85 protein-coding genes, 2 tRNA genes and 2 pseudogenes are annotated in these 93909 nt (G+C 66.8%); 28 read left to right on the top strand and 61 right to left on the bottom strand.

The annotated features are described in order from the left end of the window. Window positions 1-278, top strand: a pseudogene (locus B9C43_RS48530) (transposase); the annotation flags it as partial. A gap of 483 nt (window positions 279-761) precedes the next feature. Here B9C43_RS48530 and B9C43_RS48525 read toward each other — a convergent pair. The 6 genes from B9C43_RS48525 to nadD form a co-directional block, all read right to left on the bottom strand. After that, on the bottom strand, window positions 762-1487 hold the full coding sequence (locus tag B9C43_RS48525; protein ID WP_084434052.1) for a ComEA family DNA-binding protein: 726 nt from the start codon (window positions 1485-1487) through the stop codon (window positions 762-764). A 135-nt stretch (window positions 1488-1622) separates the two neighbouring features. Then, complete coding sequence (locus tag B9C43_RS48520) at window positions 1623-2465, bottom strand: DegV family protein (RefSeq protein WP_033382666.1); 843 nt, start codon at window positions 2463-2465, stop codon at window positions 1623-1625. A gap of 11 nt (window positions 2466-2476) precedes the next feature. Next, window positions 2477-3196, bottom strand: coding sequence for a diglucosylglycerate octanoyltransferase (gene octT / locus B9C43_RS48515; protein ID WP_084434051.1), 720 nt, complete (start codon window positions 3194-3196; stop codon window positions 2477-2479). After that, on the bottom strand, window positions 3193-3807 hold the full coding sequence (locus B9C43_RS48510) for a histidine phosphatase family protein (protein ID WP_033382664.1): 615 nt from the start codon (window positions 3805-3807) through the stop codon (window positions 3193-3195). The genes octT and B9C43_RS48510 overlap by 4 nt, the downstream gene beginning before the upstream one ends. Then, window positions 3804-4178 (bottom strand): ribosome silencing factor, encoded by a 375-nt coding sequence (gene rsfS / locus B9C43_RS48505; protein WP_084434050.1) that lies wholly within the window; start codon window positions 4176-4178, stop codon window positions 3804-3806. Before rsfS ends, B9C43_RS48510 begins: the two co-directional genes overlap by 4 nt. 69 nt (window positions 4179-4247) lie before the next feature. Further along, on the bottom strand, window positions 4248-4862 hold the full coding sequence (gene nadD, locus B9C43_RS48500; RefSeq protein ID WP_063751001.1) for a nicotinate-nucleotide adenylyltransferase: 615 nt from the start codon (window positions 4860-4862) through the stop codon (window positions 4248-4250). Window positions 4863-4968: 106 nt separating this feature from the next. Here nadD and B9C43_RS48495 point away from each other — a divergent pair, with 106 nt between their 5' ends. Next, complete coding sequence (locus B9C43_RS48495; protein ID WP_084434049.1) at window positions 4969-5658, top strand: nitroreductase family protein; 690 nt, start codon at window positions 4969-4971, stop codon at window positions 5656-5658. A gap of 28 nt (window positions 5659-5686) precedes the next feature. On the opposite strand, the gene B9C43_RS48490 is transcribed toward B9C43_RS48495, so the two are convergent. The 3 genes from B9C43_RS48490 to B9C43_RS48480 all read right to left on the bottom strand — a co-directional run bounded on the left by B9C43_RS48490 (window position 5687) and on the right by B9C43_RS48480 (window position 7816). Beyond that, window positions 5687-5917 carry a ferredoxin gene (locus B9C43_RS48490; protein ID WP_033382660.1) on the bottom strand — a complete coding sequence of 77 codons (231 nt, stop codon included), beginning with the start codon at window positions 5915-5917 and terminating at the stop codon, window positions 5687-5689. Beyond that, window positions 5914-7143 (bottom strand): cytochrome P450, encoded by a 1230-nt coding sequence (locus B9C43_RS48485; RefSeq protein ID WP_084434048.1) that lies wholly within the window; start codon window positions 7141-7143, stop codon window positions 5914-5916. The genes B9C43_RS48490 and B9C43_RS48485 overlap by 4 nt, the downstream gene beginning before the upstream one ends. Window positions 7144-7228: 85 nt before the next feature. Then, window positions 7229-7816: a TetR/AcrR family transcriptional regulator gene (locus B9C43_RS48480; RefSeq protein ID WP_084434047.1), complete on the bottom strand. Its 588-nt coding sequence runs from the start codon at window positions 7814-7816 to the stop codon at window positions 7229-7231. Window positions 7817-7894: 78 nt separating this feature from the next. On the opposite strand from B9C43_RS48480, the gene B9C43_RS48475 reads away from it, so the two are divergent. Continuing rightward, entirely contained in the window at window positions 7895-9997 is a 2103-nt protein-coding gene (locus tag B9C43_RS48475) for a RecQ family ATP-dependent DNA helicase (RefSeq protein ID WP_084434046.1), read from the top strand. A gap of 294 nt (window positions 9998-10291) precedes the next feature. Here B9C43_RS48475 and B9C43_RS48470 read toward each other — a convergent pair whose 3' ends face one another. Continuing rightward, a complete protein-coding gene (locus B9C43_RS48470) occupies window positions 10292-10768 on the bottom strand; it encodes a hypothetical protein (RefSeq protein WP_143447118.1) in 477 nt (158 codons plus the stop codon). Between the two features lie 128 nt (window positions 10769-10896). On the opposite strand from B9C43_RS48470, the gene B9C43_RS48465 reads away from it, so the two are divergent. Continuing rightward, complete coding sequence (locus tag B9C43_RS48465) at window positions 10897-12177, top strand: MFS transporter (RefSeq protein WP_084434044.1); 1281 nt, start codon at window positions 10897-10899, stop codon at window positions 12175-12177. On the opposite strand, the gene B9C43_RS48460 is transcribed toward B9C43_RS48465, so the two are convergent. After that, window positions 12178-13440, bottom strand: a complete 1263-nt coding sequence (locus B9C43_RS48460; RefSeq protein ID WP_084434043.1) for an FAD-dependent oxidoreductase — start codon at window positions 13438-13440, stop codon at window positions 12178-12180. 90 nt (window positions 13441-13530) lie between these two features. On the opposite strand from B9C43_RS48460, the gene B9C43_RS48455 reads away from it, so the two are divergent. Beyond that, entirely contained in the window at window positions 13531-14154 is a 624-nt protein-coding gene (locus B9C43_RS48455) for a TetR/AcrR family transcriptional regulator (RefSeq protein ID WP_033382649.1), read from the top strand. Here the strand turns inward: B9C43_RS48455 and proB are convergent. From proB to B9C43_RS48425, 6 genes are all read right to left on the bottom strand, one after another. Then, complete coding sequence (proB, locus tag B9C43_RS48450) at window positions 14131-15246, bottom strand: glutamate 5-kinase (protein ID WP_084434077.1); 1116 nt, start codon at window positions 15244-15246, stop codon at window positions 14131-14133. The two genes, B9C43_RS48455 and proB, sit on opposite strands and share 24 nt — an antisense overlap. Continuing rightward, complete coding sequence (gene obgE / locus B9C43_RS48445) at window positions 15246-16685, bottom strand: GTPase ObgE (protein WP_033382648.1); 1440 nt, start codon at window positions 16683-16685, stop codon at window positions 15246-15248. Before obgE ends, proB begins: the two co-directional genes overlap by 1 nt. 72 nt (window positions 16686-16757) lie before the next feature. After that, entirely contained in the window at window positions 16758-17021 is a 264-nt protein-coding gene (gene rpmA / locus B9C43_RS48440) for a 50S ribosomal protein L27 (RefSeq protein ID WP_033382647.1), read from the bottom strand. Between the two features lie 14 nt (window positions 17022-17035). Continuing rightward, window positions 17036-17350: a 50S ribosomal protein L21 gene (gene rplU, locus B9C43_RS48435; RefSeq protein ID WP_033382646.1), complete on the bottom strand. Its 315-nt coding sequence runs from the start codon at window positions 17348-17350 to the stop codon at window positions 17036-17038. Between the two features lie 147 nt (window positions 17351-17497). Next, a complete protein-coding gene (locus B9C43_RS48430; RefSeq protein ID WP_084434042.1) occupies window positions 17498-20329 on the bottom strand; it encodes a translation initiation factor IF-2 N-terminal domain-containing protein in 2832 nt (943 codons plus the stop codon). Between the two features lie 209 nt (window positions 20330-20538). Continuing rightward, on the bottom strand, window positions 20539-21267 hold the full coding sequence (locus tag B9C43_RS48425; RefSeq protein ID WP_084434041.1) for a TIGR03936 family radical SAM-associated protein: 729 nt from the start codon (window positions 21265-21267) through the stop codon (window positions 20539-20541). A gap of 221 nt (window positions 21268-21488) precedes the next feature. Between B9C43_RS48425 and B9C43_RS48420 the strand changes: the two genes are divergently transcribed. After that, complete coding sequence (locus B9C43_RS48420; RefSeq protein ID WP_084434040.1) at window positions 21489-22877, top strand: S8 family peptidase; 1389 nt, start codon at window positions 21489-21491, stop codon at window positions 22875-22877. 225 nt (window positions 22878-23102) lie between these two features. Here B9C43_RS48420 and B9C43_RS48415 read toward each other — a convergent pair whose 3' ends face one another. The 3 genes from B9C43_RS48415 to B9C43_RS48405 are packed head-to-tail and all read right to left on the bottom strand — an operon-like array spanning window position 23103 to window position 26470. Beyond that, window positions 23103-25025 carry a TIGR03960 family B12-binding radical SAM protein gene (locus B9C43_RS48415; RefSeq protein ID WP_084434039.1) on the bottom strand — a complete coding sequence of 641 codons (1923 nt, stop codon included), beginning with the start codon at window positions 25023-25025 and terminating at the stop codon, window positions 23103-23105. Between the two features lie 33 nt (window positions 25026-25058). Next, window positions 25059-26054 (bottom strand): DUF5808 domain-containing protein, encoded by a 996-nt coding sequence (locus B9C43_RS48410; protein WP_084434038.1) that lies wholly within the window; start codon window positions 26052-26054, stop codon window positions 25059-25061. Beyond that, on the bottom strand, window positions 26051-26470 hold the full coding sequence (locus B9C43_RS48405) for a GntR family transcriptional regulator (RefSeq protein ID WP_380144275.1): 420 nt from the start codon (window positions 26468-26470) through the stop codon (window positions 26051-26053). Before B9C43_RS48405 ends, B9C43_RS48410 begins: the two co-directional genes overlap by 4 nt. A gap of 92 nt (window positions 26471-26562) precedes the next feature. On the opposite strand from B9C43_RS48405, the pseudogene B9C43_RS56265 reads away from it, so the two are divergent. Together B9C43_RS56265 and B9C43_RS56260 are read left to right on the top strand one after the other, a co-directional pair. Next, a pseudogene (locus B9C43_RS56265) lies at window positions 26563-27210 on the top strand (ABC transporter ATP-binding protein); the annotation flags it as partial. An 86-nt stretch (window positions 27211-27296) separates the two neighbouring features. After that, a complete protein-coding gene (locus B9C43_RS56260) occupies window positions 27297-28088 on the top strand; it encodes an ABC transporter permease subunit (RefSeq protein ID WP_160097254.1) in 792 nt (263 codons plus the stop codon). Here the strand turns inward: B9C43_RS56260 and B9C43_RS48390 are convergent. The 11 genes from B9C43_RS48390 to B9C43_RS48340 all read right to left on the bottom strand — a co-directional run bounded on the left by B9C43_RS48390 (window position 28085) and on the right by B9C43_RS48340 (window position 37921). Further along, window positions 28085-28891 carry an ABC transporter permease gene (locus B9C43_RS48390; protein ID WP_033382641.1) on the bottom strand — a complete coding sequence of 269 codons (807 nt, stop codon included), beginning with the start codon at window positions 28889-28891 and terminating at the stop codon, window positions 28085-28087. The two genes, B9C43_RS56260 and B9C43_RS48390, sit on opposite strands and share 4 nt — an antisense overlap. Window positions 28892-28893: 2 nt before the next feature. Beyond that, window positions 28894-29673, bottom strand: coding sequence for an ABC transporter permease (locus B9C43_RS48385; RefSeq protein WP_084434036.1), 780 nt, complete (start codon window positions 29671-29673; stop codon window positions 28894-28896). Next, on the bottom strand, window positions 29673-30596 hold the full coding sequence (locus B9C43_RS48380; RefSeq protein WP_033382637.1) for an ABC transporter ATP-binding protein: 924 nt from the start codon (window positions 30594-30596) through the stop codon (window positions 29673-29675). Before B9C43_RS48380 ends, B9C43_RS48385 begins: the two co-directional genes overlap by 1 nt. 29 nt (window positions 30597-30625) lie before the next feature. Continuing rightward, window positions 30626-31414, bottom strand: coding sequence for an NmrA family NAD(P)-binding protein (locus tag B9C43_RS48375; protein ID WP_084434035.1), 789 nt, complete (start codon window positions 31412-31414; stop codon window positions 30626-30628). 199 nt (window positions 31415-31613) lie between these two features. Continuing rightward, on the bottom strand, window positions 31614-32024 hold the full coding sequence (gene ndk, locus B9C43_RS48370; RefSeq protein WP_033382635.1) for a nucleoside-diphosphate kinase: 411 nt from the start codon (window positions 32022-32024) through the stop codon (window positions 31614-31616). A gap of 44 nt (window positions 32025-32068) precedes the next feature. Further along, window positions 32069-33601 carry an alkaline phosphatase D family protein gene (locus B9C43_RS48365; RefSeq protein WP_084434034.1) on the bottom strand — a complete coding sequence of 511 codons (1533 nt, stop codon included), beginning with the start codon at window positions 33599-33601 and terminating at the stop codon, window positions 32069-32071. Between the two features lie 35 nt (window positions 33602-33636). Continuing rightward, window positions 33637-34008: a DUF4233 domain-containing protein gene (locus B9C43_RS48360; RefSeq protein WP_084434033.1), complete on the bottom strand. Its 372-nt coding sequence runs from the start codon at window positions 34006-34008 to the stop codon at window positions 33637-33639. Beyond that, the gene (gene folC / locus B9C43_RS48355) at window positions 34005-35366 is read right to left on the bottom strand and encodes a bifunctional tetrahydrofolate synthase/dihydrofolate synthase (RefSeq protein ID WP_084434032.1); all 1362 of its coding nucleotides are present in this window, start codon (window positions 35364-35366) and stop codon (window positions 34005-34007) included. Before folC ends, B9C43_RS48360 begins: the two co-directional genes overlap by 4 nt. 24 nt (window positions 35367-35390) lie before the next feature. Beyond that, the gene (locus tag B9C43_RS48350) at window positions 35391-36128 is read right to left on the bottom strand and encodes an FAD:protein FMN transferase (protein ID WP_084434031.1); all 738 of its coding nucleotides are present in this window, start codon (window positions 36126-36128) and stop codon (window positions 35391-35393) included. Then, the gene (locus tag B9C43_RS48345) at window positions 36128-36571 is read right to left on the bottom strand and encodes an FMN-binding protein (protein WP_084434030.1); all 444 of its coding nucleotides are present in this window, start codon (window positions 36569-36571) and stop codon (window positions 36128-36130) included. Before B9C43_RS48345 ends, B9C43_RS48350 begins: the two co-directional genes overlap by 1 nt. A gap of 15 nt (window positions 36572-36586) precedes the next feature. After that, window positions 36587-37921: a ferredoxin reductase family protein gene (locus B9C43_RS48340; RefSeq protein WP_084434029.1), complete on the bottom strand. Its 1335-nt coding sequence runs from the start codon at window positions 37919-37921 to the stop codon at window positions 36587-36589. A 111-nt stretch (window positions 37922-38032) separates the two neighbouring features. On the opposite strand from B9C43_RS48340, the gene B9C43_RS48335 reads away from it, so the two are divergent. Together B9C43_RS48335 and B9C43_RS48330 are read left to right on the top strand one after the other, a co-directional pair. Then, window positions 38033-38731: a response regulator transcription factor gene (locus B9C43_RS48335; protein ID WP_033382626.1), complete on the top strand. Its 699-nt coding sequence runs from the start codon at window positions 38033-38035 to the stop codon at window positions 38729-38731. Continuing rightward, window positions 38728-40203, top strand: a complete 1476-nt coding sequence (locus B9C43_RS48330; protein ID WP_084434027.1) for a sensor histidine kinase — start codon at window positions 38728-38730, stop codon at window positions 40201-40203. The genes B9C43_RS48335 and B9C43_RS48330 overlap by 4 nt, the downstream gene beginning before the upstream one ends. A gap of 1055 nt (window positions 40204-41258) precedes the next feature. On the opposite strand, the gene B9C43_RS48325 is transcribed toward B9C43_RS48330, so the two are convergent. Next, window positions 41259-43892 (bottom strand): valine--tRNA ligase, encoded by a 2634-nt coding sequence (locus B9C43_RS48325; RefSeq protein ID WP_084434026.1) that lies wholly within the window; start codon window positions 43890-43892, stop codon window positions 41259-41261. Between the two features lie 243 nt (window positions 43893-44135). Here B9C43_RS48325 and B9C43_RS48320 point away from each other — a divergent pair, with 243 nt between their 5' ends. From B9C43_RS48320 to B9C43_RS48310, 3 genes are all read left to right on the top strand, one after another. Next, the gene (locus B9C43_RS48320) at window positions 44136-45023 is read left to right on the top strand and encodes a hypothetical protein (RefSeq protein ID WP_084434025.1); all 888 of its coding nucleotides are present in this window, start codon (window positions 44136-44138) and stop codon (window positions 45021-45023) included. A 114-nt stretch (window positions 45024-45137) separates the two neighbouring features. Next, window positions 45138-45929 (top strand): ABC transporter ATP-binding protein, encoded by a 792-nt coding sequence (locus B9C43_RS48315; protein ID WP_033382625.1) that lies wholly within the window; start codon window positions 45138-45140, stop codon window positions 45927-45929. Beyond that, the gene (locus B9C43_RS48310; RefSeq protein WP_084434024.1) at window positions 45929-48382 is read left to right on the top strand and encodes an ABC transporter permease; all 2454 of its coding nucleotides are present in this window, start codon (window positions 45929-45931) and stop codon (window positions 48380-48382) included. The genes B9C43_RS48315 and B9C43_RS48310 overlap by 1 nt, the downstream gene beginning before the upstream one ends. On the opposite strand, the gene cpt is transcribed toward B9C43_RS48310, so the two are convergent. The 5 genes from cpt to B9C43_RS48290 all read right to left on the bottom strand — a co-directional run bounded on the left by cpt (window position 48379) and on the right by B9C43_RS48290 (window position 51861). Beyond that, entirely contained in the window at window positions 48379-48903 is a 525-nt protein-coding gene (gene cpt / locus B9C43_RS48305; RefSeq protein WP_033382628.1) for a chloramphenicol phosphotransferase CPT, read from the bottom strand. The genes B9C43_RS48310 and cpt overlap by 4 nt on opposite strands. 24 nt (window positions 48904-48927) lie before the next feature. Next, complete coding sequence (locus B9C43_RS48300; RefSeq protein WP_084434023.1) at window positions 48928-49608, bottom strand: SDR family NAD(P)-dependent oxidoreductase; 681 nt, start codon at window positions 49606-49608, stop codon at window positions 48928-48930. Continuing rightward, window positions 49605-50024 carry a VOC family protein gene (locus B9C43_RS48295; protein WP_084434022.1) on the bottom strand — a complete coding sequence of 140 codons (420 nt, stop codon included), beginning with the start codon at window positions 50022-50024 and terminating at the stop codon, window positions 49605-49607. Before B9C43_RS48295 ends, B9C43_RS48300 begins: the two co-directional genes overlap by 4 nt. 332 nt (window positions 50025-50356) lie before the next feature. Further along, a complete protein-coding gene (locus B9C43_RS59800) occupies window positions 50357-50485 on the bottom strand; it encodes an MFS transporter small subunit (protein ID WP_268811627.1) in 129 nt (42 codons plus the stop codon). Next, entirely contained in the window at window positions 50482-51861 is a 1380-nt protein-coding gene (locus tag B9C43_RS48290) for an OFA family MFS transporter (protein ID WP_033382621.1), read from the bottom strand. The genes B9C43_RS59800 and B9C43_RS48290 overlap by 4 nt, the downstream gene beginning before the upstream one ends. A 73-nt stretch (window positions 51862-51934) precedes the next feature. On the opposite strand from B9C43_RS48290, the gene fdhD reads away from it, so the two are divergent. Further along, window positions 51935-52768: a formate dehydrogenase accessory sulfurtransferase FdhD gene (gene fdhD / locus B9C43_RS48285; RefSeq protein ID WP_084434021.1), complete on the top strand. Its 834-nt coding sequence runs from the start codon at window positions 51935-51937 to the stop codon at window positions 52766-52768. Between the two features lie 182 nt (window positions 52769-52950). Then, the gene (locus B9C43_RS48280; protein ID WP_084434020.1) at window positions 52951-53826 is read left to right on the top strand and encodes an alpha/beta hydrolase; all 876 of its coding nucleotides are present in this window, start codon (window positions 52951-52953) and stop codon (window positions 53824-53826) included. Between the two features lie 58 nt (window positions 53827-53884). On the opposite strand, the gene clpX is transcribed toward B9C43_RS48280, so the two are convergent. The 5 genes from clpX to B9C43_RS48255 form a co-directional block, all read right to left on the bottom strand. Further along, window positions 53885-55174: an ATP-dependent Clp protease ATP-binding subunit ClpX gene (clpX, locus tag B9C43_RS48275; RefSeq protein WP_033382615.1), complete on the bottom strand. Its 1290-nt coding sequence runs from the start codon at window positions 55172-55174 to the stop codon at window positions 53885-53887. 287 nt (window positions 55175-55461) lie between these two features. Further along, window positions 55462-56091 carry an ATP-dependent Clp protease proteolytic subunit gene (locus tag B9C43_RS48270; protein WP_033382614.1) on the bottom strand — a complete coding sequence of 210 codons (630 nt, stop codon included), beginning with the start codon at window positions 56089-56091 and terminating at the stop codon, window positions 55462-55464. A gap of 30 nt (window positions 56092-56121) precedes the next feature. Further along, window positions 56122-56724 (bottom strand): ATP-dependent Clp protease proteolytic subunit, encoded by a 603-nt coding sequence (locus B9C43_RS48265; RefSeq protein ID WP_260478872.1) that lies wholly within the window; start codon window positions 56722-56724, stop codon window positions 56122-56124. A 109-nt stretch (window positions 56725-56833) separates the two neighbouring features. After that, a complete protein-coding gene (tig, locus tag B9C43_RS48260; protein WP_033382613.1) occupies window positions 56834-58213 on the bottom strand; it encodes a trigger factor in 1380 nt (459 codons plus the stop codon). Window positions 58214-58568: 355 nt separating this feature from the next. Beyond that, window positions 58569-58642: transfer RNA gene (locus tag B9C43_RS48255), tRNA-Pro, on the bottom strand. Between the two features lie 90 nt (window positions 58643-58732). On the opposite strand from B9C43_RS48255, the gene B9C43_RS48250 reads away from it, so the two are divergent. Beyond that, window positions 58733-58803: transfer RNA gene (locus B9C43_RS48250), tRNA-Gly, on the top strand. 181 nt (window positions 58804-58984) lie between these two features. Here the strand turns inward: B9C43_RS48250 and B9C43_RS57955 are convergent. Continuing rightward, complete coding sequence (locus B9C43_RS57955) at window positions 58985-59182, bottom strand: hypothetical protein (protein WP_084434018.1); 198 nt, start codon at window positions 59180-59182, stop codon at window positions 58985-58987. Between the two features lie 80 nt (window positions 59183-59262). On the opposite strand from B9C43_RS57955, the gene B9C43_RS48240 reads away from it, so the two are divergent. Then, window positions 59263-59979 carry a GNAT family N-acetyltransferase gene (locus B9C43_RS48240; RefSeq protein WP_084434017.1) on the top strand — a complete coding sequence of 239 codons (717 nt, stop codon included), beginning with the start codon at window positions 59263-59265 and terminating at the stop codon, window positions 59977-59979. A 50-nt stretch (window positions 59980-60029) separates the two neighbouring features. On the opposite strand, the gene B9C43_RS48235 is transcribed toward B9C43_RS48240, so the two are convergent. After that, window positions 60030-60473, bottom strand: coding sequence for a PP2C family protein-serine/threonine phosphatase (locus B9C43_RS48235; RefSeq protein ID WP_200826044.1), 444 nt, complete (start codon window positions 60471-60473; stop codon window positions 60030-60032). An 18-nt stretch (window positions 60474-60491) separates the two neighbouring features. On the opposite strand from B9C43_RS48235, the gene B9C43_RS48230 reads away from it, so the two are divergent. Continuing rightward, a complete protein-coding gene (locus B9C43_RS48230; protein WP_084434016.1) occupies window positions 60492-61376 on the top strand; it encodes a cyclase family protein in 885 nt (294 codons plus the stop codon). Here B9C43_RS48230 and B9C43_RS48225 read toward each other — a convergent pair. Then, on the bottom strand, window positions 61369-61737 hold the full coding sequence (locus tag B9C43_RS48225; protein ID WP_033382610.1) for a DUF6176 family protein: 369 nt from the start codon (window positions 61735-61737) through the stop codon (window positions 61369-61371). The two genes, B9C43_RS48230 and B9C43_RS48225, sit on opposite strands and share 8 nt — an antisense overlap. Before the next feature lie 15 nt (window positions 61738-61752). Between B9C43_RS48225 and B9C43_RS48220 the strand changes: the two genes are divergently transcribed. Further along, window positions 61753-62148, top strand: coding sequence for an acyl-CoA thioesterase (locus tag B9C43_RS48220; protein ID WP_033382609.1), 396 nt, complete (start codon window positions 61753-61755; stop codon window positions 62146-62148). 4 nt (window positions 62149-62152) lie between these two features. Here the strand turns inward: B9C43_RS48220 and B9C43_RS48215 are convergent, their stop codons facing one another. Next, the gene (locus tag B9C43_RS48215; protein ID WP_084434015.1) at window positions 62153-62686 is read right to left on the bottom strand and encodes a GNAT family N-acetyltransferase; all 534 of its coding nucleotides are present in this window, start codon (window positions 62684-62686) and stop codon (window positions 62153-62155) included. Window positions 62687-62800: 114 nt separating this feature from the next. Here B9C43_RS48215 and B9C43_RS48210 point away from each other — a divergent pair, with 114 nt between their 5' ends. Together B9C43_RS48210 and B9C43_RS48205 are read left to right on the top strand one after the other, a co-directional pair. After that, a complete protein-coding gene (locus B9C43_RS48210; protein WP_084434014.1) occupies window positions 62801-64015 on the top strand; it encodes a GNAT family N-acetyltransferase in 1215 nt (404 codons plus the stop codon). A gap of 91 nt (window positions 64016-64106) precedes the next feature. Continuing rightward, window positions 64107-64877, top strand: a complete 771-nt coding sequence (locus B9C43_RS48205) for a hypothetical protein (protein ID WP_084434013.1) — start codon at window positions 64107-64109, stop codon at window positions 64875-64877. Between the two features lie 608 nt (window positions 64878-65485). Here B9C43_RS48205 and B9C43_RS48200 read toward each other — a convergent pair. The 3 genes from B9C43_RS48200 to B9C43_RS48190 are packed head-to-tail and all read right to left on the bottom strand — an operon-like array spanning window position 65486 to window position 67479. Next, window positions 65486-66133, bottom strand: coding sequence for an HNH endonuclease family protein (locus B9C43_RS48200; protein WP_084434012.1), 648 nt, complete (start codon window positions 66131-66133; stop codon window positions 65486-65488). 56 nt (window positions 66134-66189) lie between these two features. After that, window positions 66190-66999, bottom strand: coding sequence for an Fpg/Nei family DNA glycosylase (locus B9C43_RS48195; RefSeq protein WP_084434011.1), 810 nt, complete (start codon window positions 66997-66999; stop codon window positions 66190-66192). 12 nt (window positions 67000-67011) lie between these two features. After that, window positions 67012-67479: a ribose-5-phosphate isomerase gene (locus B9C43_RS48190; protein WP_084434010.1), complete on the bottom strand. Its 468-nt coding sequence runs from the start codon at window positions 67477-67479 to the stop codon at window positions 67012-67014. 41 nt (window positions 67480-67520) lie between these two features. Here B9C43_RS48190 and B9C43_RS48185 point away from each other — a divergent pair, with 41 nt between their 5' ends. Both B9C43_RS48185 and B9C43_RS48180 read left to right on the top strand, forming a co-directional pair. Continuing rightward, entirely contained in the window at window positions 67521-68210 is a 690-nt protein-coding gene (locus B9C43_RS48185) for a 2-phosphosulfolactate phosphatase (protein ID WP_235039271.1), read from the top strand. Further along, on the top strand, window positions 68207-68890 hold the full coding sequence (locus tag B9C43_RS48180; RefSeq protein ID WP_051895286.1) for an MBL fold metallo-hydrolase: 684 nt from the start codon (window positions 68207-68209) through the stop codon (window positions 68888-68890). The genes B9C43_RS48185 and B9C43_RS48180 overlap by 4 nt, the downstream gene beginning before the upstream one ends. Here the strand turns inward: B9C43_RS48180 and B9C43_RS48175 are convergent. After that, on the bottom strand, window positions 68862-70295 hold the full coding sequence (locus B9C43_RS48175) for an aldehyde dehydrogenase family protein (RefSeq protein ID WP_084434009.1): 1434 nt from the start codon (window positions 70293-70295) through the stop codon (window positions 68862-68864). The two genes, B9C43_RS48180 and B9C43_RS48175, sit on opposite strands and share 29 nt — an antisense overlap. 54 nt (window positions 70296-70349) lie before the next feature. Continuing rightward, on the bottom strand, window positions 70350-70979 hold the full coding sequence (locus B9C43_RS48170; RefSeq protein WP_084434008.1) for a mycothiol-dependent nitroreductase Rv2466c family protein: 630 nt from the start codon (window positions 70977-70979) through the stop codon (window positions 70350-70352). Between the two features lie 91 nt (window positions 70980-71070). Here B9C43_RS48170 and pepN point away from each other — a divergent pair, with 91 nt between their 5' ends. Continuing rightward, window positions 71071-73635: an aminopeptidase N gene (gene pepN / locus B9C43_RS48165; RefSeq protein ID WP_084434007.1), complete on the top strand. Its 2565-nt coding sequence runs from the start codon at window positions 71071-71073 to the stop codon at window positions 73633-73635. Between the two features lie 53 nt (window positions 73636-73688). On the opposite strand, the gene B9C43_RS48160 is transcribed toward pepN, so the two are convergent. Together B9C43_RS48160 and ctaJ are read right to left on the bottom strand one after the other, a co-directional pair. Next, the gene (locus B9C43_RS48160) at window positions 73689-74186 is read right to left on the bottom strand and encodes a DUF5130 family protein (protein ID WP_033382597.1); all 498 of its coding nucleotides are present in this window, start codon (window positions 74184-74186) and stop codon (window positions 73689-73691) included. Continuing rightward, window positions 74173-74424 carry an aa3-type cytochrome oxidase subunit CtaJ gene (gene ctaJ / locus B9C43_RS48155; RefSeq protein WP_033382596.1) on the bottom strand — a complete coding sequence of 84 codons (252 nt, stop codon included), beginning with the start codon at window positions 74422-74424 and terminating at the stop codon, window positions 74173-74175. The genes B9C43_RS48160 and ctaJ overlap by 14 nt, the downstream gene beginning before the upstream one ends. Before the next feature lie 554 nt (window positions 74425-74978). On the opposite strand from ctaJ, the gene B9C43_RS59090 reads away from it, so the two are divergent. Then, window positions 74979-75380 carry a hypothetical protein gene (locus B9C43_RS59090; RefSeq protein ID WP_084434006.1) on the top strand — a complete coding sequence of 134 codons (402 nt, stop codon included), beginning with the start codon at window positions 74979-74981 and terminating at the stop codon, window positions 75378-75380. A gap of 9 nt (window positions 75381-75389) precedes the next feature. On the opposite strand, the gene B9C43_RS48145 is transcribed toward B9C43_RS59090, so the two are convergent. Continuing rightward, window positions 75390-75968, bottom strand: a complete 579-nt coding sequence (locus B9C43_RS48145; protein ID WP_084434074.1) for an HNH endonuclease — start codon at window positions 75966-75968, stop codon at window positions 75390-75392. 269 nt (window positions 75969-76237) lie between these two features. Between B9C43_RS48145 and B9C43_RS48140 the strand changes: the two genes are divergently transcribed. The 3 genes from B9C43_RS48140 to B9C43_RS48130 all read left to right on the top strand — a co-directional run bounded on the left by B9C43_RS48140 (window position 76238) and on the right by B9C43_RS48130 (window position 79218). Next, the gene (locus B9C43_RS48140; RefSeq protein WP_033382594.1) at window positions 76238-77200 is read left to right on the top strand and encodes a mechanosensitive ion channel family protein; all 963 of its coding nucleotides are present in this window, start codon (window positions 76238-76240) and stop codon (window positions 77198-77200) included. Window positions 77201-77212: 12 nt separating this feature from the next. Then, the gene (locus B9C43_RS48135; protein ID WP_033382593.1) at window positions 77213-77596 is read left to right on the top strand and encodes a globin; all 384 of its coding nucleotides are present in this window, start codon (window positions 77213-77215) and stop codon (window positions 77594-77596) included. A 71-nt stretch (window positions 77597-77667) separates the two neighbouring features. Further along, window positions 77668-79218 (top strand): glycoside hydrolase family 13 protein, encoded by a 1551-nt coding sequence (locus B9C43_RS48130; protein ID WP_084434005.1) that lies wholly within the window; start codon window positions 77668-77670, stop codon window positions 79216-79218. On the opposite strand, the gene B9C43_RS48125 is transcribed toward B9C43_RS48130, so the two are convergent. The 7 genes from B9C43_RS48125 to B9C43_RS57185 form a co-directional block, all read right to left on the bottom strand. Continuing rightward, window positions 79215-79487, bottom strand: coding sequence for a hypothetical protein (locus B9C43_RS48125; protein WP_084434004.1), 273 nt, complete (start codon window positions 79485-79487; stop codon window positions 79215-79217). The two genes, B9C43_RS48130 and B9C43_RS48125, sit on opposite strands and share 4 nt — an antisense overlap. Before the next feature lie 45 nt (window positions 79488-79532). Next, window positions 79533-80183 (bottom strand): DUF8185 domain-containing protein, encoded by a 651-nt coding sequence (locus B9C43_RS48120; protein ID WP_084434003.1) that lies wholly within the window; start codon window positions 80181-80183, stop codon window positions 79533-79535. Further along, window positions 80176-80610 carry an acyl-CoA thioesterase gene (locus B9C43_RS48115; protein ID WP_084434002.1) on the bottom strand — a complete coding sequence of 145 codons (435 nt, stop codon included), beginning with the start codon at window positions 80608-80610 and terminating at the stop codon, window positions 80176-80178. The genes B9C43_RS48120 and B9C43_RS48115 overlap by 8 nt, the downstream gene beginning before the upstream one ends. A gap of 20 nt (window positions 80611-80630) precedes the next feature. Continuing rightward, window positions 80631-85604 carry an NAD-glutamate dehydrogenase gene (locus B9C43_RS48110; protein WP_084434001.1) on the bottom strand — a complete coding sequence of 1658 codons (4974 nt, stop codon included), beginning with the start codon at window positions 85602-85604 and terminating at the stop codon, window positions 80631-80633. A gap of 144 nt (window positions 85605-85748) precedes the next feature. Beyond that, the gene (locus B9C43_RS48105) at window positions 85749-91607 is read right to left on the bottom strand and encodes a diguanylate cyclase domain-containing protein (RefSeq protein WP_084434000.1); all 5859 of its coding nucleotides are present in this window, start codon (window positions 91605-91607) and stop codon (window positions 85749-85751) included. 12 nt (window positions 91608-91619) lie between these two features. Next, entirely contained in the window at window positions 91620-93296 is a 1677-nt protein-coding gene (gene ettA / locus B9C43_RS48100) for an energy-dependent translational throttle protein EttA (protein ID WP_084433999.1), read from the bottom strand. A gap of 75 nt (window positions 93297-93371) precedes the next feature. Continuing rightward, a complete protein-coding gene (locus tag B9C43_RS57185) occupies window positions 93372-93773 on the bottom strand; it encodes a single-stranded DNA-binding protein (RefSeq protein WP_033382582.1) in 402 nt (133 codons plus the stop codon). Between the last annotated feature and the right edge of the window lie 136 nt (window positions 93774-93909).

Raw genomic sequence — 93909 nt, 5'->3', positions numbered from 1 at the left:
CAGGAGTTCATCCCGTTCCTGGACTATGACGTGGAGATTCGGCGTGTGTTGTGTTCCACGAACGCGATCGAGTCGTTGAACGCGCGGTATCGTCGTGCGGTGCGGGCACGAGGGCATTTCCCGACCGAGCAAGCAGCGCTCAGTGCCTGTATCTGGTCACCAGGAGCCTGGACCCGACCGGCACCGGGCAAGCCCGGTGGACAATGAGGTGGAAGCCCGCGTTGAACGCGTTCTCCATCACCTTCAGTGACCGCTGGCCGGCCGCTGAAACCTACTGACAACAACGGCCGGAAACACCCTTCGCGTTACAGTCCCTGGCATTCAACGGTGGCAGGGTTCCGGTGAGATCGTTTCGACTGGTTAAGGCGCATCGCCGACTTTGCGGCAATGCCCGAACCCCATGAGGAAACAAGTCTTTGGCTCTGGTCCGTTCATGAGTAGGCCGGTTTCGTCGGCTATGTGTCGTGGCAAGGTCCATTGTCGGCGAGATGACATGGCTTGATCCTCCCGGTCTGCGGCTTGCCCTGAGCGTTTCCTTTTGGGTGCAGGGCCGAGGTCTCGGCGAACACGTATAGCTGGCACGGCCTCTGGAGGGGCAGGGATGGCGTGGCGCTACGGAGCTGTGGTTGTTCCTTGGTTGAGAGGTCAGGGTGGGATGCGGAAGTTGGAGAGGATGAGGAAGCCGCCGAGTAGGGCGGTGAGCCAGAGGGTTTCGAGGGGTGAGTAGGGCCAGTTGTCCGGGGTGGGCAGGAAAGGGATGGTCATCGTACGGTCACCAAGTCCTTGAGTTTGGAGTATCGGCTTTCGCCGATGCCGTCTATCTGGCGGAGTTGTTCCACTGCTGTGAACGGGCCGCGTTCGGTGCGCCAGTCGAGGATGCGTTGGGCTGTCACCGCTCCGACGCCTGGGAGGTCGTCGAGTTGGGCGGTGGTTGCTGTGTTCAGGTCGAGTTTCGCTGGTTTGGGTTGTGGTGCCGGTGCCACCTCCGGTGGGGGTGGGATGCCTACGTAGATCTGTTCGCCGTCGGCTAGGCGGCGGGCCATGTTGAGGGTGAGCGCGTCTACTTCGGACACTCCGCCTGCTGCTTGGATTGCGTCTGCTACGCGGGAGCCCTCGGGTAACGTGATGAGGCCTGGTTTGGGGACTCGGCCGACGACGCTCACCACGATTCTTGCCGTGGACGGGCGTGGGTCGTTGCTGACAGCTGCGGCCGGCAACAGCGGTGGTACTTCTTTTTCTGGCTGTGCCACAAGGATTCCGATGGCTGCACAGGAGGCCACGACGACAGCGGCCGTGGCGACGACAGGCAGTCGGAGGTTCTTCAGACGTGCGCGCACCGGGGGTTGTGATGACGGGGTTGGCGGGGTTTCGTCCACCCATTCCGGTGTGGGGTCAGGGATTTCGGTTCCGCGGGCAGCAGCCAGTTGCTTGAGTCGGATCTTCGGGTCGTTTTCGGCGGTGGTTCGGCGCCGGCTTGTTTCGAACATGCCTTCGACGCTAGGCCGGTTTTGGGTTGGATGCCCGGGTGGCGGTTTTGGGGCTGTGGACAACTCGTTTCTGTGGACAGGTTGGGGTGCCCTCGGGTTTTTCTGGTTGGGTTGTCGGTGGTTTGTGGTATTGCGCTAGTCGGGGAGGACCACGACTCCCAGCACACCTGGGCCGGTGTGCGCGCCGATCACCGCACCCAGCTCCGACACTACGCACCCGGACGACCGAGGCAACCGTTCCTCAAGGCGGGTCGCCAGTTCGGCGGCCCGGTCCGGCGCGGCAAGGTGGTGCACGGCAAGGGAAACCGGCCCGCTCCCGGCCGAATCCACAGCGAGGTCAACCAAACGCGCCATCGCACGGCTGGCCGTCCTGACCTTCTCCAGCGGCATGATCCGCCCGTCCGCGACGTGCAACACCGGCTTGACGGCCAACGCAGTCCCGACCAACGCCGCCGCTGCCCCGATCCGCCCGCCGCGTCGCAAGTACTCAAGCGTCTCGACCATGAAGTACGTCTTGGCACGAGCCGCCGTCGTCACCGCCTCAGCCTCGACATCGAGCCCTTTGGCACCGTCAGCGGCGGCCGCGGCGGCCCGCAAAGCGGCGAACCCCAGCCCCATTCCCGTTGTCCGGGAATCGACCACACGGACCTTGTCGGCCCCGACTTCCTCGGCAGCGAGACGCGCCGAGTCCCAGGTCCCCGACAAGTGCCGTGACAAGTGTACGGACACCACGCCGGACGCGCCGCCATCCAGCAGCTCCCGGTAGACGGCCGCGAACTCGTGCGGTGACGGCCGCGAAGTCGTCACGACCTGCCGTTGGGACAGGGCGCCCGCCAGCTGCATCGGGCCGATGTCGATGCCGTCCAGCCCGGTTCGGTCGTCCATGACGACGTGCAGGGGCACCACGCGCACCGAGTGCCGGGCCGCGAAGCCTTCCGGCAGGTGCGCCGTGGAGTCGGTGACTACGACGACGGACATGATCGCCGAGCCTACGTCTGTTTCGGGCCGCTGGCGGCGACCAACTCGGCCAAAGCACGGCCGACTGTCTTGTGCGCGTCCCAGCCCCAGTGCATCCCGTCGGCGTTGCCGTGCCCGCCGAGCACGTGATCCCTGGTCAACGCGGCCAAGTCGAGCACGGGCACCCCGGCGGACGAAGCCCAGCGGGAAATCGCCAAAGCGCCCGGGACACGCCCGGTGTGCACACCCCGGTAGGACTGCGCCCGGTGCTCCGGGGGCAATACGCCGACAGCCGGCAAGGTCGGTCGCAACGCCCGGATCGACGTCAGGATCAAATCGAGGTACCGGACGGTCAGCGCAGGTGGCAGCGCGACCGGCCGCCCACCCATCACCTGCGAGAGCCACGGCTGAGCGGCCAAATACCGGGTACGGGCCCATCGCCGCAGACCATCCGGGCGCACGTAGCGCAGCCCTTGCCGCAGATACGTCGGCAACGGCGAAGGCAGCGTGTCCATGCTGCCGACTCCGAGAACGAGCACGTCAGCCTTGGGCAGCAAGGTCCATACGCGAGGGTCGCCCACCAGGGACCAGTACGCGTCGCGCGCCGTCCACCCGAACCCGGCGACCAGCTCGGCCGTCCCGCCCAGTTCCGCCGCGGCGACGTTCGGCCAGAGCCGTTCATCGTCGGCGGGCATCGGCCCATCGGGCCCGTGGAAGCTCAGCGAGTCGCCGAAGACCAGCAGCGTCGTCATCCGGTGATGCCGGCGTTGTAAGCGATCAGCCGCCAGGCCAGCCCGGTGCTTGCCCGCCGGGCGAGCACAGTCCAGTGGCAGTTGCCGATACCGCCGAGCAGCGGCCAGTTCTCCACCGGCAGTCCGAGCAGCCTTCCGGTGAGCGCCGTGATCAAACCGCCGTGCGTGCCGAGGATGACGGTCTCCTCGTCGCCCTCGTCCAGATCAGCGACGACCTCGGCGGCACGAGCGGCAACCTCGATACGCGTCTCACCACCTGGCGGCGCCCAGGTCGCGTCGTTCTGCCACACGATGCGGGAACCTGGGGACATCTCATCGACCTCGGCGCCCGTGAAGCCTTGCCACTCGCCGAGGTTGGTCTCACGCAAACGCTTGTCGATCCGCAGCGGAACCCCCGTCGCGTTGACGAACACCGTCGCGGTGTCCGTCGCACGACGCAGGTCCGAGGCAACAACGAGGTCCGGGGAGAAGCGAGCCAACGCGGGCACCGCGAACCGGGCCTGGTTCCAGCCGACCTCGGTCAGTGCGGAGTCCAGATGCCCTTGCATCCGGCTCTCGGCGTTGTAGTCCGTCTCCCCGTGCCGCCACAGCACGAGGCGGCGAAGAGTCACGTCTCCTGCCCGGTCGTCGGGTCGAAGTCGATCCGCGGGCAGTCCTTCCAGAGCCGCTCCAGCGAGTAGAACGAGCGTTCCTCGGTGTGCTGGACGTGCACGACCACGTCAACGAAGTCGAGCAGCACCCAGCGGCCCTCGCGGGCGCCTTCGCGGCGGACCGGTTTGGTCCCGGCCTCGCGCATCTTCTCCTCGACGTTGTCCACGATGGCGCCGACCTGGCGCTCGTTGGGCGCGGAGGCGATCACGAAGCAGTCGGTGATCACCAGCTGGTTCGACACGTCGAGAACAACGATGTCACTGGCCAACTTGTCAGCAGCCGCGTTGGCAGCCACCAGCGCCAACCTGCGTGCGTCGGGCGTAGCAGGCACGTCTCTCCTTGTCCGGCCATCAGCAATTGAGGTATGAGGGTACCTGGGCCTGGCCGGACGGGCGCGTGACTATTCCGACTGGCAGCCGATGGTCCGGTCGGCGTACAGGTTGCGCTTCTGGATGTACTGCACGACGCCGTCCGGGACCAGGTACCAGACCGGCTCGCCCAAGGCCACGCGGTCACGGCACGCGGTCGACGAGATCGCCATCGCGGGCACCTCGACCAGGCTGACCGAACCGTCCGGCAGGTGATGGTCGTCGAGTGTGTACCCGGGTCTGGTCACGCCGATGAAATGGGCGAGTCCGAACAGCTTCTCGGCGTCCCGCCACGACAGGATCTGCGCGAGCGCGTCCGCGCCGGTGATGAAGAACAGCTCGGCGTCCGGCCGCTTGGCACGCAGGTCCTGCAGCGTGTCCACGGTGTACGTCGGCCCGCTGCGGTCGATGTCCACCCGGCTGACTGAGAACCGCGGGTTGGACGCAGTCGCGATCACCGTCATCAGATAGCGGTCCTCGGCCGGGCTGACCTCCCGCTCGCCTTTCTGCCACGGCTGGCCGGTCGGTACGAACACGACCTCGTCGAGGTTGAACCGCGCCTGGACCTCGCTCGCCGCGACGAGGTGACCGTGGTGTACCGGGTCGAAGGTGCCACCCATGATCCCGATGCGACATTTCGCCGACATAGCTCGGGAGGGTACGCGGCCGCAACGCTGGTAGTGGGGCCATAACCTGCCGTTTTCACCGATTGGGGGCGCATTTCTCCTGATCATCGAGGCAGGATGAGGGGTTATGAGGAGTTGGACACCCATGCACGGCCAGCCGTACCAGCCGACGCCTTACCGGCCGCCGCGGATTCCGCCGAAGGCGTCCATGGTGATAGCCGCTGACCTGCGGGAACGAATGAGCCAACGACGCACGGTCCGTGCGTTCGCCGCCGACCCGGTGCCGGAGCAGGTCGTCCTTGACGCGATCGCGGTGGCGGCGACCGCTCCTTCGGGGGCGCACCAGCAACCGTGGACGTACGTACTGGTAACGAACCCCAAGACCAGGGCGGCCATCCGGTGCGCGGCCGAAGAGGAGGAGCGCCGCTCCTACGAGGGACGGCTTGGTGAGGAATGGCTGTCCGCTCTTGAACCTCTCGGCACTGACGCGCAGAAGCCGCACCTGACCGACGCGCCGTACCTGATCGTGGTCTTCGAGCAGCGGTTCTACCTCGACGAGAACGGCGACAGCCACAAGCACTACTACGTCGACGAATCAGTCGGCATCTCGGTCGGGATGCTGTTGACCGCTCTGCACCTGTCCGGGTTGTGCGCGCTCGTGCACACACCCAGCCCGATGAAGTTCCTGTCGGAAGTGCTGGGCCGGCCACGCAACGAGAAGGCGTTCGCCGTCATCGCGATCGGCTATCCCGCGCAGGACGCGGTGGTCCCGGATCTGGTGCGCAAATCTCTGGACCAGGTAATCGTCCGGGCGTGAGGCGAGCCACGCCCGGACGCACGGAACGTCAGTCGGTTGGCGCGACGAGCTGGTCGCCGGCGGTGCTGAACACCTTGATCGCCTCGACCGGGCAGGACTCGGCCGCGTCGATCACGACCTCGTCCTGGTCGACCACCTCGGCCAGTGCGTGCGAACCGTCACCTTCGAGCTCGAAATGGTCCGGCGCGATACCGACGCACATCCCCGACGAGATGCACAGGGGCCGCTCCACCTCGATCCGCCACTGTGTATCGCTCACTCACGTACCTCCGCCCAGGTAACCGGCAGCTCTTGCAGGCCACGTACTAGACGACCATGCTTCCACGGCACTTCCTGCGCGTCCACGGCAAGCGAAAGGTCCGGGAATCGTTTGAACAACGTGCCGAGTGCGACCTGCAGTTCCAACCTGGCCAGCTGCGCGCCGATGCAGTGGTGCACGCCGTGTCCGAACGCGATGTGGCCGACGACCTCACGGTCCAGGCGCAGTTCTTGCGGGTTGTCGAACCGCCGCGGGTCCCGGTTGGCGGCGATCAGGTCGACGAACACGCCTTCGCCCGCACGTACCGTCGTGCCGCCCAGCTCGATGTCCTCGGTGGCGATCCGGACGAACCCACCGCTCGCCCCGAGCGGGGTGTGCCGCAGCAACTCCTCGACAGCGGAGTTCACCATGTCGGGGTTGGCCCGCAGTTTGGCCAGCTCTTCGGGGTGGTTGAACAGGTTGTAGACGAAGTTGCCGAACTGGTTGGCCGTGGTCTCGTGCCCGCCGACCAGCAGCGCGACGGCCAGCTGGGCGATCTCGTCCGGGTTGAGCCGATCGTCGTTGTCCCTTGCCTGCATCAGCGCGGTGAGCAGGTCTTCCTGCGGGTTCTCCCGGCGTTGGTCGAGCAGCCCTGACATGTAGTCGGTCAAGTTCTGCTGGGCCTGTTCGATCTCGGCCGGTGTGAAAGCGGTGAGCGCCAGCGCCGCGTCGGTCCACCCGCGGAACTTCTCGCGGTCCTCGTAGGGGACGCCGAGCATCTCGCAGATCACGGTGATCGGCAGCGGCCAGGACACCGACGACATCAGATCGGCTGGTGCGCCCTTGGCGATCATCTCGTCGATCAGGGTGTTCACGATCTGCTGCACGCGCGGCCGGAGCAGTTCGACTCGCTTGGCGGTGAACGCCTTCGCGGCCAGCTTGCGCAATCGGGTGTGGTCCGGCGGATCCATGTCGAGAATCGTGCGGTCCTCCCGGATCAGCGGAGTCGACCGCGGCACGTCCTTGCCGAACGCCACTGCCCGGCTGAACCGGGGATCGCCCAGCACGGCTTTCACGTCGTCGTGGCGGCGAGCGACCCACGCGTCACCGCCGTACGGCAGGCGGACGCGGACCAACGGCTCTCCGTCCGCGAGCCCGGCACGTTCGGGTGAAGGGTTGAGTCCTGCGTAGTCGTCTGTGCCGCCTCCGCTGAACGGGTAGTTGATCGGATGTTCTGTGGTGGTCATCGACCAGCCCCCTTTATGGCTGTAAGCGCTTGCTTACAACCCCGACCGTACTCCCGGCCTGACGGAGGGTCAACGAACCGTTGCCCTATGTGCCCGGAATATCCCTAACGTCTTCCAGCAATGCCCGGACAGCGGGCAACACGCAGGCCATCACGTCGTCGCTGTCGGCGCTGGCCAGCGGGTCGGTTCTGGCGACCGATCTGACGATGTCGATTCCGATGATCCAGGCCAGCACGAGGTGGGCCCGCAAATCGCGATCCGGCTGACTGGTCAGCCCGGCGAGCGTGCGGATGTAGTCCTGCCCGAGTTGCTCATTGATCTCCTTGGCGACGGTGTCCTCACCGGTTGATCGCAGCATGATCTGCACCGTGTGGTCGCCTTGCTGCTCCTTGCCGAGGATGCCGCGCAGGATCCTCGCGAAGACCTGATCGGACGGGATCTCCGCGAGATGCTCCCGGCCCGAGCGAGCGACCACGGCCGCGAACAACGCCTCCTTGCTGCCGAAGTACCGGAACAACAGCGCCTGGTTGACACCGGCACGGCCCGCGATGTCACGGACAGTCGTCCGGTCATACCCTCGTTCGGCGAACAAATCCCTTGCCGCGTCGAGCAAAGCCACCTTGCTCGCGGCCGAGTCCCGCCTGCGTTGTTCGGTCACTTCCGCTCCTGACATCGTACGAACGGTCCGTTCGCACGGACTTGTCCTGGCTTACTACGGTGCACTCGCCGCACATACGGTAGAGGTGGATTGGTGAACGAACTACGCGAAGACGCCGAGCGTCACCTCCGGGCGCTCGCCGGCGACGACGCCCGGCTGCGCGATGATCAGTGGACTGCGATCGAGGCACTCGTGGCCGGGCGCAGACGCGCGCTCGTCGTCCAGCGTACGGGCTGGGGAAAGTCAGCTGTGTACTTTGTGGCCACCGCGTTGCTACGGGCGCGCGGCTCGGGTCCGACGGTGATTGTCTCACCACTGTTGGCGTTGATGCGTAACCAAGTTGAGGCGGCCGCGCGGGCAGGCGTGCACGCCGCCACGATCAACTCGTCCAACTCGGACCAATGGCGTGAGGTACAGGACTCCGTCAACGCGGGTGACGTGGACGTGTTGCTGGTCAGCCCGGAACGGTTGAACAACCCGGATTTCCGTGACAACGTGCTGCCTTCGCTGACGGCGTCGGCGGGAATGCTCGTTGTGGACGAAGCACACTGCATTTCGGACTGGGGCCACGACTTCCGGCCGGACTACCGGCGGCTGCGCACGTTGCTGACCGAGCTGCCCGCCGGTGTGCCAGTACTGGCGACCACGGCCACCGCCAACGACCGTGTCGTGCGGGATGTGGCTCAGCAACTGGGACTTGGACCGTCCACAACAGACACATTGGTCCTGCGTGGCGCGCTCGACCGAGAGAGTCTAAGATTGGCGGTGGTGAGACTGCCGGACGCCGCGACGCGACTGGCATGGTTGGGCGAACAGCTCCCGGAGTTGCCTGGCTCCGGGATCATCTACACATTGACTGTCGCGGCGGCCGAAGAGGTGGCGTCGATCTTGCGCGAGCGGGGGTTCGAAGCAAGGGCGTACTCGGGGAAGACAGAGCAAGCTGAACGGTTGCGGGCCGAGGAAGACCTGTTGGCCAACCGGGTCAAGGCGTTGGTGGCGACGTCCGCGCTCGGGATGGGGTTCGACAAGCCGGATCTCGGGTTCGTGGTGCATTTGGGGGCACCGCAATCGCCGATCGCGTACTACCAGCAGATCGGCCGGGCGGGCCGTGGTGTGGACAAGGCCGAGGTGCTCCTGTTGCCGGGGGCGGAAGACAGGGACATCTGGGCTTACTTCGCATCGTTGGCCTTCCCACCGGAGCAGGTAGTGCGGCAGGTGCTCGCCGCGTTGGGCGACGCGGACGGGCCGATGTCGTTGCCTGCCTTGGAACCGCGCGTGGACTTGTCCCGCTCGCGACTCGAGGTCGTGCTCAAAGTGCTCGATGTGGACGGTGTCGTGCGACGAGAGCGCGGCGGCTGGGTGCTTCTGGATGGCTCGTGGACATACGACGCGGAGCGCTATGCGCACGTGGCCGAAGCACGGGTGGCCGAGCAGCAGGCGATGCTCGACTACCAGGCCACGGACGGCTGCCGGATGGAGTTCCTGCTCCGGCAGCTGGACGATCCACATGCGACGGCGTGTGGGCGGTGCGACAACTGCACAGGACGTACTTGGGACACAACGGTTTCCCAGGGCGGCGCGGCTCAAGCGCGAGATCGGCTGCGGCGCCCGGGTGTGGAGGTGATGCCGCGACGGCAGTGGCCGCCGGGAATGAAGGCGCTCGGTGTGCCCTTGTCAGGCAAGATCGCGAAGGAGGATCAGGCCCAGCCCGGGCGGGCGCTCGGCAGGCTGACCGACATCGGCTGGGGCAATCGGCTGCGAGCGTTGCTGGGGACGAACGCGCCGGATGAGCCCGTGCCGGATGACGTGTTCGACGCGTGCGTGAAGGTGCTGACGAACTGGAAATGGGACGGCCGACCGGTAGCCGTCGCCACCATCTCGTCAAGCAGACGGCCGAAGCTCATCCACAGCCTGGGTGAGCGGCTGGCCGCGATCGGACGGCTGGAGTTCCTCGGCGAGGTCGACATCGCCGGGGGCGCCGACCGCCGAGGCAACAGTGCTCAACGGCTTGCCGGTCTGTGGCAAACGATGCAGGTCCCCACATCGCTTGCCGAGGGTGTCCGGCGGGTTGGCGGGCCGATCCTGCTGGTGGACGACCAGATCGACACCGGCTGGACGATGGCGGTCGCCGCGAAGCTGTTGTCCGACGCGGGGTCCGGGCCGGTGCTTCCGTTCGCGCTGGCGACAACGACCTGATTCCCGCACTGACGCTGACGACATCTGATTCCCGCACTGGCAACGAGACCTGATTCTCGCGCTGGCAACGACAACCTGACTTTCGCACTGGCGACACCTGATCCTCGCGCTGGCGAGGACGACCTGATTCTGACCGCACTACGGAAGGAACGTCATATGCGATGACGCCCTGAGTTAATTGCTAGGCCCAGGCCCACTGCGCTGGCAGCCGCCAGCGTCCCGCTCTGTCGTGCGGTCTTGTCGTGCAGCAGTTCCGGGGCGCGGTCGACAGGGCCGTGGAATGGCGGTGGTTGTTCAGGACAAGGAGATGATGCGCTGGGCTTCGGCGATCACTAGGGCATCGATGTCCTCGACGGTCAGGTCGGTGTACTCGACCTCGCAGTAGCAGTGGTCCAGTTCCATGAGCCTGCTGGCGAGTTCGAGTTCGTGGAGCCAATACTCCGAATTGGCCCATGCGGCCAGGTAGCTGGGCGTCAGGTCACCCGCCACGAGGCGAGCGGCCATGGCGCGGACAGCGGCTTGGTTGGCAGCTGCGCTGTCTCGGGAGTGGTGGGGCAGGCCGACTTCCGACATGACGGCCTCGATCAGCTCGTTGACCTCGTAGTCCGCCTCACGGACCGGCAACGCGGCGAGCATGCGCAGAGTCGGGCCGTCCACGCCCGCAGTCAACAGGTCGCAGGCCGCGTAGATGACGTCGGCTGCGGTTGCCTCGCCGACTTGCCATAGGGCAACGGCGTCACGCATCGCAGACAAGGCGGAATCAGACCTCACGGGCACATGGTGGCTTGACCGGCAAGGAGGTGTCACGGGATTAACGATCACTCCCGGTAGCTGGACACGGAACGTGAATGCGGTTGGAGATCTACTAATCACGCGTTTCGTGTGGTTAGGTCCATCGCATGTCGGAGCAGGTGGCACAGCCGGTTGAGCACAAGTTGCCGGTTCGCAAGCTGGTCGCGGCGAGCATCGGCAACGCGATCGAGTGGTACGACTGGACCGTCTACGCGACGTTCAGCACGTACATCGCGAGTGCGCTGTTCGCACCGGACAGCAAGGCGCTGATCACGACGTTCGCGACGTACGCGCTGGCGTTCTTCTTCCGGCCGCTCGGCGGGTTCCTGCTCGGCCGGTTCGCGGACGTGCGCGGCCGTAAACCGGCGATGATCCTGACCATCGTGCTGATGGCCGGTGGGTCGCTGGCGATCGGTGTGCTGCCGACGTTCGCGGCGGTCGGCTGGCTGGCGCCGATCTTGTTGCTGCTCGCGCGGATCGCGCAGGGCATCTCGTTGGGCGGCGAGGTGTCGAACGCGTCGGCGTACCTGGGTGAGATCGCGCCGTCGTCGAGGCGTGGCCGCTACTCCGCGTTCTTCTACATCTCGACCGGTGGTGCCGTGCTCATCGCGTCGCTGCTGGGGTACTTCCTGATCCGGATCCTCGGCAAGGAGGACATGGCCAGTTACGGCTGGCGGATCCCGTTCATCGTCGGCGGTGTGCTGGGCATCGTCGGGTTGTGGCTGCGCCGCACCATCGACGAGACCGAGCACTTCGAGAAGAGCAAGGACAAGGCGCGGCACGTCAAGAACCCGTTGCTGTTGACGCTGAAGCAGCACCCGAAGGCGGTGGGCCAGCTCATCGGCTACACCATGCTGTCCACGCTCTGCTACTACACGTTCTTCAGCACGTTGACGCCGTTCGCGATCAACGCCAAGAAGGCATCGGCGGACGATGTCTTCCTGGCGTTGTCGATCGGCACCGCGTTGTTCATCGCGCTGCAGTACCCGATGGGTGTGTTGTCGGATCGGTTCGGCCGTAAGCCGCAACTACTGGTGTGGTCCGCGGCGACGGCGATCCTGATCGTGCCGCTGTCCACTTTGATCACACCGAACGTCGGCAACCTGATCGTGGTGTTCTGCGTGGGCCTCGGCCTGTACACGGCGATGACGTCGATCGCTCCGGCGATCATGAGCGAGATGTTCCCGACCGAAGTGCGGGCGCTCGGTATCGGTGCCTGGTACAACGTCACGGTCGCGACGTTCGGCGGCACCGCGCCGTTGGTGAACACCGCTTTGGCGGAGGCGGGTATGTCCTACGTGTTCTTCTGGTACGTCGCGGCTGGCGCGGTCATCGCGTTCTTCGTCATCCGCACGTTGCCCGAGACCAAAGGCATGGACCTGAAGTAACTACTTGCCTTGGCCACTGAACATCGCCCGCTTCAGCGGCGGGATGGCCGAGCACGCCCGCAGCACGGTCTTGAACATCACGCGGCCTGCCGTGGCCTCGGACACCGACTGATGGGCGTTGCGCAGCGAGAACCGGACGGCTTTGAAGCCGTACGTGATCATCTGCCGCTCGTAGTCACCGACCGCGTCCAGCACGGACCGCTTGCCTGCTGCGACCTCGACAAGGTTGCGGCACAACAACTGCGCGTCACGCAGCGCGGTGTTCGCACCGATGCCACCGAACGGGGTCATGCTGTGAATCGCGTCGCCGAGCAACGTGATGTTCGTCGTGGGCCACTGCTTCAGCGGCACCGAGGTACGAATCGGCAACAAGGACACCGCCTCGCCCGGCGACTCGGCCACCAACTTGCGCAATCCTGGATGCCAGTCCGCGATCATCCCGCCGACCATGTCGCGCAGTCCGTCACCGTCCAGTTCGGACACCTGGACGGGGAACCGGCCACTGTTGGCCGCGAACGCCCACATCACGTAACTCTGGGTGTTCTCGAACAAGACCTCGTTGTACTCGAAGGTCTCGTCGTTCACTCCCCCGCCCAGCTCGTGCGGCGCCACGAACATGCAGCACCCCTTGGGCGGCATGATGGTGTTCGGGCCTTCGACCAGCCTTGACGGCAGCAATCGACGTGTCTCTTCGGTCAACGGGAACTTGCCCGCGATCGCGATGATCCCGGTGTCGATCCGCTCGGCGTGCGGAAGGTATTGCTTGCGCATGCGCGAGTTGCCGCCGTCCGCACCGACCACGACATCACCCGTTGCCGTTGTGCCGTCCGCGAAGTGGCACGTGACCGTCCCGTCCGGGTTCCGTTCGTAGCGCACGAATTCCTTGTCGTAGTGCAACACGTCCTCCAGCCCGGCGGACAGCACCTGGTGCAAGGTGATCCGGCTGGCCGAGTGGTGCGCCGACGCCGCGTCCGGACCGGAGGTCAGCTCGTCCTCGATCAGCAGCAGCTCAGTCAACTGTTCGGTCAGAAACCGGTAGTCGCCGGACTTGCCGCACGAGTCGACAAACCTTCGCCAAAGCTGAGGCGGCAGACACTCATGTAAAGCCGCTGCCCCATGCGGGCTGATGTGCACGCGATAACCCTGCAGACGCTCGGTGCGAGTACGGCTTCGCTCGTACACCTGCACGTCAACGCCGGCCTGGCGCAGCCCTTGCGCCAAGCAGAGCCCGCCTGTCCCACCGCCCACAACTAGAACCTTCATGTCTCCTCCTCGGTCGATACACCCATAATCAACCTGACGGATGATTGTGTCAACCTTATATTTGATTGAGTCAGCCGCTACTCTGATAGCGTGTCTGAGACCACCCGCCGCCCCCGGCGTGCCCCGGCCGAGAAACAGCGCGACCCGGAGCGGACCAAGCGCAAGATCCTCGACGCGGCGAAAGTCGAGTTCGGCGCGAAGGGCTTCGCCGCGGCCAGAGTCAGCGACATCGCCGACCGCGCGGGCGTGAACAAGCAGCTGATCTCGTACTACTTCGGCGGAAAAGAGGGCCTCTACCAGGAGCTGGCGGTCCAGTGGCACCACACCGGCAGTCAGATGTCCACAACGGACCAGCCACTGACCGACGTGATCCGTCAGTTCACGCTCAACACCGGGGAGGACCGTGACTGGGGCCGGGTGATGGTGTGGGCGAACATGTCCGGCGAGAACCCGGGCTCAGTTCAAGAGGCCGAGTTCATGCGCGGTCAGGTCGAGCAGATGCGGGAACGCCAGCAGCGCGGCGAGATCCCGGCTGATCTGGACCCGGCGTACCTGCTCCTCGCACTGATCAACGCGGCGAGCGCGAGCCTGACCGTGCCGTTGTTGGTCCGTCACATCACCGGCGAGGACGCGGCTTCGCCCGAGTTCATCGAGAAGTACGCGGACGAACTCGCCAAGCTCGTGGGTCACCTAATACGAGCGGACCGGGACTAGATCGTCGGCGTGTACGACTTCACGCCGCTGCTCGGCGGGCAGTTCGTGGCTGGACCGGCCGATCAGTGCGGGAAGTTCGTCGGCGTCGAAAGCGACGACACCACGAGCGACGACGGTGCCGGAAAGGTTCACCAGCTCGACGACGTCTCCTGCGTCGAACTCACCGTCAACTGCCGTGATGCCCGCGCTGAGCAGGGAGCGGCGACGGTGAACCACGGCGGCAACGGCGCCGTCGTCGAGCCAGAGTCGGCCAGTGGCACCGGCGGCGTGGCCGAGCCAGAAACGCCGGGCAGAGAGGCGAGCGCCGGTGGCCGCGAAGGCCGTGCCCACGTCGGCAGTGGCCAAGGCTCTGGGCACATCGGTCGCGGCGGCCAGCAAAACCGGAATGCCTGACGACGAGGCGAGACGAGCGGCGGCGAGTTTTGACGCCATGCCCCCGGTGCCGAGGCCGGAAGCGCCTTGGGTGCCCGCTTTCACGCCGTCCACATCGGAGTCGCCGACGACCTCGTCGATCTTCTTCGCGGCTCCCTTGCGGGGATCGCCGTCGTACAACGCGTCCACGTCCGACAGCAGGAAAAGAGCGTCAGCGCCGATCAGGTGGGCCACCAGGGCGGCGAGACGGTCGTTGTCACCGAAGCGGATTTCCTCGGTGGCAACGGTGTCGTTCTCGTTCACCACCGGCACAGTGTCCAGCGCGAGCAGCTTGGAGAACGTGCGCTGTGCGTTGCGGTAATGCGAGCGCCGCACAACGTCGTCGGCTGTCAGCAGAACTTGGCCGACTGTCAGCGAATACCGTGCGAACGACGACGCGTACGCGTGTGCGAGCGCCAACTGACCGACGGACGCGGCGGCCTGCTGAGTCGCGAGATCGCGCGGGCGCCGCGGGATACCCAGCGGTGCGAGGCCCGCCGCGATGGCACCGGACGACACGAGCACGACCTGGCTCCCGGTGGCGCGCCGGGCGACCAGCGCGTCGACCAGGTAGTCAAGACGCGCAGGGTCCAGGCCACCTTCGGCGGTGGTCAGCGAGGACGACCCGACTTTGACGACGATCCGGTTCGCTTCGACCAGTGCCTTGCGCGTCGGCGAAATCACTCGTCCTCATCCTCGACCGGCAAGCCACGGCGCATCCGCCTGGCTATCTTTCGTTCCGCGGCGCTCACGCGGTCGGTGTGCTCAAGTCGTACGTCAGTGCCGCGCCCGGTCAGCACGGCAGCGACGCCAGGAGTGGACGGCTCCCAGTCGAAGGTCCACGACCCGATCGTGACGGCACACCCGGGCTGTGCGCCCATGGCCGCCAACGTGTCCTCGACGCCGAGCCTGTTGAGGCGGTCGGCGAGGTATCCGACGGCTTCGTCGTTGTTGAAGTCCGTCTGGCGCACCCAGCGTTCCGGGCGTTCGCCGGTGACAATGAACCCGGTCTCGTCGTCCGGGTCGGGGATGATCTCGAAACCCTTGTCGTCCACGGCTTTCGGCCGAAGCACGACGCGGGTGGACTCGGCCACCGGCTGTGTGGCGCGGTACTGCTCGACCACATCGGCCAGCGCGAAAGTCAGCTCGCGCAAGCCTTCCCTTGTCGCGGTGGACACTTCGAACACCGGCCAGCCGCGCTGTTCGAAGTCCGGCTTGACCATCTCGGCCAGGTCGCGCGCGTCCGGTATGTCGATCTTGTTCAGCACCACCACCCGCGGCCGCGAGGCGAGGTCGCCGCCCAGCGCCGGGGTGTAGCGGGCGAGTTCGGCTTCCAGGGCGTCCACATCGGACATCGGATCGCGGTCGGCTTCGTACGTCGCGCAGTCCACGACGTGGACGAGCACCGCGCACCGCTCGATGTGCCGCAGGAAGTCCAGGCCAAGGCCCTTGCCCTGGCTCGCGCCCGGGATCAGGCCGGGCACATCGGCCATGGTGAAGACGTGGTCGCCGCTGGTGATCACGCCGAGGTTCGGCACGAGCGTGGTGAACGGGTAGTCGGCGATCTTCGGCCGCGCCGCGGACAGCACCGCGATCAGCGACGACTTGCCCGCCGACGGGAAGCCCACCAGGCCGACGTCAGCGACCGAGCGCAGCTCGAGCACGAGGTCGCGCCGCTCCCCCGGCTCACCGAGCAACGCGAACCCCGGGGCCTTTCGCGCCTTGGACGCCAGAGCGGCGTTGCCGAGCCCGCCACGGCCACCCGCGGCAGCCACGAACGTCGTGCCCGCACCGACCAGGTCGGCCAGCACTTCACCGTCTTCGGTCATCACGACAGTGCCGTCCGGGACCTTCAACTCGAGCGGCGCGCCGTTGGCGCCGTCACGGTTGCCGCCCTGGCCTGGCTTGCCGTTGCCGCCGCTGGCGTGCGGCCGGAAGTGGAAGTCCAGCAGCGTGTGCACACCGGGGTCGACAACGAGCACGACGTCGCCGCCGTTGCCGCCGTTGCCGCCATCGGGGCCGCCAAGCGGCTTGAACTTCTCCCGGTGCACGGAGGCAACGCCGTTACCCCCGTCACCGGCGGCAACGTGAATCACCACACGGTCGACGAATCGGGACACAGCGGGTTCCTCTCTGGAAACGCACCAAGGGGCGGGCCTACATCAGGCCCGCCCCTGGAAATGCTAGGTCGATTAGGCCGAAGCCTCGACCGGAACGATGTTCACGGTCTTACGGCCGCGCTTCGCACCGAACTGGACCGCACCGGCGGCCAGCGCGAACAAGGTGTCGTCCTTGCCGCGGCCGACGTTCACGCCCGGGTGGAACTTGGTGCCGCGCTGGCGGATCAGGATCTCACCGGCCTTCACCACCTGGCCGCCGAACCGCTTGACTCCAAGGTACTGCGGGTTGGAGTCACGGCCGTTGCGGGAGCTGGATGCGCCCTTTTTGTGTGCCATGGCTGGTCAGGTCCTTACTTGGTGATGCCGGTGACCTCGACGCGGGTCAGCTTCTGACGGTGACCCTGGCGCTTGTGGTATCCGGTCTTGTTCTTGAACTTGTGGATGCGGATCTTGGGGCCCTTGGTCTGAGCCACGACCTTGCCGGTCACCGACACCTTGGCCAGCGCGTCGGCGTCGGTGGTGACGTCGGAGCCATCGACAACGAGCACTGCCGGGAAGGTGAGCTCGGTGCCCGGCTCGCCCTCGAGCTTCTCGACCTCGACGACGTCGCCCACGGCGACCTTGTACTGCTTGCCGCCGGTCTTGACGATCGCGTACGCGGACACGGAAGTCTCCTGCTTGCTACTCGTTGATGATGGGTGGGCCACGCGCGCCCTGATCTATCGGATCGGGCTGCACACGACGTGACCCGCTGGAAGGCGGGCCACGTACTAGGTTACAACATGCCTCTGCTGCCCCTAGCGGGGGCCTGCTTACCGGTCCTGAGCTGCGTTGACCGGCGGACCGGCCGGCCTGGACGCGGCGCGCCTGCGCTGCCGCCGGGGCGGCGGCGCGAGCACCAGATCGTCGTCGACACCCTGCGGCACCTCGGAAGACGCCGCCGGGACGTGCCCGTTGGTGCCCGCAGCGTGCTCGACAGCGTCGACTGGGGCCTCTGGCGCCGGTTCCGCGGCCACCGCTTCCTCCGGCTCAGCCTCGACGGTCTCAGGGCTCTCCGGTGCCGCGTCGGACACGGCTTCCTCGGGCGCGGCGTCAGCAGTCACGGCCTCGGCTTCGGCTGGCTGCTCGGCCTCCACCGGCGCGGCCTGCACCGATTCGGCGTCCGCGGTTGCCTTGTCAGCCTCCACAGCGGCGTCCTGCGCTGCCTCGACCGCCTCAGCAGCGGCTTCAACGGCGACCTCGGCAGCAGCCTCGGCGTGCGTCTCGGCGGACTCGGCGGCTTCAGCAGCCTCCGCCGCCTCAGCGGCCTCGGCACGGGCCCGCTCGGCCTTCGCCCGGCGCTCGGCGCGGGTCGGGCGCTCACGCGTGCGCTCGGTCGCCTTCTCCTCGGCCTTGCCCGGCTTCGACGGCTGGTGCTGATGCTGGTGACCGCCACCGTTGGCACCGCCGTTGGAGCCGTTCGTCTTTATGATCGGCTCGGTCGAGACGACCACGCCACGGCCGCGGCAGTGCTCACAGGTGCTGCTGAACGCCTCGAGCAGCCCGGTGCCGACGCGCTTGCGCGTCATCTGCACCAGCCCCAGCGAGGTGACCTCGGCGACCTGGTGACGGGTGCGGTCGCGGCCCAGGCACTCGGTCAGCCTGCGCAGCACCAGGTCCCGGTTGGACTCCAGCACCATGTCGATGAAGTCGATCACGATGATCCCGCCGATGTCGCGCAGCCGCAGCTGGCGGACGATCTCCTCGGCCGACTCCAGGTTGTTCCGGGTGACCGTCTCCTCGAGGTTGCCGCCCGATCCGGTGAACTTGCCGGTGTTCACGTCGATCACGGTCATCGCCTCGGTGCGGTCGATGACCAGGTACCCGCCGGAAGGCAGCCACACCTTGCGGTCCAGCGCCTTGAGCAGCTGCTCGTCGATCCGGAACTCGGTGAACACGTCCGTCGGGCCGACGTGCCGCCGCAGGCGTTCCTGCAGGTCGGGCGCGACGTGCCGGACGTAGGCGTCGATCGTGTCCCACGCGTCGTCGCCCTGCACGACCAGCGCGGAGAAGTCCTCGGTGAACAGGTCGCGGACGACCTTGACCAGCAGGTCCGGCTCCTCGTAGAGCAGCGTCGGCGCGCTGGCCTTCTTGACCTCGTCGCTACCGTGCGCCTTGTCCTTGATGACCTGCCACTGCGCCTGCAGCCGTCGCACGTCGCGGGCCAGCTCGTCCTCGCTGATGCCCTCCGAGGCGGTCCGGATGATCACACCGGCGTCCTCGGGCACGATCCGCTTGAGGATGTCCTTGAGCCTGCGGCGCTCGTTCTCCGGGAGCTTGCGGCTGATACCGGTGGCGCCGCCGCCGGGCACGTAGACCAGGAACCGGCCGGGCAGGCTGATCTGGGTGGTCAGCCGGGCGCCCTTGTGCCCGACAGGGTCCTTGGTGACCTGCACGAGCACGCTGTCGCCGGTGGCCAGCGCCTGCTCGATCCGGCGGGCCTTGCCCTCCAGGCCGGCGGCGTCCCAGTCGACCTCACCGGCGTACAGCACGGCGTTGCGGCCACGGCCGATGTCGACGAACGCGGCTTCCATGCTGGGCAGCACGTTCTGCACGCGGCCGAGGTAGACATTGCCGACAAGCGAGCCCGAACCGGACGCGGTGACGAAGTGCTCGACGAGCACACCGTCCTCCAGCACACCGATCTGGGTGCGGTCGGTCTGTTCGCGGACGATCATCTTGCGGTCGACCGACTCGCGCCGGGTGAGGAACTCGGCCTCGGACAGGATCGGCGCACGACGGCGGCCGGCCTCGCGGCCGTCCCTGCGGCGCTGGCGCTTGGCCTCCAGCCGGGTCGAGCCCCGGACGCTGCGCACCTCGTCGCGTTCCGGTTTGTCCGCTTTGGACTTTTCGTCCCGCGCTTCCCGAACGTGCACAACGGTGTTCGGCGGGTCGTCCTCGCTGACAGCTGCCTCGTCGTCGGCCGAGCCCTTGCGACGGCGGCGACGGCGCCTGCGACGGCTCGTGCCCTCCTCGCCAGCGTCGTCGGCCTCCTCGGGCTCCTCGGCGGCTTCGGGCTCCTCCACGGCCGCAGCCGGGGTCTCCTCGTCGTCCTGCTCGTCCGCGGCGTCGTCAGCCTGGCCACCCTTGCCGCGGCCTCGCCCACGACGGCCGCGACGGCGCCGACGACGGGTGGCGCTTTCCTCGTCCGTATCCGTGGCCTCGGCGTCCTCCGCCTCCTCAGCCTCGTCGGTCACCTCGGCGGGCTCCTCGACTGGCTCCGGCCGGGCCGGGCGAGCCTGCGCGTCCGGCGGCAGGAACAGCGGCGACGCGGAGGCGAACAACGGCTGCCTCGGCCGCTTGACCTCGGTGACCGGCTCCTCGTCGGGCTCCGTACCGTCCTGCGCCACCGGCTCTGGCTCCGGCTCGTCGGCCGGCTCCTCCTCCTGGGGAGCGAGCGCGTCGACTACCCGCTGCGCCACCTCGCGGCTGACGCTGGACTGCGCGCTACGGACCTCTTCATCTAGGTCCGCCAGAGCCGCCATCACCTCGCGGCTGCTCGCCCCGAGCAGCTTGGCGAGGGCGTGCACCCTGATCTTCGGCGGCAGATCGATCAGGTCCCGCTCGCCTGTCTGGTCGCCAGCGGGCGTTGTCGTGTCCGACATGTAGCTCCTCCGCCCCCGGGCGCGTCCATGCTCGGACGCGGCCGCACAGGGGCCTCTCCTGTTCGGTCCGCGGCTCGTGGCCGCGGACGTTGTGTGCCGGTCTCTTCGCCGCCTTCCCCTGACGAGAGCCGGTTCGTTCGTTGTCTTGCCTGGTCCGCCGCGCGAACGGCGGGAATCCTCGCCTCACGCCACCCCACGGGTGGCACAGGTCAGCTGTGGACGTCGTCCCGTGACGGCTCCGGGCCCCGGTCGGGGGCCAGCGGGTCGGCGATACCGCCGCCATCGTCGAGCCGTCCCTGGGCCATCCGGGTCGCCTTCGCGGGCACCGGCGGTTCCAGAGCGGCGACGACACGGAGCGCGCTCAGCACGTCGTCCGGCCGCACGGCAGGTGTCGTCTGCCGTACAACTACCTCAAGTATCCCATATGGTTGCCCACCCGCCGACACTTCACGGGTCTGCGCACGTACAACCGCAGGTCGGACATTGATTGTGCGCATGCCGCTCTTGGTCAGACGCTCCACTTCGGCCACGTCTACCGCCATGAACGCCTCGACTGCCGCGGCCAGCTCGGCGTGCGTGACGCCGGGCACTTCGATCTGCCAGCGGCTGGCGTCGACCCGGTCGGCCAGCGACCCGGCGCCTGCCTGGACCACCTCCAGCAGATCCAGGCCAGGGGGCATGGCCTTGTCCAGTTCCGCGAGCAGCCGAGCCGGCTCGACCACCTCGACCAGCTGGATCTCGACGTACTCGGCCTCACTGGCCGCGCCGGTCGGCGCGGCGCCGATCCACGAGATCTTCGGGTGCGGGTTGAAGCCCTGGGAGAACGCCATGGGTACGTGCGCCCGCCGAAGAGCGCGTTCGAAGGCCCTCGCGATGTCGCGGTGTGACGTGAAACGCAGTCGCCCACGTTTGGCGTAACGCAACCTGAGCTTCTGCACCCCAGGTGGCGACGGATTGGGCTGGTCTTGACGGCTCAGCGTTACTCCTTCTGGTGGTCTGTGGCGGCTCGGCTGGTGCACACCCGCGTTCGGCTGGCACCGTACCGGCAGGCGCAATAACGCGGTTGAACTTGTCTGGCCGACGCGGCGTGGCTACCGTCCCGCAAGGTGGACAGCCGGTACCCCCGAGCCGGCCGACCCAGTGATGGAGGTCTGTTGTCGTGCCTCTGCTCCGCCGCGTGAGGGCGGCAGCGGTGCTCACGGCAGTGCTCACGGCCACGTGCACACTGCCCGCTGCAGCCGACCCCACCGACGCAGGGTGTGCACTCGCGTCGAGTGGCAGCACGTCGCGCTACATCGTCGTGTTCGACCGTGGCACATCCACGGCCGAGGCGCAGGCCGAGATCGCCGGCGCGTGCGGCGCCACGACCGTGTACTACCCGCAGATCGCGGTGGCGGTCGCGACGTCGAGCGACCCGAAGTTCACCGAGCAGATCGGCGCCGACCGCGCCTTCAGCGCGCAGCGCGCCATGCCCCGCAAGCGCAAGTCAGAGGAAGCGGGCACCGGCGTACGCCGCTCAACGGCTGTGCCCTCGGCGGACCGCTCCGCCGAGCAGTGGGACATGGCGATGATCAACGCCGACGCCGCCCACGAGGTCACAACCGGCGACAGTGACGTCGTCGTCGGCGTACTCGACTCCGGCATCGATGCCACCCACCCGGATTTGAAGGCTGCCGTCGACCCATCGGTGTCCGCGGGCTGCCTCACCGGACGCCCAGACACAACGCCCACCTCCTGGGCGCCCAAGAACTCACCGCACGGCACGCACGTAGCCGGCACGATCGCCGCAGCTGACGACGGCAAAGGCATCACCGGCGTCGCTCCGGGCGTACGCGTCGCGTCGGTGCGCGTGGTCGACGACGACGGCCGGATTTACCCGGAGTACGCGGTGTGCGGCTTCATGTGGGCCGCCGAAAAGCGCATGACCATCACCAACAGCAGCTACTTCGTCGACCCGTGGTTGTTCACGTGCTCCAAGGGCGGACAACGCGTCGTACGGGAGGCCTTAACGCGCGCGGTCGCGTATGCCTACTCGCAGCGCGTCGTGAACGTTGCGGCGGCGACGAACGAGAACGTCGACATGGCCAACCCGCCGGACCCCAGCTGCCGGGTGCTACCCGCGGGGTTGCGTGACGTGCTCGCTGTGTCGTCAGTGGGTATGGACAAGCTGAAAGCCGGTTACAGCGCTTATGGGCTTGGCGTGATCGACGTGACCGCTCCGGGTGGGGAACGGTTGCGCGGCAAGGGAGATCCCGAGCGCGGTTGCGTTCTTTCCACCGTGCCAGGGGGTTACGCGCGGTCCTGCGGTACTTCCATGGCAGCGCCTCATGTTTCCGGCGTGCTCGCGTTGCTGGCGTCGACTCATCCGGGGGCTTCGCCGTCTGCTTTGACGCGGATGCTCAACAACCAGTCTCAGACCGTGCCGTGCCCTGCGGACTATGACCTCAACGGGACTGGCACGCAGGACGCGTATTGCGCAGGATATGCGCCGTACAACGGGTTTTACGGGCACGGCCTGGTGGATGCCTTGGCAGCGGTGACCAACTAGCCGGTGACCAGCTTAGTCGTCGGCTCGCCCGAAACTGTCAGACCCTTGCGGTAACGTGAAAATTAGGGGTTCCCCCAAGGGAATTGTCGTTGCGATGGCGCATGTCCGCGCGAGGCTGTGGCGTGCCATGGCCCGCGACAGAGGCGACCTTGGCGGCGCTCGGCCACCGGCTAACCCGTGGACAGCGAGCGGGGCGAACCCCCTCTGAGGATTCGCCCCGGTCGATCAGACGGGCGTCAGCGGCAGGAGTTTCTTGCCGGTCGGGCCCACCTCGATCGCCGTGCCCATCGTCGGGCAGACGCCGCAGTCGAAGCACGGGGTCCAGCGGCAGTCGTCGAGTTCCTGCTCGTCCAGCGCGTCCTGCCAGTCGTCCCAGAGCCACTGCCGGTCAAGGCCGGAATCCAAGTGGTCCCACGGCAAAACCTCGGTCTCGCCGCGTTCCCGCGTGGTGAACCAGTCCAGGCTGACGCCCAGCGGCTCCAGCTCCGCCTTGGCCGCGTCGACCCAGCGGTCGTACGAGAAGTGCTCGCCCCAGCCGTCGAACCGGCCGCCTTCGCGCCACACTCGTTCGATAACCCGGCCGACCCGGCGGTCGCCGCGCGACAGCAGCCCTTCGATCAGGCTTGGTTTGCCGTCGTGGTACCGCATTCCGATGTTGCGAGCCAGGCCGCGGTCGGCGTTGATCTCCGCCCGCAGCTTGCGCAGCCGACTGTCCACAGTGTCCGGGTCGGTCTGCGCCGCCCACTGGAACGGGGTGTGCGGCTTGGGGACGAACCCGCCGATCGAGATCGTGCACCGGATGTCGTTGCGCCCGGCGGCTTTGCGCCCCGCCCGGATGACTTCCTTGGCCATGTGGGCGATCTGCAGCACGTCCTCGTCGGTCTCGGTCGGCAGTCCGCACATGAAGTACAGCTTGACCTGCCGCCAGCCGTTGGCGAACGCGGCCGAAACGGTGCGGATGAGGTCCTCTTCGGACACCATCTTGTTGATCACGCGCCGGATCCGCTCGCTGCCGCCTTCCGGCGCGAACGTCAGGCCTGATCGCCTTCCGTTGCGGGACAACTCGTTGGCGAGGTCCACGTTGAACGCGTCAACCCGGGTGCTCGGCAGCGACAGACCTGTCTGGGTGCCTTCGTAGCGGTCCGCGAGGCCCTTGGTGATCTGCGCGATCTCCGAGTGGTCGGCGCTGGACAGCGACAGCAGGCCGACTTCCTCGAAGCCGCTGGCCTCCAGTCCCTTGTTGACCATCTCGCCGATGCCTTCGATCGAGCGCTCCCGGACCGGCCGGGTGATCATGCCGGCCTGGCAGAAGCGGCAACCACGGGTGCAGCCGCGGAAGATCTCCACGCTCATCCGCTCGTGCACGCTCTCGGCCAACGGCACCAACGGCTGCTTCGGGTACGGCCACGCGTCGAGGTCCATCGTGGTGCGCTTGGACACCCGCTCAGGCACGCGCTCCCGGTTCGGCCGCGTGTACGCGAGCTCACCCTCCGGGGTGTAGTCGACGTCGTAGAAACGCGGGATGTAGATGTTGCCGCGCTCGGCCATCCTGGTCAGCAGCTCGACGCGGCCGCCGGGGCACCCCTCGGCCTTCCATGTGCGGACGATCTCGGTGATCTCCAGGACGGCTTCCTCACCGTCACCGAGCACCACGGCGTCGAGGAAATCGGCCATCGGCTCCGGGTTGAACGCCGAGTGCCCGCCCGCGAGCACGACTGGGTGCTCCTCGGTGCGGTCGACGGCGCGCAACGGGATACCGGCGAGGTCCAGGGCGGTCAGCAGGTTCGTGTAGCCGAGCTCGGTCGCGAAGCTGACGCCGAGCATGTCGAACGCACCGACCGGGCGGTGCCCGTCGACGGTGAACTGCGGCACGTCGTGTTCCCGCATCAGCTTCTCGAGGTCCGGCCAGACCGCGTACGTGCGCTCGGCCAGTACGTCCGGCTGCTCGTTGAGGATCTCGTAGAGGATCATCACGCCCTGGTTGGGCAGGCCGACCTCGTAGGCGTCGGGGTACATCAGCGCCCAGCGGACCGTGGTGGAATCCCAGTCCTTCACCGTCGCGTTGAGCTCACCGCCGACGTACTGCACCGGCTTGGCCACTTTGGGCAGCAGCGACTCCAGCTTCGGGAAAACGGACTCAACACTCACAGCGAACCAGGGTAGCGGCACTGACCGACGCGATCAGAAGCCCTCACCCCGCGCAGGCAGGTCGATGACGCCGAAACCCGCCAGCGCGACCAGCAACGCGAGCGCTGCGAGCAGTGTCCAGGTGACCGGATGCCCCATGTTCAACGTCCAGGACATCCCCACGCGGTGGTGCACGAGCACGGCACGATCTTGCCTGTTGGCATACAGCGTTCCACCCATGTACCAGTGTTTGTCGTCGTCACGCTGGGTCAATCCAGTGTCTTCATCCTCCTCACCGGGCAACTTGCGCAGGCGGTGGCCTGCGTGGCCGACTCGGACCATCCACACGACGAGCCCGATCAGGAACGCGGTCATCACCACGCCCGAGACGATTTCCCAGCCCGGCGTCGTGGTGAGCAGGACCACTAGATTCACCGCCGCGACCATCAGCAGCATCATCCTGGCGGTGCCGCGCAGGTACGTGCGGTATCGGCGCGAGGATCCGACCGGCTGTGCGGCGTCCAGAACAGGTCTGGCACGCATCAGCACGCGCACAAGCAGTGGCATGAGCACGGTCATGGCGGCTATCGGGATCACCAGATCCCAGCGGCCGAGCAACATGGTCACCAGCAGAACCACCACCGCCGGGGACAACCAGAGCACCGGCACGCGGACAGGATCGGTCCGGAATGTGATGTCCGTGGTCACGCCGTACCTGTGCTCGGCCTGCCACCACTCCTGGCGTTTGATCGCTCGCAGCTGCCGGTTGGCCAGTGCGTAGATGACGCCATGGATTGCGATGAGCGCGTTGGCGAAGATCCCGGCGACGATCACGTTGTCGTAGGCGACGAGACACACGACCAGCGCGATCATGGCCGCGACCGCCACTCGGAACATGTAGGTCTGCCGGACCCGCAGAATCGCCGGGTCCTTGGCGCGAACCGCCGCCACACGCACGCCGAACGGCACTGTCGGCGGCGTGAGTCCCGGGATCGCCAGCGCCAGTCCGGTCAGCAGGGTGATCATCGGTAACGCGATCAGGCTTGTCATGGATGGACCCCCTCGTACTGCGCCAGCAAGTTCGCACACCGGTTCACCAGGTCGGTCCGGGAGAAGCCCTGGACGGCGGCTTCGGCGAGCAGCACGCGCATCCGCTCGTCCCAGTCCTTGATGAACCCCGGCTCCGGCGGGCCGGTGTTCGTGTCCCTGCGCACGACCGCGCCGCTCTTGCGGTTGACCCGGATGACTCCCTGCTGTTTGAGCAGGTCGTATGCCTTGCTCACGGTCAGGAAGTTGATCCCGAAGTCCCCGGCCAGCTGCCGGGTCGACGGCAGCGGGTCGCCCTCCTTGAGGTCGCCGTGTGCGATCGCCTCAAGGATCCGGTCACGGATCTGCTGGTAGATCGGCACTTCGCTGTCGAGATCAAGGGTGAGCTGCAAACCGCGTCGCACTCCATGCTGCTGCATGACACTGACCTTATCTAGGGGAGCTAGATGACCTACATGACTTAATTGAGCTATCTGATATATATGAACTATAACAGATAGCAGGACTAGGTTTGGGGGTGCAGGTGATCCAAGTACGACAGCTCCGCAAAGTGTTCGGACCAGCAGTGTTCGGGCCGGCTTCCAGCGCGATCACGGCAGTGGACGAACTGACCTTCGACGTCGTGCCCGGCGCGGTGACCGGGTTTCTCGGGCCGAACGGCGCGGGCAAGACCACCACACTGCGGATGATCTTGGGCTTGGTCGCGCCGACCTCGGGCACGGCGACGATCAACGGGAAGCGATACGCCGACCTGCCACACCCATCAGGAACCGTGGGAGCCGTGTTGGACAGGTCGGGCTTCCACCCCGCCCGAACATGCCGTGATCACCTCCGCCTGTACGCACGCCTGGGCGGCTACCCAGACGCACGCGTTGCCGAGGTGCTCGACCTTGTCGGCGCCACGTCGTACGCCCATCGCCAAGCCCGTGGTCTGTCAACCGGGATGCGCCAACGACTGAACCTGGCCACGGCACTGCTCGGCGATCCCGACGTGCTCCTGTTGGACGAGCCCAGCAACGGACTCGACCCCGAAGGAATCGCGTGGCTGCGCGGTTTCCTGCGCGCCATGGCGGTGAAAGGACGGACCGTCCTTGTCTCCAGTCACGTGCTCAGCGAGGCCGAGCAGATGGTCGACCGAGTGGTGATCATCCGCAACGGTCGTCTGGTCACCGAAGGCCTCATCGCTGACGTGACCGACCGCGGCTCCCTGGAACAGGCCTACCTCGCACTCACCGGAGGTGCAGCGTGATCGCGTTGTTCGGTGCCGAAGCCCGGCGCCTGATGAGCACCCGGTTGTGGCTGTGGGCGCTGCTCGCCGCGTCGTTGACCGGCGGCCTGGTGTTCGTGCTGGCCTTAGTCGGCCCGGAGAACTTCGACCCGCCGATGCCGGATCTGCAGACCGCCGAAAGCGTGCGGCTGCTTCTTGGTATCGCCGGGCTGCTGGCGTTCGTCCCCGCCCTGCTGGGCACTACCGCGGTGACGGCCGAGTACCGGCACCAGACGATCACGTTCACGTACTTGTTCGCGCCGAAGCGAGGAACAGTCCTAGCCGCCAAGCTGGCTGTCTACGGCATTGCAGGTGTGGCGTACGGACTTGCCGTGGCCGTCATCGCGGGGACCGGTGTTGCCGTCGCCGCAGCCGTGGACGGCATCAGCCTGGGGTTGCCGACAGGCGAACTCCTCGGCTTGCTCATCCGGTTGGTGGTCACGATGACCGCGTACACGCTGCTCGGCGTCGCGTTCGGCGCCTTGCTGCGTAACCAAGTGACGGCCCTCGTCGTGCTCGGCAGCTATTTCTACGTCGGCGAACTGCTTCTGATGATGATCCCCGGTGTGAACGCCATCTACCCGTTCCTGCCCGGCGGAGCCAGCTCGGCGCTGATCGGTTTCACATTCCTCGCCGATGCCATGGCACAGACCGGAATCTCAGCACCGCACTTGCTGTCCGCGCCGCTCGGCGCACTCGTCTTGCTCGCTTATGCCGCAGTGGCAGCGGTTCTGGCGTTCGGCACGTCGCTGCGGCGCGACGTCGCCTAACTGAGCAACAGTCTGCCGAGGCGGCGGCCTGCCACGATCATCCCCACGACCGCCATGACCACGAAGTACGACAGATGCCCGAGCATCGCCCACTCGATGACGCCTGCGGTAAGCCCACGCATCAGCTCCACCGCGTGATAGAGCGGGGAGATCCGCACGAGCCACTGCAGGGCTTCCGGGTAGACGCTCAGCGGGTAGAAGGTCGCCGAGAACAGGAACATCGGCAGCAGCGCCAACTGGACGAGGTCGAAGTCCTGCCAGGACCGCATGAACGTGGTACAGGCCATGCCAATCGCGGCGAATGCCAGCGACACCAGCAACGCGACGGGCAACGCGAGGATCGTCCACGGCGACGACACCAACCCGAGTACGGAGATCACCGACAGGAACCCGACCGCGTAGATCGCGCCGCGGATCAACGCCCACGAGATCTCGCCGATCGCCACGTCGAACGGGCCGAGCGGAGTCGCCAGCATGCCGTCGTACACCTTGGCGTACTTCAGCTTGAAGAAGAGGTTGAAGGTGGAGTCGTACACCGCGCCGTTCATCGCGGACGCGGCGAGCAGCGCGGGCGCGACGTACGCGGCGTAGCTCATCGGCTGGCCGCCGGGACCGATGACCTGGCCGACCAAGCCACCGAAACCGACGCCCATCGCGAACAGGTAGAAGAAGGACTCGAAGAAGCCGGAGAAAATCGCCGTCCAGGCACGCCTGTTGACCAGGAACGACCGCTCGACAACGGTCCGCGCGCGACGCGCGTACAACCCAGGCGGAATCACGCGCCAGACCAGCCCGACACTCATCGCTAGACCCCCAACCTGCGACGGAAGTTCCGGACCGCCAGCGCCCCGCCGATTCCGGTCAGCACCAGCAGGTACGCCATGTGCCCGACGACCGGCCAGAACTCAAGATCCCAGAACGCGGCGGCACGGGTGAGCTCAGTGCCGTGCCACAGCGGCGTGATCCACGCCAGCGGCCGTACGACCGCCGGAAGCTCGGTGACCGGGAAGAACGTGCCCGCCAGCAACGTCATCGGCAGCACGATGAACCGGAACACCGGGCTGAACGCGGTGCCCTCACCTTCGACCGTGGCGGCGAACGCGACCAACGGCGCCGCGAACGCCATCCCCGCCAGCACGGCGAACACCAGCGACAGGATGATCCCCAGCCCGGTGACCACGCCGAGCACGGTCCCCACGATCGCGAACACGGCTCCGGAGAACGCCAGCCGGAAGAAAATCCACAGCAGCTGTCCGGTGGCGACCTGCGCCGGGGTGATCGGTGTCGCGGTCATCCCCCAGTAGACGCGGCTCCACTTGAAACCGGACAGGATCGGGAACGTCGACTCGCCCGCCGCGTTCTGCACCGCGGCAGCCGCGAGCATGGCGGGCATCAGGTACACCGCGTAGCTCTGCCCGCCGGTCAGGCCACTGGGCTGGATCTGCGAGCCCAGCCCGAAACCCATGGCGACCAGGAAGAACACCGGGGTCAGCACGGTCGAGACGACGGTCGCGCGCCAGTTGCGGCGGTACCACGTCCACATCGACTCGACCACCAGCAGCCGGGCCTGCCAGGGATGCAGCATCAGTCCACCAACGTCCGGCCAGTGAGCTTGAGGAACACGTCCTCCAACGTGGAGCGCCGGACCAGGCTCGACACCGGCGTCACGCCTCTGTTGTGCGCGGCGGCCAGCGACGCCTCGCCATCGGTCGTGTAGACGAGGATGCGGTCGGGCAGCACCTCGACGCGCTCCCCCAGATCCTGCACCGGCCCCGGGTCTTGCTCGCCGGGCGGGAACCGCAGTTCGAGGACTTCCTTGGTGGAGTACCGGTCGATCAGCTCGGCCGGACTGCCCTCGGCGGCGATCTTTCCCTTGTCCATCACCACGAGCCGGTCGCACAGCTGCTCGGCCTCGTCCATGTAGTGCGTGGTGACGATCAGCGTGACGCCCTGGTGCTTGAGCCGGAACAGCCTGTCCCACAACAGATGCCGGGCCTGCGGATCCAAGCCGGTGGTCGGTTCGTCGAGCAGCAGCAGATCGGGGTCGTTGACCAGGGACCGCGCGATGGTCAGGCGCCGCTTCATGCCGCCGGACAGCGGATCCACCTCGTCGTCGGCCCGGTCGGACAGTTGCGCGAACTCCAGCAGCTCGGTCGCCTTGTCGCGGACGTGCTGACGGGACAACCCGAAATAGCGGCCGTACACCTGGAGGTTCTGCCGCACGGTCAACTCGTTGTCGAGGTTGTCCTGCTGCGGCACCACCCCGAGGCGGGCACGGATCTTCGGGCCTTCGGTGTTCGGGTCCATGCCGAGCACGCTGAGCGTGCCGCCGGAGCGCGGTGACACGCACGCGATCATCCGCATCGTGGACGACTTGCCCGCCCCGTTGGGCCCGAGGAAACCGAACGCTTCGCCTTTGCGCACCTCGATGTCGATGCCGGCGACCGCCTCGAAGTCCCCAAACCGTTTGGTCAGCCCCTCAGCGTGGACCAGAGGATCAACAGCCACTCAGGCACCATAACGGCACCCACCGACAATCATCGGATTGTTTTCGCGTACTCCCGGAAGTCTCGCGGCTCGCGGCCGAGCACTTGCTGAACGCCGTCGGACAGCCGCTCACTGCGGTGTTCCCGGATGTGGTCGAACAGCGCGACGATGACTTCGGCGTACTCCGGCGGATAACCGCGTTCGCTCAGGTCGTCGGTGTATGCCTGCCGGTCGATCGGTACGTAGGTGATCTTTCGGCCGGTTGCTCGCGCGATCTCGTCGACCGCGTCGCCCCAGGTGAGCAGGCGTGGTCCGGAGAGGTCGTATTTCTTGCCCGCGTGCCCTGGCTGCGTCAGTGCGGCGATCGCGACGTCCGCTATGTCTTGGACGTCGATGAATGGTTCCCTGCCGTCTCCGGTCGGCAGCCGGACCTCGCCTTGTTTGACAGGGTCGGCGAGCATCGGGTCTTCGGTGAAGTTCTGGTTGAACCAGGTGGGGCGCAGGATCGTCCAGTCGACACCGGACTGCGCGATGGTCTGCTCGGAGGTCAGGTCGGCGCCCATCTCCTGCCAGACCCGTGCGGACAGCAGCACCAGCCGCTGGACGCCGGACTTCACCGCGAGTTCGGTGAATTCAGGCAGCCGGTCCGTGCCTTCGTCGACCACGTAGACGGCGCTGATGTCCCTGAGTACCGGCGCCCAGGTCGCTTCGTCCGCCCAGTCGAACCGATCGGGAGTCGACCGGGAGACGACTCGCGGGTCCAAGCCTTGGTCACGCAGCCCGGCCGCGACCCGGCGGCCAGTCTTCCCCGTGCCCCCAAGAACCAAGATCTTCGGCATGCCAGCAGCAACCCACGCCAAGGCGAGCCCTATTCCCCGAACCGCACACCGCCGCCAAAACCGGCCGCGACACAACCAGCCCCCACCCGTTCCCGGGGGCACCCCACCACGCCATTCTATCAGCGATAGAGGGGTTTGGGTGGTACCGAACGGGTGGAGTGCGTGCGAACGGTCCGTTCGCACGCACTCGTGGTGGGCCTCAGAGGTTCGGGAACCAGAGGTCGATCTCGCGCTTGGCCGAGTCGGCCGAGTCCGAGCCGTGCACGAGGTTGTACTGCACCTCGGTGCCGAAGTCGCCGCGGATGCTGCCGGGCACGGCCTTCTCCACCGGGTCGGTGCCGCCGGCCAGCTGGCGGAACGCGGCGATCGCGCGAACGCCCTCGACGACGATCGCGACGACCGGGCCACCGGTGATGAACTCGACGAGCGAGCCGAAGAACGGCCGCTCAGCGTGCTCGGCGTAGTGCTGCTCGGCCAGCTCCTTGCTGACGTGCTTGAGCTCGAGCGCGACCAGGCTCAGGCCCTTGCGCTCGATCCGGGAGATGACCTCTCCGACCAGGCCGCGGCTCACACCGTCGGGCTTGACCAGAACAAGGGTGCGCTCGCTCACAGCGGTCCGTACTCCTTCGTGCGGGTTTGTTGGATGGCAGCAGACTAACGGGCGCGTTCCGGCCGCAATGTCTTGGACCAGAGCGAGGTGCCGCGGCCGTCACGCAGCCACACGGTCAGCTCGCCGCTGCGGCCGTCCACCGCGACCTCCCCGAAGTGCTGGTAGCCCAGCAGCGGCGAGGTGTTCGCGGCCGGTGGAGCGTGCACGAACTCGGCGACCGGACCGAACGTCGGGTCCAGGGTGTTGGGGCCGAACGCGCCCGCGTGCAGCGGTCCGGACACGAATTCCCAGAACGGGTCGAAGTCGGCGACGGCCGCGCGGTCGGGCGAGTAGTGGTGCGCAGCCGTGTAGTGCACGTCAGCGGTCAGCCACACGACGTTGCGTACCCGACGCTGGGCCAGCGTCCGCAGCACCCAGGCGAGTTCGTGCTCACGTCCACCGGGCTTGCCGGGCAGACCGTTGGCGACGCCCTCGATGTCGGCGCCGTCCGGGACGATCAGGCCGATCGGCAGGTCCGCGGCGACGATCTTCCAGGTGGCGCGGCTGCGGGACAGCGAGTCGACCAGCCATCGAGCCTGGCGTGCGCCCAGGATCTGCCCGGCGCCGTCACGAGGTGCGTTGTTCGCGTCCTTGTAGGTCCGCATGTCCACGACGAACAGTTCGACCCGGCGGCCGAAGCTGAAGCTGCGGTACACGCGTCCGTCGACCGCACGCGCCTGGTCGACCGGCTGCCACTCGTGGAACGCCTGGAAAGCCCGCTGCGCCAACACGTCCACGCGCTTCTCGGTGTACTGCGGCAAATCCAGGATCTCGCCCGGGTACCAGTTGTTGACAACCTCATGGTCGTCCCATTGGACGATTGAGGGCACCGAAGCCGCCAGCCTGCGCACGTTCTCGTCGAGCAGGTTGTACGCGAACTGACCGCGATATTCAGCCAGTGTCTCGGCGACCTTGCTCTTCTCCGGCGTCACGATGTTGCGCCACACCTGGCCGTCGGGCAGCGTGACCTTCTCCACCAACGGGTTGTCCGAGTAGACCGTGTCGCCGCTGTGCAGGAAGAAATCGGGCTTGCGAGCGGCGACGGCGGCGAACCCGGTCATACCGCCGATGTCGGGGTTGATGCCCCAGCCCTGGCCCGCGACGTCACCGGACCACGCGAACCGCACATCGGAGTTACCGACCGGAGCTGTCCGGAAGCTGCCAGTCAACGGCTCACTCGTCGTGCGGCCGTCGAGGTCCTCTGCCTGAACGCGGTAGTACGCCTCACATCCCGGCGGCAACCCGCGGACACGGAGCTTGCCCGTGCCGTCAGAGGCAGGGGTCAATACCGGGCCACGAATGCGACGAGAGTGACGGAACGACGGGTCGGTGGACACCTCGACCAGCATTCGTGACGGCCGGTCGGCCCGTGTCCACACCAGGGCACCGTCAGTCGTCACATCGCCTGTCTGCACACCGTGGGTGAGCACAGGGCGATCACGGCGCAACACGGCGTTAGCGGTGTTAGCGGGAAGTGCCCCAGCGACAAGGAAACCGGCGCTCAACGCGCCCGCACGCAGAACTGTTCGTCTGTCCATGTGCGGCGTTCTATCCCGCGGAAACGAACGGGACGTTAACTGTCCTGCTGACTTGGCAGACGTCCTTCTGCCATCCGTTTGGCCACGTCGCGGCGCAACCAGAACAGATACGTCCAAACCAGACCGAAGATCAGCCCGAGCACTCCGAGTTCCGGCACGGCGAAGAAGCTCACGAGCATGCTCACCTGCAAGGCGATCACGACGTACATGGCCCACGAGAACCGCAACAGTCCGCAGGTCAGGATCAGGCCGAGCACGATCCCGCCGACCAGCACGCCTTTCCACGACGCGAGCCCGCCGCCGGTGCGGTGCACGACCAGCAGCGCCAGCGCGACGACAATCGCCTCGATGAGCAGCGCGCCCGCCATGACTCCGCGGAAACCCTTCATGGGGTCGGGGGTGCTCATGTTGGTTCCTTCCCGAACAGCGTCCTGGCCTCGCCCGCGGTGACCACGGATCCAGTGACCACAATCCCGCCACCCGCCAGCGGCTCGTTCGGGTCACCGACCTCTTCGACGAGGTGCACGGCGGTCTCCAGAGCGGAGTCCAGCCGGGGTTCGACGACGATCCGCTCGTCGCCGAAGATGTCCCGTGCGACGCTGGCCAGGTCGTCCACGTCCATGGCGCGCGGCGAGGTGTTACGCGTCAGGATGATGTCGGTCACCGCCGGTTCGAGCGCCTCGAGAATCCCCTTGGCATCCTTGTCCCCCATCATCCCGACGACCGCGATCAACCGCCGGAACGCGAACTCGTCCTCCAAGGCCGTTGCCAACGCCGCCGCGCCATGGGGATTGTGTGCCGCGTCGATGAAAACGCTTGGCGCGGACCGCATCCGCTCCAGCCTGCCGGGCACGACGACCGAGGCGAAGCCTTCCCGGACCGCTTCGATGTCGAGCTGACGCTCGGCTCCCGCGCCGAAGAACGCCTCGACCGCCGCGAGCGCCCTGGCCGCGTTGTCAGCCTGGTGCGCGCCGTGCAACGGCAGGAAGATCTCGTCGTACACGCCGCCAAGGCCCTGGATCGTCAGCAGTTGCCCGCCGACCGCGACGTCCCGGTTGACCACCGCGAACTCCGAGCCCTGGCGGGCGATCGTGGCGTCCACTTCGGCCACTCGCTCCAGCAGGACCTGCATCACCTCGGGCCGCTGCTCGCCGACCAGCGCGATCGACTCGGGCTTGATGATGCCCGCCTTCTCCCGCGCGATGCCCGTGATGTCCGGGCCGAGGTAGTCAACGTGGTCGATGGCCACCGGGCCGATCACGGCGATCTCGGCGTCCACCACGTTGGTGGCGTCCCAACCGCCGCCCAGCCCGACTTCGACCACCGCGGCCTCGACCGGCGCCTCGGCGAACGCCGCGTACGCCATCCCGGCGAGCACCTCGAACTTGCTCATCCGGATGTCGCCCGCGTCGTCCACCATGGACACATACGGCTCGAGCTCGCGGTAGGTCGCGACGTATTTCTCCGGGCTGATCGGCGCGCCGTCCAGCGCGATGCGCTCGGTCACCAGCTGCAGGTGCGGGCTGGTGAACCGGCCGACCCGCAGGCCGATCCTGGTCAGCAGGGCGTCGATCATGCGGGTGGTGGAGGTCTTGCCGTTCGTGCCGGTGACATGCAGGACCGGGTAGGAGTTCTGCGGGTTGCCCAGCACGTCCATCAGCGCCCTGATGCGATCGAGCGACGGCGCGATCTTGGTTTCCGGCCAGCGGGTGTCCAGCTCCGCTTCGACTTCACGGAGAACCTGCAGCGCGTCGGGATCGGTCACGTCAACTGAGTCTAGTTGCCGCGGCTATGCGAGAACCGGCAGCTCCGGCGACCGGAAAACCCGGTAGTTCGAGTCGACCGCGTGCACGAGGCACCCTGGCTGGCTGGCGGCCCATTCCACCCCGTCGATGCCCATCGCGAACGCCGCCGTCGCGACCGCGTCGGCCGTGGTCAGGTCCGGTGCGTGCACGGTCATGCTGAGCAGGCCGAACGCCGGAAGGCCGGTGCGGCCGTCCAGGATGTGGTGGCCTCGTTCGTAGGCCGCGGACGTGGCCACGGCGCCGTTGCGGACGCCGAGCACCAGGCAGATCTGCTGGCTGTTGTCCGGGTGCCGGATACCGACTCGCCACGGCTGACCGCCGGCCGGTTCACCGGCTGTGACCACGTCACCACCGGCGTTGATACAGAACCGGCTCAGCCCGGCGGCGCGCAGCATGTCCGCGGCACGCTGCACCGACCAGCCCTTCACGATGGCGTTCGGGTCGAGCTTGCGCCCGGGAAGCTGGACTTTGAACGCGCCTCCCGACCGGTTCTCGTACGTTTCGCACAGCGCGAGGACGTGCCGGAGATCGTCGCTGATCTCGTCGGCACCGATCTTGCCGTCGCCCAACCGCGTGACCTCGCTGTCCAAGCGGAATGGGCTGAACCGCAGATCGACCTCGTGCAGCCAGTCGAAGACCATGTCGGCGTCGCGCTGGGTGCCGTCCCGCAGGTCGACGGAGATCGGCAGGCCCATCAGCTGGCGTACAGCGGTGACGGCCATCAGGCGCCCTTGGCGTCGATCGCGGCCTGCAGCGAGTTGATGTACGACTCGCTGGTCATGGTCGCCCCGGACACGGTGTCGATCGCGGCGCTCTGCGTCTGCAGGGTCTCCTGCACCAGTCGCGGTCCAGCCATTTTGGACGGTCCGGAATTGGGCAGCTGCAGGAACTTCACGTCGGTGATCTGATCGCCGGTGAAGACGACCTGGACCTGCACGGTGCCGTGCCGGTTGCGTTCGGCCGAACCGTTGACGGTCCTGACCTGATCGGCGGGTGGAGCGGATGACGTGCCCGGCGCTGTCTGCTGGGTGGACGAGGGTGGCAAGGCGGGCACGGTGTTCGGAGGAGGGAGCGCCACCGACTCCGAGGCTATGGTCGGTTCGTACTGCCAGACGAACACGAATCCGACGGCGGTCAGCAGGATGGCGGGAATGGCCCTACGCATGGGTGTTCGGTCCTCTCAACTGGCCAGGCTGAAGCGTTCGGCGTGGATCTGGTCACGGGGCACGCCCAGCTCACGCAGGGAGCGCAGGACGGCGTTGGTCATCGGGGGCGGGCCGCAGACGAACACGTCGCGGTCCCAGACGTCGGGGGCCAGTCCGGCCACGTTCTTCGCGCTGAGCAACTGGTTGCCGTGCGCGTCCTGTGCGTTCACCGGCCCGGCGAGCAGGTGCAGCATGGCACCACGCGACCGTGCCAGCTCGTCCAGTTCCTGCAGCAGGACGGCGTCATCGTGTTTGTTGACGCGGTAGAACAGGACAACGTGCCCGCGGATTTCCTCCAGCAGCGCGCGGATCGGCGTGATACCGACACCTCCCGCGATCAGCAACGCGTTCTGCTTGGTCTGGTGCATCGTGGTGAACGCGCCATACGGACCTTCCGCGAACACGCGCGTGCCAGGCTTGATGTGCCGCAATGAAGCGCTGCCGTCACCAAGCGCCTTTACCGTGAGCCGCAACGACTTCCCGTCCGGCGCCGCGGACAGCGAGAACGGATTGGCCGCCCACCAACGACCCTTGGTGAGAAACCGCCAGATGAAGAACTGGCCGGCCTTGGCAGGCAACTGGTCGAGGTTGCGGCCGGTGACGTACACGGACACCACCTGATCCGACTCAGGCACGACCGCGGCGACCCGCAAGCGGTGCCGGAAGTTACGCCACAGCGGCAGAATCACGCGCCCCAGCAGCACGGCGCCGAGCGCACCGCCCCACAGCGTCCACCAGTAGGCGCGGGCGAAAGGGTTTCCCACGAAGGAGGAGCCCTCGAAGATCTGGTGCGAGAAAGCGAGAACAACCGCGAGGTAGGTGTACAGGTGGATGAAGTGCCAGGTCTCGTAAGCCAATTTGCGGCGGGCGAAGCGTGCCGAGGCCGCGCCGACGAAGAGGATCAGCACGAACGCGACGATCGCCTGCAGGATCCCCTCGACGGTCGTGGCCAATGTGACCAGCTCGTCGACCGGCCCGGTGTCCGACAGGTTGGCGTAGCCGAACACGATGAAGACCATGTGCCCGAGCAGCAGCCACAGCACACCGAACCCGGTCCACCGGTGCAGGCTGGTCAGCCGGTCCATCCCGAGCCGTCGGTCCAGCCAGGACAATCGGGCGATCAGCACGAGCTGGAAGGCCATCAGCAGCGCGCCGAACATGCCGAACAACCGGCCGATCGAGATCAGCGGATCGGCCGAGGGCCCGGCATCGGCGAACAGGACCGTGACGAGCGCGACATTGGCGCCCAAGACCGTATAGAGGCCGGTCCGTGCGAGAACGCGCGGCCGGGTCAGTGACAGGGTCGTCATGTCACCGAGACTGCTGGGGATTCCTGTGTCAGCCCTGTCATGAACCTGTCGACTTACTATCGGCGGCCCGGTCGCCTCGCTCCACGTGCCCCAGTGCCGCACCATGAGAGTGTGAACAAGAAGAGCCCGGTGCGGTTGCTCGTCGTCGACGACGAGCCGCACATCGCCGACCTCGTCGCGACCGTCGCACGCTACGAGGGCTGGAACGCGGTCACCGCCGGGACGGGCGAGGAAGCGCTGCGCCAGGCGGCCAGCTTCGGTCCCGACATCGTGGTGCTGGACCTAATGCTGCCTGATGTGGACGGGTTCACCGTGCTGGACGGCCTGCGCGCGAGCGGCGCGATGGTGCCAGTGGTCTTCCTCACGGCGAAGGACGCGACCGCAGACCGCATCGCTGGCCTGACCCGAGGCGGCGACGACTACCTGGTCAAGCCGTTCTCGGTGGAAGAGCTAATGGCCCGGTTGCGCGCGGTGCTGCGCCGCAGCAACGGCCCGGCATGGAAGCGATCCGTACTCGAAGTCGACGACCTGACGATGGACGAGGACACCCGCGAGGTGAAGCGTGCGGGCGTGACGGTGTCGTTGACGCCGACCGAGTTCGAGCTGTTGCGGTACCTGATGCGCCGCTCACCCGCTGTGCTGACCAAAGCACAGATCCTCGACCATGTCTGGGAGTACGATTTCGGCGGCAGGTCCAATGTGGTCGAATTGGTCGTGTCGCATTTGCGCCGGAAGATCGACGACGGCCATGAGCCGTTGATCCATACCGTCCGCGGCGTGGGCTACGTCGTGCGGCGGCCAACGGGATGAACCGCTGGCAACGAACCCCGCTCGGCACACGCCTGGCCTTAGCGCTGGGCGTGCTGTCGTTGATCGTCTTCGGGATCGTCGGCACAGTCCTGGTGACGAGCACGCGCGGCTTCCTCGCGCGGCAACTGGACGACCAGCTGGCGAAAACCCAGAAGGAACAAGCAGGCGTCTACAACAAGTGGAAACCGCCGTACACCTGGCACCAGCTGGTGTACAACCCGTCGACCGGCAACGTCTCCTCGGTCGCGGGCAATGAACTGCCGCCCGCACGGGACCTGGACGAGTTCGAAACGCTCGCGAAGGATTTTGTGGAGCAGAAGGAAGAAGACCACCTCTTCCAGACGATCTTCATCCATGGTGAGGGCCCGTTCCGCGCCCGCGCATGCGAGATCAGCGGCGGCAACATCCTGGTCAGCGCGGCCCCGATCGGCGATCTGAACAGCACGGTCCGCTGGCTGATCATCCTGTCGGTGGGAGCGTTCGCAGCAGCACTGGTAATCCTGGTCGTCGCGGGCAGGCTCGTACTCCGCAGAGGCCTGCGGCCGCTGAGCGACATGGCGTCGACCGCACATGACATCACCTCCCATGACCTCACGGACTCAGGTCACCTCCCCGTGCGCGCTCAAGGAAAGGGCGGCGGACCTGAGGTGGAGGAACTCCGAACGTCGTTCAACGTGATGCTCGACCACATCGACTCGTCCCTGGCAGCCCGGACAGCAGCAGAACAACGGCTGCGCCGGTTCATCGCGGACGCGTCCCACGAACTGCGGACCCCGCTGACCTCGATCCGGGGCTACGCGGACCTGTTCCGCTACGCGGCGGCGAACGAACCCGAGGAACGCGAAGCCCACCTCGCGAAAATCCGCGAGGAAACGGAGAGAATGAGCGTCCTCGTGGACGACCTGTTGCTGCTGGCCAGGCTGGACTCGGAAACCCCGCTGCGCCAAGAAGAAGTGGACCTCGTCGAGGTGGCGTCGGCGGCGGCCCAGGCATTCGTGGCCGCGCACCCGGACTACCCGCTGGACTTCGACGCGCCGAGCCGAGTCCCGGTCCAAGGCGACGGAATGCGGCTGCGTCAAGTCCTGGACAACCTGCTCACGAACATCGCACGCCACACCCCAGCCGGCACCGAAGTGGAACTGAGGGTGAACGCGGACGCGGTGATGACGGTGAGCGACACCGGCCCGGGAATCCCGCCGGAGCACCAAGCCCGGATCTTCGACAGGTTCTACCGGATCGACGACTCAAGGAATCGGAGCATCGGCGGCACCGGCCTGGGCCTGTCGATCGTGCACTCGATCGTGAGCGCGCACGGCGGAACCGTGAACCTGTCCAGCGAACCCGGCCGGACAACGTTCATCATTTCCTTGAGCCCGTTGCGAAAGCCTGCCGAGCCCGACCGCCCGGCACAACGGCCGCAGCCTGAAGTTGATGACGCGCCACAGGAGCACCCTTCGCCGTGGAGCCAGTAGAGGCGCCGACAAGGCACGCGAGACCTCACAACGGGGCTGGTCACTGATTTTGAGCCGCTGGCAATACCGTCCGGAACTGGACGCAACCCCGGGGTCACACAACAGATCCGCCCCTGATCCGGAAGCCGCGCTAGCAACACCGCCTCGAACCAGACGCACCCCCGGGCTATACAACAGAGCCATCCTCGCCCCGGAAGCCGCCAACACCACCCCCGAACCAGAGGCAACCCCAGGGCCACACAACAGAGCCGCCGCCCCGACCCGCAGCCGCTAGCAAGGCCACCCCGAACCAAACGCAACCCAAGGGCCACACAACAGCGCCGCCCCCGACCCGGAAGCCGCGCAGCAACACCACCTCGAATCGGACACAAACCCAGGCCACACAACAGAGCCACCCTCGACCCCGCAGCCACCAGCAACACCACCCCAAACCAAACCCAACCCCAGGCCACACAACAGCGCCATCCCCGACCCGGAAGCCGCGCAGCAACACCACCTTGAGCCGGACACACCAACCCCGGGCAACACGGCAGTGCCAACCTGGAGCCGTCAGCAACCCCATCCGGAACCAGACACAATGCCGGGGCCCCGACCCGCTCGCAGTATCAAGCGAAACTAGCCGCGGTCCCCGGCACACAAGAGCCATCCGCTCCCTGAGGCCGCAACCCATTCCCCAATGCCACCGGCGAAACCCGGCATCCGATGCGCCCCGCGCCGCAGAAAAATGCCAACCCTCAGAGTTACCACAAGGGTCTGACATTCCGTTCCAAGCGCCCCCGAAAAACCAAAGTACCGCAAGGGACTGACAGTTTCAGCCCTCGCTATGCCAGCCGAATACCGCCGCCACCGCCAAACGCGCAGCCACGATCGAATTAGGAATTCCCTTGGGGGAACCCCTAATTTTCACGTTACCGGAGGGGACCGACAAAAACGGTGCGGTGGCCTGGGCGAACCACAGGCCACCGGACCGGGATTTGAAGTCAGGCACCAAGTAGCTGTGCCCTGGCGCCGCGCGACTGGCCATGCCGGTCACGCGGTGACAGCGGTCGACGAAGTCAGGCCGAGGGCAGTGCGCTCAGCCGGGCGTTGATCCGGTCGATGTCCGCCAGGGCGGTCTCGCGACGGAGCTTGATCTTGTCGACGACGTCGGCTGGGGCTTTCTCGGTGAACTTCGGGTTGTTCAGTTTGGCCTCGCACTGGGCGAGGTCCTTCTGAGCCGCCGCGAGGTCCTTCGTCAGCCTCTTGCGCTCGGCCTCGACGTCCACCGCGCCCGACAGGTCCAGTTCGACCATCACCGATGCCCCGCCCGGCAGCGCGACCTCGAGTGACGCGCTGGCCGAGAAGCTGTCCTCCGGTTCGGTCAAGCGGGCCAACGTGGCCACCGCGCTCTGGTGCGCCGACAGGCCCGCTGCCTCGACACCGGTCAGCCGCGTGCTGACCTTCTGTCCTGGCTTGAGGCCTTGGTCGTTGCGGAACCGGCGGATCTCGGTGATCAGCTTCTGCACGCCTTCGATCCGCTGTGCGGCACCGGCGTCGGCCGAGGCTCCGCTTGCGGACGGCCACGCGGCGATCACCACCGACTCGCCGCCGGTCAGCGCGGTCCACAGTTCCTCGGTGACGAACGGGATGATCGGGTGCAGCAGGCGCAGCAACGCGTCCAGCACGTGCCCGAGCACCGCACGGGTGGCTTCCTCGCGGCCTTCAGCGATCTGGACCTTCGCCAGCTCCAGGTACCAGTCGCAGAACTCGTCCCACGTGAAGTGGTAGAGCGCGTCGCACAGCTTGGCGAACTGGAAGTCCTCGAACAGGCCGTCCACTTCGGACACCAGGCTGTCCAGGCGGTCCAGGATCCACCGGTCGGCGTCGGTCAGCTCGTCGCGGTCCGGCACCGGCACGGCCGTGGTCGCGCCGTTCATCAGAGCGAAACGGCTGGCGTTCCACAGCTTGGTGACGAAGTTGCGCGAACCGGACGCCCACTCCTCCGCCAACGCCATGTCGCTGCCGGGGTTGGCGCCGCGGGCCAGGGTGAAGCGCAACGCGTCGGCGCCGTAGCGGTCGAGCCACTCCAGCGGGTCGATCACGTTCCCGCGCGACTTGGACATCTTCTTGCCAAACTGGTCCCGGATCAGTCCGTGCAGGTACAGCTGGTCGAACGGCTGCACGCCGTCCATCGCGTACAGGCCGAACATCATCATCCGGGCGACCCAGAAGAACAGGATGTCGTAGCCGGTGCACAGCACGCTGGTCGGATAGAACCGCTTCAGGTCCGTGGTGTTCTCCGGCCAGCCCAGCGTGGAGATCGGCCACAGACCGGAAGAGAACCACGTGTCGAGCACGTCCGGGTCCTGCGTCCAGCCTTCGCCCGACGGCGGCTGCTCGTCCGGGCCGACGCACACGACCTCGTCGTTCGGGCCGTACCAGACCGGGATCCGGTGCCCCCACCACAGCTGGCGGGAGATGGTCCAGTCGTGCATGTTGTCGACCCAGTCGAAGTAGCGCTTCGCCAACTCCGGCGGGTGGACCGTGGTCCGGCCGTCACGCACGGCGTCACCGGCCGCGCGCGCCAACGGCTCGACCTTCACCCACCACTGCATCGACAGGCGCGGCTCGATGACGGTGTCGCACCGCGAGCAGTGCCCGACCGAGTGCTGGTACGGGCGCTTCTCCGCGACGATCCGGCCCTGTTCGCGCAGCGCGGCGACCACTGCGGGCCTGGCCTCGAACCGGTCGAGCCCCTCGAACGGTCCCTTCACGGTGACCACGGCGCGCTCGTTCATCATCGTGATCGACGGCAGGTCGTGCCGCTGGCCGATCTCGAAGTCGTTCGGGTCGTGTGCAGGCGTCACCTTCACCGCACCCGTGCCGAACTCGGGGTCCACGTGCTCGTCGGCGACCACCGGGATGCGGCGGTCGGTCAACGGCAGCGGGATCTCCTTGCCGATCAGGTGCTTGTACCGCTCGTCGTCGGGGTGCACGGCCACCGCTGTGTCACCGAGCATGGTTTCCGCGCGCGTGGTCGCCACGACGATCGACTCGTCACCGTCGCCGTACCTGATCGAGACGAGCTCGCCCTCGTCGTCGGAGTGCTCCACCTCGATGTCCGACAGCGCCGTCTGACACCGCGGGCACCAGTTGATGATCCGTTCCGCGCGGTAGATCAGGCCGTCGTCGTACATCTTCTTGAAGACGGTCTGCACAGCCTTGGACAGGCCCTCGTCCATGGTGAAGCGCTCGCGGCTCCAGTCGACGCCGTCGCCGAGCCTGCGCATCTGGCCTAGGATCCGGCCGCCGTACTCGTCCTTCCACTCCCACACACGCGCCACGAACTCGTCACGGCCCAGGTCGTGCCGGGACACGCCCTCCTTCTCGGCGAGCGCGCGCTCCACCACGTTCTGAGTGGCGATGCCCGCGTGGTCCATGCCGGGCAGCCAGAGCACCTCGTAGCCCTGCATCCGGCGACGGCGCGACATCGCGTCCATCAGCGTGTGGTCCAGCGCGTGGCCCATGTGCAGACTGCCCGTCACGTTCGGTGGCGGCAGCACGATGGTGAAGGGCGGCTTGTCCGAAGAGGCGTCGGCCTCGAAGTACCCTGCCTCTACCCAACGCTGGTACAGCCGTCCCTCTACCTTCTCGGGCGCGAACGCGGCCGGAAGATCGGTAGTTGGCTGGGGAATGGCTGTCTCTGTCACGGTGACAGAGTTTACGAACCGCGTCGGAACGCTTTCACCCGCATTGCCTACTCATACGAACGGGTGACTTCCCCGGTCAGCCGTCAGCCGACGACCACGCATTGTGACTCAGCGCACTCGAGCCACTACGCGTAACCACTAGTTTTACGCACCGTGTTCAGGCTACGCTCACCCGGTCCGGTGTGGACTACACCACAGGGCTGCCGGGCACACTGTTCTGGCGCGAGCACGCGCGAGGGAGACATGCCCGAGGACCCACAACACGACGCTGGTTCAGCACGTTCGTTCTTCAAGCGCTATCGCGCCAAGGTCGCCACGCTCACCGTGGGCGTCGCGGTCGTGGCCGGGATAGTGGCCTTCAACGAAGTGCGGGGCACGGCCGAGCCGAGAACTGTCGACGTCAAGGCAGCGGCACCACCGGTTCAAGTGGACTTTAACCGCCCCTTCATCGGTACGCCCGCAGCGGAATGGCCGGATGGTGCGGCCGGCATCATCACCCCGCCGGCGAAGGCCGTGGGCCCGTTCACCGCGCAACAAGTAGAGGACGCGTACGCACAGGTCCGCCAGATACTGATCACCTCCAGACTGGATCGGGCTGTCCTCGAGCAGCACGACGTCGAGCGTTATCTCAAGCTGCTGGCCAAGGACTCACAGAAGAAAATGCGTCCGGTGTTCGGCAACGACCCGCACGAGGCGCACGCGTACGCCACCAGGCTCGCCGCCGGGTACACATTGCTGCCCGCCGAGCCCAAGGTGCGCGGCCGGATGTGGGCCGAGCAGGGCGCCAAGGCAGGCGAATTGGTCGTGCACACCAATTACGTGTTCGCATACGCCTTCGGCATCGACGAGCCGGACAGGCTCAGGAATGCCATGGACATCGTCGCCGTCGGCCGGTGGGATGTCGACTACTCGGTGCTTGGCGACAAATACACACCGAACAGCCGCGGGATCTGGCCATCTCGTTCACACGGTTTCACCTATTCCATGGGTTGTGACGCTTTGCGCGCCGGCTATCTCGCTCCTGCCTACAGTCAGCGACGCGCCACCGAGTCCCCGGACAACCAGAGCGAGGATCGAACCGCCTATTTCGATCCCGACGCCGAAGTGCCCTCCCAGGCCACCTGCGACTGACTTCCGCCAGCCAGTCGCTGATGCGCTGATTCGCGTCGCACGATCCACCGTAGGGCGGACCACCGCCGGGCGCATCCGTCTGGAGATAGAGATCGAAAATCTGCCTGCAGGCAGATGTGCCGCGAGCCGCGATCCGGGACCGTTGGCATCGTGCAGAAATCGACCACACCGGCGGTACACGCCACGTCCCTGTCCAAAGTATACGGAGCCGGATCTCCTGGCGACGTAACAGTTGTCGCGCTCGACAACGTGACTGTCAGCTTCCCGCGAGAGCGGTTCACCGCGATCATGGGTCCGTCCGGGTCCGGCAAGTCCACGCTGCTGCATTGCCTTGCCGGGCTGGACAAGCCGACCAATGGCCAGGTGTTCATCGGCGGCACCGAGACGTCTTCTTTGTCCGACGGGCGGCTGACCGCTTTACGACGGGACCGGGTCGGGTTCGTGTTCCAGGCGTTCAACCTGCTGCCGACGCTGACCGCGTGGGAGAACATCGTGCTGCCGCTCGACTTGGCCGGGCGGCGGCCGGATCAGGCCTTCGCCGACGCGGTCATCGACGGGATCGGCCTACGGCATCGTCTTGGGCACAAACCGAGCCAGTTATCCGGTGGCCAGCAGCAACGGGTCGCGTGTGCCCGTGCGCTGATCACCAAGCCCGATGTGGTGTTCGCCGACGAGCCGACCGGCGCGCTGGACTCCAAGTCCTCGGCGGATGTCCTCGGGTTCCTGCGCCGCAGTGTGGACGAGTTGGGCCAGACCGTGGTGATGGTGACGCACGAACCGACGGCGGCCGCCTACGCCGATCGCGTTCTGTTCTTCGCCGACGGCCGTGTAGTCGGTGAGCTGACCGACCCGACGGCCGACCGTGTTCTTGACCGGATGAAAGACCTCGAGAAGGTAGTTGTCTGATGCTTCGCGCGATGTTGCGTGATCTGCGCGCGCACAAGGGAAGAGTCGCGATGACACTCGTCGCGATCACGTTGGGCGTGGCTTTCGTCGTGGCCACATGGGTTGTCTCGGACTCCGCCGCCGAGACCATCCGCGGCCAGGATGTCCGCGGTGACGTGAGCGTGTCAGTACAGATCGCCGAGAAGGCTCCTGAGCTGACAGCGGCCGACAAGGACCGCCTCGCCGGAATCCCCGGTGTGGCAAGCGCTTCCGGGGTGACGTTCGGGTACGCGGGTCTGATCCGGTCGGACGGCAAACTCGTCTCCGCGCGCCCCGACATGGCGGGGACGGGCTGGGATTCCTCGGACCGGTTCAGTCTGACGGCCGGCCAGGCACCAGGGCCGGGCGAGGTGGCCCTCGGCGAGCCACAGGCCAAGGAGGCCGGCCGTGTGGTCGGTGACACAGCCCGGATTCTGTTGTCCGACGGTCGATCTCTCGACGCCACGGTGTCGGGCCTGTACACCTACCGGCCGCTCGGCGAACCGGTACCCAGTGTGGCATTCGGCGATCCGGCGGTGCTGGGCAACGGCTTCGCACGAGTCGAGTTGGCCGCCAAACCAGGCGCGAACACCGACGCGATCGCAGCAGCCGCGCGTGACTTCCTGGATCCGGACCTGCGCACGGTCGCCACTGGCGCGGAGCTGACCGAGCAGGCCCAGGCCAGGGCGGACGACTCGGCTCAGTCGCAACGAGAATCCCTGCTGGGTTTCGCGGCCGTGTCGTTGCTGGCGGGCATGTTCGTCATCGCCAACACCTTCTCGATGTTGGTGACGCAACGAAGTCGGCAACTGGCGCTGCTGCGTGCGATCGGCGCGACCCGCCGTCAGGTGCGCAATGCGGTACTGGTCGAGGCCGGTGTGCTCGGCTGGATCGGCTCGACACTCGGTGTGGCACTTGGCATCGGCATGGGCTTACTCGGGTTGGTGGCCAACGGCGGAGAGGGCATCACGCTCTCGGTGTCACCGACCAGCATCCTGGTCGGCTACGGGACCGGCGTTCTGGTCACCATGGTCGCGGCGTACACCTCGGCACGCAGGGCCGCAGGCGTAGCGCCTGTAGCCGCATTGCGAACTGACGGTTCCTTCGGCGCCCGGTCTCTCGTCTTGCGAACCGTTGTTGGTTTGGTGGCAGTGGCGTCCGGCTTCATCGCGATCGGTCTGACGCTGCGGAACGATCTGTCCACGACCGAACGCATCGTAGCGATGGGTGGTGGCATCGCCGTATGGCTCGGTGTCCTGTTCCTGGCACCTGTGCTCGCCACAGCCGTGCTTCGGCCGGTCGGCAGGTTGCTCAGCCGCCACGGCGGCCCAGCGACCCGGCTTGGGGTTCGCAACTCGGTCCGGGATTCGCGCCGTACCGCAGCGACAACGTCGGCGCTGATGGTCGGGCTGGCGCTGGTGTGCGCGTTCGCCACGCTGGGCTCGTCGATCACATCGATGCTCAGTTCGAGCATCCAGGCCACCGTCCCGGCAGCCGCGTCCATCGTCCATTCACCAGTGGACCGTGTCGCGCTCGGCACCGATGTCCTGGAGAAGGTGCGGTCGGTACCTGGCGTGACGAAGGCGTCCGCCGACCGGTACACCTTCATCAAGGTGACGCACAACGGGTCTACGTCGCCGACCACTATGTCGGCCATCGAACCCGACGGTCTCGTGCAACCCGAAATCGTTGCGGGTACGGGTGATGTGCGCGCCGGAGCGATAGTCGGCGAGAACGAGGCGGCCATGATCGGTGCCCGATTAGGCGATCAGGTGACGCTGGTCCTCGATCCGGTCACATCGATCACGACGACGATCGTGGGACTGCACAAAGGGATGGAAGGCCGACCACTGTTCTATGTGGACCTGGCCACTGTGCCGGCGAAGTTCCGCGACAGCACAGTGACCAGTGTGTACGCGACAGGACCGGACCCGGCAGCAGTCCGTGCGGGCATCGAGCAGGCGTTTCGTGACCGGCCGGATGTGGTGGTCACGGATCGGGATGGGGTGATCAAGGAGGCAACCGAGAGCTTCGAACTGTTGCTGTCGCTGATGTACGCCTTGTTCGGGGCGGCGATTGTCATCGCGGCGTTCGGCGTGGTCAACACGCTGGCGTTGTCGGTGATGGAACGCACCAGGGAGATCGGGGTGCTGCGGGCCGTGGGCGCGAGTCAGCCGTTGGTGCGCCGAGCGATCCGGATGGAAAGCGTCGTGATCTGTGCATACGGCGGGCTGCTCGGCATCCTGGTCGGCGTCGGGTTCGGCGCGGTGATGCAGCACGCCATGATGGGTCAGTCGCTCTGGGAGTTCTCAGTGCCCTACGAGATCATCGGCGTGGCACTCGTCGGCATGATCATCGTCGGAGTCCTCGCCGCGCTGTGGCCCGCACGCCGGGCGTCACGTACCGACGTCCTGGCCGCCATCGCGACGACCTAACGGTCGAGGTAGGCAGCGATGGTTCGGGCACAGACGATGGACTCGGTGCGGGTGGTGTCCACTTCCAGGTCGTATTGGACGTCCCGATGAGCCAGCTCAGCCTGAGACGCGGCCATCCCCCGGGCCCGGTCACCCCGCGCGATCTCCCGTCCCGCAGCCACTTCGCTGTCGCACCTGACCCCGACCCACAAGACATCCAGTCCGTCCAAGGCCTTCTGCCACCGTTGCTGGGAGGCCGCGCCACCGAGGAACACGTCATCGATGATGATCCGAGCACCCGCGTGCACCATCGCGGCGACGCCCGCCGTCCACGCGTCCTGCAGTTGCATGAAAGCGGGACCGACAATCACGCTGCCGTCGGCACCGAAGTCGATGATCTCCTTCGCCGCGGGCATCGCCTCGACCATGGTGTCCACACTGATGGCCAGCCACGGATCGGGCAGGACTGCCTGCAGACACCGGGAGATCCCAGTTTTCCCCGAACTGGAGCCGCCGTTGAGCACGATCACCTGAGTCGACACCACATCACAGTAAACGCGCGTCCGTCAGGTACGCAGATAGGAGGCGCCATTCAGATCAACGACGGTGCCTGACGCCCACTCCGCTTCCGCGGAGGCCAGGTAGATCACCGCGCCCGCGATCTCCTCCGGACGAGCCACCCGGCCGAACGGGCTCTGGCGCCGGACGTCCTCGGTCACCATCTCGGCGACACGGTCAGTGCCGACGAAACCCGGAGCCACCGAGGTGACTGCGATCCCATGCGGGGCAAGGGAGACCGCGAGCGACTGGCCGAGCGAGTGCAGCGCTGCCTTGCTCGCGCCGTAGGCGGGCATGTCCGGCTCACCACGGAACGCGCCACGGGAACCGACGTTGACGATCCGGCCTCGGATGCCTCGGTCGATCATGTGCCGGGCGACCAGGTAGGACATGTTGGCGGCGCCGAACACGTTGACCGCGAACGTCCGCTGCCACAGGGACTGCCAGTCCGCATAGGACAGCCCGTGCAGCGAGCCAAGCTCGACCAGGCCCGCGTTGTTCACCAGGACGTCAATGCCGCCAAGGGTTTCCACCGCGGAGGTGACCGCACGTTCGATCGCGTCGGGGTCGGCAAGATCGGCGTCCGAAGAGGACAGGGCGACTACCTTGTCGCCCTTGTCCCGGAAGGCGTCGGCGATCGCCGCACCGATCCCGCGGGAGCCACCGGTGACCAGTACACCCCTGGTCACTTGGCGAACACCTGCGACTCGTCCTTGAACGCCTTGAACTCCAGGGCGTTGCCTGCCGGGTCACGGAAGAACATGGTCCACTGTTCCCCTGGCTCGCCTTCGAACCGCAGGTACGGCTCGATCACGAACCCGGTCCCGGCCGCCCGAAGCCGGTCGGCGAGCACGTGGAACTCCGGGATCGGCAGGATCAGGCCGAAGTGCGGCACCGGCACGTCGTGGCCGTCGACCGGGTTGCGGCCGGTGTCCCCGCGAGGACCGGGGACGACGTGGGTGACGACTTGGTGGCCGTAGAAGTTCCAGTCCACCCACGCATCGGCCGAGCGGCCCTCTTCGAGCTTGAGCACGCCGCCGTAGAACTCGCGGGCTTTGGCCAGGTCATCGACGGGAATGGCGAGATGGAATCCGGGTCGAGTCATACCTCCACCTTGACCCGTAAACGTCCTAATGTCAACATTCAGACAATGTGAGCGGGGCGGGGGCGCGGCTGGTAGCCGCAGCAGCAAGCCGGAGCCAGGCGGCGGTGGCCGTCGCTCGATGACGCACGCACCGATCCGAGTGAATTGACTGCGACTGGAGCGTCCGCGATCACGGTCCGGCTAGAGCATTCCGTGATCACGGTCTGATTGCGACTGAAGCACTGCAATCACAGTCGGCCGAGCCGCCGCTTCAGAAGCGAGAACGCGCCACACCGAAACCTCGGCGTGGCGCGTTCTTGCCGCTAATGAGTCGCGGGTGCTGAGCCCTCGGCTCAGCCGGTGAAGAGCTGGGCGACCTTGATGATCAGCTCGTAGAGGCCGTAGAGAAGGGGGATGCCCACCCAGAGCCACGCCAGGATCGTCAACGGCGTCCGGTTGACCTTGTCGGTCTGCTCAGTCATTGGGCCACCTTCTCCCCGGTCTTCTCGTGGAACTTGGCGTTCACCGGCCGGACCAGTTCGTTGGCGATGAAGCCGATCACGAGCAAGCCGATCACGATGTACAGGGACGTTGTGTAGAGCGCGGGTCCGCTCTTGCCTGCTGCTTTCTGTGCATCGGCGATGGCATTGATGATCAGCGGGCCGAGCACGCCCGCGACCGCCCACGCAGTGAGCAGACGGCCGTGGATCGCGCCGACCTGATACGTGCCGAACAGGTCTTTCAGGTATGCCGGAACTGTGGCGAAACCCGCACCGTAGAAGGAAAGGATCAGCATCGCGCAGATGATGAACAGGATCTTCGACTCGTTGGTGAACAACGCGATCACCAGGTACAGCAGCGCGCCGGCACCGAGGTAGAGCCGGTACATGTTCTTGCGGCCGAGCAGGTCCGATGTGGACGACCAACCGATCCGGCCGAGCATGTTCGCCAGTGACAGCAAGGCGACGAACCCGGCCGCGGCCGAGGCACTCACCGGCACCGGCGTCTCCCGGAAGAAGTCGGTGATCATCGGCGACGCTTTCTCCAGGATGCCGATGCCCGCGGTCACGTTGAAGCACAAGACCACCCACAGGCACCAGAACTGCGGTGTCTTGATGGCGTTCTTGGCCGACACGTTCGCCGTTGTGATCAGCGCGTGCGCCTTGTCCTTCGCTGGGCTCCAGCCTGCCGGGGCCCAGCCGTCGGCGGGGACTCGGACAAGCAGGACGCCGACGGACATGAAGACCGCGTACGCCAAGCCGTGCACCAAGAACGTCGTCGCGATGGCACTGTCGGCGACCGAGACCACACGGCCGACGTTGTCGTACGTGACACCGAAGGCTTGCAGCATCTCCGCCGACCACGGCGAGGCGATCAGCGCGCCGCCGCCGAAGCCCATGATCGCGATACCGGTGGCCATGCCAGGGCGGTCGGGGAACCACTTGATCAGTGTGGACACTGGCGAGATGTAGCCAATGCCGAGGCCGATCCCACCGAGCCCGCCGTATCCCAGTACGACGAGCCAGTACTGCTGGGTCAGCACACCGAGGGCGGCGACCAGGAAGCCACCACAGAAACAGCAGAGCGACACGAACATCGCCCATCGCGGCCCGTTGCGTTCCACCTTCGTCCCGAACAGCGCCGCCGACAGGCCGAGCATCACGATGCCCAGCTGGAACGGCAAAGCGCTTTGGGCTCCGCTCAATGAGAGATACTTCTCTAGCGGAGGCTTGAACACGCTCCAGGCATAGGCCTGTCCGATCGCCAGGTGCACAGAGAGGGCGGCGGGTGGCACCAGCCAGCGACTCCAGCCCTCCGGCGCGACGATACGGGAGCGGTCCAGGAAACCGAGGGCCATTGTTGACCTCCCCACGCTGGTTGTTGAGTAGGCAAACTAATGGTCTCGGCGGACCGCAGCAAGAAGGAGCACCATGGGGCGGGTAACCGTGCGCCGATCGGTAGTCAAGCTGTCGCCCAACGGTCGACAACGGCGGTCGGACGTGCTAGCGGCCGAGGAGCCTTTGGAGCTCCGGGTCGACGGCAAGTCCTTGGCGGTCACCATGCGCACCCCGGGTCATGATGTCGAACTCGCACACGGGTTTCTGCTCACCGAAGGCGTCATCGGCGACAAAGAGGACGTCTCGACCGCGCGCTACTGCGACGGTGTCGACGACAGTGGGCGCAATACGTACAACGTCCTCGATCTCGCGCTCGCGCCAGGGGTGCCACCGCCCGACAGCGGGGTGGAGAGAAACTTTTACACCACGTCGTCGTGTGGGGTGTGCGGAAAGGCCGCTCTGGACGCCGTACGCCTGAAAACCCGGCACTCCCCAGCCGGGGACCCCACCACGGTCTCCCCGACCGTCCTAACCAGCCTCCCGGACACCCTGCGCGAAGCGCAGCGCGTGTTCGACTCGACCGGCGGACTGCACGCGGCCGGACTGTTCTGGGCCGACGGCACGATGCTCGTGGGCCGTGAGGACGTCGGCAGGCACAACGCGGTCGACAAGGTCATGGGCTGGGCGCTGTTGAACGACCACATCCCGCTGGCCGGCACGGTGCTGATGGTTTCCGGCCGGGCTTCGTTCGAGCTCGTGCAGAAGGCGGCCATGGCCGGCGTGCCGATGCTCGCCGCCGTGTCGGCGCCGTCATCGTTGGCTGTCGAACTGGCCGACGAGAGCGGGATGACGTTGATCGGCTTCCTACGCGGTGACTCGATGAACGTCTACACCGGCATCGAGCGACTGGATGACCACGCCGAGTAACCCTCTACCTGCGCTGATCGGAAACGTCTAGACCCTTTCCCCCGATGGTGGCTACGGAACGCAACTCAGCCTCCCTCAGCTACGTCTGAGTGGTAGAGCATGAGGGTGAAAGCAGGGGGAAAGGGACGACGGTGGCAACAGAGCCAGAGGGATCCGCGACCGCGGAGCCCGAGAAGCGGCGGATGACCCGCCGCTCGGTGCTCATGGCGGGTACGGCCGGGCTGGCCACGACCGGCCTGGTACTGGCGACCGGCGCCCTTCCGGTGACCAACCTGATCGGCGACGTGCTGGACACCTCGGCGCCCGCCGTGGGGCCCAACGAGGTGGTCATCAAGTACGAGCGGGTCTACTCGCAGTGCCGCAAGCGTGACGTCGACATGGTGACGATCCTGCCCAACCGGGTCCGGCCTCAGGAGCTGCCCGTCTGTCTGATGCTGCACGGTCTGCACGGCAATGCCCGCCGGGCGGCCCCGACTGGCCTGGCGCGGCACCTGATCGAGATGTCCGCCGATGGCACAATTCCGCCATTCGCCTTCGTCGCCTTGGATGGCGGTGACAACTACTGGCATGAGAACCAGCGCGGCGACAACTCCATGGCGATGCTGCTCGACGAAGTACCTCGCTGGATGCGTGAACGCGGCCTCGGCGATGCCCAGGGCGTGCCGTTCGCGTGCGCGGGCATTTCCATGGGTGGCTTCGGTGCGCTGCTGTACGGGCGGCGCCGCAACGAGGCCGGTCACCCGGCTCAGGCGATCGCGGCCATCTCCCCCGGGCTGCTCACGTCCTGGCGTGAGATGAGCACTCGCAAGGCTTTCAAGGACACCGCGGAGTGGGCATCCCTCGATCCACTGCGCAACGTGGACAAGCTCGGGTCAACACCGGTCGGGATCTGGTGCGGCACCGAGGACCACTTCATCGAAGGCGCCCGCAAGTTCATCAAGCTGGCCAAGCCCGAAGTCGCCTACACCGGGCCTGGTGGGCATGGCGACCCGTTCTACAAGCGGATTGTCCCCGACGTCCTGGCGTTCCTGGGCAAACACGTCCCCGTCAACGACTGAACGCCCCCACCCTGACGGGCGGAGGCGTCCAACCGCTGATGTGACGGAGGTTGGCCGCTCAGGCCGACTTCTCGCGCCGTTCCCGGCGGGTCGGCTGGCGGGCGACGATCGTCGGGTTCACGTTCTCCCGGACCGTCTGCTCGGTGATCACGACCTTGGCGACGTCCGTACGGCTCGGGATGTCGTACATCACCGGCTGCAGGACCTCTTCCATGATCGCGCGCAGCCCACGGGCACCGGTCCCACGCAGGATCGCCTGGTCGGCGACGGCCTCGAGGGCGGTTTCGGTGAACTCCAGCTCAACGCCGTCCATTTCGAAGAGCTTCTGGTACTGCTTCACCAGCGCGTTGCGCGGCGTGGTGAGGATGGTGACCAGTGAGCGCTTGTCCAGGTTCGTCACGCTGGCGACGATCGGCAGACGGCCGATGAACTCGGGGATCAGACCGAACTTGATCAGGTCCTCCGGCATCGTGTCGGAGAACACGTCGCTCTTGTCGATCTCCGCCGCGGTCCGGATCTCCGCGCCGAAGCCCAGCCCGCGCTTGCCGACCCGGTCCTGGATGATCTTCTCCAGCCCGGCGAACGCGCCTGCCACGATGAACAGCACGTTCGTCGTGTCGATCTGGATGAACTCCTGGTGCGGGTGCTTGCGGCCACCTTGCGGCGGCACGCTCGCGGTCGTGCCCTCGAGGATCTTCAGCAACGCCTGCTGCACGCCCTCACCGGAGACGTCCCTGGTGATCGAGGGGTTCTCGGACTTGCGGGCGATCTTGTCGACCTCGTCGATGTAGATGATGCCGGTCTCGGCGCGCTTGACGTCGTAGTCCGCCGCCTGGATCAGCTTCAGCAGGATGTTCTCGACGTCCTCACCGACGTAACCCGCCTCGGTCAACGCCGTGGCGTCCGCGATCGCGAACGGGACGTTGAGCAACTTGGCCAGGGTCTGCGCCAGGTATGTCTTGCCGCAGCCGGTCGGGCCGAGCATCAGGATGTTCGACTTCGCGAGTTCGACGGTCTCCTCACGGGATTCCCGTCCTTCGCGGACCCGATCGCCCGACTGGATGCGCTTGTAGTGGTTGTACACCGCTACGGCGAGGCTGCGTTTCGCGTCGTCCTGCCCGATCACGTACTGGTCGAGGAAGTCGTGGATCTCGGCGGGCTTGGGCAGCTCGTCGAGCTTGACGTCACCAGCCTCGGCCAGCTCTTCCTCGATGATCTCGTTGCACAGGTCGATGCACTCGTCGCAGATGTACACGCCGGGACCGGCGATGAGCTTCTTCACCTGCTTTTGGCTCTTTCCGCAGAAGGAGCACTTGAGCAGGTCTCCGCCGTCACCGATACGTGCCATGACCGCTGACCTTGTCCCCTCCGGCGTACCGGCCGGTACGCCTGGCTGTGTCTCGAGCGTTTCGCCCGTTCGGGTGTTTCGACTTCAACACCAGTCGGGGTGTCTCCTCCGGCGGCGGGTTCTCCCCACGCACCCCTCGACTGTACGTGCCAAGTACCGCAAAGCGGGAGAACCTGACCCGTCCGTTGCCGAATACCGGTGACAACCCTCGTCACCGACCGTATGCCATTACGGCCCCGCGTGTCGGATGAAGCGCGGATTTGGCATGGACGGGTCAGGTTTCTCGACTAACTGACCGCGGAAAGCTTGCGGTACGGAAGAACTTCGTCAATGATCCCGTAGTTCTTCGCGTCCTCGGCGGTGAGGATCTTGTCGCGCTCGATGTCGGCGCGGATGTCGTCGGCCGACTTGCGGGTGTGGTGCGCCAGCGTGATCTCCATCTGGCGACGCAGCCGCTGGATCTCGTTGGCCTGGATCTCCAGGTCGGAGACCTGGCCGTAGACACCCTCGAGCGACGGCTGGTGGATCAGGATCCGCGCGTTGGGCAGCGCCATCCGCTTGCCGGGCGTACCGGCGGCGAGCAGCACGGCCGCGGCCGACGCGGCCTGGCCAAGGCAGGTGGTGCGCACGTCCGGGCGGACGTACTGCATCGTGTCGTAGATCGCCATGAGCGAGGTGAATGAACCACCTGGCGAGTTGATGTACATCTCGATGTCGCGGTCGGGGTCGACCGACTCGAGGTACAGCAGCTGCGCCATCACGTCGTTGGCCGACGCGTCGTCGATCTGCACGCCGAGGAAGATGATGCGCTCTTCGAAGAGCTTGTTGTACGGGTTGGACTCCTTGACCCCGTAGCTGGTGCGCTCCACGAATGAAGGCAACACATACCGGGACTGTGGGAGCTGGAAGTCACTCACTGCTACTCCTCGTTATCTTTCAGTCGCCGGTCAGTTGCGCGCGGACGAACCGCGGGTGGCAACCTGGTCGACGAAGCCATACTCGCGGGCTTCCTCGGCCGTGAACCAGCGGTCCCGGTCGGCGTCCGCAGTGATCTTCTCGATCGTCTGTCCGGTCTGCTCGGCCGTGATCTGCGCCATCTCGCGCTTCCACTTGCCGAACACCTCAGCGCGGATGGCGATGTCGGAGGCGGTACCACCGACACCGGCCGACGGCTGGTGCATCATGATCCGCGCGTGCGGCAGCGCGTAGCGCTTGCCCGGGGTGCCCGAGGACAGCAAGAACTGGCCCATCGAAGCGGCCAGGCCCATCGCCCAGGTCTGCACGTCCGGCTCGATCAGCTGCATGGTGTCGTAGATCGCCATGCCCGCGGTCACCGAGCCGCCGGGGGAGTTGATGTAGAAGACGATGTCGCGCTTGGGGTCCTCGGCCTCAAGCAGCAGCAGCTGCGCCGTGATCCGGTTGGCGATCTCGTCATCGACCTCGGATCCGAGGAAGACGATCCGCTCGCGGAGCAGCCGCTCGTACACCGAGTCGTTCAAGGTCAGCCCAGCGGTCGACGACCGCATGTGGGGCATCTGGTGCTGCGTCACGTCTGCCTGCCTTCTCCTGAAAAAACTCGAGCTCATCTCTCGCAACCGACATTAACGAAGGCGGGCGGCGCCAACGTCCCGACACCGCCCGCGTTCGCTCAGAGCGTCACTACTTGGCCTCAGCGGGCTCCGCCTCGGCGTTCTCGGTGGCCGTGTCCTCGGCCGGCGTGACCGGGCCGAACAGCGCGTCGAAGTCGACGGAGTTGCCGCTGGCGTCGGTCACGGTGGCCTGGCGCACAATCGAAGCGAGCGCCTTGCCGCGGCGCACGTCGGCGAAGATCGCGCCGAGCTGGCCGGACTGCTGGGCGCGCTGGACGTACTCGTCCGGGCTGACGCCGAAGCGCTGGGCTTGGTAGATGATCCGTTCGGTGAGCTCCTGGTCGGAGACGGTGAGGTTCTCCGCGTCGGCGACCGAGTCGAGCACCAGCTGCGTCTTCACGGCCTTCTCGGCCTCGGTGCGCATGTCGGCGTCGAACTGCTCGCGGGTCTGCCCCTGCGACTCGAGGAACTCGTTGAACTTCGCGTCGTCGTGGTCGAACGCGTGCACCGCGTCGTGCGCCCGCATCTCGACCTCGGCGCCGACCACGGTCTCCGGCAGCGGCACCTCGGTGGTCTCCAGCAGGGCCTCGAGGACCTTGTCGCGGGCCTGGACACCCTGCTGCATCTTCTTGGCCATCGAGACGCGCTCACGCAGGTTGTCCCGCAGCTCGTCGATGGTGTCGAACTCGGAGGCCATCTGGGCGAACTCGTCGTCGGCCTCGGGCAGCTCACGCACCTTGACCGACTGGACGGTGACGGTGATGTCGGCGTCCTTGCCCGCGAACTCGCCGGCGACCAGCTTGGACACGAAGGTCTTCGACTCGCCCGCGGACGAGCCGATGATCGCCTCGTCGATGCCTTCGATCAGCTCACCGGAGCCGACCTGGTACGACAGGCCGGTGGTCGACGCGTCCGGGACGTCCTCGCCGTCGACGGTGGCCGACAGGTCGATCGACACGAAGTCGCCGTCCTCAGCGGGCCGGTTGGCGCCGGTCAGCGTGCCGAACCGGGCACGCAGCTCGTCCAGCTGACGGTCGACCTCCTCGTCGGTGATCTCGACATCGTCGACGGTCACGGACAACTCGCCGAAAGCCGGGACGGTGATCTCCGGGCGGACATCGACCTCGACGGTGAACGCGAGGTGGTCACCGTCCTCGATCTTGGTCACCTCGATGTCGGGGCGGCCGAGGGTACGGACCTCCTCGGCATTGACGGCTTCCATGTACTTGGCCGGGATGGCTTCGTTGACGACCTCGTCCAGCACGACACCGCGACCGAGCCGGTTCTCCAGCACCTTCGCGGGCGCCTTGCCCGGACGGAAACCAGGGATGCGCACCTGCTGGGCAAGCTTGCGGTATGCGCGGTCGAAGTTCGGCTTGAGCTCGTCGAACGGCACCTCGACGTTGATCCGGACCCTTGTCGGGCTCAGGTGCTCGACGGTGCTCTTCAACGTAAGACTCCTCGTGCGAAATGGCATGTGGGAACACCCGAGCCGAGTAACCAGGCCGGGAGTTACCAGGGAAGTCTAGGCGAGGTGCACACGGATGGTTGCCCAGGGCCATCCAACGGCCACCAAGTGCGCCACATCACAGCCTTGGACCCCTCTCACCAGCCCCGAGTCACCGCGCCCATCACTGCTCAACACAGCGCTACTCAAGTCCCAACAGTCTCCGCGCTCGTCAAGCGAACAGCGCTGGAAGATGAGAAGCCCGCACCGTGGAAGTCTGGGGGCTCGGCCCCCGAAGAAACAACGAGACGACCAGGCGAAGCGCGCCAGCGCTGAACATGGTCGTCTCAGAGTCGAGTCGGGATGACAGGATTTGAACCTGCGACCCTCCGCTCCCAAAGCGGATGCGCTACCAAGCTGCGCTACATCCCGGTGCTGCGATCCGTGATCTTTCCGGACCCTGCGTACGTAGCTTAGCCGGACCCGCTACTCTTATTCCGCACCCACCCCCGGTGGGTGCATGCGGGTGTAGCTCAATGGCAGAGCCCCAGCCTTCCAAGCTGGTCATGCGGGTTCGATTCCCGTCACCCGCTCTCATGACAGAACCCCAGTTCACAGTTTGTCCACTGTAGAACTAGGGTTTCGTCGTTGGTGGCGAAATCAGGGTTCGTGCCAGACCCGTGCCAGATTGCCCGTCAGGCCGACGGTGGATGCTCCTCGTCCCGGTCGACCGGTGCCACTCCCCTGTCACTGCCGTTTTCGCTGGTCAGCGGATCATTTATCGGACAGAGCGACAAGGATGACAGCAGGCGTGCTGCGCTCGGGCCACTGCCACACGGCGTGCCCCAGGTTCTCGCCGAGCTTGTCCGCAGCCTCTTGCCGAGCGGTTTCCACCAAGGTGTCCAGCGCGGCGGCAATCTGACGGTCACGTTCGTCCGTGGCGTGCTGGTAGATCAGCGCGGCACGGGACATGAGCTCTTCCACAGATCGGGCGCATTTGTTGTCTCAATGAGATATCGAGCGTCGCGGCGGACCCGGTACCCTCGCCGCTGATGATCGTAAATGCGCCCCGCCTGGTCCTGGCAGGCAGCCGTAGTCCGCGGTGGGTCAATGGGGTGAGCTGGGCCGGCTGGAAGGTACGGCTGCGCGAGATCCGCCCTGCGGACCATCGCGGCCTGGCCGCGTTCGACCGGGACGCTGCCCGCATCCTTGATCCCCAAGTCGGTGGCTACCGGCACTGGGCGGCGCATCGAGGGAGTGCGGCCGGTTCCGGTGATGACTTCCACTTCGCGATCGAGACGCTGCACAGCCGAACACTGGTCGGGTCGATCTGGATCCAGACCGACCCGATCTGCGGCCGGTTCAGCTACGGCCTCGGGATTGGGGCACAGCATCGCCGCTGCGGCTACGCCGCCGACGCCGTCAGCATCCTGCTCGCGTTCATGTTCGAGCAGGGCCGCTATCGGAAGTGTGAGGTCAGCATCAACGGCAGCAACTTCGCCTCGCTGGCGTTGCACGGAGAACTCGGCTTCCACGAAGAGGACAGACCACGCGATACCGAGTTGCTGCGCGGAGGAATCAGGTATCCGGTGCTGATGAGCATCACCGCGGACCAATTCGCCGGACATCACCCGACGCTCGCCGCTGCTCGCGGTCCCGTACGCCCTTGGCGAGGACGACACTGGCGAACACGGCGGCGAGGACGACACTGGCGTACCGAACGCCAGGTGGACAGCGGCCGACTGAACCCAGCACGACCAACCGGCTGAGACTTATCCGAACTTCCCGCCGCCCGCTCCGCCTCTTCCTCGTGGTCGTGTCACGGCCACGGGATGATCAAGACCGTGATGTTGTCGTGGCCGCCGCAGTCGAGGGCGTACTGGACGAGGGCGCGGGTGTCTCGGTCTGGGTTGCCGGTGATTTTCGTGCGTAAGTGCTCTGCGGCGGGGAAGTAGCGCCACAGTCCGTCGGTGCACAGTACGAAGCTTCCTGGGGTCGTTGGGCGGAGGCTGCGGATGTGGGGTGTGGGTTTGGGGGCGTCCGCGCCGAGCCAGTTCGATAGTGCGTCGAGGTTGCCGGTGTCGTCTTCGGTTAGTTGGATGGCGGGGCCTTCTGCTGGGATCCAGTAGGCGCGGCTGTCGCCGATCCAGCTGACCCAGGTGCCGGATTTGCTTGCTATCCCGGCTATGTAGGTACAGGCGGGCGCGGCGTCCGGTGTGCCCAGGGCTGATACCGCTTGGGATTCGACACAGGCGGTGTGCATCGGATGAGAATATGGCTCATGAGTGAGTGGCGGGTGCAGTTCGACGCGAATGTGACCTTCAGCAACGGCGGGGCTTTGCAGGCTCAGGAATTCCGGCTCGACATCCCTGGCGAGGACATCAGTGATGATGCTTTGGGTGAGCTGTTCGTCCGGCATCTTGGGTTGTTGATGGTCGGCGACGTCACCATCGCCAACAAGACCCTCATTCAGGAGCCGCACAAGGGATCCCGGGGTGTTGAGGTCACCGCGCCCGAGCGGCGGGTGATCGATCTGAGTCACGTCATCGAGCACGGGATGACCACGCACACCGGCTTGCCTGGCCCGGAGATCGGGGATTGGTTGTCCTTTGCGGACTCGCACCGCAATTATGCGCCCGGCACCGAGTTTCAGATCGGGAAGATCAGCATGGTCAGCAATACGGGGACCTATGTGGACAGTCCTGTGCACCGGTTTCGTGATGGCGCTGATCTTTCCGGCCTTGACCTCGGTCGTCTCGTGGACGTCGAAGGCATCATGGTCCGGACTGGCGAGCGGGTGATCGACCGGAAACTGTTGCTCGCCTACGAAGTCACGGGTAAAGCTGTTCTCATCAACACCGGTTGGGACCGGCATTGGGGAACCGACACGTACACCAACGGGCAGCATCCGTTCATTACCAAGGACGCCGCTGAATGGCTCGTGGAGCAACGGCCCGCGGTGGTGGGTATCGACTCGATGAACGTGGACGACACCGACGACGGCAGTCGGCCAGCACACACCGCTTTGCTGCGCGCCGGCATTCCGATCGTCGAGCACATGACCAATCTGGACTCGCTGCCACCGCACGATTTCCGGTTCCATGCCGCTCCCCTTGCCGTCAAGGGCATGGGGACGTTCCCAGTCCGCGCCTACGCGCTCACCTGAGCGCCCAGTCCAGCACCGCTTTCCTCACCGGTTCCGGCAGCATCAGCACCTGGGGCTCGGCTTCCACCCAGCCGGGCTCCTTGGTGCGCTTGGCCTGCTCGACATGGTCGCGGTCGATCGGGATCGACTCGTCGAGGCCTTCACCACCCCGGCCACGCACCTGCACCCAGTACAAGTACTCGTCGTCGCCCTCCCGCAGCCGGAACACGATCTCGATCGCCATCCGCTCCCGGTCGAGCGTCGCCACACATTCGTCTATCCGGTCGTTGAGCATCTTCATCCACTTGTCGGCTTCCGCTGACGCTCCAGGCTTCACCTTGGCCCGCGACAACTCGACAATCAGGCCCTCAGGAATGCTCATACGCAACAATGTGTCATGTTCGTCCACCGGATTAGGGTCCGCTACAGCGAGTGCGACCAGCAGGGCGTGATGTTCGTCGGGCACTACATGTTCTATTACGACGTTGCACTGACTGAGCTATGGCGCGCTCACGTGTGCAGGTACCAGGACATGGTCGAGAAAGGCGACGACATGATGGTCGCCGAGTCCCGCCTGCGGTATGTGCGCAGCGCACGGTTCGATGACCACGTCGACATCGAGATCCCCATCCACCACCTCGGCACCACGAGCGTGATCACCCGCCCGGTGTTCCGGGTGGGCGGCCAGATCATCACCGAGGGCGAGGTCCGGCACGTCTTCATCGACCCGGCCGCGAACTCCAAGAAACCGATTCCGGACTACGTCCGCACCGCACTGTCCACAATAGAGTGACAAGTCAGTGGCGCAGGTGCCGGATGCTGCGGACGTACTCCAGTTCCAGCACCGGCCTGCCGTCGCCGTAGTCCCACTCCCTGCGGCGACCGGAGTCCCGGAAGCCTTCCTTGCGGTAGAAGTGCCGTGCGCGGTTCGCGCCGGACAACGTCCACGCGCGGATGTCGCGATGCCGTTGATCAGCCAGGGTTTCCTGGACGCGTTGCAGCAATGTGGACGCTACGCCCGTCCCCCACGCGGTGGGACGGGCGTAGCACGCGAAGATTTCGCCTTTGCCGTCGCCTTCCTCCGCGGGCCCGAAATGACTGAAGGCCACGACCCGGTGCCCGCGCTCGGCGACCAGCAGCGTGCCGGAAAACTCGGGGTCGCCGAGCATGTCCGCCCACTGCCCACGGCGGACTGCCACTTGTGCGGCCAGGAACGTCGACTCGAACAAATCTCGATAGGCGACCCGCCACGCCTCGGCGTGCACCTCACCGATGCTCGCCGCGTCCTGTTTCCGTGCCTCACGCACCAGAGTCAGGGTGTCCAGGCGCATGGATCCCTACCCAGTTCAGTCCAGTCGTTCACCCAGTTCGCCAGAAGTGGGCACACCATACGTCCACTGGAAAGTCAGTGGCAACGTCTCGCCACTTCGGATAGGAAGGCTCGCGTGTCAGAGCTGACGATCCGTACCGCGACCGAGGCCGACTTCCACGACGCACTCAGCTTGTTCCTGCCGGTGTTCCTCCAGGAAATCGAGGACAAGGACGACGAGTGGTACCGCAACGAGTGGGAGCCGGACCGGCTGCTGCTGGCGCACGACGGCGACGAACTGATCGCGACGGCAGCCATCCTGACTCGCCAGATGACGCTTCCGGACGCGGGCTTACGGCCATTCGCGGCGGTCACCACGGTGGCCGTGAAGACCGGGCACCGCAGGCGCGGCGCACTGACCAAGATGATGCACGCGCAACTGCACGGTCTGCACGAGCAAGGCCGGGAACCGGTTGCCGCGCTGTGGGCGTCAGAAGCCGGAATCTACGGCCGTTTCGGTTACGGGATGGCTTCGCAGTTCCTGCGTGCGCACATTCCCAAGGGTGTGCCGTTCCGTTCCGGCACGGATGTCGGCAAGGACCGCGTCCGGCTCGTGTCGCGTGAAGAAGCGATGCCTTCTGTCACAGCGTTGTACGACCGAGTCGCGCCGCAGCGGACCGGTTGGCTGTCGCGTGACGAGCGGGCATGGGCCGAGTACCTGTGGGACACCCCGCACTGGCGAGAAGGCGCCTCCCCGTTGAAATTCGCGGTTCACCCGGACGGGTACGTGATTTACCGGACCAAACGGAAATGGGGTGAACGCGGGCCCGAAGGCGAGTTGAACGTCCTGGAATTGGTCGCGGCGACACCTGTCGGCGCCGCGGCGCTGTGGCGTTTTCTGCTCGACTTCGACCTTGTCGGCGAGATCGAAGCGCCGATTCCACTCGACGACCCCTTGATCAATTTGGTGCTCGATCCGCGTCAGGTCGTGCGCAAGCAGCGGGACGCGCTGTGGGTCCGGCTCGTCGACGTGGACCGTGCGCTCGTTGAACGCAGGTACTCGGCGCCGCTGGACACCGTGTTCGAACTGACCGACGTGTTCTGCCCGTGGAATCAGGGCAGGTGGCGGATGGTGGTTGACTCGTCCGGCACCGCGACGGTCGAACGAACCGACACCGACCCGGACCTGCTCGTGGACACGACAGACCTGGCGGCGGCGTACCTCGGCGGGGTCCGGCTGACCGACCTGGCCGCAGCCGGCCGGGTCCGTGAACTCACCCCCGGAACCCTGATTCCGGCATCCCGGGCGTTTCTCGGCGACCAGCATCCGTTTTGTCCGCAGGTGTTCTGACCCACACTGTCCGGACGCACGACGGGAACTGTGGAGGTAGCGTTCGGCGTTGTCCAATTTGAGGACTTTCGAACGCTCAAATGGAGGCGTCGTGACCACGGGCATCGTGGTGGTTGTACTGATTGTCGTTGTGGCCGGGCTGATCTTCATGGCGGCCAACAAACGAGCGACAGCTCGCCGTAACGAGCTGGAGAACGCCAAGGCCGACGCACGACGCTGGGTCGAGCGGCTCGGCGGCCAGGTGATGAACCTGACCGGCACCGACGAGGCGTCCAAGCAGGCATTGGCCGACGCGTCCGAGCGCTACACCGCGGCCGGGTCGCAGATGGACCAGGTGCAAACGGCTGAGCAGGCCAAACTCGTGACCAAGACGGCGCTCGAGGGCCTGTACTACGTGCGGGCCGCGCGTGAGGCGATGGGCCTGGACCCAGGTCCCGCGCTGCCCGAGGACCGCGAGCAGATCGACGCGGGTCGCGTGACCGACGACCGCCGGGTGAACGTCGAAGGCCACGAGTACGCGGCTTCGTCCCGGCCGGGCAACGGCACGCCGTACTACTACCCCGGTGGCCGCGTTGCGGGGCGTCCGGTTCCGCAGGGCTGGTACAGCGAGCCGTGGTGGAAGCCCGCGCTCATCGCCGGCGCTTGGGGTGTCGGCACGTTCCTGCTGTTCGACGCGATGTTCTCCGGGATGGCCGGCATCCCGGACGCTGCGGCTTGGGAGTCCGGTTATGACGCCGGGCAGGCCGAGGCCATGGCCGACACGGGCGGCGGTGACGCTGGTGGCGACGCCGGGGGCGACATGGGTGGCGGCGATGGCGGCGGCTGGGGTGACTTCGGCGGCGGCGATTTCGGCGACTTCTGATCGATAGCTAGCGCTTGACGGCGGGCGGTCCGGTTCGGGCCGCCCGCCGTTGCGTTGTTTGTGGGTGGGGTCCGATAGTGGGCGGTCCGGTTCCGGTCGCTCGCCGTCGCGTTGTCTGTGGGGCAGGGTCGAATAGTGGGCGCTCCGCTTCGGGCCCGCCCGCGGTCGCGTTGTTGTGGTGGGGGCCGATAGTGGGTGGTCCGGTTCGGGCCGCCCGCGGTTGCGTTGCATGTGGGTGGGGTCCGATGGCGGGCTTGGGTTCCTGGGTTCCGGGATGTCGGTCGTTGCGGCTGAATGTTGAGTACCGAACTCTGAGTTCTGAATTCAGAGTGCAGCATTTAAAGCTCAGCACGCAGAACACAGCACCCAGTGCTCAGGGACCCGGGGCTCGAGGGCCCGGGGGTCAGGGACTCGAGGGCCCGCGAACTCGCCTGCGGGCTCGGGGCCCGTCTGGATTCAGAGTGCAGCATTCGAAGCACAGCGCTCGGGGCATCTGAATTCAGAGTGCAGCATTCAAGGCGCGGCATGCGGTTCGGGAGGCAACCTTCAGCACCCAACACTCAGGGCAGGGCGGCTGAATTCAGAATGCAGCATTCGAAGCACAGCACTCAGGTGCATGTGGACAGGGCACTGTCGAGGGCGGCACGTTCCGCCGCGGTAGTGGTCAAGGAATAGCTGGCCTTGGTCCCGACATAGATACGGGCGTAGGCGCACGCGTACCCCGCGTTGGGCGGCATCCATTGGTCGGGAGTCTGGTCGCCCTTGGACTGGTTCGTCTTCCCTTGAACCGCAACGAGGTTACGCAGATCGTTGGCCGCCTCGGTCCGGCGGCCGGTGTCCCAGTTCGCCGCACCCGACCGCCACATCTCGGCGAGCGGCACAACGTGGTCGATCTGGATCTTGGACACGCTACTTACAGTCTCACCGGTATAAGGGTCCTGCAGCGTGCCCGACTTCACGGCACAGCGCCCTTCCTTGCGCTCGACATTCGTCAGGTCACGGGCAAGGACCTGACTCCGTTGATCACAGCCGTCGCCGTCGACGTCCATCCACGGCTGGCCGAAGACACACGCTTTCTCGCACGAACGCTCGTAACCACTGAGGGATAACGGTGTCTGCACAACGAGTGCCGCCAGCTGCGTACGAGCGGTGGCGGCATCGGGAGTGCCTGGTGGGACGCCGCCGACAGGCACGCTGGGACCGGGCAGTGCCGCGCATCCGGCTAACAGCAAGGCAGGGAGGATCGCACGGATCATGCTTGCCGGGTACCCGCCCCGACTCGCGCGCCGCAGAGCTGATCAGGCGAAACGCGTTACTCCGGTTGGCAGGTTGGGCACCAGAAGAGGTTGCGCCCCGCCAGTTCCGCCTTCGCTATCGAGGTTCCACAGAGGTAGCACGGCAGTCCGGCCCGCCGATAGACGTAGACCTCGCCGCCGTGGGCGTCTTTGCGGGGTTCGCGGCCCATCACTTCGGGCATGTGCTCGGGCCGGACCGTGTCGATCTGCCCGGCTTTCACGCCGTAGTTCATCAGCTCAACGAGGTCCACCCACATCTCCTTGAACTGCGTGGGATCGACCTCCTTGCCCGGGGTCATCGGCGGAACACCGTGCCGGAACAGGATTTCCGCCCGGTACACGTTGCCGACCCCGGAGATCACCGCCTGATCCATCAGCAACGCGGCCAACGGCACCCGGGAGCGGGAAATCCGGTGCCACGCCTTCTCCGGATCGGCGTCCCGGCGCAGCGGGTCGGGACCCAGCCGCGCCCGCAGCGCCATGACCTGGTCCTCGGTCCAGAGTTCACAGGCCGCCGGGCCGCGCAGGTCTGTCCAATGTGTACGACCCACGACCCGCATCCGGACCTGGCCGACCGGGTCGAGCAGCGGCAGTTTGCGCTCGTCGAAGATCCCGGCCAGGCCCAGGTGGACGTGCACGATCGCGTCCGGGCCGTATACGTGGAACAGGTGCTTTCCATGCGCTTCCGCGCGCACCAGTTTCCGGCCGTCCAGAATGGACGCTTGGGCGGCGAACCGGCCCTGTGGGCTGGAAACCGCGACCGGGTATCCGGCGTGACGACGGTGGTGCATCCGGGCATGCCGGTGCAGCGTATGACCTTCAGGCATTTGCCATGGAGTCTACTCGGGCAACGCCGGTGGCGTCCCCGTGCGCTCGTAGTCCGAGATCAGATCGACCCGGCGTTGGTGCCTGCCGCCTTCGAATTCCGTGGCGAGGAAGGCCTCGACGATCGTGGCCGCCTCCTCCTCGGAGTGCATCCGCCCACCGAGCGCCACTACTTGGGCGTTGTTGTGCTTACGGCCCAGTTCGGCGGTTTCGACGTTGTAGGCCAGGGCCGCGCGGCAGCCCTCGACCTTGTTCGCCGCGATCTGCTCGCCGTTGCCCGAGCCGCCGATGACGACGCCGAGGCTGCCTTCGTCGGCGACGACGCGCCGGGCGGCCTCGATGCAGAACGGCGGGTAGTCGTCCTGCGCGTCGTAGACGTGCGGACCCACGTCGATCACCTCGTGGCCCGCCTGCTTGAGGTGGTCCACCAGATACGTCTTCAGCTCGTAACCGGCATGGTCACTTCCGAGATACACACGCACGCGCCGAAGTGTGCCATGGACGGGACTGGCAGGCTGGGCGCATGTTCACTCAGGACGGCTTCGGCGTACGGATGGAATGGGGTTTGCCGGGCGTCGAGGCGCTGGCCCCGCACTGCACGGTACTGATCATCGTCGATGTGTTGAGCTTCACCACCTCGATCGACCTGGCTGTGGGCCAAGGCGCGCGGGTCGTGGTGAAAGCGCCCACCGCGGAGACAACCGGGTTGAAACGTCCAAGTGAACTCAAGTCCGTCCAAGCGGGCACCGAGCTCACGTTCACCTCCCCGAACGGGGGCAGGCTGTGCGAGCGGGCCGGGCAGCAGACCCGGGTGATGGCCGGGTGTCTGCGCAACGCCGCCGCGGTCGCCGACAAGGCGATCGACCTGGCTGACCGCGGTCCGATCGGTGTCATCCCCGCGGGTGAGCAGTGGGGCGTGAACTTCCACGAGCGGCAGAAGTCCGGCCCGATGCGGGTGGCCATGGAGGACTACCTGGGTGCGGGCGCGATCGTGTCGGCGTTGCTGGCTGAGGGCTACAGCCCGGCTTCGCCCGAGGCCGCGTTCGCCGCAACGTCCTACCGCACGGCCGAGCCGTACTTGGCGGAGTTGCTGGGTGGTTGTGGTTCCGGTCTCGAACTGGGTGCCAGGGGCCTCTCGGAGGACATCGCCCTGGCGGGCCAGGTCAACGTCAGCAAGGCCACGCCGACTCTGGTGAACGGCGTGTTCCAGTGATCGAGGTCTCCGACCGTGTCTACGCCATCAGGCATGAGGAGCTCGACCTGACCACGGGTCTCGTGATCGGCGACGACACGTGCCTGGTGATCGACACACCCGGCGATCACGTGCAGGGCGCCGCGTTGGCCGGGCAGATCCGGGAGATCACGTCGAAGCCGTGGCAGGTCGTGTACACGCACAACCATTTCGACCACTACTACGGCACGGGTGCCTTCACGCCGTGCGAAGTGTGGGCGCACGAGAACTTCCGGTTCGAGGAGTCCGAACGAGCCGTGTGGGCCCAGCGGTACCGGGACGAAGGCAAGCCGGAGATGGCCACGGCCATCGAGGAGTCCGAACTGGTCGCACCGACGAGGACCTTCGCCGGCCGGGCCGAGATCGGCCTCGGCGGGCGAACGGTCGTCCTGCACCACTTCGGGCCCGGGCATTCGTTCTGCGACACCGTGATCGAGGTCACGGACACCGCGACGGTGTTCGCGGGTGATCTGGTCGAACACCCCGAGTTCATCGAAGAGTCCTTCGGGGACGGCGACATCACCCAGTGGCCGGTGGCGCTGGAACGCCTGCTGGCGCTGGATCCCGACGTCGTCGTCCCCGGGCACGGGTCACCGGTCGGCAAGGACTTCGTTGCCCACCAGCGGGAAATTCTTATCGCTGGATGGACTTCAGCTCGGTGAACTCCTCGATCCCGTACTTGCCGAGCTCGCGTCCGTTGCCGGACTGCCGGTAGCCACCGAACGGCGCCAACGGGTTGAACGAGCCGCCGTTGATGCTGACCTGGCCGGTGCGCATCCGCTTGGCCACGGCCAGGCCGCGCTCCGGGTCGCCGGAGAACACCGAACCGGACAGGCCGTAGATCGTCGAGTTGGCGATCTCGACGGCCTCGTCTTCGGAGTCATACGGCAGGACCGCCAGCACCGGGCCGAAGATCTCCTCCTGCGCGATGGTCATCTCCGGTCGCACGTTCGCGAACACGGTCGGCGGTACGTACGCGCCGGTCGCGGGCAGACCCGAGGTGTCCGCGCCGCCGAACGCGACGGTCGCACCCTCGTCGATGCCCTTGTTGATGTAGCCCAGCACGCGGTTGCGTTGCGCGGTCGAGGACATCGGCCCGACGCGGGTGCTTTCCTCGTTGGGGTCACCGACGGTGTACTTCGCCGCGGCGGCGGACACCATCTCGACGATCTCGTCATGCCGGGACGCGGGTACGAGCATGCGTGTCCACGCGGTGCATGTCTGGCCGCCGTTGATGTACGCGTTGGCGACGCCCTTCTTCACCGCGGCCGCCATGTCCGCGTCATCGAGGATCACGTTGGCGGACTTGCCACCCAGCTCCAGCGCCACCCGCTTCACCGTGCCCGCGGCGGCGGTCGTGACGAGCTTGCCCGCGCGGGTCGAACCGGTGAACGAGATCATGTCCACCCCGGGATGCGCCGAAAGCGCCTCGCCGACAACGGGACCTGTGCCGTGCACGAGATTCACCACCCCCGCGGGCACACCGGCGGATTCGAGCACTGCCATGAACAATCCGGCGGTCAGTGGGCTGATCTCGCTGGGCTTCAACACGACGGTGTTCCCGGCACCCAGCGCGGGAATGATCTTGGCGACGATCTGGTGCAGCGGGTAGTTCCACGGCGTGATGCAGCCGACCACACCGATCGGCTCACGCAGCACGAGCGAGTTGCCGATCTCCTCGGTGAACGAGAACTCGCTGTCCAACAGGTCCGCGACACCGTTGGCGACCGCGATCGGCAACGACGCCTGCACGTTGAGCGAGAACGAGATCGGCGAGCCCATCTCGGCGGTGATGGTCGCGGCCATCTCCTCGCGCCGGGCGCCCAGTTCGGCGGCGATTCGCCGGATCACGGCGACCCGATCGGCGACGGAGGTCTGCGACCAGCTCGCGAACGCTTTCCCAGCCGCTTGAACGGCCGCGTCCACCTCGGTCGCGGTGCCCGACGGGACGGTCGCGATCACCTCGCCGGTGGCCGGGTTCACCACGTCGATGTTCCCGGCAAGCCCGCCGTCCAGCTGCTGGCCGTCGATGACGTGACCGGTGCGGGTAGTGACAGGGACCGCCATGGGTACTCCCTTGAAGGTCGGTGGCATCGCAAGGACACCACCGACCTTAGAACGTCAGTCGAAGTTCAGCTCACCCGTGCGGGTGCGCTTGAGCTCGAAGAAGTTCGGGTAGCTCGCCAGCAGCTTGGCGCCGTCGAACACGTCGAGGGCCTGCTGGCCGCGCGGGATGCTGTTGAGCACAGGGCCGAAGAACGCGACACCGTCGATGTGGATGGTGGGCGTGCCCACGTCCATCCCGACCGGGTCCATGCCCTCGTGGTGGCTCTTGCGCAGGGCCTCGTCGTAGTCCGCGCTGTCAGCCGCCTTCGCGAGTTCCGCGGGCAGGCCGACCTCCTCAAGGGCCTCCAGGATGACCTGGTCGTAGTCGTCCCTGCGGCCCTGGTTGTGGAACCTGGTGCCGAGCGCGGTGTACAGGTCGCGCAGCACTTCCTCGCCCTTGAGCTGGGCGGCGGCGATGGCCACTCGGACCGGCCCCCAGGCTTTGTCCAGGAACTTGCGGTAGTCCTCGGGCAGGTCACGGCCTTCGTTGAGGACCGCGAGGCTCATCACGCGGAACCTCAGGTCGATGTCGCGGTGCTTTTCCACCTCGAGGATCCACCGTGACGAGATCCAGGCGAACGGACACGTCGGGTCGAAGTAGAAATCGACCTGCGTACGGGCAGCGTTGTCGGCATGGGCGCTCATGTCTCGCACAACCGGATCGGCCGTCTACATCTTCCCGTCAGGCGTGATTGGATACCGTTGTCAAATACCAGCCCCGAACCTGAGGTGATCAGTGGCCGCCCCCAACCTGACCCGTGCCCAAGCCCAGCAGCGCGCCGAGCTGCTTGAGGTCGACTCCTACGCGATAGCGGTGGACCTGACCGATGGTGCAGGCCAGCCTGGGGAGAACACCTTCACCTCACACACCACCGTCTCCTTCCGCAGCCGCCAGGTCGGCGCGGACTCGTGGATCGACATCGTCGCCGAGTCAGTGCAGCGGGCCGTGCTCAACGGCGTCGAGCTGGACGTGTCCGACTACGACGAGGCGGTCGGCATCAAGCTGCCGAACCTCGCGGAGAGCAACGAACTCGTCGTCGAGGCGAAGTGCCGGTACATGAACACCGGTGAGGGCCTGCACCGGTTCGTCGACCCGGTCGACAACGGCGTCTACCTGTACACGCAGTTCGAGACCGCCGACGCCAAGCGCGTGTTCACGTGCTTCGACCAGCCGGACCTGAAGTCGGTGTACCAGATGACGGTCACCGCGCCCGCGGACTGGAAGGTCGTCGCCAACGCACCGATCGAGTCGACCGAGCAGACCGAATCCGGTGCGGTGAAGCGGATTTTCGAGACGACCAAGCCGATGTCGACCTACCTTGTCGCGTTGGTCGCGGGCCCGTACGCGGAGTGGCGTGACGTGTACAGCGAGCCGGACCAGCCGGACATCCCGCTGGGCCTGTACTGCCGGGCCTCGCTGGCCGAGCACCTGGACGCGCAGCGGCTGTTCGAGGAGACGAAGCAGGGTTTTGCCTTCTACCACAAGAACTTCGGCGTCAGGTACCCGTTCGGCAAGTATGACCAGGCGTTTGTGCCGGAGTTCAACGCTGGCGCGATGGAGAACGCGGGCTGCGTGACGTTCCTGGAGGACTACGTCTTCCGCAGCCGCGTCACCCGCTACCTCTACGAGCGCCGCAACGAGACGTTGCTGCACGAGATGGCGCACATGTGGTTCGGCGACTTGGTGACCATGCGCTGGTGGGACGACCTGTGGCTGAACGAGTCGTTCGCCACGTTCGCCTCGGTGTTCGCGCAGGCCGACGCGACTGAGTACAAGCACGCGTGGACCAGCTTCGCCAACATCGAGAAGTCGTGGGCCTACCGGCAGGACCAGCTGCCGTCCACCCACCCGGTGGCCGCGGACATCGTCGACGTGGAAGCGGTCGAGGTCAACTTCGACGGCATCACCTACGCCAAGGGCGCGTCGGTGCTCAAGCAGCTCGTCGCGTACGTGGGTGAGGACAACTTCCTGTCCGGCCTGCGGGTGTACTTCGACAAGCACGCGTGGGGCAACGCGACGCTGGCGGACCTGTTGGGTGCGTTGGAGGAGGCGTCCGGGCGTGACCTGTCATGGTGGAGCGCGCAGTGGCTGGAGACGACCGGCCTGAACTCGCTGAGCCCGTCGTTCAAGGTCGACGCAGACGGCAAGTTCTCCGAGTTCGCCGTGACGCAGGGCGGCGCCAAGCCGGGGGCCGGTGAACTGCGCACGCACCGGGTCGCGATCGGCGTGTACGACGACGTCGACGGCAAGATCGTGCGGACCCATCGGGTCGAGGCCGACGTGGACGGCCCGCGCACCGAGATCCCCGGGCTCGTCGGCGTTCCGCGCGGCAAGCTGGTGCTGGTCAACGACGACGACCTGAGCTACTGCACGATGCGGCTCGACCCGGCCTCGCTGGAGACCCTGATCGACCGGATCGCCGACATCGCCGAGCCGCTGCCGCGCACGCTGTGCTGGTCGGCGGCGTGGGAGATGACGCGTGAGGCGGAGCTGAAAGCCCGTGACTTCGTCCAGCTGGTGATCAGCGGGGTCGCCGCGGAGACCGAGATCGGTGTGGTGCAGCGGCTTCTGCTGCAGGCGCAGACCGCGTTGTCCTCGTACGCCGACCCGGCGTGGGCGCCGGAGGGCTGGCGGCTGTTCACCGACCGGCTGGTCGAGCTGGTGCGCTCGGCCCAGCCCGGTTCGGACCACCAGCTCGGGTTCGTCTCCGCGCTGGCGTCGTCGGTGCTGGACGACGAGAAGGTCGCGCTGATCCGTGGCTGGCTGGATGGTTCGGCGCCGTTGGAGGGCCTGGTCGTGGACACCGACCAGCGCTGGCGGCTGCTGATCACGTTGGTCGCGCACGGCGCCGCCGGCGCGGCGGAGGTCGAGGCCGAGCTGGCGCGTGACTCGACCGCGACCGGCAAGCGGCACGCGGAGCGGGCGCTGGCGTTGCGGCCGGACGCGCAGGCCAAAGAGGAGGCTTGGCAGCGGGCGGTACACGACGACGAGCTGCCCAACGCCATCAACGAGGCGATCATCGCCGGGTTCTCCCACCCGGGCCAGAAGCAGCTGATCGCGTCCTACGCCGACCGGTACTTCGAGGACGTCGCCGGAGTGTGGGAGCGGCGTTCCAGCGAGCGGGCGCAGTCCATGGTGCTGGGCCTGTTCCCGGCGTGGAAGGTGGACCGCAGCACGGTCGAGGCGGCGGACGCGTGGCTGGCGCAGGAGCGTCCGCCGGCGTTGCGGCGCTTGGTGTCCGAGGGCCGCGCGGGCATCGTGCGTGCGCTCGCGGCGCGGGAATTCGACCAGCAGGCATGAGAAAAAGCGTCAGGGCCGCCCGCGGGCGGCCCTGACGCTTTTCACGTCAGTCCTCAGTGGGCGGGTGTGCCTGCCTGGTCGGCGAGCATGCGCAGGCCGCTGACCAGTCCACCGACCAGGTCGCCTTCCTTGAAGGACGCGACCAGTGCCATCACGACCAGCTTGAGGCCGCGGTCGGGCAGGCGGCGGGACGCCTCCTCGCCGGTGACGATCTCCACCACGCGCTGTCCGGGTGAGACGGCGATCAGCGCGGCGTGGCTGGGGTCCTCAGTGGACGCGTGCAGCAGCTCGGCCTCGACCCGCGTGTCGGCGTTCTTGCCGTCGCCGAGCGGTCCGAGGTAGACGCTGAAGGACAGACCCGCCGCGCGGGAGGCCAGCGTCAGCGCTTCGTCCAACCGGGACAGCTGGACCGGGGTGAACGGCAGCGCGGGCTTGGCTTCCTCGAAGGCCTTGGCCGCGGAGATCCGGCCAGTGGCCGTGACCACTGTGCCCTCCGGAAGCTGCGACTCGTCGATGACCGGTCCGGCCTTGACGACCTCACCAGCTGCCACGGGCACCTCCCCAAGCGGTCCGCGCGTGCTGCGCGGTGTCTTCTTCGTCCGTCGCGTGCGCCGGCTGCGCCGCACCTGCCGGGTTGGCCGTCCACCAGACAGGCGGGTAGTCCCAGTCCTGTCCTGGGCGGTACCTCGGGGTCTTGGCGGCACGCTCGCGCAGCGTCAGCAACGCCACGGCGCCGTAGATGGCCGCCGGGATCACTACGAAGACGAGAACTGTCTCGACCGGGCTCACGCGCTAAAGGTATCCGACCCTGGTCCACAAGGGCGCGTTGGGCCCGGTAGGCCAAACCGCCGCGGCGAACGCCCGCACCGACGAAGAAGACGCCGCCGCGCGCACGCCTTCCGAACTCGGCAACGAACGCGGCAGTCAATCGGTTCCAAGGCTGCACGACCGGCTCGAGAGTCGATCGGTTCCAGGCTGCACGACCAGCTTGAGAGCCAGTCAGTTCCAAGGCTGGACAACCGGCTTGAGAGCCAATCGGTTCCAAGGCTGGACAACCGGCTCGAGCGAGGCGGGCATGTGTCACTCACTGGGAGCGTTCCGATTCCGGACAGTTGTATGTCCTGCGGTCTTGGTAACCCGTATGCGCCATGTGACTGCCGGGTATGTCCCGCGCGCGGCGGAGTCTGTGGTGGCGAACGGCCGCATCGATCCCAAACCGAACGGTTGGACTCTCTTGACGGCTTGCGAGTTTGTCGAGCGACCCATAACTTTCACCTGTACGGACCTTGCGGACCCCGCTCGAAGCACTACTTCTCACATTTGAGTCACGAGGAGGCCCCGACATGACCACGATGACGACCCCCAATCAGGCGACCATCGACGCTCTGTTCGCTGCGCTGTGTGATGGCTTCGCCGAGGGCACTCGTGTCACTGCCGGCACCACAGTCACTCGTGGCACCCGTGTCACCAGGGGAACGAGGGTGACCGCTCACGCAGAAGGTACGCGGGTCACCTGTGGCACCAGGGTTACCCGGGGTACTCGTGTGACGCGTGGCACACGGGTCACGGCAGGCACCCGCGTCACCCGTGAAGGAACTCGCGTGACGCGTGAAGGCACCCGCGTCACCGCCGGTACTCGTGTCACCCGCGAAGGCACCCGCGTGACCTGCGGTACCCGCGTCACTCGGGGCACCCGTGTGACCCGCGGGACTCGTGTCACCGCGGGTACGCGCGTTACGTCCTGAGGCTTGCCGCTAAGCGGCGGGCTCGCCCAGGTAAGGCAGCCACAGCGGATCGGCGTCGGCCACCCCGGCCAGCAGGCGCCAGTGCGGTCCGCGTGGCGCCGCCGGTACTACCCGCAGGCGCCACCCCAGTTCACTGAGCAGCTTGTCGGCCTTCTTGTGATTGCACTTCGCGCAACTGGCCACGCAGTTCTGCCACGTGTGGGGACCCCCACGACTGCGCGGCACGACATGATCTATAGTTTCCGCCCGGCCGCCACAGTAGGCACATCTGTAGCGGTCTCGGTGCATCAAGCCGGCACGAGTCAACGGCACGCGCCCGCGGTAGGGCACGCGCACGTAGTTGCTGAGCCTGATCACCGACGGGATCTCCACGCTGGACGTGGCGGAATGCATCACGATTCCGGTTGGATCACCGTGCACGACCTCAGCTTTGCCACAGACGACGAGCACCACGGCTCGCCGTAGCGGCAGGGCTGTGAGCGGCTCGAACGTGGCATTGAGTAACAGGACCCTGCGACGGCCCCACGAAGGAACCGTGGGCACAGGTGGCCCTGTGGCTACTGTCGACGCCGAACGCTGCTCCGCCACTGGCAGTTGCGTAGGCAGCGCTGTCAGCGACGCGCTCCCGGTGCCGGTTGCACCGAGTTTCACGTCGCTTATCGGAGTCGGTTTTCGGTCGGGCACGCGACCACCTCCACCGGGGTGCAAGGCATAGTCGACCACAAACCACACCCCTCGCGCACGTGTGTTGACATACGTGTCACGTCCCGGTTCGTCAAAACCCCCGTGAACGCCTGCTGAACGCGTGCGCCATAGCCTTGCCGCGTGACCTCGTCCCCACTCGCGAGATCGGATCGATGAACACACTAGGCCTCCAGCCCCCTACCTGCGTAAACGACGTCGGCACGCTGTGTCGTGCGGTGTTCGACATGACCGGCAACGCCTGGCTGTCGGGCGCGGTGAACTGGCTGGCCAACGCCCCGCTGCGGATCCTGATCATCCTGCTGGTGGCGGTCGTCATCCGCTTTGTGGCGCGTCGCGCAATCGACCGGCTCGCCCGTGGCGCCAGCAACGGCAAAACCCCTCGTCTGCTGCGCCCGCTCAAGGAGCGCGCGCCGCAGGCCGTGGGCGCGCTGGTGTCCGAGCGGCGCCAGCAGCGGGCACAGACCATCGGCTCGGTGATGAAGTCGTTGGTCTCGTTCATGGTGTACGGCCTGGCATTCATCTTGATCTTGGGAGAGATCGGGATCGACCTCGGGCCGATCATCGCCTCGGCGGGCATCGTCGGTGTCGCGATCGGTTTCGGCGCGCAGAACCTGGTCAAGGACTTCCTGTCGGGCGTGTTCATGATGCTGGAGGACCAGTACGGCGTCGGCGACATCGTGGACGTCGGGCCGGCCACCGGGACCATCGAATCCGTGGGACTGCGCGTCACCACACTGCGTGACGTGAACGGCACGGTCTGGTATGTGCGCAACGGCGAGATCCTCCGGGTCGGCAACTCCAGCCAGGGTTTCGCGGTCGCGGTGGTGGACATCCCGCTCGGCTACAGCGCCGACATCGAGGCCGCGACCGAGGTGATCCGGCGGATCGTGGCCGACGAGGTGGGCAGCGAACCGGTGTCCGAGGACGTGCTGGAACCACCGGAGTTGCTGGGTGTGGACAAAGTCACACCGGAGAGCATCACAGTGCGGCTGACTGTGAAAGTCCGCGCCGGACGCCAGTGGGCGGTGCAGCGTGCGTTGCGTGCCCGGATCATCCCGGCGTTGGAGGAAGCGGGCATCGAGCCGCCCCTCGGCCGGCTCTTCGGCCAGAAGTAGGACAATGGTGGAGTGACGCAGGCGCAGAGTTTCTACCAGGCCGTCGGCGGCGAGGAAACGTTCCACCGGATCGTGGCGAGGTTCTACGCCGAGGTGGCTCGCGACGAGATCCTCCGCCCGCTGTATCCGGAGGAGGACCTCGGTCCGGCCGAGGAGCGGCTGCGGCTGTTCCTGATGCAGTACTGGGGCGGGCCGCACACGTATTCGGACAACCGCGGGCACCCTCGGTTGCGGATGCGGCACGCGCCGTTCCAGATCGGCCCGCTGCAGCGCGACGCGTGGCTGCGGTGCATGCGCATCGCGGTCGATGAGGCAGGGTTGTCCGAGGAGCACCGCAAGCAGCTCTGGGACTACATGGAAATGGCCGCGAACAGTCTGCTCAACAGCTGGGTCTGAGAGTGATCTTGCCGAACAGATAGCGGTTTTCCAGCCCGAACCACCCCACCACGATGGCAGGATGACCCACCGTGCCAGTACAAGCCGACGGACAATGGTGGCAGCACGCTGTTTTCTACCAGGTCTACGTCAGATCGTTCGCTGATTCCGACGGCGACGGGATCGGTGACCTGGATGGAATCCGGTCGCGGCTGGGCTACCTTGAGCTGCTCGGCGTGGACGCGTTGTGGCTGACGCCGTTCTTCACCTCTCCTATGGCCGACCACGGTTATGACGTTGCCGATCCGCGGGACGTCGACCCGGTCTTCGGTGATCTGGAGAAGTTCGACCTGCTGGTGGCCGAGGCACACGAACGCGGCATCCGGGTGACGATTGACTTGGTGCCCAACCACACCAGCGACCAGCACCCGTGGTTCGTCGCCGCGGTCGAGGCCGGGCCGGGGTCGCCCGAGCGTGACCGCTACTGGTTCCGGCCGGGCATGTACCCGCCGAACAACTGGACGAGCATCTTCGGCGGGCCGGCGTGGAGCCAGTTACCGGACGGCGACTGGTACCTGCACCTGTTCGCGCCCGAGCAGCCGGACCTCAACTGGGCCAACCCAGAGGTCGCCGCGGACTTGGAGCGCACGCTGCGGTTCTGGCTCGACCGTGGGGTCGACGGGTTCCGCATCGACGTGGCACACGGCATGGCCAAGCCGGAGTCGTTGCCGGACATGGACCCGTCGCTGATCGACAGATCCGAGATCCTGCACGAGAACGCGATCGACCCGCGGTTCGACAACGACGGTGTGCACGAGGTCCACCGGATGATCCGCAAGGTCCTCGACGGTTACCCCGACACCATGGCGGTCGGCGAGATCTGGGTGAAGGACGACGAGCGGTTCGCCCGCTACCTGCGTCCGGACGAGTTGCACCTGGGCTTCAACTTCCGGCTTGTGAACGCGGATTTCGACGCCGACGCGGTGCGACTGGCCATCGAGGCCTCGCTGCACGCGGCCGCGGACAGCACTCCCACTTGGACGCTGTCCAACCATGACGTCGTACGGCACGTCACGCGTTATGGAGACGGTGAGCTCGGGTTGCGGCGCGCGCGGGCGATGACGTTGGTCGAGTTCGCTCTGCCGGGAGCCTTGTACGTCTACAACGGCGAGGAGCTCGGGCTGCCGACCGTCGAGTTGCCGGAGTGGGCATTGCAGGACCCGATGTGGAAGCGGTCCGGGCACACCAAGCGCGGCCGCGACGGCAGCCGGATTCCGGTGCCGTGGGAGGGCACTGAGCCGCCGTACGGCTTCTCCACGACCGCGAACACGTGGCTGCCGATGCCGTTGGAGTGGGCGTCGTTGACCGTCGAGGCCCAGTTGGAGGACGAGAACTCGACGCTGTCGCTGTACCGGCACGCGATCGAGCTCCGCAAGACCCATCCGGCGTTCGCCGGGACCGTGGTCGAGTGGTACGGCGCGCCCGCCGGGTGCTTCGCGTTCCGCCGCAAGGGCGGCGGGTTGATCTGTGCGTTGAACACCTCACCGGCGCCCGTGCCGGTGCCTCCGGGTGAGGTGCTGCTGGCCAGCGAGCCGCTCGTGGACGGCCAGCTGCCGCCCGACGCCGCTGTGTGGCTGGTCTAGGAGGCGCTGAAGTCGCCGCCGCCCGTGTCGACGGCGCCTGTGTCGTCCGAGTCGTCGGTGACGGCGTCATAGACGTAGAGACCTGCCGCGAGGGCCGCAGCGCCGCGCAGGCCGTCACCGATCCTGGAGTGCTTGTTCTGCACCACGTACGGCTGCTGCTCCGGCGCGGCTGGACGAGGTTCCGGCCACGGCTCGGGCTCTGGGAACGTCTCCGCCAGCCATTCCTTGGCTAACACGTCCTCAGCGGGCTTGTCGTCCTTCTGGCTCATGACGACAGCATGCACCCTTCAAGCCGCGGGTGCTCCTTACAAGAGTCAAACGAGCAACGGCAGAAGGGCGTGACGGCGGCGTACGACCGCGCCGAAGCGGGCGTCGATGCGCAGCCACGAGTCGGTCGCGGTCACCCGGACATGCTCGTCGGGTCCTTCATTGCCGATGAACCCCATGCCGGACATGGCGAACAGGCACCGCAACGGCACCTTGATCTCCATGCCGTCGCTGCTGACCGTCAGCACGGTCTGGTCGAGCAGTGACGCGGGCGGTGTGCCGTGTGGACCCACGTTCTCGCGCGCCACCGTCAGGCCACGGTCCGCGAGCGAGGACACGACCTCGGCGGGCAGCTGGTCGATGACCTGCCAGCCCTGGCCGGGCGGCAGCGCGGAACGCCACATCAGGTCGCGCGGCAGGCCTGGGTCCACCGTCTCACCGCGCACGATCGCCAACGCCGCGAGCAGGTCGTTGCCCGCGACGGTCACGTCGTCCGGGCTCATCGATCCGCGCACAGTGCGCGTGGCGAGCACGTCGAACGGCGTCGCCACCCAGGCGTCGATCAGGCCCTCACCGGTAGTGCCGCTGTTGCGCGCTCGCAGTCTCACGACCGAGTCGCTGTCGAGCCGCACCGCCCTGGCGACGAACGCGCCAAGGTCGTCCCGCTCGTGCGAGTCACCGAAAGTAAGCTCAGACACCCTCGTCGCCCCCGGACCGCCAGCCAGCAAGGAAGTCCCGTTCCGCGTCGGTCAAGCGCCGGGGCCTCTCGTTCTGCAGATCGTACGGCGCCAGGGTGACGTCCGCGACGACCCCCACCTTGTCGTCCTCCGAAGGTCCGCAGTGGACGACCTGGTGGATGGTGAAGTCGGCGACCCGCATCCGGGTGATCGACAAGGCCACGCGGAACGGGTAGCCGTTGACGAAAAGCGGTGCGTGGTACACCGCTTCCAGCCGTGCGACGACCAGCCCACCGTCGACCATGCCCGCGCCGTGCCGGGCTCCTTCGCCGTACAGCAGCTGGAGCCTGGCCTCCTCGAGCAGCGTGATCGTCTGCGCGTGGTTGACGTGCCGGTAGGAGTCCATATCGGACCACCGCGGCCAGACCGTCGCGTGATACACACCCACCGCGAACCTCCTCCAGCGAATCAGCGAATCATGCTGCGGATCTGGCGTGCGGCGACCGACAGCATGGCGAGGTCCAGCCGGCTGGCGGAGTGCCGCAGTTCGTCGAGTGCCATGCGGGCCCTGGCCAGCCGGGAGGCGTTCGCCTTCTCCCAGTTCTCGATCTTCTGCTGCGCACTCTGGCCGGGGTCGCTGTGCTGCAACGCGTCCAGCGTGATCGACCGCAGCGACGAGTACACGTCGTCCCGCAACGCCAGTCGCGCCAAAGCATGCCAGCGGTTGCCGCGTTCCAGGCCGCTGATGAACGTCAGCACTTGGTCGACGTCGATGTGGTCGGCCATGGCGTAGTACAGCTCCGCGGTCTCCAGCGGGCTGCGTTCCATGTCCATCCCGGCCTCGCGCTCGGCCAGTTCGGCCACCTCGATCACGTCCAGCAGGCCGTAAGCGTCCAGCAGCGCGGCGACCCGCCCGGCCAGCGCCTCGGGCACGCCGTGCCGGACCAGTTCCGCGGTGTCGTTCTCCACGGCTTGTTTGGCCTGGCCACGCAGCAGGTTGCGCACCTTGGGCGCGATCACCTTGACCACGCGGGAGAACCGGTTGATCTCCGCGCCGACCGCGAGCGGCTGCGGCCGGTTGGACAGCAGCCAGCGCGACGCGCGGTCGAGCAGCCGCCGGGTCTCCAGGACCATCTGGTCGGCGATCTCGGTCGGGATCCGGTTGTCCAGCGCGTCGATCTCCCGCCAGATGGCTGGCAGGTCGTACACCCTGGTCACCACGGTGAAAGCACGCACCGCGTCGGTCGCGGAGGCGTGGATCTCCTCAGCGAGCCGGAACGGGTATGTGATTCCGGCGCCGTCGATGACCTCGTTGGCCAGCACCGTCGTGGTGATCTCGCGGCTGAGCGGGTGCGCCGCGATCGCGTCACCGAACCGTTCCCGCAATTGGCTTGGGAAGTAGTCGGTCAACCGGCTGGCGAACACACTCTGGCTGGGCAGTTCGCTGGCCAGCAGCTGTTCCTTGAGGCCGAGTTTGACGTGCGCGAGCAGGGTCGCCAGCTCCGGTGAGGTCAGGCCCTCGCCCGCCTTCTCCAGTTCCTTGAACTTCTGCGCCGAGGGCAACGCCTCCAGCTCACGGTCCAGGCCGTTGTTCTCCACCATTTCGGCGACCAGGCGGGCGTGCACCGACAGCATCGGCGCGGCGTGCGCCCGGCTGACGCCCATCACCGCGTTCTGCCGGTAGTTGTCGGCCAGCACCAGGTCGGCGACCTCGTCGGTCATCTCGGCCAGCAGCTCGTTGCGTTGCTGCCCGGTCAGCTTCCCGCTGGTGAGCAGGTGGTCCAGCATGATCTTGATGTTGACCTCGTGGTCGGAGCAGTCCACCCCGGCCGAGTTGTCCAGCGCGTCGGTGTTGACCTTGCCGCCCGAGCGGGCGAACTCGATCCGGCCGCGCTGGGTCAGGCCCAGGTTGCCGCCCTCACCGACCACCTTCACGCGCAGGTCCGAGCCGTTGACCCGGATCGCGTCGTTGGCCTTGTCGCCGACGTCGCCGTGCGACTCGCTGGACGCCTTGACGTACGTGCCGATGCCGCCGTTCCACAGCAGGTCGACCGGGGCCAGCAGGATCGAGCGCATCAGCTCGAACGGCGAGAGCTTGGTGGTGCCCTCGGGCAGGCCGAGCGCCTCGATGATCTCGGCACTCAGCGGGATCGACTTCGTGGTGCGCGGCCAGACCCCGCCGCCCTTGCTGATCAGCGACCGGTCGTAGTCGTCCCACGAGGAACGCGGCAGCTCGAACATGCGGCGCCGCTCGGCGTAGGAGGTGGCCGCGTCCGGGTTCGGGTCGATGAAGATGTGCCGGTGGTCGAACGCCGCGACCAGGCGGATGTGCTCGGACAGCAGCATCCCGTTGCCGAACACGTCACCGGACATGTCACCGACGCCGACGACCGTGAAGTCCTGCGTCTGGGTGTCCACGCCGAGCTCGCGGAAGTGGCGCTTCACGCTCTCCCACGCGCCGCGCGCGGTGATGCCCATGGCCTTGTGGTCGTAGCCGACCGAGCCGCCGGACGCGAACGCGTCACCCAGCCAGAAGCCGTAGTCCTTGGCGACCTCGTTGGCGATGTCGGAGAACGTCGCCGTGCCCTTGTCCGCCGCGACCACGAGGTAGCTGTCGTCGCTGTCGTAGCGCACGACCTGCGAGGCCGGGATTGTCTTGCCCGCTTCGAGGTTGTCGGTCAGGTCCAGCAAGCCGGAGATGAACATGCGGTAGCACGCGATGCCCTCGTTCAGCTGCGCCTGACGGTCCAGTCCGGGGTCGCCGGTCATGGCGGGCGGCCGCTTGACCACGAACCCGCCCTTCGCGCCGACCGGCACGATCACGGCGTTCTTCACCGCCTGGGCCTTGACCAGGCCGAGGATCTCGGTGCGGAAGTCCTCGCGGCGGTCGGACCACCGCAGACCGCCTCGCGCGACCGGCCCGAACCGCAGGTGCACGCCCTCCACGCGCGGCGAGTACACGAAGATCTCGAACCGCGGCCGTGGCTGGGGCAGTTCCGGCACCGCACGCGGGTCCAGCTTCATCGCCAGGTACGGCCGCGGGTTGCCCTCAGCGTCACTGACCATGTAGTTCGTCCGCAGCGTGGCGTTGATCAGGGTCAGCAGGCTGCGCAGGATCCGGTCCTCGTCGAGGCTGGTGACCTCGTCGATCATCCCGGTGATCGCGTCGACCTGTGCCTTCAGGCTGGAGAGCCTGCTCTGCTCGTCGGCGTTGACGTCGAACCGGCACTCGAACAGCTTCACCAGCGCGGTCGCGACGTCGGTGTGCTTGAGGACGGTGTCCTCGATGTACTCCTGGCTGAACGGCGTGCTGGCCTGCCGCAGGTAGCGCGAGTACGCGCGCAGGATCGTGGCCTGCCGCCAGCTGATGCCCGCGCGCAGCACCAGCGCGTTGAAGCGGTCCACTTCGGCGTCGCCGCGCCACGCAGCCGCGAACGCGTCCTGGAACTGGGTCCTGACCAGCTCGATGTCCTCGTCGGTCCGGTCCTTCAGCAGCGACGGGTCCAGACGCAGGCCGAAGTCGTAGATCCACCACGCGACGCCGCTGTCGTTGCGCAACTCGTACGGGCGCTCGTCGATCACCTCGACGCCCATCGCCGTCAGCACGGGCAGCACCTGCGAGAGCGTGACGCCGTCACCGCAGAGGTAGAGCTTGAACCGCCGCTCCCCCGGCTTGGGGTCCTCGGGGACGTAGAACCGGATGTCCATGTCGCCCTCGTTGCCGAGGGCTTGCAGCCTGCGCAGGTCGTGCAACGCCTCAGTGGCGGTGAAGTCCTCCTTGTAGGCCTCGGGGAAGATGCCCGCGAGGCGCTGGCCCTGCTGGGAGGCGGACTCCGTGCCGATCGACACCGCGCCGGTCGCGCCGTTGCCGGTCTTCTCCCGCTGCTCGGCGACCACGGCCTCGGCCATCAGGTCTTCCCAGCTGCGGATGGCCTCGGCGAGCCGCTCCTGGATGCGCGGCACGTCCGGCTCGATCTGCTGCTGGTGCTGCGGGTCGGTGTGCACGGTGAAATACACCTGGGCGAGCGAGAACTCGCCGATCCGCGCGTTGTACTCCAGGTTCGAGCCGTTCAGCTCGGCCAGCAGGACCTCCTGCATGGCCAGCCGGGTCGTCGTGGTGTACCGGTCACGTGGCAGGAACACGAAGCACGAGAAGAACCGGCCATAGGGGTCGCGGCGCAAAAACAGCCGCAGCCTGCGTCTGTCGGCCAGCGCGATGACGCCGGTCGCGGTCGCGTACAACGATTCCGCGGTGGACGAGAACAGTTCCGCGCGCGGCCAGTTCTGGATGACTTCGAGCATCCGCTGGCCGGAGTACGACTCCAGCGGGAACCCGGCCTCGTGGATCACCTCGCGTACACGCCGCTCGACGACCGGGATGTCCAGAACGTTCTCGTGCAACGCGGTCGTGGTGAACACACCGAGGAACCGGTGCTCGCCGGTGACTTGGCCGTTCTCGTCGAACGTCTTCACGCCGACGTAGTACGGGTAGACCGATCGGTGCACTGTGGACGGAGCACTCGCCTCGGTGAGCACGAGCAGCTTCGGCGCCAGCGCGGACGTCACCATCGAGTCAGGGCCCGCGGTCAGGCTGCGCGCGGCGAGGCTGTCCTGTCGCAGGACACCCAGACCGGTCGCGAGCACGGCCTTCAACGCGGGGTCGCCGTCGCCCGTCACCAGCTCGTACTGCCGGTAGCCAAGGAACGTGAAGTGCCCGTCGGCCAGCCAGCGCAACAACGCGATGCCGTCGTGGATGTCGGTGTCCTCCAACGGCGGAGGGTCGGCTTCCAGCTGGTCGGCGAGGTGCTGGGCCTGACCGGCCATCTTGGCGGCGTCCTCGACGACCTCACGGACATCGTTGAGCACCGAGTACAGCCCGGTGGCGATGGCCCGGCCCCGATCAGGGTCGGTGACCAGGTCGATCTCGATGTACATCCACGACTCGACCAGCGCGTCCGCCGGCGGCTCGCCCGGGTCGGCGGTCGGCAGGACCTCGTGCAGCTTGCCGGCGACGTCCCTGCGCACCACGACGATGGGGTGCACCACGCGCTGAACCTGCACGCCACTGCGGACAAGCTCGGCGCTGACGGACTCGACGAGGTACGGCATGTCGTCGGTGACGATCTGGATCACGGTCGACGTGGTGGACCAGCCGTCCGCCTCGGCCGTCGGGTTGATCGGCCGGATCACCGGACGTCCGGGCACCCGCTGCGCGGCCAGGTCGAGGTGCGCTCGCACGGCGCCGACCAGGTCGGCCGGAGCGAAGTCGATGACCTCCTCCGGTGGCACATAGCGGTAGTAGAGCCGGATCAAGTCGGCGATCTCGGTGGCCGATCCGGCGGCCTGCGCCACCAGCTCGTCCCTGATCTGCTCAGGGCTGGCCGGTGCGGCGGCTTTGGCCGCGACGGGGTTCGGATGGGACTGGACTCCAGTCGAGGTCATGTTCTCCCGGCTCCACACGCTCGTCGGCACCCTGTGCGGCACTTCGTTGTGCCAGTTTGTTGTGCCAGCTGCGGCCTAACCCTAGTTGGCCGCGCCTGTGAGCCATGCAACCACCAGTGGGACTTGATATTCATTTAGGGGGCTTCAATAGCCTGTTTCACCCCTATGCCGATCGGTGTCCTCACCAGTTGGCGTATCAAGGTCCTCATAGGCGGACAGAACGTCCTGATCTGGGGTCTCCGACGTTGACGACTGGTACGCCACAAGGGCTTCAGCGAGCAAATCGGCCAACTTCAAGTCGGTCCGTTCCCTGCGCCGCAACCGGCTGGGACGGTCGTCGCCAGCCTCATCAGCGGCCCGTTCAGTGCGCCGGCGCGGCCTTTCCGGCCGCCCCTCGGTGAGTCGGCGCTTGGACAATTCGTCGACGCCAGATGCGGAAAGCCGGCGAGCGACGGGAGATTCGTCCGGCTGAATCGGTTTCTCGACCGGTTCAGTTGCCTTGCCGGCACCGGATTCGCCGACAGCTGGACGCCGGGACAAACCCTCGGGGCCCAACGAGAACACTTCCGGGGTTTTGGTGGGAAAGTCATCCACCGGGCCGGATTGTTGCGGCGGCAGCGCCTGCTGGCGCTGCGGAGTGGGCGGCGGGTCCTGCCGTTGCGGGGTGGATGGCGCGTCTTGCCGCTGGGAGGTAGGCGGCACCTCTTGCCGCTGCGAAGCGGGCACTTCGTCCTGCCATTGCGAGGTGAGCGGCGCGTCCTGCCGCTGGGAGGTAGGCGGCACCTCTTGCCATTGCGAGGTGAGCGGCGCGTCTTGCCGTCGCGAGGCGGGCAGCGTGTCCTGGCGCTGGGAGGTGGGCAGTGCGTCCTGCCGCTGCGGGGGCGGCAGCGGAGACTCGCTCCGGCGCTCGGGCTCATCCCGGTGCACCGGTTCAGGTGCGCGGCGGCGGCCCGGCCTGGTCTCGGGGCCAGGGCTTTGATTGTCCACAGAGGACTGCGCTTGGGCTTCGGAGTCGCTCTGGCCGGACGCTTGCCTCAGGATCGCTTCCCGCAGCGAAGAAGCGTCGGAACGGATGCGCGGTGTCCGAGAATCGGGGGCAGACCGGCCGGTCTGCTCACCGAGAATCGCTTCCAGCCCAGATGGTCCGGTCGACTGCCCAGCTCGAGACAACTGCGAGCCGGTCGATTCACCCGGCCTCCTTGAATCTGACGCCAGACCGGTGTCCTCGCCGGGAACCCCCGCCAAGCCCGACGATCCGGTCGACTGGCCAGATCGAGAAAACTGCGAGCCGGTTGGCTCATCCGGAACCGCACGTGCCATCCGCGAATCCGGCACCGGCCAATCGGTCTGCTCGCGGCGACTTTCTTCCGATGGGGATCCACTTGGCTCCTGCCGACCGGCAGCTTCGTGCGGGCCCGCTTCTCTGCGGGACATTCCGCTGGATGTGCCGCGTTCAATCCGCGGGTCTGCCGCCCGCTGGTCGCTGACCTCGCCCAGGATTGCTTCCAGGCCAAGGGATTCGGAAATGTTCGGCCGGGTTTTCTCGCCGGGCCGCTGCCTTGCGCTCGGGTCGTCGGAGATCGCGGCACCGCTGGCCGACTCCGGCATCCTCCTGCGACCAGTGGGCTCGTCCAGTGCGTCGTGGCCCGGTGCATTGCGCCCCAATGCGTCGCGGCCCGATGCGTCGTGCCCCAGTGCGTCGGCTCCGCGGGCGGCCGGTGGGTCTTGGTCGAGGCCGTCTGGGTCCGGCATGCGGCGGCGGCCCGCGTATCCGCGTGGCGTCTCGGCCTCGCCACGTGGGTCCGACGATCCGGTTTCCGGGCCGACCGGATCCGGCATCCTTCGGCGTCCTGCCGATTCGCCTAGTTCCTCGTTGCCTGTGGCCGGTTCGTGGCGGCGGGCGACGTCGGCCGGGTCAAGTGATGTGCCGCGCTGGTACTCGAAGTCGTCCAGGGGGTCAGGCTTCCGGCGGCGTCCGGTGCGCTCTGGAGCGCTTGGCGTTTCCAGCTCGACGATGTCGTTCTCCGGCATGAGTCGACGATCGGGCTCCAGTTCCGCTTCGGGCATGCGTCGCTGACCGGACTCCGGGTCGTCCTCAGGGACGCGGCGCCGACCGGGCTGCGCCGCGTCTTCGGGCATCAGCCGACGGCCCGTTGACTCCGGCTCGCTCGGCCATGCGTCTGGCATTCGACGGCGGACTGTCGATTCACCTGGTGCGGTACGGCTTTCTGGGTTCGTGCCGCCTTGGCTTTCGGCGCTGTCCGGCCATTGCGGCATGCGGCGGCGGCCGGTGGACTGGCCGGCGTCCGGCTTCGGCGCTTCGATGCGAGAGGAGAATTCCGGTTCCTCAAAGGGTTCCGGCATGCGGCGCCGCCCCGTCGACTCACCCGGCTTCGTGCGGGCTTGCGGGGTTTCGTCCGCGTCCGGCATCCGGCGGCGCCCGGCCGACTCTTCAGGCCCCATAAGGGTTTCCATCTTGTCGGCGATGTCCGGCATTCGACGTCGTCCGGTTGGATCCCCTGATACGGCAGGGGTTTCCGGCATCTCGCCCGCGTCAGGCATGCGGCGACGGCCAGTCGGCTCGGCCAGTCCCGCTTCCGGAGTCTCGGCGATGTCCGGCATCCGGCGGCGGCCCGTTGTCTCTGGGTTGTCGTCTGGTTCTACCGCGCGGCGGGTTGGGTCACGAGGCAGGGCGCGGCGGCGTGCCCGGGGGTTGCCCGGGTCCAGCTCCGATGTCCACCGGCGACGCTGGGGATCCGGGTCGGCATCCGGGTCCTCCGGGGAGGGGATGTCCGGTCCAGCCGGGAACCTGGGGCGTGGGCTGGGCTTCTCCAGCGGATCGCTGCCTGGCTGTTCCGGCTCGGCCGGGCGCCTGCGTCGGCCGGGCGGGGGTTCCACGTCGGGGTCGGGCGGGATCGGCACCTCCGGGCTGTCCGGTGGTGTCGGGATCTCGTCCGGGTCCGGCGGCTGCGGGATGGAGGCGCGCTCCGCTTCCTCGGCCGCAGCCAGGATCTCGTCGCCGGTGTTGCTGTAGGTCTGCATCGGCTGGTTGATCGCGTACTGGTCGTAATCCGCCGAGGGATCAGCCTTGAACGCGTCCGGCGCGCGTCGGCGGCCGCCGCTGCCGCGGGTGATGTCCAGCCGATCGAGTACTGAACGGCCGCCTTCTGCCTCGGCGCTGTCGTCCTGTGGCATACCGGGTTCATCGGCAGACGGCCATTGCCTTCCGTAGTCCGGTAACGGAAATCCGGCCAGATATTCGGCCATCTCGGGGTCTGCGACATCACTCTGCAGTCCGGCGTATTCCTGGATGAAGGTGTAACCGCTGTCCTCGGGCGGAAGGTCGTAAAGCGGTTCGACGGACTGCCAGTCCGGGCGCCCGGACTCCTGCTCGGTGTGTGTCAGCGCTTCACGTGCCGCGCTGAGCAGCGCGTCTTCGCTTGTGCCTTCCTGGTACTGGGCCACACCGGTGCTCACGTTGACACCCCGCGCCGGGTCCTCGGGGTCCCAGTCCGAAGCCGACACGGTCTCGCGCAGGGTGGCCGCGAACTGCTCAGCCTCGTCCCTGGTGGTATCGGGCAACAACACGGCGAGCTCACCCTCTTCCGGCCTCGCCAGCTCGGCGTCATGCGGCGCCATGTCGCGGACATGATCGGCCAAGGACGTGAGCACATCCGGGTCGATCTCCGGCGGTATGCGGCCGGCACCCGCGGTGTCGATGGCCTTGATCAAGGCCGCGCTGAACCGGTCGGTGCTGTCCGGGTCCTTCTTGTGCGGCTCGGGCTCGGGTTCATCCCCGCTCGGCTCAAGCCGGACCAGCGTGAGCGCGGTCGGCCTGGCCTGGCGGCGGGCGGCGGCCAGCCTGCGGCGCAGCCCCTGCCGGTTGAGCAGGCCGGTCTCCTCGTCACGCTCGTTCTGCGAGGGGTCCGGCCACTTCGGCTTGTCCGAATCGGCAGCGCGCCTGCCTTTCGGACGGTTCGGCTCGTCACTGGCGCTCCCGACGGCAGCACTGGCGGTGGCGGCCCAGTCCGATTCGGACTCAACGTCCGCGACGTCCGCGGCGCCGAGGCGTTCAGCCTCGTCCGCGTGCATGTCTTCGGCTGCGCGGTCCACGGCCGCGCGACCGACAACACGGTCAACGGCAGCCGGGTCGGCACCGGCCCACTCGGGCGCCGCCCGGTCGGCGGCGATGAGGTCGGATCCGGCGCGGGTCTGCCCGGCGAGGTCCATGGCCGCCCGTTCCCTGGCGACCATCTCCCAACCGGCAAGCTCCCGCCCGAGAATGTCGTGCGGGCTGCTGCCGCCCACCCCACTCGCGGCCAGCCCAGATGTCCCGGGGGCCCCGCCCCCGCCCCCCTCCCCTCCGCCGCCTCCTGCTGTTCCCGCCCCGGTCCCGGTCCCGAATGCGCTTCCGTATCCCGCACCCGCGCTCATGTCTGTGCCCGGTGCCGTGGGCTCGCCCGCGCTTGTGCTGGCGCTTCTGCGCCTGCCCACGCGTTCGCTTGTGTCGCCACTGCCCGCGTCGTCGGCCACGCCGAGGCTGGACGCCAGGTCGTAGCCCCGGGTGGTCAAGGTTGGGTAACCCTCCAGGTCATAGGTCACGCTGTAGTCCTGGGACACCAGGCCGTAGCGCTCGGTGGCTGGTTGGCTCGCCGCCGCTTCGTAGTCCTGGCTTGCGGCGGCTGCCAAGTCGTAGCCCTCGGTGCCTCGGCCTGTGCGTTCGTAGCCGACGCTGTCGTAGGTGCCCGCGCCCCGGTTCGGACGGGGTCGGGGGCCTGGGCCGATTCCTCGGCCCGCGAGTTCCCGGCCCGACATCTCGCGGCTCGCGGCCTCGCGGCTACTCATCTCTGTTCCGGTCGCGTCGGGGTTGGACCTAGCCGGGGTCCGGACCACGCGGCGCAACAGCGACTCCGTGTCGTCGGGCAGTCTTGTGCCCGCGCCGAGCTCCTCGAGGACGATCAGGCGGGCCAAAGTGTCGGCCCGGAGTCTGCGTTGCTCAGCCGCCCGTGCTGAGCGCAGCGAGTTCAGGGCCTCGGTCAGGTCTCCGTCGGCTTCCTGGGCGTAGGCAAGCGATGTCAGGACATCGGCGAGCAATCCGTCCAGTTCGTGTCTGCGGGCGACTCGCACTATCTCCGCGAGCAGTGCGTGTGCTTCCTTGGCGCGTCCGGCTGGGAAGTGCACGCGGGTGGCGAGGATGAGCATCAGCCGCCCGATCGCAGCGGCCGATGTCGCCCGCACCGGCTGGGTCAGCGTCTGATCGGCTTGGCCGACCGCCGCGGTCTCCTCACCGGCGTCCAGCAGCGCGCTGACCATCTCCAGGCCCAGCTCTGCCCGCGCCTGCCCGGAATCCGTTCCCGGATCGGACAAGCCGTCGAGCAGGGTCATGCCTTCCGTGGCCGCCGCGACCGCTCCGGTGGCGTTGCCCCACCGGCGCCGGAACGACGCGATCCGCGCACACAACAGAGCACGCAGGATCCGCCGGACGTCACCGCTCAACATGTCGTCGGCGGCGTACAGGCGGTCGGCTTCGGAGAGGACCTCGTCGATGATCTCCAGCCGCCCGGCTTGGGCCAGGCCGCCGACGATCTCGGCGAGCGCACCTGCCCGCACCGCGGGCCGGGTATCACTTCCTTCCAGCATGGGACGGACCAGGACAAAAGCACTGCCGGTCAGGCCGACCGCGCGGGTGCTCGCCGCGAGGTCGACCCTGACCGATCCGGCGAGGTCACGCTCGCCCGCGTTCTCGGCGTCGCGCAGGGCCGACACGGCCGGCTCCACCGCCTCGGCGTGTTTGCCGAGTCGCACCAGGGCAGCGACCATCAGGGCGTTGGCGCGCAACGCAAGCACCCGGTCCTTGGCCGCGTCGGCAAGCGTCGCCGCCTGCCGCGCGAAGACCAAGGTGAGCTCAGGTGCGCACCACCTCAACCGGTCGGCGGTCTCGGCGAGCAGTTCGCCGTCCGTTGTCCCGCCGTCCGACCAAGTTCCCTTTCTGCCCGCCGTCACCGGTGCGGCCGCCTAATCCCGGGTCAGCTTGCGGTACGTGACCCGGTGTGGCCTGGCCGCCTCCGCGCCGAGCCGCTCGATCTTGTTCTTCTCGTAGCCCTCGAAGTTGCCTTCGAACCAGAACCACTTGCTCGGGTTCTCGTCGTTGCCCTCCCACGCCAGGATGTGGGTGGCCACGCGGTCGAGGAACCACCGGTCGTGCGAGATGACCACGGCACAGCCGGGGAACTGCTCAAGCGCGTTCTCCAGCGAACCGAGCGTCTCGACGTCCAGGTCGTTCGTGGGCTCGTCGAGCAGGATCAGGTTGCCGCCCTGCTTGAGGGTCAGCGCGAGGTTGAGCCGGTTGCGCTCGCCACCGGACAGCACGCCCGCGGGCTTCTGCTGGTCCGCTCCCTTGAACCCGAACGCACTGACGTACGCGCGGGACGGCATTTCGACCTGGCCGACGTTGATGTAGTCCAGTCCACCCGACACGACCTCCCACACGTTCTTGTTGGGGTCGATGCCGGCGCGGTTCTGGTCCACGTAGGACAGCTTGACCGTCTCGCCGATCTTGACGGTACCGCTGTCCGGCTGCTCAAGACCCACGATGGTCTTGAACAGAGTGGTCTTGCCGACGCCGTTGGGGCCGATCACGCCGACGATGCCGTTGCGCGGCAGGTCGAACGTGAGACCTTCGATCAGGGTGCGGTCGCCGAAGCCCTTCTTGAGGTCGTTGACCTGGACCACGACGTTGCCCAGACGCGGGCCCGGCGGGATCTGGATCTCCTCGAAGTCGAGCTTGCGGGTCTTCTCAGCCTCGGCCGCCATCTCCTCGTACCGCTCGAGACGGGCCTTGGACTTGGTCTGCCGCGCCTTGGCGTTGGAGCGGACCCACGCCAGCTCCTCCTTGAGGCGCTTCTGCAGCTTCGCGTCCTTCTTGCCCTGCACGGCAAGCCGTTCGGCCTTCTTCTCCAGGTACGCGGAGTAGTTGCCCTCGTAACCGTGGGTGCGGCCACGGTCCAGCTCGAGGATCCACTGCGCGACGTTGTCCAGGAAGTACCGGTCGTGGGTGACAGCGAGGATCGCACCCGCGTACGACGCGAGGTGCTGCTCGAGCCACAGCACGCTTTCGGCGTCCAGGTGGTTCGTGGGCTCGTCGAGCAGAAGCAGGTCGGGCTTGGACAGCAGCAGCTTGCACAGCGCGACCCGACGGCGCTCGCCACCGGAAAGAACCTTCACGTCGGCGTCCGGCGGCGGGCAGCGCAGGGCGTCCATCGCCTGCTCCAGCTGGGAGTCCAGGTCCCACGCGTCGGCGTGGTCCAGGGCCTCCTGCAGCTTGCCCATCTCCTCCATCAGCTCGTCGGAATAGTCCGTCGCCAGCAGTTCCGCGATCTCGTTGAACCGGTCGAGCTGCTGCTTGATCTCCCCGAGGCCCTCCTGGACGTTGCCAAGGACGGTCTTCTCCTCGTTGAGCGGGGGCTCCTGCTGCAGGATACCCACCGAGTAGCCCGGCGACAGGATGGCGTCGCCGTTGTTCGGCTGGTCCAGTCCCGCCATGATCCGCAGGACGGTCGACTTGCCTGCCCCGTTCGGACCGACAACGCCGATCTTGGCTCCCGGGTAGAACGAGATGCTGGCGTCTTCCAGGATGACCTTGTCCCCGTGCGCCTTGCGCACCTTCCTCATGGTGTAGATGAACTCCGCCATGCCCGCGATCGTAGAGCTGTCGGTACACGCCGATTACCGCGACCGTCGGGTACGGGGCTGAAGTGACGATCAGTGTCATGCCGCGACCGGCTCGATCGGCATGCCCGACCGCTCGTCACGCAGCAACACGATCTTGCAAAAGGTGAGGTCCGGCCCCATCGAGGTGGCTTCCATCTCCAGGTCGGAGCGCGGTTGGCCTTCCTTCTCCCACTTGTTGGTGTAGAGCTTGCCGGTCGCCACGACCGGGTCGCCCTTGACAAAGGTCCCGGCGACCGCCGCGGCTAGTCGCCGGAAGCATTTGACCCTCATGAACAGCTCGCGGCCGCGCACCCACGAGTTGGTTTCCCTGTCGAATTTGCGTTCGTTGGTCACGACGGTGAACGCGGCGACCATCCGCTCCTCGTCGTTGGCGTTCCACACCCGGACATCCGTGCAGATCCGGCCGGTCAACGTCAGCTTCGTTTCGTTCCACGCCATGGGATTTCTCCTTGTCCACGCCGGTTTTGGTGGTACTGCCAGCTTGCCTGCGGGGCGGGTTCGGGCGGCAGGGGTTGGCTGGCTCGGCTGTGGACAACCTCCGACTGTGGACAAGTCGGGTGACTGGGGCGGTGGG

The organism is Kibdelosporangium aridum (genome assembly GCF_900176515.1).
Classification (GTDB): domain Bacteria; phylum Actinomycetota; class Actinomycetes; order Mycobacteriales; family Pseudonocardiaceae; genus Kibdelosporangium; species Kibdelosporangium aridum.
This window is presented reverse-complemented; position numbering and strand designations above follow the sequence as displayed.

Bases quoted from the DNA above. Each gene is read 5' to 3' on its own strand.
- B9C43_RS48365 (WP_084434034.1), bottom strand. From the start codon at position 33,601: ATGGACAGACGAACAGTTCTGCGTGCGGGCGCGTTGAGCGCCGGTTTC.
- B9C43_RS48240 (WP_084434017.1), top strand. From the start codon at position 59,263: ATGATCGTAAATGCGCCCCGCCTGGTCCTGGCAGGCAGCCGTAGTCCG.
- B9C43_RS48280 (WP_084434020.1), top strand. From the start codon at position 52,951: ATGACCCGCCGCTCGGTGCTCATGGCGGGTACGGCCGGGCTGGCCACG.
- B9C43_RS48170 (WP_084434008.1), bottom strand. From the start codon at position 70,979: ATGAGCGCCCATGCCGACAACGCTGCCCGTACGCAGGTCGATTTCTAC.
- fdhD (WP_084434021.1), top strand. From the start codon at position 51,935: ATGGGGCGGGTAACCGTGCGCCGATCGGTAGTCAAGCTGTCGCCCAAC.
- B9C43_RS48125 (WP_084434004.1), bottom strand. From the start codon at position 79,487: ATGAGCCAGAAGGACGACAAGCCCGCTGAGGACGTGTTAGCCAAGGAA.
- B9C43_RS48520 (WP_033382666.1), bottom strand. From the start codon at position 2,465: ATGTCCGTCGTCGTAGTCACCGACTCCACGGCGCACCTGCCGGAAGGC.
- B9C43_RS48200 (WP_084434012.1), bottom strand. From the start codon at position 66,133: ATGATCCGTGCGATCCTCCCTGCCTTGCTGTTAGCCGGATGCGCGGCA.
- B9C43_RS59090 (WP_084434006.1), top strand. From the start codon at position 74,979: ATGACCACGATGACGACCCCCAATCAGGCGACCATCGACGCTCTGTTC.
- B9C43_RS57955 (WP_084434018.1), bottom strand. From the start codon at position 59,182: ATGTCCCGTGCCGCGCTGATCTACCAGCACGCCACGGACGAACGTGAC.
- B9C43_RS48315 (WP_033382625.1), top strand. From the start codon at position 45,138: ATGTGCCGCGAGCCGCGATCCGGGACCGTTGGCATCGTGCAGAAATCG.
- B9C43_RS48185 (WP_235039271.1), top strand. From the start codon at position 67,521: ATGTTCACTCAGGACGGCTTCGGCGTACGGATGGAATGGGGTTTGCCG.
- ettA (WP_084433999.1), bottom strand. From the start codon at position 93,296: ATGGCGGAGTTCATCTACACCATGAGGAAGGTGCGCAAGGCGCACGGG.
- B9C43_RS48350 (WP_084434031.1), bottom strand. From the start codon at position 36,128: ATGGCCGTCACCGCTGTACGCCAGCTGATGGGCCTGCCGATCTCCGTC.
- B9C43_RS48235 (WP_200826044.1), bottom strand. From the start codon at position 60,473: ATGCACACCGCCTGTGTCGAATCCCAAGCGGTATCAGCCCTGGGCACA.
- B9C43_RS57185 (WP_033382582.1), bottom strand. From the start codon at position 93,773: ATGGCGTGGAACGAAACGAAGCTGACGTTGACCGGCCGGATCTGCACG.
- rpmA (WP_033382647.1), bottom strand. From the start codon at position 17,021: ATGGCACACAAAAAGGGCGCATCCAGCTCCCGCAACGGCCGTGACTCC.
- B9C43_RS59800 (WP_268811627.1), bottom strand. From the start codon at position 50,485: ATGACTGAGCAGACCGACAAGGTCAACCGGACGCCGTTGACGATCCTG.
- B9C43_RS48215 (WP_084434015.1), bottom strand. From the start codon at position 62,686: ATGCGCCTGGACACCCTGACTCTGGTGCGTGAGGCACGGAAACAGGAC.
- B9C43_RS48320 (WP_084434025.1), top strand. From the start codon at position 44,136: ATGCCCGAGGACCCACAACACGACGCTGGTTCAGCACGTTCGTTCTTC.
- B9C43_RS48345 (WP_084434030.1), bottom strand. From the start codon at position 36,571: ATGCGTAGGGCCATTCCCGCCATCCTGCTGACCGCCGTCGGATTCGTG.
- octT (WP_084434051.1), bottom strand. From the start codon at position 3,196: ATGACGACGCTGCTGGTCTTCGGCGACTCGCTGAGCTTCCACGGGCCC.
- B9C43_RS48230 (WP_084434016.1), top strand. From the start codon at position 60,492: ATGAGTGAGTGGCGGGTGCAGTTCGACGCGAATGTGACCTTCAGCAAC.
- B9C43_RS48290 (WP_033382621.1), bottom strand. From the start codon at position 51,861: ATGGCCCTCGGTTTCCTGGACCGCTCCCGTATCGTCGCGCCGGAGGGC.
- B9C43_RS48140 (WP_033382594.1), top strand. From the start codon at position 76,238: ATGAACACACTAGGCCTCCAGCCCCCTACCTGCGTAAACGACGTCGGC.
- B9C43_RS48330 (WP_084434027.1), top strand. From the start codon at position 38,728: ATGAACCGCTGGCAACGAACCCCGCTCGGCACACGCCTGGCCTTAGCG.
- B9C43_RS48405 (WP_380144275.1), bottom strand. From the start codon at position 26,470: ATGCAGCAGCATGGAGTGCGACGCGGTTTGCAGCTCACCCTTGATCTC.
- B9C43_RS48495 (WP_084434049.1), top strand. From the start codon at position 4,969: ATGAGGAGTTGGACACCCATGCACGGCCAGCCGTACCAGCCGACGCCT.
- B9C43_RS48485 (WP_084434048.1), bottom strand. From the start codon at position 7,143: ATGACCACCACAGAACATCCGATCAACTACCCGTTCAGCGGAGGCGGC.
- B9C43_RS48195 (WP_084434011.1), bottom strand. From the start codon at position 66,999: ATGCCTGAAGGTCATACGCTGCACCGGCATGCCCGGATGCACCACCGT.
- B9C43_RS48310 (WP_084434024.1), top strand. From the start codon at position 45,929: ATGCTTCGCGCGATGTTGCGTGATCTGCGCGCGCACAAGGGAAGAGTC.
- B9C43_RS48110 (WP_084434001.1), bottom strand. From the start codon at position 85,604: ATGACCTCGACTGGAGTCCAGTCCCATCCGAACCCCGTCGCGGCCAAA.
- B9C43_RS48465 (WP_084434044.1), top strand. From the start codon at position 10,897: ATGTCGGAGCAGGTGGCACAGCCGGTTGAGCACAAGTTGCCGGTTCGC.
- B9C43_RS48410 (WP_084434038.1), bottom strand. From the start codon at position 26,054: ATGACAAGCCTGATCGCGTTACCGATGATCACCCTGCTGACCGGACTG.
- B9C43_RS48385 (WP_084434036.1), bottom strand. From the start codon at position 29,673: ATGCTGCATCCCTGGCAGGCCCGGCTGCTGGTGGTCGAGTCGATGTGG.
- B9C43_RS48390 (WP_033382641.1), bottom strand. From the start codon at position 28,891: ATGAGTGTCGGGCTGGTCTGGCGCGTGATTCCGCCTGGGTTGTACGCG.
- B9C43_RS48295 (WP_084434022.1), bottom strand. From the start codon at position 50,024: ATGACTCGACCCGGATTCCATCTCGCCATTCCCGTCGATGACCTGGCC.
- B9C43_RS48375 (WP_084434035.1), bottom strand. From the start codon at position 31,414: ATGCCGAAGATCTTGGTTCTTGGGGGCACGGGGAAGACTGGCCGCCGG.
- B9C43_RS48175 (WP_084434009.1), bottom strand. From the start codon at position 70,295: ATGGCGGTCCCTGTCACTACCCGCACCGGTCACGTCATCGACGGCCAG.
- B9C43_RS48360 (WP_084434033.1), bottom strand. From the start codon at position 34,008: ATGAGCACCCCCGACCCCATGAAGGGTTTCCGCGGAGTCATGGCGGGC.
- B9C43_RS48430 (WP_084434042.1), bottom strand. From the start codon at position 20,329: ATGTCGGACACGACAACGCCCGCTGGCGACCAGACAGGCGAGCGGGAC.
- nadD (WP_063751001.1), bottom strand. From the start codon at position 4,862: ATGTCGGCGAAATGTCGCATCGGGATCATGGGTGGCACCTTCGACCCG.
- B9C43_RS48225 (WP_033382610.1), bottom strand. From the start codon at position 61,737: ATGAGCATTCCTGAGGGCCTGATTGTCGAGTTGTCGCGGGCCAAGGTG.
- B9C43_RS48220 (WP_033382609.1), top strand. From the start codon at position 61,753: ATGTTCGTCCACCGGATTAGGGTCCGCTACAGCGAGTGCGACCAGCAG.
- B9C43_RS48460 (WP_084434043.1), bottom strand. From the start codon at position 13,440: ATGAAGGTTCTAGTTGTGGGCGGTGGGACAGGCGGGCTCTGCTTGGCG.
- clpX (WP_033382615.1), bottom strand. From the start codon at position 55,174: ATGGCACGTATCGGTGACGGCGGAGACCTGCTCAAGTGCTCCTTCTGC.
- B9C43_RS48480 (WP_084434047.1), bottom strand. From the start codon at position 7,816: ATGTCAGGAGCGGAAGTGACCGAACAACGCAGGCGGGACTCGGCCGCG.
- B9C43_RS48525 (WP_084434052.1), bottom strand. From the start codon at position 1,487: ATGTTCGAAACAAGCCGGCGCCGAACCACCGCCGAAAACGACCCGAAG.
- B9C43_RS48340 (WP_084434029.1), bottom strand. From the start codon at position 37,921: ATGACGACCCTGTCACTGACCCGGCCGCGCGTTCTCGCACGGACCGGC.